Here is a 115,343-nt window from a genome sequence, read left to right as displayed (position 1 = left end):
ATTGAAGATACCGAAGAAGAACAAGAACAATACATTGAAAACTTTTCTGATGTAATTAGAAAATCTTTAAATAAAGAAGGGTTATCGTACGAAATTAAAGGTCGAATGAAATCTATTTTCTCTATACGGAGAAAAATGAAAAAGCAAAATGTACCCTTTGAAGAAGTTTACGATAAGTTCGCCATACGTATAATCTATAAATCTGACCGTGCTAACGAAAAATTCATTGCATGGAAAATCTACTCTATTGTTACAGACCATTTTACCCCAAATCCTGTAAGATTACGAGATTGGATTACTTCACCAAAGTCTACAGGTTATGAAGCCTTACACATCACCGTAATGGGTCCAATGGGACGATGGGTAGAAGTACAAATTCGTAGTGAGCGTATGCATGAAATTGCAGAAAAAGGTTATGCTGCTCATTTTAAGTATAAACACGGAGAACAAAAAGAACAAGGTATAGAACAATGGTTAAACCGTTTACAAGAAGCATTAGAAAGTGCTAATGGTAATGCAGTTGATTTTGTTGAAGAGTTTAAGCTCAACCTCTATTCTAAAGAAATATTTGTTTTTACACCAACAGGAGATTTAAAATCGTTACCTAAAGGTGCTACCCCACTAGATTTTGCTTTTCATATTCACACTGAAGTAGGAATGAAAACCAGAGGAGCAAAAGTTAATGGCAAACTGGTGCCCCTAAACACAAAATTAAGTAGTGGTGACCAAGTTGAAATTATTACTTCTGAAAGTGCTAAACCCAATCAAAACTGGTTAGATTATGCGCACACAGCCAGAGCACGTGCCAAAATAAAAGCTTCGTTAAGAGAAGAGAAAAAAGAAGTTGCTGAAGAAGGAAAAGAGATTCTTAGAAGAAAATTAAAATCTCAAAAAGTTAATCTCAACGAAGATGTGGTTAACAAAATGGTTTCCTATTTTAAACTGAAAACAAGTTTAGATTTGTTTTTTAGAGTAGGTAATGGAGCTATTGATAATCAAAAAATCAAAGATTTTACCTCTTCCTATAACAACGCTTTTTTAAGCTTTTTCAAAAATAAAATTAGAAAAAGTCCTGTCCCAGAAGATATCAACAAAGATGAGATTACACCAAAATATGATATGTTGGTGTTCGGGGCCGAAGAAGAAAAATTAAGCTATAAACTTTCTAAATGCTGTAATCCCATTCCTGGAGACAATGTTTTTGGTTTTATTAGCGTAAATGATGGTATTAAAGTACACACTAAAACATGTCCGAATGCCATTTCTTTGCAGTCCAATTATGCCTATAGAATTATTAGCGCTAAATGGATAGATTCTAGCCAAGAAGAATTTTCTGCTGATATTGAACTTACTGGTATTGATAATCTTGGTCTTGTAAATGAAATTACTAACAGAATTTCTGAACAGTTACATGTAAATATGCGTAACCTTAATTTCTCTGCTGACGGCGGTACTTTTAAAGGAAAAATTACTCTCGTTGTAAAAAATAATACCATTCTAAATAAAATTATCAACAACCTAAAGCAGATAAATGGTATAGACAAGGTGACTCGTATTTAATTTTTAGATGTAACTTTGTCCTTTACGAATCGCCATATGGAGAACGATAAAAATCAGGAAATTGTAAAAAACGTTTTCACCCAATATTTGGAAGATAAAGGGCACAGAAAAACTCCTGAACGCTACGCTATTTTACAAGAGATTTATGAAAGTGATGAACATTTTGATGTAGAATCTTTATACATTAAAATGAAAACAAAAAATTACCGCGTAAGTAGAGCTACACTTTACAATACTATTGAACTCTTAATGGAATGTAAATTGGTTAGAAAACACCAATTTGGAAGTGCACAAGCGCAATATGAAAAATCGTATTTTGATAGACAACATGATCATGTTATTTTAACAGATACAGGCGAAGTCGTAGAATTTTGTGACCCTAGAATACAATCGATTAAAAAAACTATAGAAGAGGTTTTTGATATTACTATTAATAACCACTCACTCTACTTTTACGGCACACGTAACAAAGCCGAAAACTAAAACCTAACTAAAAATTCATGGTAGATTTATTACTGGGCCTTCAATGGGGAGATGAAGGAAAAGGAAAAATTGTTGATGTTCTTACTAAGGACTATGATATTATTGCTCGTTTTCAAGGCGGACCAAATGCTGGTCACACGCTAGAATTTGATGGTATAAAACATGTTTTACACACCATCCCTTCAGGAATTTTTCATAAAAATGCCATTAATGTGGTAGGTAACGGTGTTGTTATCGACCCAGTTATTTTCAAAAAAGAATTAGACAATCTAGATAAGTTCAATATCGACATTATTAGCAAACTTTTAATATCTAGAAAGGCGCATTTAATTTTACCCACCCACCGTCTGTTAGATGCCGCTTCAGAAGCATCTAAGGGTAAAGCTAAAATTGGTTCTACACTAAAGGGTATTGGACCAACCTATATGGATAAAACCGGTAGAAATGGCATGCGGGTAGGTGATTTAGAGTTTGAAAATTGGAAAGATAAATACAGAGCTCTGGCCGATAAGCATGAAGAATTATTAGGATTCCATAATGTTGATATTGAGTATGATTTGGATGAATTGGAAACTGAATTCTTTGAAGGCATTGCAACCCTAAAAAAGTTGACTTTTATAGATAGTGAACAGTATATTTTTGATGCCATGGCTAGCAACAAAAAAATACTAGCTGAAGGCGCTCAGGGCTCGTTATTAGATATAGACTTTGGTACGTATCCTTTTGTTACCTCATCCAATACAACTGCCGCTGGTGCCTGTACTGGCTTAGGTGTTGCACCAGGAAAAATTGGCAAGGTACTAGGTATTTTTAAAGCCTACACTACAAGGGTTGGTAGCGGCCCTTTTCCAACAGAACTATTTGATGAAGATGGTGAAACTATGGGAAGAGTTGGTAATGAATTTGGTGCTACAACAGGCAGACCAAGACGTTGTGGTTGGTTAGACCTTGTGGCTTTAAAATATGCCGTTCAAATAAATGGTGTAACAGAATTGATGATGATGAAAGCAGATGTTCTTAGTGGGTTTGACACCATAAAAGTTTGTACTGCTTACAACTACAAAGGTGAGCAAATACAGCATTTACCTTACAATATTGAAGAAGATAATGTTAATCCTGTCTATACAGAAATGAAAGGTTGGGCAAAAGACTTAACCAAAATGACCAGTGCAGATGAATTGCCAGAAGCATTACAAAATTACATTATCTATTTAGAGAAAGAGCTAAATGTTCCCATCAAAATTGTCTCTGTAGGACCAGATAGAACGCAAACTATTTTCAGATAATCTGAAATGAATTCGAAAGATTTTAAAACAAAAGTTTCAAGGTTTCTTAGCAATAAGAAACCTTTCTTCTTTTTAGTAAGTTTTGATAAATCACAACAATTGGCATTTAGCTTTTCTGATGCTGAAAAACAAAATATTCTATTTAATCTTAATGGAATTCAAAACCACAGCATATATCACCAAAAAGTAGAATCAGTTCCTAAAATTGAAGTAGAACCGTATACGTTTAAAGACTATTTAAAGGGTTTTGAAACAGTTCATCAAAACCTTAAAGAAGGTAATAGCTTTTTAGTCAACCTTACTTTTCCTTCAAAAATCACAAGTTCTCTAGACCTAATACATATATACCATGCTGCAAAAGCAAAATATAAACTGTTGTTTAAAGACAATTTTGTTTGCTTTTCACCAGAATGTTTTATTAAAATAAAAGATGGCTACATTTACTCGTATCCCATGAAAGGTACTATTGATGCTAGTATACCAAATGCTGAAGAGCTATTATTAAATGATGAAAAAGAACGACAAGAACATAATACTATCGTTGATTTAATTAGAAACGACCTTTCTATAGTTGCCAAAGAGGTAACAGTCACAAAGTTTAGGTATCTAGATAAAATTACAACGGCAAAGGGTGATATATTGCAAACCAGTACAGAAATTAGAGGTAAACTGGCAAAAGACTGGCAAAAGCATTTTTCTTCGATACTTCTGAATATGCTTCCTGCAGGTTCAATCAGTGGGGCACCAAAACCCAAAACAATTGAAATTATTAATACGGCTGAAAACTACGAACGAGGATTTTATACAGGTGTTTTTGGCATTTTTGATGGTGAAAATATTGACTCTGCAGTGGCCATTCGATTTATTGAAAAATCTGAAAACGAATTTTGGTATAAAAGTGGTGGTGGTATTACTCATCAGAGCAACGTAAAAGAAGAATACATTGAATTACTCAACAAAATATACATTCCCACTTTTTGAAAGTGTTTGCGTTAAAGACGGATTAATTCAGCACGCAAATTACCATGAAAATCGTTTTAATGTAGCGTTTCAACGGTATTTCAAAAAAGAGGCTTCTTATACTTTGTTTGATGGCATTGAAATTCCCTCAACATTTACAAATGGAATCGTAAAACTTCGTATTTCTTACGGTGAACATACTAAAGATTGGAAGTTTTCTAACTATAGCAAAAAACCCATTAAAACACTTCAACTAGTTGAACATAAAAACATTGAATATGATTTAAAGTTTGAAGATAGGTCCCAATTGCAGTCCCTTTACCAGAAAAGAAATCTTTGTGATGATATACTACTACTTAAAAATGGTTTTGTGACCGATACCTCATATTGCAATATCATTTTCTACGATGGAAAAGTATGGTACACTCCACATTCGTACCTCTTAAATGGCACTTGTCGTCAACGGTTAATCGATGCAGGTATAGTTAAAACTGCTAACATAACTTCAAAAAACTTACATTCTTATAAAGGATTTCAAGTAATCAATGCTATGCTCGATTTTTGTGAGACTGAAATAAATCCGATTTCAAACATAAAATTATAAATGCCAAACCTTTCCAAATAACACTATTGAAAATGGTTAAAAACCCTAAATTTGAGCAAAAATTCATGCCTTTGAAAAGGATTGCCTTTTTCATTTTCGTTAGTAGCTATTTCACTGTTTTTGGTCAACAAGCTGAAACTGAGAAAAGACAAATCAATATTGTTTACGGAGCAAATTTTACTAAGGATGAAGCAAAATTTCCTGGTGCTTCAATTTTTAGTAAAGACGACCAAAGACAAGTTCAATTTGAACACCAAGGTGCCGACTTGTGGTGTGATGTAGCTATTTTTTACGCCCAAGAAAATCGACTTAAAGCCATAGGTAACGTTAGAATGCAGCAAGGAGACTCAATTGAGATGAATAGCGGCAAATTGGATTATGATGGGGAAACTAAATTGGCTAGAGCCTGGGAAAAGGTAGACCTTAGAGATACCCAAATGAGACTAACTACTGATACTTTATATTTTGATCGTGAAAAGCAAGTATCTTTTTATAAAACAGGTGGTAAAGTGGTAGATTCTGTAAATGTGCTTACCAGTAAAATTGGTAACTATTTTATGGAGCTAGAAAAAGTTCAGTTTAGAGATAGTGTTCATATAGACAATCCAGATTATATCATAGATTCTGAGCAATTAGATTATTACAGAGTTTCAAAAAATGCCTACATGTACGGGCCCTCTACTATAGTTGGGGAAGACTATACCATTTATTGCGAGCGTGGTTTTTATGATACTACGATTGAACAAGGCTATGGTGTTAAAAACACAAGAATTAATTATAGCGATAGAATTATTGTAGGTGACAGTGTGTACTTTGATAAAGCAAAATCATTTGCCTCTGCAACTAACAACATTCAAGTAACAGATACCATAAATAAAGGTAGAATTAGAGCACACTACGCCGAAATTCACAAAGAAAAAGATTCCGTTTTTGCAACTAAAAGAGCTGTAGCAGTAAGTTTAGTTCAACAAGATTCTCTTTACATTCATGGTGATACTTTGCTAGTAACGGGTCCTTCAGAATCTCGAATATTGAGAGCTTTTAGAAATGCTAAGTTTTTTAAAACAGATTTAAGCGGTAAATGTGATAGTATTCATTCTTCAGAAGAAACTGGCATTACGCAACTAATTCGTAATCCCATAATGTGGAATGTTGATAATCAAATGACAGGAGACAGCATTCATTTACTTTCCAATAAGAAAACAGAACAACTAGACTCGTTAAAAGTTATAAATAATGCCTTTGTAATCTCTTTTGACACCATTGGCAAGTTAGGTTATAATCAAGCTAAAGGTAAAGACCTTTTTGGTAAATTTATTGACAATAAGCTAGAAATCATTGACTTAGTAAAGAACACAGAAGTTATTTACTATATGTATGATGATAAACAAGAACTTATTGGTATTGATAAAACTATATGTAGTAAAATAAGACTGCATATGCTTAATAATGACATTGAAGAAATTACTTTTTTTGTAAATCCGGACGGAGATATATTTCCTGAAAAAGAATTACCCGTAGAAAACAGAAAGCTAGAAGGGTTTATTTGGAGAGGCGATGAGCGTTTGTACACCAAAGACGATATTTTTGATGAAGATGATAACAATATTGAGCTAGTAAAAATTAGAGGTATTGACGCCCCTGTGGATATTGATACAGAAGAACGTGAAAGAAGTGGTTTACCTCCTTTACAAGAAGACCCTAAAGCTAAAAATCTGAATCAAAACACAAAAGCTACAAAACCAAAGAGACCCACATTAAAAAAAGTTGGTTAAACCCATTGGAAAAAGATTTTTTAAAATACCAAGCGCAGACTACGCCACACCCATTAGGTTTAGCTGTATCTTCTGCTAAAGGAAGTTACATCTATGATACTGAGAATACCGCACATTTAGACTTTGTTGCAGGAGTATCAGCTTGTAGCGTAGGTCATTGTCACCCAGAAGTGGTCTCAGCAATTAAAGAACAAGCAGAAAAATATTTACATGTAATGGTTTATGGTGAATATGTTCAAGAACCTGCTGTGGCTTTCTGCAAAAAACTAGTATCACTCCTACCTAGCAATTTAGAATCTGTATACTTAGTAAATTCTGGTACAGAAGCAATTGAGGGTGCACTCAAATTAGCTAGAAGAGTTACAGGAAGGTCTGAAATCTTAGCTGCTAAACACGCTTATCATGGTAATACTATGGGTAGTTTAAGTCTTCTAGGTTTAGAAGAACGAAAAAGCGCCTTTAGACCATTACTTCCGGGTGTTGGATTTATTACGTTTAATAATGAAGATGATTTAGCTAAAATTACCTCAAATACGGCTGCGGTAATTCTCGAAACCATTCAGGGTGGTGCAGGCTTTATTATACCAAAACACGACTACCTATCTAAAGTTAGAAAACGATGCAATGAAACCGGTACGCAATTAATCTTAGATGAAATACAACCAGGTTTTGGAAGAACAGGTAAACTTTTTGCATTTGAACATTTTAACTGCTCTCCAGATATTTTAGTAGTTGGCAAAGGTATGGCAGGTGGTTTGCCTGTAGGTGCGTTTATCTCTGGTCGCTCTAAAATGGAGCAATTAATAGCTAATCCTAAATTAGGACATATTACCACTTTCGGCGGTAACCCTGTGATAGCTGCTGCCAGTTTGGCAACTTTAAATATCATTACAAACTCTTCGCTAATTAATGATACCATCGTAAAAGAAAAACTTATTAAAAATCTTTTAGTACATCCATTAATTACTGAAATTAGAGGTAAGGGGCTCATGTTAGCACTTATTTTAAAGACTTCTGACATTGCTGACAAATTAGTATTAACAGCTGCCAAAAAAGGCTTAATTCTGTTTTGGTTACTCTTTGAAAAAAGGGCAGTTAGAATAACACCACCACTAACAATTACTGCCACTGAAATTGAAAAAGGATGTGGCATAATTCTTGAAATCTTAGATGAATTAAGTATTGATGTTAACTAATTTGTTGATAACATCAATGCTTTTAGGACGTAAACTAGCCTATTTAAAGGCTAATTTTAAGTCCATAGTATAACGAAAATTGCTTCTATGGCATTAGGACCTAACAACCAACCGAAGAATTCTATCGAAAAATTTGAATCAATGTTGAAGACAGATAATGTCTACTTCTTTGATGCAGAAGACTTCGAACAAATAATACACCATTACCTTGATGATGGCAAAATAGGCCTAGGAAAAAAAGCCATTAAACTAGCTCTGGAACAACACCCTATATCCATTGAACTACGCCTTCTAAAAGTTGAAGTTTTGGTCTTTGAAGATAATTTTAAAGATGCTGAAAAACTCTTAAACGAACTGCAAGATATTGACCCAAATAATGAAGAAATTTATATTCAAAGGGCCAATATTCTTTCTAAAAGAGACAATCATTTAGAAGCGGTAAATATGTTGATAGAAGCCTTACATATTGCTGATGATTGCTACGATATTCATTCACTTATGGGAATGGAATATCTATTTATGGATAATTATGAGCAAGCAAAAAAGAGCTTTATCAAATGTTTAGAGTATGATGAATCTGATTATTCAGCACTCTATAACGTCATTTATTGTTTTGAATTTTTAGAAGATTTTGATGGAGCCATTGTTTACTTAAATGATTATCTAGAGCGAAATCCTTATGGTGAAGTAGCTTGGCACCAATTAGGTAAAATGTATCAGCAAAAGGAAATGATGAATGAAGCACTTTCTGCTTTTGATTTTGCTATTATTGCTGACGACCGTTTTATTGGAGCTTACTTTGAAAAAGGTAAGGTGTTAGAATATTTAGGCAGGTATAATGAAGCTATAGAAAACTATGAATTTACCTTAAAAATAGATGACCCCACCTCTCACGCATATTTAAGAATTGGCAAATGCCATGAAAAATTAGGTAATGATGAACTTGCCAAGTACTATTATTACAACACAGTTCATGAAGACCCATTATTAGATAAAGGGTGGTTAGCCATAACAGAGTTTTACTTTAAGAAAAAAAACTACAAAAAAGCATTACATTACGTAAACAAGGCTACAAATATTGATAGTGAAAATCCACTTTATTGGAAAAAATCAGCAAAGCTTTATCAAAAATTACAGAACTATCCAGAAGCAGATTTTGCTTTTAGACAAAGTGTTAATCTGGGTAATTATGAGTTAGACACTTGGGTTGATTGGTCAAAAGTGTTATTAAAATTAAATGACTACGACTCGGCAACACAAGTTCTCTTGCAAGGTCTAGATTTTTACGCTAACGAGGCTGAATTGCATTTTTTGTTAGCAGGTGCTTATGTAAAAGCTAGTGATTTTGAACGAGCTAAAGAGCAAATTAAATCTGCCGTAAAACTTAAATCTAAAAAACCCGCATTCTTTTTAAAACTATTTCCCGAATTTGAAAAAGTCACTTGGGTAAAACAAGTTTTAAATGCTAGTAAAAAAGCTTCTACGTAACTTTGTCGAAACTTTTTTTATGGGAGCAAGAAAATTGTTCGATTACGCAATTATAACATTAAAAGGAATGGCCATGGGTGCAGCAGATGTAGTTCCTGGAGTATCCGGAGGTACAATTGCTTTTATATCAGGTATTTATGAAGAATTAATTGATTCCATAAACAATGTTAAACCTTCGCTACTATCTGTTTGGAAAAAAGAAGGTTTTAAAGCCTTCTGGAATAAACTTAATGGAAACTTCTTAATAGCACTTTTTATTGGCATATTCATTAGCGTGCTATCCTTAGCAAAACTATTAAGCTATTTATTAGAAAATAAACCTGTATTACTATGGTCTTTTTTCTTTGGACTGGTTTTAGCAAGTATTTTCTTGGTTGGAAAAGAAATTAAAAAATGGAGTGCTGCTACTGTTATTATGCTACTGTTAGGTGCGGCAGTTGCTTATTACATCACAGAATTACCTCCAAATGAAAACGTTGATAGTTTACCCTATTTGTTTCTTTCTGGTGCATTAGCCATTTGCGCCATGATTTTACCGGGTATCTCAGGGGCCTTTATTTTGGTGCTATTAGGCTCATATAAGACCATTTTAGATGCTGTTCATGAACGTGATATAAAAATGATAGTTACTGTAGGCTTAGGTGCAATTGTTGGTCTACTAAGTTTTGCTCGACTTTTAAAATGGATGTTTAAAAATTATAGAAACACTACGCTTGCCATTTTAACTGGTTTTATTTTAGGTTCTCTAAATAAAATATGGCCTTGGAAAAAGGTGTTAGAAACACGTGTATTTGATGATAAAGTAATTGTAATAGACGACCAAAATGTACTACCTGGAGCTTTTGAGGGCGAACCTCAAGTTTTACTTGCCATCATCTTAGCCGTACTTGGTTTTTCCCTTATTTTTACATTAGAAAGATTAGCTTCTAAAAAATAAAAACGAAGCCTTAATATGCCAAAATCAAGAACATTCTGGGACAAGGTATATCTTGTAATAAAGGGCCTTTTTATGGGCGCAGCCAATAAAGTTCCCGGAGTTTCTGGAGGTATAGTAGCTTATGTTGGGGGGTTTTATGAAGAATTTATTTACTCTCTTCAAAAACTAAATAGCAAAGCCTTTAAGCTCCTTTTTAATGGTAAGTTTACATCGTTTTACAGATATACTAACGCTACCTTTTTAATACTCCTAATTACGGGTATGCTAGTGAGCTATTTTAGCGTCTCTAGATTATTAGATTACTTTTTACAAAAAAAGGAGCTTTATGTTTGGGCTGCTTTTTTTGGTATGGTCATAGGGTCTATTTATTATATATCAAAAGACTACAACCATTGGAATAAAAGAACCATTTCCTGGGGAATTTTAGGATTAGTAGTTGGTATTTCAATTAGTTTTTTAAGCCCTGCAAAAGAAAATGACAATCTATTTTTTATTTTTTTCTGTGGAATTATAAGCGTATCAGGAATGACATTGCCTGGACTTTCCGGTTCATTCATTTTAATTCTATTAGGAAATTATGTGTTGTTACTTGTCGACTCTGTCAACTCTTTATACGACTCTTTTGCAGAAATTTTCAGAGGTGATTTTAGCTTTATTAAAAATGACGAACGTTTACGAACGTTAAAAATACTGGCAGTATTTACACTTGGTTCAGCAACAGGCTTGGTTACGCTTTCTCATCTTTTGGGTTATGTTTTAAAACATTATAAGAATATTACCAACGCTGTAATTATAGGTTTCATTTCTGGTTCTTTGGGGGTTTTATGGCCTTGGAAAACTACCATGTACAAGCTAAACGAAAGTGGAAACATCATCTTTGATTCTAACGGTGATAAAATTGTTACGAATTATAAACGATATATTCCTAATATGACCCAAATGGAAGATTGGGCTGCAATATTTTTTATTGTTTTGGGAATCTTCTTATTATTGAGTTTAGATTGGTATGGAAAAAACAGGGCAACTCAAGAGAAAGTTCGGACTAGTAGGTAAGAATATCTCATATTCATTTTCAAGTACATATTTCTCAAAAAAATTTGAAGAAAAAGGTCTGGATAATCATTCTTACGAAAATTTTGACCTTACTACTATTGCTGAGTTTCCAAAGCTTTTAGAAGATTCAAACTTGGCGGGCCTCAATGTGACTATACCATATAAAGAACAAGTTCTGCCCTTTTTAAATGATATTGATACTACTGCAAAAGAAATTGGGGCGGTAAACACCATAAAATTTACAGCAAACGGTATCAAAGGTTTTAATACTGATGCTATAGGCTTTAAACAATCGTTAAAGCCACATCTAACGCAAAAACATTGTAAAGGACTTATTCTGGGAACAGGCGGTGCTTCTAAAGCAATTGCTTACATATTTAAAGAACTAGACATAGCGTTTAAATATGTTTCTAGAACAAAAAGGGTAGGCCATTTAACCTACTCTGAGTTATCTAAAGAAATTATTCAAGAGTATTTAGTAATTGTAAATTGTACGCCGATTGGAACCTTTCCTAACATTGAAGAAAAGCCAAACATCCCCTACCAATATATTGGTAATGAGCATCTATTGTTTGACTTAATTTATAATCCTGAAAAGACTAACTTCCTCAAATTAGGTGAGGAAAAAGGAGCCAAAATTCAAAACGGTTACCCCATGTTGGTTAACCAGGCTGAAGCTGCTTGGCATATCTGGAATTCTTAAATATTAATTTAAAGCTCCATCATTGCTTAGATTGTTTACTTTTGTTACAAGGGTAAGCCCATAGGCAAATCATTATCCAACCAAAAAACAACTAAATCCATAATTAGAGATGGAAGCAAACGAGCAAAAACCTCAAGAAGAAAAAATTGGGGAAGAAGTAAAACAAGAGCAAGAGCTTACAACTACAAATGAAGAAACTGTTGAAAAAGTTTCGGAAATTGATGAAAAAGCTTCATCTGAAACTGTAGAATCGTCAGATAATTCTAAACCTACTCCTAATTCTGAAAAACCTGATGAGTCTTTAGAAGAAATTGACAACGAAAATGCTGAAGATGCTGAAGACAAAGAAAATCAAGCTCGTCACACTATACCAATGCCAGATTATCATGCCATGTCATTGGAAAATTTGGTTGGAGAATTACAACGTTTAGTAAAAAACGAAAAAGTACAAGCTATTAATAAGCATGTTAATGCTATTAGAAGTGAATTCTTTGAGAAATACAAAGTGTTATTTGATGAAAAAAAGGAAGAATTCATTGAAAATGGTGGTAATGAAATTGACTTTAGATATTCCTCTGTTGCTAAAAGACAGTTTGATGAAGTTTATAGAGAATTTAGAGAAAAGAGAGACCAGTACTATAAAAATTTAGAGAAAAACCTAAATCAGAATTTAGAAAATAGACTAGCTATTATAGAAGAGCTTAAAGGCTTGGTTAATGTTGAAGAAGACATGAATACCACCTACAATAACTTTAAAGACCTTCAAGAACGCTGGAGAAATGCTGGAGCTGTGCCAAGGGCTAGTTATAACGATTTATGGCGCACCTATCACCATCACGTAGAAATTTTCTATGATTTTCTTCATCTCAATAAAGAATTAAGAGACCTCGATTTTAAATACAATCTAGAAGAAAAAACAAAACTTGTTGAGCAAGCTGAGGCATTGTTCAATGAGCCCGATTTAAGAAAAGCTTTTAGAGAGTTACAAACATTACATAAGGTTTGGAAAGAGGATGTAGGACCAGTTGCTAAAGAAAAGAGAGAAGAAATCTGGGAACGCTTTTCTAATGCTACAAAAGCACTACATAATAGACGTAAAGAATATGAGGCTGAAATAGAAGCCAGTTATGTAAAGAACCTTGATATAAAGCATGAAATCATTGCCAAAATTAAAGAGGTTGCTGACAACGTTTCTAAAAATCATAAAGAGATTCAAAACCAGATAAAGAAGGTTGAAGCTTTACGAGAAGAGTTTTTTAAAGCAGGGAGAGTTCCTAAAAATGAAAACGAAGCAACTTGGGCCAAGTTTAAAGAAACAGTTAGAAGTTTTAATAAGAACAAAAACGCTTATTATAAAAACCTAAAAGGCGAGCAAAACGAAAACCTAGAAAAGAAAAGGCGTCTATTAGCTATTGCTCATTCTTTAAAAGATTCTGATGATTTTGATATGGCAACGCCAGAAATGAAGCGTATACAAGCCGAATGGAAAGGTATTGGACATGTGCCAAGAAAGTATAGTAACAAAATATGGAATGAGTTTAAAGAAGCTTGTAACCATTATTTTAATAGGATTAACTCCAAGAGAAATGAATCTCAAAAAGAAGAGTTTGCAAATCTTGATAAAAAAATGGCTTGCTTAGACAGGCTTAAAAAGTTTACGCTTTCTGGTGACAATAAAAAAGATGTTGAAACCATTAAAGGTTTTATCAAAGAATGGAAAGGTTATGGTCACATACCTCATAATAAAAGACACGTTAATAGCAAGTTCAATAAAATAGTTGACGCGTTATTTAAAAAATTAAACATCAATAAACATCAGGCTGAATTGTTAAAGTATGGTGACAGAGTTAAACAACTAGCAAATACAGATGATGAACGTGCTGTTCATAGTGAACGTAGTTTTGTTAGAAAGAAAATTGAAGAAAGTAAAGCTGAAATACGTCAGTTAGAGAATAACCTTCAATTTTTTAGTAATGCTTCAGAGGACAATCCTTTAGTACAAGATGTTATCAAAAACATTAACAAACAAAAAGAAGCATTAAATACTTGGAAAGAAAAACTTAAGAACCTAAATATTATTGAACATAATTTAGGTAAAGAAGACGAAACGGAAACTGAAGAAGAAAATAAAGCCCACTCTGAAGAAGAGTAGGCTTTGTTTTTTAGTATTAATTGCTAAAGATTATTTGGCAACGTTTACAGAACGAGTTTCTCGTATCACAGTAATCTTAACTTGTCCAGGATACGTCATATCTGTTTGAATTTTCTGAGAAATATTAAACGATAATTCTGCCGCCTGTTCATCATTAACTTTTTCACTCTCAACAATCACACGTAATTCTCTACCGGCTTGTATTGCATAAGCTTTTTGAACTCCTTTAAAGCCAAAAGCAACATCTTCTAAATCTTTTAAACGTTGTATGTAAGAATCTAAAACCTGTCTTCTGGCACCTGGTCTAGCTCCGCTAATAGCATCACAAACCTGTACAATTGGAGATATCAAACTGGTCATCTCAATCTCATCATGGTGAGCGCCAATAGCATTGCAAACCTCCTTTTTTTCACCGTACTTTTTAGCCCACTCCATTCCTAAAATGGCATGTGGTTTTTCCACATCAGTCTCAATCATTGGTACTTTACCAATATCATGTAATAAACCAGCTCGTTTTGCTAATTTAGGATTAAGGCCGAGTTCAGAGGCCATAACAGCACAAAGCTTGGCAACTTCTCTTGAATGTTGTAATAGATTTTGACCATAAGAAGAGCGATATTTCATTCTACCTACTGCCTTAATCAATTCTGGATGTAGTCCATGAATACCTAAATCGATAATGGTGCGTTTACCAATTTCTACAATTTCTTCATTTATTTGTTTTTCTGTCTTTTTAACAACCTCTTCTATTCTCGCCGGGTGAATTCTTCCATCTGTAACTAAACGGTGTAAAGACAAACGTGCTACTTCTCTCCTAACAGAATCAAAACAGGATAGAATAATAGCCTCTGGAGTATCATCAACAATGATTTCTACACCTGTTGCGGCTTCAATAGCTCTAATATTTCTACCTTCTCTACCAATGATTCTACCTTTTACATCATCAGATTCTAGATTAAAAACTGATACGCAATTTTCAACAGCTTCTTCAGTACCAATACGTTGAATGGTATTAATAACAATTTTTCTAGCCTCTTGTTGTGCGGTAAGTTTAGCTTCTTCTAAAGTTTCTTGCAGATATGCCATTGCATCTGTCTTTGCAGTCTCTTTCAAAGACTCCATGAGTTGAGACTTTGCCTCTTCAGCAGATAAACCAGAAATTACTTCTAATTGTTTTACTTGACTTTTGTGAAGTTTGTCTACCTCAGCTTGCTTCCGCTCTAAAATTTCAGCTTTATGCTCAACATCTTTAACTTGACGTTCTAGCTGTTCATTTAAACGTTTTCCTTTAGCGAGTTCGCTACCTATTTGAGATTCTTTGTCTCTAGTACGCTTTTCGGCTTCAGCAATTTTCTTGTCTTTATTTATAATAACCTTTTCATGCTCGGCTTTAAGTTCCAAGAACTTTTCCTTGGCCTGAAAAATCTTATCTTTTTTAATGCTCTCCCCTTCTCTCTTAGCATCTTTTATAATGCCAGCTGCCTTTTTTTCGGCATTGGTGATGGTTTTACCCGCCTTACCTTTTTCAAGAATTTTAGCTATTGCAAAACCTATCAGCAGTCCCACAACTGCTGCAATTATAGTTATAGTGGTATTATCCATTTAGTTAATGTTTAAAAAAAAACCCACATTGGACGAAGTTTTGTACAAACTCCAAAAAACAGGTTTAGGGCTAACAGACTACTCGAAAATCCCTGACAAAGAGGGCGCGCTCTTGCAATCTAAACTCACCCTTTTTAAATCTAATAGTGTTGAGTTTGTCAAAAAATTAATACCAATGTGGGCAGTAACAATATATATTTTAAAGAACTTATTCCGTGTTCAAAATGTTTTCTAGCTTATTTTCTAAAGCTTTCAAACGTTCAGACGCGGCATTTATGTTTTCAGACTCATTAATTCCGCTTTGCTCAATTTTAGAAGCAAACTGTAATGCGCACATAGCCAATACATCTTGCTTATCTCTAACAGCATAATTTTGCTCAAACTTTTTAGCTAAGTTTTCTATATTCTTAGCTGCTTTTCTTAAACCTTCTTCTTGCCTTGGGTCTATTGTTAACGGGTAAACCCTATCGGCGATTGAGAGTTTAATTTTGAGCTTTTCATCCATTTCATATCAATATTATTCTGCTAAATGGGCTATACAAGAGTCCAATTCGCGAATAAGTGCATTTATTTTGAGCTTTGCCTCAGTCTTATCTACATTACTGCCTAACATTGCGTTTGCCATTTTAAGTGAATTATACTTTTCTTCCCAATCTGCTAAGATTTGGTTTGTACTAACTTGTTCTTTTTTTAATAGAGACAGCTCTTGCTTTAAACTATGGTTAGCTTTTTTAAGCTGTTCCATCTTTTGCAAAATTCTGTTTACTTTATTCTCTAAAGAATCTACTACGTCAACAAATTCACCCATTAACTAATCGCAATGCGTAATAGACAAATTTAACGATACTAAAATTACGTTACAACTCTTTTTACAATTAAGTTCTAAATCTTGTTTTTTAAAGGTTTCGCTTTTTGTAATTATCCGCTTATGTTTACTTTCACTAAAAAAACAGATTACTTCCTATGCGCTTAAGCATCACAATATTTTTATTATTAAGCTTTCTATTTTCATTTTCACAAGAAAAGTTCCCCAATAACACCTTTCGCTCTCCATTAGATATTCCGTTAATTTTATCTGGTACTTTTGGTGAATTACGTTCAAATCATTTTCATGCTGGTATTGATATTAAAACACAGCAAAGACAGGGCCTCCCTGTTTATGCCATTGCAGACGGTACCGTTACACGAATAAAAATTTCGCATTGGGGCTATGGTAAAGCTATTTATGTGGCACACCCAACAGGGCATACTTCGGTTTATGCGCACTTGCAAAAATTTAATCCAAAGATTGAAGCATACATTAAAAAACTTCAATACAAAAAACAGTCTTACGAGGTAGAAGTTTTTCCAGATTTTGGTGAGTTAACGGTAAGTAAAGACCAAATAATAGCATATACTGGTAATTCTGGTAGTTCTGGTGGTCCACATCTACATTTTGAAATTAGAAGTAGTATAAGCGAAAAACCTACCAACCCCTTGTTATATGGTTACGAAGTTAGAGATGCTACTGACCCAACTATAACTGGTTTATTTGGATATCCATTATCAAAAAATGCTCAGGTAAATCAAAGCCAAGAAAAAACTAGTATAAATTTTACTAAACAAGCCAACGGTACATTTTTAGCAGATAAAGTCACGGCGTTAGGTACAATTGGTTTTGGGTTTGTTGGTTTTGATAGGCAAGATTTAGCAGCCAACAGAAACGGAATTTATAGCGTAAAACAAACTGTTAATGGTAAAGTATATTCCGAATTTAAGTTTGAATCATTTTCATTTGCAGAAACCCGATACATAAATACATTTATTGATTATGAGCATTTTGGAAAATACCGTCAACGTATTCATAAATGTTTTAAAGACGATTCTAACAGATTAAGCATCTACAAAAAATTATATTTAGACGGTAAGCTAACTATTACTGAAGGCATGTCTTATTCAGTTGAAATTTTACTTGAAGATGTTGAGGGTAATACAACCAAACTCATTATTCCCGTTGAAGGGGCCGCAAAGCCTATTCGAAAACTCAAAGAGGTAAATAAAACGTCTTATTTTGTAGCTGCTAGCAAGCCAAAAAGCTTTGATTTGGGAGCGGCTAAAGTGTATTTTCCTGAAAACACATTTTATAATGATATTTATTTACACCTAGAAAAAGGGGAAGACACTATAAAAGTTCACGATAGAACAGCAGCAGCACATCGTAACTTTACTATAAATTTTGATGTTTCTTCAATTCCATCCAATAAGCGAAGTAAGCTTTTTATAGCCCGATTAGATGAAGATGATAAAGAACCAAACTATACGCGAACCTATAAAAAGGGAAATAGTTTTACTGCGCGTACACGCAATTTTGGTCTCTATACTTTAGCTAAAGATGAAACCGCACCTATTGTTAAACCTCGTAATTTTAAAAAAGGCCAGTGGCTAACCAATTACAGGTATTTAAGTCTACATATTTCTGATGACTTAAGTGGCATTAAAACTTACGATGCTTATTTAAATGGGGAGTGGATATTAATGGAATATGACCCTAAAACAGACATTATTACTTATAACTTTGATGATAAGATTGCGGAAAAAACACAATGTGACTTAAAGCTCGTCGTTACTGATAATGTTGGTAATACTACTACATTTGAAAGTACTTTCTATAGAAAATAACATTTTGAAATCGAAACGGTTAGCTTGCTTATTAATTTACACTTTAAGTTTCACAAGTTTCTATGCCCAAACGGCGACTATCTCGGGTATTGTTTTTGATGAAAATAAAAATCCTTTATCAAATGTTAACATCAGCTATTCTGAAGGTGGTACTACAACTAACACCAATGGTTTTTATGTTTTAAATCTAGTTGCTGATAAACCATTTTCAATAACCTTCTCTCATCTAGGATTCAAAGAGGTGGTTCTGCAAAATCTTATTTTAAATACTAACGAAAGTTTTGAGTTCAATCCCATTCTAACAACCTCAGCTGTTCAAATTGATGAAATAGAAGTTAGTGCTTCTGGTCAAAAAATAGTTACAGCAATTGAAACTATATCACCAGAACTGGTGCGTAAAATTCCTGGGGCAAATGCTGGTGTAGAGACCTTATTAAAATTATTGCCAGGTGTTTCATTCAATAATGAGCTTAGCACCCAATATAATGTTAGAGGAGGTAATTTTGACGAAAATCTTATTTATATAAACGGTGTTGAGGTTTATCGCCCATTTTTGATTAGGTCTGCACAACAAGAAGGTTTTAGTTTTATCAATAGCAATATGGTGTCTGATATTGACTTTTCTGCCGGTGGGTTTCAAGCAAAATATGGAGATAAATTGTCCTCTGTTTTAGATATAACATACAAAACACCAACTTCTTTTGGGGTACAGGCTAGTGCTAGTTTACTAGGTGCTAGTGCTACCTTAGAAACCATTTCTAAAAACAGTTCGTTAACCACTATTACCGGACTTAGGTATCGGAACAATTCGCTTTTAGTAAATTCTCAACAAACACAATCTAATCTTTCCCCAAGTTTTGTTGATGCACAAACTTTTTTAAAATATCACTTCAATACTAAAATAAATCTTTCCTTTCTGGGTAATTTTTCTAGGAACGATTATAAAAACGAACCTATTTCTAGACAAACTAATTTTGGTACGTTTGCAGAACCCAGGGCATTAGTTATTGCTTATGAAGGTAATGAACGCAATACCTATCAGACAGAATTTGGAGCTTTTTCTACCAATTATTTACCTTCAAATAATGTAAAGCTTACTGCAACAGCTTCTATCTATCATACCAAAGAAAACGAGTTTTCTGATGTTATCGCAGCCTACGAACTAGGTAATGTGAACACAGATTTTGAAAGTGAGCAGTTTGGTGAAATTGTAAACCCTGGTGATGCGGGAAGCCAACAAACTAGAGCAAGAAATCTATTAGACATATTACTATTTAATCTTACTCACAAAGGTTCCTTTAAAAAAGACAAAAAACTATTGGAATGGGGAATAAAATACGCCTATGAAGATGTAAGAGATGAATTAAGAGAAACTGAATTTTTAGATTCTGCAGGTTTTTTTTTAAGACCTCCAAACCCTGAGTTTATTAATAACCAACCACAAGAACCATTTACTGGAGAAATACTGCCTTATGAGCAGGTTTTTGCTCAAAATTTTGTTACTACCCAAAGAACATCTGCCTTCTTACAATTTAGTAATTCTATTAAATGGGGAAATGCCGATGTATTCTATAATCTAGGACTAAGGGCACAGCTTTGGACTTTAAAGGGAGCATTTGAAGCAAATACGCAATTTATATTTAGTCCTCGAGGGCAATTGGCTATTAAACCTTCTTGGGAAAAAGATATGTTGTTTAGTTTTGCGCTTGGCAGTTATAAGCAACCTCCGTTTTACAGAGAACTCAGAAATCTACAAGGGGTTGTACAGCCTAATGTTGAGACGCAGAAATCAATCCATTTTGTGCTGGGTAATGAATATAGTTTTACTATTTGGAATAGACCTTTTAAATTAACTAGTGAGGCGTATTATAAAAATCTTACTAATGTAAATACCTATACCATTGAAGATGTGAGACTACGTTACCGCGCAAATAACGATGCTATTGCCTATGCCTACGGTTTTGACTTTAGACTTAATGGCTCTTTAATACCTGGTGAAGAATCTTGGTTAAGTGTAGGGTACTTAAATACTAAAGAAAATCAAAATGAAAGGGGTTATATTTCTAGACCTACAGACCAACGCTTTAAACTTGGTTTTTTGTTTCAAGACTATATGCCAACCATACCTAATTTAAAATTATATCTCAACTTGGTATATAACACAGGAGTTCCTGGTGGATCACCAAATAATGAGGACCCTTACATTTTTCAGAATAGATTAAGAGATTATCGGCGTGCCGATTTAGGAATTTCCTATATTTTTGCAAACAGAAATTTTACGCATCCTCAAGGGCATTGGTTGCATAAATTCAAAGAATTTACTGTGGGTTTTGAGATTTTTAATTTATTTAATAATCAAAACTCTATAACTAATACTTGGGTGCGAGATATTGAAACTCAACAACAGTTTGCTGTACCAAATTTCTTAACATCAAGAATATTGAACTTAAAAGTCGACGCAAGATTTTGAATTGCATATATAAAATTATCCTCCTAGCATTTATAACCTTCAACTTGTCTGGTTTACAAGCGCAAAAAAATATCTATGAAAGTAGAAAATTTGACGAGTTAACATCCAATCATAAAGTTTTAGCCATTTTACCTTTTAATACCAAACTAAAATTAGCTGATAAATTGGATAAAAGTGAGCTAAAGCAATTAGCTGAGAGCGAAGGTTATGCTGTGCAAAATGCCTTAGAAACCTATTTTTCTAGACGAAAAAAACGAAAAAAATTTAATGTTGAATTTCAAAATATTGAAGATACCAACGCATTATTAGCCAAAAACAACATTGATTATTCTAATATTGATATTTACACTACAAAAGAGCTTTCCGAAATTTTAGGTGTAGATGGTATTATAAACGGAACTTTAGATATCAACATTTTACTGTCTAAAGGTGTACCCACAGATTTTAGCATTCTCGACTATTTTTCTGAAACCAATTATGGTAGAATTGGAATCAAAATTAGTGATGGTAGTACTGGCAAACTACTCTGGAAATTCGACCAAGAAATCAATAAAAAAACAGGCAAAGACACTGAAGATATTATTGATAGAATGATGAAAAAGGCCTCTCGAAAATTTCCATACGACAAAGAAAAAAGAAAGAATAGAAAAAATTAAGCTTTTAGTTATTCGCAAATTCTTTCAAAACTCTTATCACATAATCAATTTCTTCTTTGGTATTGTATTTTGAAAACGAGAATCTAATTGAAGGTTTGGCTGCTTCCGTTTCATTTAATATTTCAGTAAGCACATGAGAACCTTTATCACTACCAGACTGGCATGCACTGCCCTTTGAACAGGCAATACCCTTTAAATCTAAATGAAAGAGTAACATTAACGATTTTTGAGCATCAAAAGGTAGGCGTACATTAACTAAAGTATAGGTACTTTTCTCTAATTGGTTACTCAAACCATTGAAAGCTATTCCATCAATTTCTTTTGAAATTTGGTCAATAAAATAGGACTTTAAATTTTGAACATACTTCATTTCTTTTTCTAAGTTTTCATAAGAAGAAATAAAGGCTTGCTCTAAACCAACAATATTATGAAAAGGCTCTGTACCTGCTCTAAATCCGCGTTCCTGAGCGCCTCCAACAATAAGGGGCTTTAAACCAGAATTTTTTCTAATAAATGCAAAACCCACTCCTTTTGGTCCATGAAATTTATGGGCCGCAGCAGTAATAAAATCTACTTGTGTCTCTTCTAAATTCCAAGGATAGTGACCAACAGATTGTACTGTATCTGAATGAAACAGTGTATTGTTTTCTTTACAAATTGAAACTATCTCATTTAAATCTAAAATATTTCCGATTTCGTTGTTAACATGCATTAGACTTACCAATTTTTTTGAATTGTCTACTGCCAGTAAACGTTTAAGATGGGTTATATCTGGATTTCCATCTTTATCTAGTTCAACAAACCTGAGTTGAATTGGGTATTCTTTTTCTAACTCTTCGCAGGTATGCAAAACCGCATGGTGTTCAATTTTACTAGTGATTAGGGTAGTCACTCCTAAATCTCTAACGGCGCATCGTAATATCATATTATCAGCTTCTGTACCACCAGAGGTGAAAATTATTTCTGACGGATGCGCATGCAGTTCTTTTGCAATAGTTTTTCTTGCCTGTTCTATTGCCGTTTTTGCTGTTCTACCAAAACTATGGGTTGAAGAAGGGTTACCATAAACTGCTAAAGCTTGTTGCATTTTCTCAATAACCTCTGGTCTTAGCTGTGTTGTAGCTGCACTATCTAAATAAACCTGCTGCATAATCTGTAGTCATTTTCAAGAGAGCAAAAATAACTCAAATCGCGTTAATTTAATCTAAAATACCAATGTCATAGTTAAAGCTTAAAATGTATTGCTTTAACTTTATTGCCATGAAAAAAGTTTTCTTCTTTATACTACTTGCCATCACCTGCGGCTGTAACGATGGTGATTTACAAATTGAAACGCTAGATTTTGACAGTGTGAGTATGGAAACGTGTACAACCGCTACCACAAGCACTACCATTTTCTTTAAAATTAATGATGATGAAGCGCTAATTCTCGATTTAGAATCTGGTCTTTTTAAAAACGAAGTTAGCGATGGTAGTATTTCTAGCAGTATACCAAGTGAAAGTAATTTACTATATAGAATATTCTCTGATAGTGTGGATGATGATTATTTCTGTGACGCTATACCTACTACTGAGCCAAGGGTAACCGATGAAATTGAGGCACTTTCAGGGGATGTATTAATAACCACTACACAATTAGATTCTATAACCTATCAACATACTATACAGTTAAGTGAAATAAGTCTTATGAATAGTAATGGTGAACGTATTACAGACCTTACAATTAATGAGTTTGGAACGTTCACTACTACTGCAAACTAAGTATTTTGGTAGATATAAACTTCTGTAGCGCCTAAACCATATTTTCTATATTCGGCATCATAGAACTTTACATTGTCATACTTCTTAAACAGATAATTGAGTTCTTCTTTTAAAACACCCTCACCAACCCCGTGTATAAAAACCACTTTTTGAATACGTTTACTCATTGCGAATTCTAGTTGTCTTTTGGCAGTTTCTAGTTGAATTTCTAGCATTTCAAAATTACTTAGCCCTCGAGTTGATTTAACTAACTGATGAATATGTAAATCAACCTCCATTTTTGGAGCATTCCGCTCTTTTGGCTTAACAGTTTTACTTGGCCTTCGTTTTTTTTCTTCTTTTTGTTTTTTTATTTGAGCAACTTCAAAATTGCTTACCGCTATAGGCCCTGAGATTTTAATGAGTTGATTTTTTTCAAACTGTAGAGGTAAACCATCATCAGTTTCTATTTCTACCCTAGAACCATTAATGGCTATAATTTTACCCTGCAAAGGCTCGTCTAATACCTCAACTAAATCGCCAATTTTAAAGTTTATTGCCATAAAAATAATAAGGTAGTAATTCCACTTTTCAAAAATAGTAGTATTTTGAGAGCACCAATCAATACATAATGAAGGTAAAATTACTAATACTGTTACTTTCTTTAGACAATTATATGTTGCCTTGCCTTAATAAAAGGTTATTTGGCTTTGACTGTCCGGGTTGTGGTTTGCAACGTTCGGTGGCTATGCTTATTAAGGGTGACTTTTTAGGTGCTTTACATATGTATCCGGCTATTTATCCGATTATTTTGTTGTTAAGTTTCTTGATATTTGATTCCTTTTTTGAATTAAAAAGTGCTTTAACTATAAAAATAATACTTAGTTTGATTGTTGGAATTACAATAATATCAAGTTATATATTTAAAATAACTCACCTTTTTCACTAAATAAACTTAAAAATGGAACAACAAAAACTACCTAATTCAACACTTATCTTAGTATTCGGAATATTATCAATTGTGACCTGTTGCTGCTATGGGATAATTGGACTTATACTTGGTATTGTGGCGCTTGTACTTTCTAAAGGAGCTACCCGAATTTATCAGGAAAATCCCGAATTATATACTGGTTATAGCAATGTAAAAACAGGAAAAGTATTAGCTATTATTGGAATAATTTTAAGTGTATTATACCTCCTACTATCAATTTGGGCAATTTCTGTATTTGGTTTAGAAACTATGCAAGACCCTGATGCACTAAGAGAGGCTATGGAAGAATACTTGGGACAACAATAATTATTATGCAAAACAGTGTCAACCAACCCCCGAAGCCAGACAATTATCTTGTTTGGGCAATTTTAAGTACCGTTTTTTGCTGCATAGCTACTGGTATACCAAGTATAATTTATGCTGCAAAAGTTAATGAGGCCTATGAGCGGGGCGACTATGCCCTTGCTCAAGAGTCTTCTAGAAAAGCTAAGAACTGGGCTATCGCAGGGCCACTAATTAGCGTAGCCATTTGGTTAATTTATTTATTGGTTTTTGGCGGTTTAGCAATGCTAGGGGCTTTAAATGGATAAAACAACAAAACGATTATTAGTAATAGGGGTAACACTAGGTCTTTTAGGTCTAGTGTTTCTTTTTTATAGTCTTAATCCTAATGGTCAAGTTATTTTTCCGCAATGCCCTACCTATAAATATTTAGGTATTTATTGTTCAGGTTGTGGTAGCCAGCGCGCCATACATGACCTTTTGCACTTTAGAATTAAAGATGCGCTAAGTCATAACCTTCTGCTTATACCTACAATACTATTACTTATAGTAGAATTTAATACGCGAATTTTCTACCCAAAAAAGAAAAGTATTTTGTACCTCAGGGCAACACCAATAGCAGTGCTTATTGTTCTTATTGTTTTTATGATTTTGAGAAATATACCTAAAGAACCGTTTATTTTTTTAGCCCCTTAATTAGCTACTTCACTAATAAACTTTAATCGGTATAAACGTAAATCATCTTCTTCATAGTCACCATCAAACTCATCCATGGCTTCTGAAATAGAATCTGTTTCAGCCTCTAAAAAATAGTCGTGTATTTCTTCTTGTTGGTCTTCATCTAAGATTTCATCAACCCAGTATTGCAGATTTAATTTAGTACCAGAATAAACAATTTGTTCCATTTCTTTAATCAAATCGTTTAATTCCAGCCCTTTTGCAGAGGCAATATCATCTAAGGGTAATTTTCTATCTACATTTTGAATGATATAGAGTTTTAAACCAGAATTTGAACCTGTACTTTTTACAACTAAATCATCTGGTCTTACAATATCATTCTCTTCTACATATTTGGCTATAAAATTTATGAAGGGTTTACCATATTTTTTGGCTTTTCCATCTCCTACCCCATGTACATTAGCCAATTCTTCTAATGAAATAGGGTACTTAAGTGCCATATCTTCTAATGATGGGTCTTGAAAAACCACAAAAGGAGGCACTCCTTGTTTTACGGCCTCTTTTTTACGTAAATCTTTAAGTAGCTTTAGTAAGTTTTGGTCAGCTGCTGCACCAGCTGTTTTCTGATTAGCTACAATTGCATCTACATTTTCGTCTTTATAATCATGGTCTTTTGCCATCATAAAAGAGGTAGGATTTTCTAGAAATGCCCTACCTTCTTTAGTAACGTGTAAAATACCGTATTGTTCAATTTCTTTCTTTAAAAGGCCAGCAACCAACACTTGTCTAATTAAAGCCATCCAGTAGTGTTCGTCTTTATCTTTACCACTGCCAAAAAATGCTTTTTCACTTACCTTATGTGCAGAAATTAATGCATTAGTTTTACCAACTAAAACACGTACAATTTCTTTTGATTTAAACTTTTCTAAAGTTCCTTGCACTACTTTTAGGAGCGTAACTACATTTTCTTTTGCCTCTTCTTTAGGTTTAGGATTTCTGACATTGTCATCCATATCTGCACCTTCCCCGGTTTCAAGGTCAAATTCTTCACCAAAATAATGTAGGATAAATTTTCTCCTAGACATTGAAGTTTCAGCATAAGCTACAATTTCTTGTAATAAAGCGTTACCAATTTCTTGTTCTGCTACGGGTTTGCCAGACATAAATTTTTCGAGCTTTTCCACATCTTTATAAGAGTAGAATGCAAGACAGTGACCTTCACCGCCATCTCTACCAGCCCTGCCGGTTTCTTGATAGTAACTTTCTATGCTTTTTGGAATATCATGGTGAATTACAAATCGAACATCTGGCTTGTCTATTCCCATACCAAAGGCAATTGTAGCCACAACTACATCTACCTCTTCCATTAAAAAATCATCTTGATATTTGGCTCTAGTTTTTGCATCAAAACCTGCATGATAAGGCACCGCACTAATACCGTTAACTTGTAATGTTTGAGCCAATTCTTCTACACGCTTTCTACTTAAACAGTAAACGATACCTGATTTACCCGAATTTTGCTTTACAAAACGAATAATATCTGCATCAACAGTATTGGTTTTAGGTCTTACCTCATAAAATAAATTAGGCCTATTGAAAGATGCTTTAAACAAATTAGCATCTACCATTCCTAAATTTTTAATAATATCTTCTTGCACCTTTGGCGTTGCTGTTGCCGTTAGTGCAATTATTGAAATATTATCACCTAATCTATTTATAATACTTCTAAGATTACGATATTCTGGCCTAAAATCATGCCCCCATTCAGAGATACAATGCGCCTCATCAACAGCAACAAATGATATTTTTACGCTATTCAGAAACGCTACATATTCTTCTTTAGTAAGAGATTCTGGTGCTACATATAACAGTTTTGTAACTCCGTTTGAAATATCACTCATCACCTGCTTTACCTGAGTTTTAGTGAGCGAAGAGTTTAAAACATGTGCAATACCCTCATTCTCAGACACCCCTCTGATGGCGTCTACTTGATTCTTCATTAAAGCAATTAGTGGCGAAACTACAATTGCAGTGCCCTCTTGCATCATTGCAGGTAGCTGATAGCAAAGAGATTTTCCACCGCCAGTTGGCATAATAACGAACGTATCTATGCCTTGCATTATACTATTTACAACATCTTCCTGTAGCCCTTTAAACTTAGAAAAACCAAAGTATTTCTTAAGTGCTCCAGGTAAATCAAAATTCTCCATTACTTAATTTTGGATAAACAACAATTAACAGTAGTAGGTTGATTAAGTTTGATTAGAGTTTCAAAATGAGAAAACCCTTTAGTTTGTTTAATTTTGTAAACTTAAATATAATACATTCTTTCAGCACAATTGACGAATTCTATTAATTATTTGATGACAAACGAGGATATTCTTTCTTTAGCCCAAAAAACCTTTCTTTATGAAAGTGAGGCCATAAAAGAATTGGCGAATCTACTTACAGAAGATTTCTACAAAACGGTTGATTGTATTTACAAATCTAAGGGTAGAGTTATTGTTTCTGGTATTGGAAAAAGCGCTTTAATTGCTGCTAAAATTGTTGCTACGCTAAATTCTACAGGTACACCGGCAATTTTTATGCATGCAGCAGATGCTATACATGGAGACCTTGGAACAGTGCTGAGAGATGATGTGGTTATCTGTATTTCTAAAAGTGGTAATACCGAAGAAATTAAAATGCTCATTCCCTTAATTAAAAGAGGAAAAAATACGTTAATTGGCATTACGGGCAATTTAGATTCTGTACTGGCAAATCAGGCAGATTTTGTTTTAAATACTTTTGTTGAAAAAGAAGCTTGTCCTAACAATTTAGCTCCTACCACTAGTACAACTGCACAATTAGTAATGGGTGATGCTCTAGCAATTTGTCTGCTAGAAATGAGAGGTTTTAGCAGTGAAGATTTTGCAAAATATCACCCCGGTGGTTCTCTTGGTAAACGTTTATATTTAAGGGTTAATGATATTGTTACTAACAATCAAAAACCTGCTGTAGAAGCCTCTACTTCTGTTAAACAAGCTATTGTTGAAATTTCTGAAAAAATGTTGGGGGTAACTGCGGTAACCAAAGACAATAAAGTGGTTGGAATAATTACTGATGGTGATATTAGAAGAATGCTCAACAAGCATGACAATATTAAAAACCTAACCGCTGAAGATATTATGACCAAAAATCCTAAAACTATAAGTTCTGATATACTCGCTATTAAAGCCATGGAGCATCTTAGGTCTTTTGGAATTTCTCAATTGTTAGTCTTAGATGGTGAAGAATACAAAGGTGTTATTCATATTCATAACTTAATAAACGAAGGTTTAGCATAATGGCAGAAGCAAGTAATAACCCCAATGAGATGTCTTTTTTAGACCATCTTGAAGAGTTGCGTTGGCATCTTATTCGTTCTGTATTCGCAATTGTTATTGTTGCATGTGTAGCATTTGTGATGAAAGATTTTATTTTCGACACCATCATTTTTGGGCCAAAGAAAATGAGCTTTCCCACCTATAGGTTTTTCTGTAATATAGCCACCTTTTTTGGAATAGATTCTGAATTTTGTGGAGATTCGTTGCCCTTTACCATTCAAAATAGAACTATGGCTGGGCAATTTTCTGCACATATATGGACATCTATTTGGGCAGGATTTATTGTAGCTTTTCCTTACGTATTATGGGAAGTATGGCGTTTTATTAGTCCTGGTTTACATGAAAATGAAAAAAGATATTCCAAGGGGTTCATCTTCGTTGCTTCGTTCTTGTTCTTTTTAGGGGTTCTTTTTGGCTACTACGTAGTATCACCTTTATCTATAAATTTTTTGGGTACTTATCAAGTGAGTAAAGAAGTTCTAAACGAAATTGATATTAGTTCTTTTATAGCAACAGTGAGAGCTGCTGTAATTGCCTGTGGAATTATGTTTGAACTGCCTATTATTATATTCTTCCTTACCAAAATAGGCTTAGTAACTCCTGAAATTTTAAAAAAGCATCGCAAAATTGCACTAGTAGTTGTATTAATACTTTCAGCAGTAATAACACCACCAGATGTAGCTAGCCAGATAGTAGTTTCTATACCTGTTTTGGTACTTTACCAGGTAAGTATTTACATTTCTAAAGTCGTTATCAAACAAGAACTTAAAAAAGAAAAAGCAGCAAAAAATGGCAAATAAAGTAGAAGAGTTCAATGCGTATAGAGCTCAAATGAACGATAAAATATTAGCTGATAATAATAAGCTCATAAAACGTATTTTTAATTTAGATACCAATGCTTACATGCCAGGGGCTTTAGATGTAAAAACTAAAGAATTATTAGGTTTAGTTGCCTCGGCCGTATTGCGTTGTGATGATTGCGTTAAATACCATTTAGAAAGTTCTAAAAAAGAAGGAGCTACTAAAGAAGAAGTTATGGAAACGCTAGGCATAGCAACCTTAGTTGGTGGCACCATAGTTATTCCACATTTACGTAGAGCATATGAATACTGGGAGACTTTAGAAGAAACAGAAGCCTAAATAATTCTAAAATTATAGGGCTAGTTAATGAATATCGTTAGTTTTGAATGCAAATGAAGCTAAGAGCTGAAAACATAATGAAGGCCTACCGAGGCCGAAAAGTAGTTAAGGGTATTTCTCTTGAAGTTAATCAAGGTGAAATTGTTGGATTGTTAGGACCTAACGGAGCGGGCAAAACTACCTCTTTCTATATGATAGTTGGGTTAATTAAACCCAATGGTGGTAATATCTATTTAGATGACATGGAAATTACCGACTTTCCCATGTACAAAAGAGCTCAAAACGGCATTGGTTATTTAGCACAAGAAGCTTCAGTTTTTAGAAAGCTTAGCATTGAAGACAACATTTTAAGTGTTTTGCAAACCACAAAAATGACCAAGCGCGAACAGCATTTGAAAATGGAATCATTAATTGATGAGTTCAGCTTAGGACATATTAGAAAAAATAGAGGTGATTTACTCTCTGGTGGGGAACGTAGGCGTACTGAAATAGCTAGAGCATTAGCAACTGACCCTAAATTTATTTTGCTAGATGAGCCTTTTGCAGGTGTAGACCCTGTGGCTGTAGAAGATATTCAACGTATTGTAGCACAGCTAAAAAATAAAAATATAGGTATTCTAATTACTGACCATAATGTACAAGAAACCTTAGCCATTACAGAACGTTCGTATTTAATGTTTGAGGGTGGAATTTTAAAAGCAGGTATACCTGAAGATTTAGCGCAAGACGAAATGGTGCGTAAAGTATACTTAGGTCAAAACTTTGAATTACGTAAAAAAAAGTTAGAGTTCTAGATTACTTACTAGGCTCATACTTTTTTAGCTTAACTTTTTTAATTTCTGAAAATAATCGACCATCGTCAGACATTCCTTCCAAATAAAATACAATTTCATCAAAACCCTCATTGTGTATTTGAATTATTTTTTCTGAAAAATTACCTGTCTTAATATTTGGTAACCATTGAATTACTCCAAATTTTTTATAAAATTCTTGACCTAACAAAGAATAATTAGGACTGTAATATTTTTTGTGCTGTTCAAAAACCCCTTTGAATTCATGTTCATAGAATTTCTGTGCAAATTCCTCATTATTATAGCCTTCAAAAGTATTTAATTTTCGTTTGGTATAAAGACGTATTACGCCACCTGCTGCACCCGCCTGCCCATCACCACCTTTATCTATGTAATAGCTATCAATATCTTCTGTTCCAATTTCCAAAAGTCTATCAAAGTTAAACTGTTGAATATCGTCTATAAATAAGATGGGTGAAGGTTGAACTTCATCAAAAAGTAATTTACGCCTTGTATTAATTAATACCCGGTCATAGGTGCCTTGAGGAGGTGAAGTTTCGTAGATAGTAACGTTGTAACCATTAGCTCTTACAATTTCTAAGAAGTTAGGATACATATCTTTGACCCGGTTTGTTACCTTAGTTAACTTGTGTTCAAAAATTAATTTAGGCTCATCCTCCTCTTCTATACGTTCTTCTGAAACTACGACTTCATCTAAAACAATTAAGTCTTTAATAGACGAAAAATCAAAACCAAAATAATCAGTAAAAGTTTCATTTGCAGTTATACTGGCAAAATGTGGTACAGCAGAAACATTTAAATTCTCTACTCCCAAATTCACTCCATAACTCAAAGCCAATTTTGGCTTTCGAAGTTGACCCTTTTTGTTAAACAATGAAAATTGAACCTTTTCCCCATTCTTAATAAAATAGTTTGGGAGTAGAAAAGATTTATCATCTTTAGCAATTGGTAATACTGTTGGCTTGGTTGTATTACCGTCTTTGAAAAGCATTAACTTTTCATCTTCCTCTAAAACATTAGCTAACCTACCTTTAATGGTAACCCCCCGCTCAAATTTATACGTTACATTCGGCGGTTCATTTAAAATTTTATCCCAGTTGTAACTAGACCAACCTTGAGTTATTAATAACAAATCTAGTTTAGCTAGACGCTCTGGAGATGAGTTTTCAAAATAGTATTTAGCATTTGTTATTGGACCATTAATGTAAGGTGAGAGTAATATTTTAGAAAAAATGTTTTCTGAAAATTTGTATGCTTCAGTTTGGCTTGGCAAAACTGAAATACTAAAATTATTATTCACTTTTTTACTATTAGATTTTACTACAAACCGTAAAGAATCTTTAGTGGATTTTATTTGAAAGATTGTAGCATCATCAGTGGCTACTTCTATAGGGTTATAAAAAATTCGTTCAGCAAGTGGTTTTCCTTTATTGTTTACTAAAGTAACTATGTTTATACCAGGCAGTAACTCTTTTCTGTCTAGTAAATGAGAATCATAATTTCTATTATTATTATTAAATTGAATGGGTAACATTTTTAATAAGCCATCTCTATGTATAAAAAGTGAATACCTTGAATCTGAAAAGTCTTTAGTTCTGCCATTTGAGACTTTACCTACGACAATGAATACTTTATCCTCCTCAATGTCCTTTACAGTTAGATTCACCCCTTCAATCTTAACCTCAGGTAAGTCAATTTTGCCTTCTATTATTCCTGATTGAATTTCAGCATGATAGCGATGTCCTCTTCTGGGAACAAATTGAAATTTAGCAAAGCCAAATTCATTGGTAGTAAAACTAGCTAATGAGTCGCCCTCAAAGCTTTTAATTACTCCAATTATTCCACCCAAATCTCTAGAGCCAATTACTTTTACACCAACCGTATTTTGAATTTCGTTAATTAGGTGTCCGCCCTCTGGAAAAAAAAGAATGTTTTTTACTTCAGTTTTTTTATTTCTCTCTGCTCCAAGAATTGAAATTCGTTGGCTATGTCTTCCTTTTTCGGCGAAATTTTTATCCCATTTTGTTGAAGCGCTTAAAAAGTGTTCTCCTCTTTTTACAGTAGAATCTAACTCTATTTGGCCACTGAACATTCCGTCTTTAGCTTCAAAAAGAGCATCTTTAACCAAATCACCTTTTTGATTGAATAACCTTAAATGTACATTCGTTGTTTCGGTAAATGGTTGCTTTTTTTGACGATTATAAAGGTAACCTTTAAACCAAATGTGCTCTCCTAGAATAAAGTGACTTTTATTTACGTGCAGATAAATAGTTTCACGGGGCAGCTCAAAATATTTTTCAAACCCTTTTCTAACTTCATTTCTAAGTTGTTGATTTTGTGCTGTTGAAGTTGCTGTTATACATAATAGAGAAAATAGTAGTAAAAAATTCCTCTTAGAGCTTATCATTTTTGCGTTTCAATTTGTTTTTTCCAAATAATAGAAAATAAAATATAGCATAGGATTACCAATGGAATAGCTGCAAATTTTAGAACAATTAGTAATACTAGGCTAAGTATTAAAAATACATATTTATATCCATTCTCTTTGAAGGAAGTGCTTTTCATTTTTAATGAAAATAAACGAATTTTAGAATTTAACAAAAACGCGCTAACCACTGTAACAGCTATTAAAAACCATTGGTTTAAAATTATGCTACTAAAATGTTCATTGTTTTGAAACAAGAGAATTAAGGGTAGCGATAAAATTAATAATGCATTGGCAGGTGTTGGTAAACCCGAAAAGGAATACACTTGATTTTCATCAACATTAAAATTTGCTAGACGATATGCTGATGCCATTGTTATTAGAAAACCAAATAATGGAAGTATTCCTACTTCTGAATGCATACCAAACATATCTAAATTCCATCCGTCTTTTGTGGCCATTGTCAATAATTGAAACATAACAATACCAGGAACCAAACCACTGGTAATCATATCGGCCAAAGAATCTAGCTGTGTACCTAACTCGCTATACGCGTTCAACATTCTCGCAGCAAAACCATCTAAAAAATCACATAAAATACCTATAAAAACAAAAAGTGTTGTTAGCTCCATCTGGTTTTGCACTGCAAATACGGCTGCTATTGAACCGCACAATACATTTAATAAGGTTATTAAGTTGGGTATATGTTGTTTCATTTTTTGGTTTTCGTAAAAATAGGAGGAAATATATAATTTTATTCAGCATTCATTTGAATACCTCAATTTTGTTTGTTGATATTTGTAGTCAATCAAAAAAACAATGCGGGGTTTATTTCTACTATTATTCTTGGTAATTGGCCTGAATGCCTTTAGTCAAGCACCTAAATTATCAGATAAAGCACAGATTAGTATACTCACCTGTGCTTCTGGTGACGAGTTATATTATTCTTTTGGGCATACAGCCTTTAGAGTTCAAGACCCTATTTTAAATATTGATGTTGTATACAACTACGGCACCTTTGATTTTAACCAACCTAATTTTTACTGGAACTTTACAAAAGGTAGATTGCTTTACACCCTAACCCGTAGAAGTTTTGAAACTTTTTTGTTCGAATATGAATTAGAAATGAGATGGGTTAAAGAACAATTACTTAATCTTTCTGCTGAAGAGGTTAATAAAGTATTCAATTATTTAGAATGGAACTATCAACCAGAAAACAGAGACTACCTCTATGACCCGTTATTTGATAATTGTTCTACAGTGATTACCACCATATTAACTGAGAATTTTGGCGAAGCCATTGAATACAATAATCCAAATAAAGAAGTTGAAGGTTTTGGCTTTAATCTTAGCAATGACCCCACTTTTAGACAACTTGTTAATAGTCATTTACCAACGAATTCGTGGGGAGCTTGGGGTATTAATTTAGCCTTTGGCGCCATTGTAGACAAAGAGGCTTCACTAAGTGAACGTATGTTTTTACCTTACCAAGCGTTGGCACAAATTAGAGTGACAGAAAAAAACGGTAAATCATTACTTGACCGTGAAAGGTTTGTGTTGGATTATCCTGAAAAAAAATCATCTGGTTCTTTTATGACATCACCACTTTTCTGGTTTACAATAGTATTAGTGTTTGTAATTGCCATTACGTTTTTAGACTATAAACATCAAAACAGAAATACATATTTAGATTTTGTTCTATTCTTTATTTCTGGGGTTGCCGGTATTGTTATTTTGCTCTTATGGTTTGCAACAGACCATGTGTATACTAAACTTAACTTTAATTTTTTGTGGCTTTTTCCCCTTAATCTTGTGGCAGCTTTTGCGGTTGTTAAGCCTACTTTTATTTCAAAAAAAATGCGCACCTACTTATGGGTGGTATTGGGGCTTTTAGTACTCACTTTTTTACTTTGGATATTTAAATTTCAAGTATTCTCACCTTTAAACATTCCATTAATCTTAATCTTCGCTACACGATACTTATTTTTGCTGTTTCAAGAGAAATTGCAATACACAGAATGAACCTATTAACGGTTGAAAATATATCGAAATCTTACGGAGAGGTAGAATTGTTTTCTAACATTTCCTTTGGTATTAATGAAGGACAAAAAATTGCGCTAGTAGCTAAAAATGGTAGCGGAAAAACGTCTATCCTAAATATTATGTCTGGTAAGGATACTTCCAGTACCGGGCAAATCACTAAAAGAAAAGGCATACGCATTTCATTCTTAGCTCAAGAACCCAGTTTGAATCCAGAATTGACAGTTGAAGAAACTATTTTTGCTTCTGATAACGAGATTCTTAAGGTAATTGGTAACTACGAAGCTGCTTTGGCAAATTCTGATGACCAAGATGCCTATCAAAAGGCTTTTGAAGCAATGGACCGGCATCAAGCGTGGGATTTTGAAACCCAATACAAGCAAATACTTTATAAACTCAACCTTACCAATCTAAATCAAAAGGTGAATGTACTTTCTGGCGGTCAGAAGAAAAGATTGGCATTGGCTAATGCCCTAATTAACAAGCCAGATTTATTAATCTTAGATGAACCTACAAACCATCTAGATTTAGAGATGATTGAATGGTTAGAAGAGTTTTTCAAAAAAGAGAATTTAACCCTATTTATGGTCACTCATGATAGGTATTTTCTTGAACGTGTTTGTAATGAAATTATAGAATTAGACGGTAATCAATTATACCCTTACAAAGGCAACTACTCATATTATCTAGAAAAAAGAGAAGCCAGAATTGAACGTGAAGCTGTTGAACAGCACAAAAACAAAATTCTTTTTAAAAAAGAGCTAGATTGGATGCGTAGACAACCCAAAGCGCGTACTACTAAGTCAAAATCTAGAATAGACGATTTTCATGATATAAAGGCAGCCGCTAAAAAGCGTAGAACAGAGCATGAAGTTCAATTAGAATTGAACATGGAGCGTTTGGGTAGTAAAATTGTTGAACTACACAATTTGGTAAAATCTTTTGGAGACAAAACCCTTTTGCAAAAGTTCAGTTATAACTTTACTAAAGGTGAACGTGTTGGAATTATTGGTAAAAATGGAACTGGTAAATCTACTTTTTTAAATATTTTAACCGGGAAAGAATCCCTAGATTCTGGTAAAATTGTGGTTGGAGAAACCATTAAATTCGGCTACTACACTCAAAAAGGAATCCAGATTAAAGAAGGCCAAAAAGTAATTGACGTTATTAGAGCTTTTGGTGATTATATACCCCTTAAGAAAGGACGCCAAATCTCTGCGCAACAATTATTAGAACGGTTTTTGTTTGACCGTAAAAAACAGTATGATTTTGTAGAAAAACTTAGCGGAGGTGAACGTAAACGATTGTATTTATGTACAGTTCTTATTCAAAATCCTAATTTTTTAATTTTAGATGAGCCTACTAACGATTTAGATATTGTTACCCTAAATGTGTTGGAAAGCTTTTTATTAGACTTTCCTGGATGCTTAATTGTGGTTTCTCATGACCGTTATTTTATGGATAAAATTGTAGACCATTTATTTGTATTTAGAGGTGAGGGTAAGATTGAAGATTTTCCTGGCAATTATTCTGATTTCAGAACTTATGAAGACAGCATTACCATCGAAGAACGTGCTACACCTACCAAAAAAGATAAGGAAGAAAAGAACGATTGGCGAGATAAAGAAAGTTCCAGAAAGCTTTCTTACCACGAGCAAAAAGAACTAAAACAATTAGAATCTGCTATTGAAAAGTTAGAGGTTAAAAAAGAAGAACTTCAAGCTAAATTTTCAGATAATTCCTTAGATGGAGAACAGATAAATGAAATTTCTATTCAACTAGGAGAAATAGAACAAGAACTAGAAGGTAAGACAGAACGGTGGTTTGAACTTTCAGCTCTAGAGAATTAATTTTAGAATTAGTCATGATTTCGTTTTTAAATAAAATAAAATTCCATTTAAAAGCTGTAAATCAACATGGCGTGCACTCTCCATTTGTCTTCATGTATTTAACCAGATGCCTCTACCTAAAACCCAAAAAATCAACTCGTGTTACTGAAGATGTTTTACTCAAAAGCATCGCTTATTTTAATAGTCGTACTATTAATATAATTGGTAACGAAGCCTTGGAATCAAAAGTGAAAAGTCATTTTTCCCAGATTAATTTTAGCAATGAAAAATTAGATGTTCTTTACTTAGAATCTATTAGTTATTTACAAAACTTAGCAAGTTTAGAGAAGTTTAAATTGCACAACAATAGTGTAATACTAATCAATGGAATACATACTAAAAAACTAGCAAAAATTAAGTGGGAAGAACTTATAAATATTGCCAAGTTTACGGTTACCATCGACTTTTATTACTGTGGTGCGCTATTTATTAGAAGAGAACAAGACAAAGAACATTTCAAAATACGGTTATAAAACTTTATTTTTAGATTATAATCTATTGCGAAATGAATAATACCATCTTTATAGTACTTGCAATACTCTTTATTATTTACTTAGCCATATTAGTTTCAAACAAGCGTGGTAATAAAAAAAGAAAGTCTCGCAACTTTATGGAAGGTAAACGCAGACATCAAGAATAAACTAGGTTATATTTTTTATAAATATTTGAATGTCTGTAGATTATATCATATCTTTTACTAAAGTAATGATGTATGGAATTACCTTTAAATCTTATTTTTACCATCGCAGGTGTAGTAATACTAGCATTTTTCGCATGGATTTTTACCAGCAAAAGTAAAGTCAGAAAAAAACGGTCTCGTATTTTTAAGAAAACCACATCGTACCGTAATCACTTTTAAAGTTTCAGTTTAATCTTAATGAAGTTCATTTTGTGGTAGCTTTGCTAAAAAGCAAGGCATAACTATAGCTATGAAAATTTATACAAAAACTGGAGACCAAGCTAAAACTTCACTATTTACAGGTAGGCGTGTTCCTAAGCACCATGCAAGAATCGAAGCCTACGGTACTATTGATGAATTAAATTCATTTATAGGGTTACTAAAAGACCAAGAAATACATTCACGTTTTAAAGGCCTTCTACAACAAGTACAAGAGAAGTTATTTACCCTAGGGGCTATTTTAGCAACGGAACCACAAAAAAAGGAAAAGCTTAAAATTCAGCGTATTCAAGAAAAAGACATCCAAATTCTAGAGAATGAAATTGATGAAATGAATGAGAGCTTACCAGTAATGACACATTTTATCTTACCTGGGGGCCACACCACCGTGTCATACTGTCACGTTGCAAGAACAGTATGTAGACGAGCAGAAAGGCAAATTTCGTATTTAAATGAAAATGAACCCGTGCCAGCCACTGTCTTAGCCTATATTAACAGGTTATCAGATTATCTTTTTGTCTTGGCACGAAAGTTGTCTTCTGACCTCAACGCAGAAGAAGTTAAGTGGATGCCTGAATAATTATACATTTTAAATTATTTGGAAAATCCAGATGGTTTTTTTACTATAAGTAAAATAATTTTTAAATAATTCAGTTTTCACTTGACTGCTAAGCTTTAAAAATTATTTTTGCAAAAATTTTAAAATCAGACCATTGCTATGTACTGGACATTAGAACTAGCCTCATATTTGAGTGATGCGCCTTGGCCAGCGACCAAAGACGAATTAATTGATTATGCTATTAGAACCGGAGCCCCTTTAGAGGTTGTAGAAAATTTACAATCTATGGAAGAAGAAGGTGGCGAAATATATGAATCTATAGAAGAAATATGGCCAGACTATCCTACAGAAGAGGATTATCTCTGGAACGAAGACGAGTATTAATTTACACGTTAAACACCTTATAAAAGCCTCTTTGTTGAGGCTTTTTTTATGTAATTTTGACAGCCTAGCTTAAATAATCAATGCTTTTCTAAAACTGGAACGGCTTTTGACTCGACAAAGAAAAATTCACCAATGAGTTTTATAAATTCTGTATTAAAAGTATTCGTAGGAGATAAATCCAAAAAAGATGTACAATCTTTATCTCCTCTTGTTAAAAAAATAAAATCCTTTGAAGAAGACCTTGAAAAACTATCGCACAATGAATTGCGACAAAAAACGGTCAACTTTAAAAATCAAATAGCGGCTGACTGTAAAGAGATTGATGATAAAATTGTCAGTCTTAAAGAAGAAGTAGCCAATTCTAATGACATAGATCGTAATGAAGAGCTATATGCTGAGATAGATAAGTTAGAACAAGACCGTTACAAAAAGTCTGAAGACACCTTAAACGAAATTTTACCAGAAGCTTTTGCTGTAGTAAAAGAAACTGCCAAAAGATTTGCACAAAATGAAACCATAGCCGTAACCGCAACTGAATTTGACCGTTCATTATCTGGCACTAAAGATTATGTTTCGTTGGAAGGAGACAATGCCCTTTGGAAAAATTCTTGGGATGCTGCAGGTAAAGAAGTTACTTGGGATATGGTTCATTATGATGTACAGCTTATTGGTGGTATAGCCCTTCATCAAGGTAAAATTGCTGAAATGCAAACAGGTGAGGGTAAAACCTTGGTGGCTACCCTACCCTTATATCTTAATGCACTTTCTGGTAAAGGAACTCATTTGGTTACTGTTAACGATTATCTTGCAAAAAGAGATAGCGCATGGATGGCACCAATTTTTCAATTCCACGGCCTAACTGTAGATTGTATAGATGCGCATAGACCAAACTCTGAAGGTAGAAGAGCCGCTTACAATGCTGATATTACCTATGGTACCAACAATGAATTTGGTTTTGATTATCTAAGAGATAATATGGCGCATACGCCAGGAGATTTAGTACAACGCCCACACCATTATGCCATTGTAGATGAGGTAGATTCTGTGTTAATTGATGATGCCCGTACACCTTTGATTATTTCTGGCCCTGTACCAGAAGGTGACCGTCACGAGTTTAATGAACTTAAGCCAAAAGTTTCTGACATTGTTCAAAAACAACGTCAACACTTAACCGGAGTACTTGCTGAGGCTAAAAAATTGATAAAAGAAGGCAACACTAAAGAAGGTGGTTTCTTATTACTGCGCGTTTATCGTGGTTTACCTAAAAACAAAGCGTTAATTAAATTCTTAAGTGAAGAAGGCGTTAAACAACTACTTCAAAAAACTGAGAACTTTTATATGCAAGACAACAATCGTGAAATGCCTAAGGTTGATGAAGACCTTCTTTTTGTGATTGAAGAAAAAAATAATCAGATTGAACTTACAGATAAAGGTGTTGAATACATTTCTGGTGGTCAAGATAGCGACTTCTTTATTCTACCAGATATTGGTAGTGAAATTGCCCAAATTGAGAACCAAGGCCTAGAAATTGAAAAAGAGGCTGAACTAAAAGATGAGCTTTTTAAAGACTTTGCCGTTAAGAGTGAACGTATACATACGCTAACCCAATTACTAAAGGCTTATACCCTATTCGAAAAAGATGTGGAGTATGTGGTTATGGATAATAAAGTAATGATCGTTGATGAGCAAACCGGGCGTATAATGGACGGTCGTCGTTATTCAGATGGGTTACACCAAGCTATTGAAGCTAAAGAAAATGTAAAGATTGAAGCATTAACTCAAACCTTTGCTACCATTACACTACAGAATTACTTTAGAATGTACAACAAGCTTTCAGGTATGACCGGTACTGCGGTTACTGAGGCTGGAGAATTCTGGGAGATTTATAAATTAGATGTGGTTGAAATTCCAACCAATAGACCAATTGCCCGTGACGATAGACACGATTTAATTTATAAAACAAAAAGAGAGAAATACAACGCCATAATTGAAGAAGTTACGCAATTGGCTAATCAAGGTAGACCTGTTTTAATTGGTACAACTTCTGTTGAAATTTCAGAATTGTTATCGAAACTTCTGAGCGTTCGAAAGGTTGAACACAATGTTTTGAACGCAAAACTGCATAAAAAAGAAGCAGATATTGTTGCCGAAGCTGGTAAAGCAGGCATTGTTACCATTGCAACAAACATGGCAGGGCGTGGTACAGATATTAAACTTTCGACAGAAGTAAAAGATGCGGGCGGACTTGCTATTATAGGTACAGAACGTCATGACTCTAGGCGTGTAGATAGACAGTTAAGAGGTCGTTCAGGTAGACAGGGTGACCCAGGTAGTTCTCAGTTTTATGTGTCTTTAGAAGATAATTTAATGCGTTTATTTGGTTCTGAACGTGTAGCCAAAATTATGGATAAAATGGGTCTAGAAGATGGTGAAGTAATTCAGCACTCTATGATGACCAAATCTATTGAACGTGCACAGAAAAAAGTAGAAGAAAACAACTTTGGCATTCGTAAACGTCTATTAGAATATGATGATGTAATGAATGCTCAGCGAGAAGTAGTTTACAAAAGACGTAAACACGCTTTACAAGGTGAACGTTTAAAAGTTGACATTGCCAATATGGTTTATGACACTTGTGAGGTAATTGCTGAATCTAATAAAGCGGCAGATGATTTTAAGAATTTCGAGTTCGAACTTATTAAATACTTCTCAATAACTTCACCAATTACAGAAGAGGAATTTAGCAAAATTGGTTTCCAAGAAATTGCAACTACGGTTTATGAAGCAGTTTACAAGCATTACAATGAAAAAATGGAGCGTAGTGCAGAAACCGCTTTTCAGGTAATTAAGCAAGTTTATGAAGACCAAAGTAATAATTATGAGCGTATAGTTGTACCATTTACAGATGGTATTAAATCTTTAAACGTAGTTACCAATTTAGAAAATGCTTACAGTTCTGGTGGTAAACAACTAATAACTGATTTTGAAAAGAATATTACTCTTGCCATTATTGATGATTCGTGGAAAACGCATCTTAGAAAAATGGATGAACTAAAACAATCTGTGCAGTTAGCAGTTCATGAGCAAAAGGATCCGTTGTTAATATACAAGTTTGAGGCTTTTGAACTTTTCAAGAGCATGATTGAAAAAGTGAACAAAGAAGTAGTTTCATTTTTGTTTAAAGGGGAACTACCTGCTCAAAACACCAATCAAATACAAGAAGCGAGAGCGGTCAAAAGACCTAAAGAAAATTTAAAAACTACTAAGGAAGAAATTCCAAATAGTGATGAATTGGCTGCACAAAATAGAGCCGCTGGGCAAACGCAACGCAATCAACCACAGGTAACAGAAACTATTGTTCGAGAAAAGCCGAAAATTGGTAGAAACGAACGTGTTACCATAAAAAATGTAATGTCTGGTGATACTAAAGTTGTTAAATTCAAACAAGCAGAACCATTATTAAATAAAGGCGAATGGGTTTTAATTGAAGATTAAAACCTGTTTTTATCTTTTTCTAAAAGGCAATTAGTTGAAATTCTTTGTTATTAATTGTTAATTCGTAATTAGATTTACAATCTAAATCCAAATTACTTAGAATTACTCCTGTAATTTTTGCCTACTTGCTTGTAGAACACTATGAATACAACTTTACATGATGGTGGTAGGTTAAGAGATAAAGCCAAGTTGGTTATATCTGTTAACCATTACGCTTCTGCTTTTGCACTAGTTTTTGCAGGTATCTGCTTTTTTCTCCTTAATATAAAAGGCATAGTTCCTTTGGCTTTAGCCATTTACGCTTTAGCTAATTTTGCTAATACCCTAGCCTACCAGAACCACAAAAACTTACTCTTAACATATAATATAAGTTCTGTAATGGCTACTGCGTTCGGACTTATAATCACCTTGGCAAGTGGTGGTATTCAAAGCCCATTTATTTTTGTTTTAGGGGTTGTGGTATTTGCAGGTTTTGTTAACACACGTGTTTATGGGCGTTCATATTTATTCATCAATATCATTTTAGTTAGTTTGGTGTTTTTACATGATATTGGCGACTTTAATTTAATAGTTAACACAGTTCCTACCGAATCAAAATTGTGGTTTGCTTATTTAAGCGTACTAATTTCATTTTTCTTACTCGGGGGAGTATTTGGTAAGAATCTGCTTCAAGCACATCACAATTTATACAAGTCTAGAAAAGAAATTGAATCTAGAATTCAAGAGAAAGAAATGCTTTTGAAAGAAGTTCATCACCGTGTAAAAAACAATCTACAAACAGTTTCTAGCTTATTAAACATGCAATCGAGAACTGTAGAAGACCAAAAAATTAGAACCTTAATAAAAAGTAGTCAAAACCGTGTAGTTTCTATGGCTATTGTGCATGAGATGCTGTATCAAAGGGATCAGTATTTGTCTAAAATTGCAGTTAAACCTTATGTTCAAGAATTGTCTGAATATTTAAAAAGGTCACTTAAAAGAGATGCATCTAAGATACAGTTGACCATTGCAATTCCTGAATTAGTTTTGGGTATAGATACCGTAATTCCTCTTGGATTAATTATTAATGAAGCGGTAACTAATGCGTTAAAATATGCTTTTCCTGATGATAGAGATGGAGAAATTACAATTACCATTCAAAAAAATAAGTCTGAAAACTACACCTTAACTATTGAAGACAACGGTGTTGGATTTTCAGAAAACCTAAATCCAAAAGACCTAAACTCTTTAGGGTTAAAGCTAATTTATAATCTTACCAGACAGTTAAAAGGAAATATTAGTAGAACCGCCTTAAATGGCACAGGTACCAAGTATGTCATAGTGTTTGAAGAAGTTATAGATAGTATGCCGCAAGCGTAATTTCAACCCAATTGTTATCTTTTTTAAGGTCTTAAAACTCCTACTTTACGGTGTAATTTTTAAAATAGCGTTCAAACTGCTAAATTGTAATCCCCTATGAACGCAACCTATTTTGAAAATGAAGAACCCTAATTGGGATAGTGAAAAACTAGCTACTAGAAATCAACTTGTTGAAATTATAAATTACTTTGCCTCTGCGGTAACTATGGCCCTTGTACCTTATGGATGGGCTAGAGAATTACATATTGTTGTACTATCTGTAATCTTTATTTTATCACTTATCTTTTTATTTAACGGACTTTATGTTCGGAAGAAAGCATCGTACAAGTTTACTGAAAGTGATATCGACACTAAATTAGAAGAGAAAGAGATGCTTATAAAAGAAGTGCACCATAGAGTAAAAAACAATCTACAAACCGTTTCTAGCTTATTAAGTTTACAATCAAGAACGTTTTCTGACCCAAAAATTGAAGCTATAATTAAGTCTAGTCAACATAGGGTTGTCTCTATGTCCATGGTTCATGAAATGCTTTATAAGCGAGATGAATACAATTCAACAATTGCCGTAAAATCTTACATTAAAGAACTTTGTGAATATTTGGTAAGGTCTATAAAAGGAAATGAAAACAACATTACACTAAAACTAGATTTAGGTGATTATAAACTAAGTGTTGACACGGTAATTCCGTTAGGACTTATCATAAATGAAACCATTACGAATGCTTTAAAATATGGAATACCTTCTGATAATAATGGAGAACTAACCATTTTATTAACTAAAAAAGGAACAGATAATTACGAGATGTATTTAGGTGATGATGGTGTTGGGTTCCCAGAAGATTTAGACCCAAAAACTACTAATTCTTTAGGTCTAAAACTTATACACAACCTTGCTAGACAATTAAAGGGAACTATTGTTAGAGATTTAAAAGCAAACGGTACGTATTATCAAATAAATTTTGAAGAAATCAATCAGGAGTTCAAAACAATCATTTAAAAGCTTTGGTTATCTTTAGGAATTCACTCAAAATTCCGACAAATGCTCAAAAAATTACTACTACTTCTACTCTTACCTTGTTTCTTCATTACCAATGCTCAAGATTATTTCTTCAAAAAATATCATCCTTTTGATAGCACAATACCTAGTCCTGAAGAATTTTTAGGCTATCCCATTGGTGAACACCATACAAGGCATGATTTAATTGTTGCTTATTTATCAAAATTAGCTGAAGTGTCTGACCGCGCTTCGTTACATGAGTATGGAAAAACGCATGAAGGTAGAAAACTAGTTATACTAACCATTACTACCCCAGAGAATTTAAAAAATATAGAATCGCTTCGTAAAAAGCATTTAGAATTTGTTGATCCCAATAAATCAAATTCAAATTATGATGATTTACCTGTTTTCATTAACCTAGCTTATAATGTTCACGGTAACGAACCTTCTAGTTCAGAAGCTGCCTTACTAACAGCTTACACGTTTGTAGCTTCAAATAATCCTGAAATAGTAAACTATCTTAATAATTCAATTATTATGATAGACCCTACTATAAATCCAGATGGTAGAGACAGACACACCCAATATGCTAATATGTATCAGGGCACCCCTAATGTTACAGACCCACAAGATGCTGAGCATAATGAATATTGGCCAAGAGGCCGTACTAACCACTATTGGTTTGATTTAAATAGAGATTGGTTGTTAGGTATTAATCCAGAAAGTAGAGGTAAACTTAATTGGTACCATCAATGGTACCCAAATGTGGTTACCGATTTTCATGAAATGGGTAGTCAAAGTTCCTATTTCTTTGAACCAATGAAAGATAATGGGTCTTTAGATCCTATTATGCCTAAAGAAAATTATGAAGATTTAAATAATCTATTTGGTGAATACTACGCTAAAGCATTAGATAGCATTGGGTCTTTTTATTTTACCAGAGAAGTATTTGATGGTACCTATCCTGGGTATGGCTCTTCTTATCCAGATTTACAAGGTGGTCTTGGTTTGCTGTTTGAGCAAGCTAGCTCTAGAGGTCATGCTCAAAAAACAGCTTTTGGAGAAATTACCTTTCCGTTTACCATTAGAAATCAGTATACCTCTAGTATTACTACCGTAAAAGCTGCTGTAGAAAACAAAGCTTATATGAGAAAGTACCAACAAGATTTCTTTAAAAGCGCTTTAACAAACGCCGCTAAAAGCAAAATTAAAGGCTATTATTTTGAGGACAAATACGACCAAAACAGAACTAAAGCTTTTATCGATAAATTGTTGTTGCATAGGGTTGATGTGTATAAGTCTAAAGAGGGCTATGTAGTACCTACACAACAACCCCAATATAGAATGGTACAGACTTTCTTTGAAACCTATGAAAAATACAGAGATAGTGTTTATTACGATGCTTCTGCTTGGTCTGTTGCTAACTTTTATAACATGAAGTACACGTCTACAAATAGTCTCAACTTAGGCGATAAGATAACTTCAACAGAGCGCTTAATAAAAGTGACACCTGTTGTGAAAACAGATTATGCGTATTTGATAGATTATGATGATTACAACGCAACGGCTGCATTACATTATTTACAGCAAAAAGGGTTAGTGCTGTCATCTTCTTTTAAGCCGTATACAATTAGTACCAATGCAGGTAGTAAAAGTTTTAATTATGGTACTCTAGTGATTCCTGTTAGTTTACAAAAAAAGTCTTCTGATGAGGTTTTTAAATTAGTTGCTGAGGCACAATCAAAATTTAGTATACCTGTCTATACTGCAAGTACTGGATATACACCACAAGGAATTGATTTGGGTAGTGGATATGTGTCAGCAATTACAAAACCAAAAGCTGCTCTTTTGATTGGAGATGGCGTTAGTTCTTATGAAGCTGGTGAAGTTTGGCATTTACTAGATACACGAGTGCATATGCCAATTTCAAAAATTCCGATGAGAAACTTTAATCGTATCAATTTTGATAAATACAACACTTTGGTTATGGTTTCGGGTAGATACAGTTTGTCAGAAAAGCAATCAGAAAAACTTCAAAATTGGGTTAAAAAAGGAAATACATTAATTACTATTGGTAGTGCATCTAAATATGTCATTGAAAAAGAATGGGTTAAAGAAGAGTTGTTAAAAGAAAAGGAAAACGATTCTACTAAAACAGTTGAAAGACTACCTTATGTAAACGCTCGAGAAAACATTGGAAAAGAGGAAGTTGGTGGAGTCATTGTTAAAGTTGATTTAGATTTAACACATCCGTTGGCGTTTGGTTTTAGAGACCAACAAATTCCAGTATATAAAAATAATTCCGTTTGGTTAAAACCCAGTAAAAATGCATATGCTACTGTAGCTAAGTATGCTAAAAACCCGCATGTAGATGGTTTTCTAACTCAAAAAAATGTTGAAGAATTTTTGAAGCCTTCGGCCTCAATTCTCACTAGTAAATTAGGAGGCGGTAGGGTAATCTTATTTGCTGACAACCCTAACTTTAGGGGTTCTTGGTATGGTACAAACCGGTTATTTTTAAATGCATTGTTTTTAGGAGATAAAATTAGAATACCAGAATAATAGAACTATGAAAAAGTTACTTCTTGTCTTAATAACTACTATTAGCTTTTTAGGATATTCTCAAAACGAATTTTCAGAAGGCCCATTTAATCAACTTATTATTAGAGGTGTCACTCTAATAAATGGTAATGGGGCACCCCCAAGAGGACCCGTAGATATTGTTGTAGAAAACAATAAAATAGTAGAAATAAAAGTGGTTGGTTACCCTGGTGTGGCCATTGATAATACAAAAAGACCTCAACTTAAACCCGGTGGCAAAGAACTGGACTGTTACGGAATGTATTTACTTCCTGGTTTTGTAGATATGCATACCCATATTGGAGGGGAGGCACAAGGTGCCGACTATGACTATGTCTTTAAATTGTGGATGGCTCACGGTGTTACAACGGTTAGAGAAGTAGGTGGCCGCGGTCTAGCTTGGTCTAATGATTTAAAGAAAAAAAGTAATGCCAATAGCATTATAGCTCCAAGAATAATTACACACACCATATTCGGACAAGGCAGTAAAAACGAAATAAGCACTCCGGAAATGGCTCGTGAGTGGGTGCGCCAAAATGCGAAAGATGGTGCAGATGGAATTAAATTTTTTGGAGCTCCCCCAGAAATAATGCAAGCGGCATTAGATGAAAATAAAAAACTTGGTTTACGCTCAGCATGTCACCACGCACAAATGGATGTTGCCAGATGGAACGTACTTCATTCAGCTCGTGCAGGTTTAACAAGCATGGAGCATTGGTATGGGTTACCCGAAGCATTATTTGAAGACAGAACCGTACAAGACTATCCTTTAGATTACAATTACCAAAATGAACAACATAGGTTTGAAGAAGCTGGTAAACTATGGAAACAAGCAGCTCCTCCCTACTCTGACCATTGGAATAAGGTGATGGATGAATTAATTGCTCTAGATTTTACTTTAGACCCCACTTTAAATATTTACGAAGCAAGCAGAGATTTACAACGTGCTAGAAGAGCTGAATGGCATGAAGAGTACACATTACCCAGTCTTTGGGAATTTTATCAACCTAGCAAAATAAGTCATGGTTCATATTGGCATGATTGGGGAACAGAGCAGGAAGTAGAATGGAAAAATAACTATAAACTCTGGATGACCTTTATCAATGAATATAAAAACAGAGGTGGTAGGGTAACTACTGGTTCAGACTCTGGGTTTATTTTTCAATTGTATGGCTTTGCCTATATCAGAGAAATGGAGTTGTTACGAGAAGCTGGGTTTCATCCGTTAGAAGTAATACGCTCTTCTACTTTAAACGGTGCCGAAGCATTGGGAATGGATGATAAAATAGGAACGGTGGCTGTAGGTAAATTGGCTGACTTTGTTGTAGTAGATGAGAATCCACTAAAAAATCTTAAAGTACTTTATGGAACTGGAGCAATTCGGTTAACTGAAGCTAATGAAGTTGTGAGAGTAGGTGGTGTTACGTATACCATTAAAGATGGTATTATTTATGATGCGAAGAAACTTTTGCAAGACGTAAAGACAATAGTACAACAGCAAAAAGAAAAGCAAGACTACAAAATAAAGCAACCAGGTGTAGAATAAATTCCATTGAATTAAGCAAATTTAGATTTGTTTCTCTTTGTTTTAAACTTTAATTCTTTTCTAACTCTAGAGTTTTTAAATAAACTCAACATGGCTTGTTCGTCGTTAGACTCATGTAATTTTAATTCTTGAGTCTCAGATATAGTAGTTGTTGTAGAAGTTGAAGATTGTAATGTAGTTATGATTAGTGTAAAAACTACTAAGACTCCTATGTTGCGTATTGCTTTCATTACCTTGATTTGGGACTACAATATTATAGGCTGTAGACGAACGGTGCCAGTTTGCTCGATTTAGATCCATAAAAATCGTTAAATAGCATTTTTCTGTAGTTTAATACCATTAGTCGACACTTACCTTACTATTCATCTACCATTAGTCGATATGGCATTACTAAAGTAAAAAGCCTATAAAACCAAAAACCACCTATAAAATAGGTGGTTCAAATCATTAAAAAACAACTAATTAGAAACTTCTTTGGCAATTATGTTAATACATTAATTGCAATATTTTTAGTCTTTTTGGTCAATTACTCTTTTTACTTTAAGGTTAAAAAAGAATACTACAAGTGCAAAAGTCAAACTTAAACCTAAAGTAGTCAACATTAAATATACTTCTATCATGATTAAGCCAATTTAGATTTGTTATTTTTTGTAGTGAATGTCAAAGCTTTTTTAGTTCTGTAGTTTTTGTCTTTATAAAGTCTAGCAACTTTTAAAGTAGTAGCTTCTTTCTTTTCAATTGAGATGTTTAATTCAACACCCATTTCAATAGTGTTTACTTTTTCTACTTGTGCTGGAGTGTTAGCTAAAGCAGCAGTGCTAATAAAAATTCCGAAGATTAAGGTTAAGATTGTTTTCATGATTTGGGCTTTTGAATACACTTCAAAGGTATCTCCAGCCCTACCCTGGCAGCGATTTTGGTCGTTTACCGACACAATATTTTCGTTCTAAAACATTTTGTCAGATAAAGTGTATTTTATCATCGATGAGTGTTTTTTCCTACAAAAACACCTTACCGAAACAACGTGCATTTTACCGATTTGAAACTCCAACAAACCTTTATTTAAACCTATAAATAAGCTCTAGTTTAGCGCACAATCTTCATTTTTGATTGTTTTTTAGGTCGAACGTGTATTTTTAAAGCGACAATACTTAAGTAGATATTGAAAATGGAAAACAAACAACCTAATACTAATAATAGGGTCAATACATAATGAGACCACATACTTAAACTAGTTTTGGTCTTTTCTTAAAGGTTCTAAAACCCAATTCTTTTTTGATTCTGGTATTTTTAAATAAATAAACCCTTGAAATTGGTTTACGAGCTTTCTTTTTTAGTTTCTTCTTTTTTACAACTACCTGTTGCGTCTTTACAGTTACTTTTATAGTATGCTCATTTACCGTTTGGGAAAAGCTGTTGATGCTAAAAAAACAAACAGCGAATAGTGTTAAAAATACCCTCATCTTCATAATCGTTTTAATGAGGTAAATGTATTTTTAGCTGTTACAGCCCCTTAGTTTACTCGGTAAACCCTTCTGTTTTTTCGGTTAACGAAGGCTAAAAAGATGAAGTGATTTATTTCTTCGACCACTGAACGATGCTTGTACTACCGCTTATCGACGGTTATTCGTAGTTAATCGACACTTATTTAAAATTGAAACAACAAATTTGGGTCTGGGCAGTTGTTTGCATAATAAGCTACATCTACTTTTGCACATACTCCAGGATAATCACCATAGTTGTTGTTTACGTCTTTTATCAATTGAAAATGTAGGTGCGGTGCGTAGTTTACGTTAATAGCAGTTTCACCTAGAGTAGCCAATTTTTGCCCTTTTTTAAATTCTTTACCCTCAGTTAAACCGTCTAATGAAGCTAAAGACAGATGACCATATAAGGTATAAAAATTGTAGCCTTCTAAGGTATGCTCCAAAATAATAGTTGGGCCATAATCACCTACAGTGAAATTATTTTTAAAACTGTGTACCTTACCAGCTATAGGTGTGTAAATAGGGGTTCCGGCATCACACCAAAAATCCATTCCTAAATGAATATTTCTAGTAGCACCTTGAGAAAAATGAGAAGATTCTTCATATAACTTTCGTTCCTCTAAATAGCCACCAAACGCAACTTGTGCACCATTTCTTTTCAAAACCCCATCAATATAGATTTGACACTCTTCAGGATTCGAAATCTTAACACCATTAAGTTCCGTATTGCTCACTGATAAATCTAAGCTACAAAAGGCAGCCTTTTTCATATTGTGGTGAAACAACCTAATGTTTTCAGATTTTCCTAGCTGCTGTAAAATAGATTCTAACATAACTTTGACAGCTAAAGATATTAATTGCAACAGTATTTTAGTAATTTCAGAAAAAAACAAAAAGACAATGAAAATCACCTTTTTAGGACAATCAACTTTATTGCTAGAAATTGGGGATAAAAAACTTATCGTAGACCCTTTTATATCTGGTAATGAGAAAGCAAATTCAATTGATGTTGATGCTATTAATGTAGATTATATTCTGTTAACTCACGGGCATCAAGATCATGTTTTAGATGTTGAACAAATAGCTAAAAACAATCCGGAAGCTACTTTAATTTCAAACTACGAAATTGTTAGTTATTATGGAGAAAAAGGTATTAATGGCCATCCAATGAATCATGGTGGTAGTAAAACGTTTGACTTTGGAACACTAAAATATGTTACTGCCATTCATTCCTCTGTACTACCAGACGGCACTTATGCTGGTAATCCAGGAGGTTTTGTCTTAAATACAGATGACAAATGTATTTATATAGCAGGTGATACCGCTTTAACTATGGATATGAAACTAATTCCAATGACATCACCTAAATTAGACTTAGCAATACTACCCGTTGGTGATAATTTTACTATGGGATATAAAGACGCTGCAATTGCCGCTGATTTTGTAGAATGCGATACCGTTTTGGGCTACCACTTTGATACCTTCCCTTATATTGAAATTGACAAGGAACAGGCTATAAATCACTTTAAATCAAAAAACAAATCATTAACCCTTTTAGAAATTGGGGAAAGTATTACGCTATAGTTTAACCTTAGTTTGTAAGGTGTTTAAATGAATTACTACTAAACTCAAAAATTGTTATGAAGAAGATTTTTCTTTTAATAGGATTACTTGTTGTTTTTTCTTGCCAATCTAATACTAAGAAAAAGCCACAATTAGCTGCTGCTAATGAACCCTCAGAAAAAGAAGTTTTTACTGAGGCTGAACTACAAGATTATGAAACTGCTTACTTTGCTAGTGGTTGTTTTTGGTGTGTTGAAGCTATTTTTGAAAGCGTTAAAGGCGTAAAAGAAGTAGTTTCAGGCTATTCAGGTGGTAAAGAAGCTAATCCAACTTATGAAGATGTAGGCTACGGCAGAACAACACATGCCGAAGCTGTAGAGGTTTATTATGACCCAGAAGAGATTTCTTTCTTTGCCTTGGTTCAGGTATTTTTTGGCTCACATGACCCTACATCTTTAAACAGGCAAGGACCAGACCGCGGACCACAATACCGTTCAATTGCTTTTTATAAGAATGAAAAAGAGCAAAAGATTATTCACGACTATATAGCACTGTTAGAAAAAGAAATGGTGTACGATAGACCAATTGTTACAGAAGTAACTCAATTTGATAAATTTTGGAAGGCTGAGGAATACCATCAAGATTTTGAGCGTAAGAACCCTAATAACTCTTACGTTAAAGCGGTTTCTATACCAAGACTAAATAGATTTAAAGAAAATTTTAAGGAGTATCTAAAGGAAAGTGCTCATTAAGCATTTAAAAAACCAAGGTCAAGTAGTAATCGATTTGGGTTTTCTTACTTGACCTTAGTCTTTTAATACAACTTCACTATAAGAGGTGTTTACTTCAAAAGAAGGATTGGTGTTTTTCTTAATTTCTCTACAACCTTCAATAATATAACTACCATCATTCTTAACAACACTTACCTTTAAATTTTTAGGATAGTTTACTTCAGAAAATTTATCTACAATTTTTAGATTGAATTCTTGCTGAGGTAGTCCGCTATTTAGCTCTCCGTTTTTGGTAGAAATATATACGTGTTTAAAATTGGAATCTATAGTTTCTATCTGGGTTTTACCTAAATCGTTTACTATGTAAACGTCATCTACTATTCTACCAATAAAAACATTTGAAGAGGTGGCATTTAATCGCAAGTTTTTTACCGTGGCTAATTTAATTTTATCAGAATATTTGGCACTCAAATTACCCGCATTCCAATTTTCTATCACCATTGGTGAATAGGCAGCATTTATTTCTGTGGCATCACCATCAATAGCTGAAGCAAGCAAGCTTGCGTAACGCAAGCTTGCATTTAAATTTTTAGTATTTGCTGCTAACTTAACCTCTCCGTGCTTTACATTCATTTTAAGCTTAACTGATTTTGGCATTTTAATTTTAATGGTCTTTTTTACTTGATACTTACTATTATCACCGCTTGAAGAAATAAAGTAAAAACTAGAAGAACCATCATCACTAGACCTTGAAATAACATGCTCTCTTCTTTTCTCATGAGCCTCTCTTCGTTTTTCATGCGCTTCCATACGCTTTTCCATGATTTCTTCTCTTCTTTTGGCAATTTCTTCTTGGCGTTTTTCCATTTCCTCGGCTCTTTTTTCCATACGTTCTTCCATACGTTCTAAACGTTCGGCATTGCGTTCTTCCCACTCTTCTGCTCTCTCTTCCATACGCTTGCCCCATTCTTCCATCTTTTTTTGATATTCTTCATCAAAACCTTCGGCAAATTCTTCACTCCACTCTTCAATGTACTTTTCTCCTTCTTCTTTATACTTTTGGTAGTCAAAAGATTTTACGGGTACGGGTGGCATTGGCGGTAAAGGCGGCATTTCTGGTAAAACCGCAATCTCTGGTAAATCAGGAATTTCAATAGCATCGAAAAAGGGTTCAAAATCAAAATTAAAGTCGATATCACTTCCTAAAAATGAATGTAACCATGAGGTACTATTATTTGTACTTACCTCTACAAGACTGCTATTACCAGAAATACTTAACGGATTGTTTTTAAAATATTCTTCGGCTTCTTCTTTACTCGCATTTTCTAAAGTTATTGTGGCTATAATCTCCACTTCGTTTTTATCCCAAGTTTCAAATTCAATATCTGCATGCGTTGTATTCAAAGCTAAAACAGCATCATTGGCTACTTTAAAAGATTCTTTAAACGTTTTAGACTCTTGTGCCCTAATACTAACTGATATGAGCAATAGGGTGACACTAAATAATATGGTTACTCTGTGCATTTTTTGACGTTTTTAATTGATTTAATTTCTCGTTTAACTTTTGCAACAATTGTGCACGTAGTTGCAAGTTTTGAACCATGGCCGCAATTGTTTGATCATTTGGTCCAATTTCATTTAATTCTGAATTAAGCGCTATATATTCTTGATTGAGTTCTTCTAGTTGTTCTAAATAGCCATCAACAATTTCTTTGTTGTCATCACTAATCTCAACCTTGGATAACGCTAAATTTATATTGGCTACATAATAGGTTTCTAGCTTTTGCAAGTCTGGTGATAAGTCTCCTAAACCTATTTGATTTTGCTTAGGCATATCTGCGTTGGTAGTAGAAACTACTTGGGTTGGCATCTCTGTCTGTTTACCATGCTGTGTTATAAAATATACACCTACACTTACCAAGATGGTAACCGAAGCTGCAATACCCAACCACCAAAAGTTAAAAGACCTTTTATCTTCTACTGGTAATTCTTTTTCTAAGAGGTCTAAGAAACGATCCTCATGACCTTTTTTCATCTGAAATTGCTTTTGGCTTCTTTCCTTCTCAAATAACTCTCTTAAATCATGTGCCATAATTCAATGCTTTAAGTTCTTCTTTTAATTTTGCTTTAGCTCGCAACAATCTTGTTCTTGATGCTGTTTCAGTAATTCCTAATATTTCTGAAATTTCACTGTGATCATACCCTTCTATTAAAAACAACTGTACAACGTATTTGTATTTTTCTGGTAATGCAGAAATCAGTTTTTTAATTTCTTCTAAATCAACTTCATGTTCAACACTCCAATTCTCATCCTCAGTAACATGCATGTAACCTTCATCTAATGCTATTGTTTTTTGATGTTGTGCTTTTAAAAAATCTATGCTTCGGTTGACTACAATGCGTTTTAACCATGCTCCAAAACTTACCTCTCCGCTAAATTGGTCTAGACGCTGAAAAGCTTTTATAAATGCATCTTGTAATATATCTTCTGCATCATCTTCATTTTTCACAAATCGCATCGCTACACAAAACATTCCATCACAATATTTGCTGTAAAGCATCATCTGCGCTTTACGGTCATTAGCTTTACATTTTTTTATGAGCTCTACTAACAAAATGGTTGGATTGCTGTTGTTTAATTTAAGGACTTTAGAAAAAAGTTAATGTGGCAGAACAGATTCATTTTAACACTTTTTAACTAAAAAATCCCGCCGTAGCGGGATTTCTAACTATTATGTATATAAAATGGTGCTAGTCTACTTCAACCATTAAATTTAAGTGCACTGTAATATTATCTCTTGTGGCCTTGCTATAAGGACAAATTTCATGAGCTGCGTTAATTAATTCTTCACCTTTAGTTTTATCAACGGTAGGTAAATAAGAATCTAAGGTAGCTTCTATGAAAAAACCATCTTCGTCATTATTAAATGAAACCGTTGCCGTTACATTAAAATCTCCTAAATCATCTATTCCATCTTCTTTGGCTACATGTTGTAATGCACCAGCAAAACAACTAGAGTATGCTGCTGCAAATAACTGTTCAGGGTTTGTAGAGTTATCTGGTTGAACGCCATCTGCTTTTGGCATTCTAATATCTAAATCTATATTTCCATCTTCGCTTTTAACGTGGCCAGCTCTACCGCCGGAATTTGTAGCTGAAGTTTCAAAAATTGTTTTCATTATATCTGTTTTAAAATCATTGAAAATTTACGAATAGATGGTTCATCCTCTAAATACCAACTATTAAATTTCTGTGAAACTTCTACCTTTAAGGTTTAAATAAATTCTAAAAATTGAAAAACAGGCTAAAAAACGAAGCAAAGCGAAAAGCGCTACAACTCAAAAAAGAACAACTTTTTAATATTGAAACGCTTTACAATGGTCTTATATCTAATGACCGTGCCTCGTTATCTAAAGCTATCACTTTAGTAGAAAGTTCAAAATTGGCTCATTATGAATTGGCAAATCAACTTTTAGAAAAATGTATTAAACATACCAATACAACTATAAGAATTGGGGTAACTGGGGTGCCCGGTGCTGGTAAAAGTACCTTTATAGAAGCCTTTGGAAAACACCTAACTACCCATGGTAAAAAAGTAGCGGTTTTAGCAGTTGACCCTACAAGTAGCTTAAGCAGTGGAAGTATTTTGGGTGATAAAACTAGAATGGAAACCTTAGCTAAAGACCCTCTTGCTTTTATTCGGCCTTCACCAGCAGGAACTAGCTTAGGTGGTGTTACTAGAAAAACCAGAGAAACTATAGTGTTATGCGAAGCTGCTGGGTATGATGTTATTCTCGTGGAAACCGTTGGAGTAGGTCAAAGTGAAACTATTGTTCACAGTATGGTTGATTTTTTTCTTTTATTAAAATTAGCTGGTGCTGGTGATGAATTACAAGGCATTAAAAGAGGTATAATTGAAATGGCGGATGCTATTGTAATCAATAAAGCCGATGGCGATAACGTAAAGCCCTCTAAACTAGCAAAAGTAGAATTTGAACGTGCTTTGCATTTATATCCGCCAAAAGAAAATGGTTGGCTACCAAAGGTTTTATTGGCATCTTCTACAGAAAAACAAGGTATTGAAGACATTTGGTCGTTAGTTAATGAATTCTACAAACAAATGGCAACCAATGGTTATTTAGAAGACAATCGTTTAAAACAACTAAAACAGTGGTTTTTACAAAATGTAGAAAACCTATTAAAGGCAGTTTATTTTGAAGATAAAGGCTTTACATCTGCAGTAGAAGAAACCCTAAAACAGATAGAAACTAAGGCAATTTCTCCATTTAGAGCAGCAAGTAAATTGGTAAATTCATTTCATAAATAAAAACCCTAAATTTGGGCCGATTTTAAGCCTTCCTATGAGTCCGGTTACCAATGCTTTTCTTTCAATAGTTGTTCCACTTTATAATGAACAAGACAATGTATTGCTATTAACAGAAAAAATACACGAAAGTCTAAAGGGTTACAACTATCAAATAGTATACGTCGACGATTTTTCTACTGACCAAACAAGAAAAGTGGTTTTAGAAATGGATGATAGTTTAGTTCATCTAATTCAACTTAAAAAAAATTACGGTCAAAGTCTGGCTCTAGCTGCCGGTATTGATTATGCTCAGGGCGATTATATTATTACCATGGATGGTGATTTACAAAACGACCCATCTGATATTCCGCAAATGTTAGCATTGGCTGAAGAAGGTGAATACGATTTAATTACCGGTATACGACAAAAACGAAAAGATTCACTAGTAAAGAAAATACCTTCTAAAATTGCAAACTTTCTGGTTAGAAGGGTAACAAAATTAGATATTAAAGATAACGGCTGTGCTCTAAAAGTGTTTACAAAAGACATTGCTAAAGGTTTGAATCTTTATGGTGAAATGCATCGCTTTATTACTCTTTTAGCTTTTTTAGAAGGTGCACAAATAAAACAAGTACCCGTTAAACATCATGCCAGGCATGCAGGTAAATCTAAATACGGCCTAGAACGTGTATTTAAAGTAGTTGCAGATATGATGTTACTGCTATTTATTCGTAAATACTTTCAAAGACCTATACACTTATTCGGAATTTTTGGATTTCTCTTAATCATTCTTGGAGTATTTATAGAAATGTATCTACTTATTGTAAAGTTTGGTTTTGGTCAAGATATTGGAACAAGACCTTTATTAATTTTCGGAATGATGTTTATTTTAGGTGGAATTCAATTATTTACCATTGGTATTGTCATGGAGTTGCTAATTAGAACCTATTACGAATCTCAAAGCAAAAGACCATACCGAATTAAAAAAGTAAGCATTGGTGACGGAAAAGCAGCGTAAACTTTTAACTACACTAGTAAAACTAATAGTTAGTGCTGCCCTACTCTATTTTATTTTTACCAAAATAGATTTTACTGAAGTTGCCAAAGTTTTAAAATCTGCCAATCCGTGGTGGCTGTCTTTAGCTATCTTACTATTTGTACTTTCTAAGGTGCTAAATTCTTTTAGATTGAATTTATATTTTCATACTATTAATGTAAAATTGAGTCAACTAAGTAACCTAAAGCTTTATTTGTTAGGTATGTTTTACAATCTATTTCTGCCAGGAGGTATAGGCGGAGATGCTTATAAAGGTTACGTAATTCAAAAACAGTTTAAAACAGGAACTAAAAAAGTAGTAGGCGTTTTATTGCTTGATAGACTTAGTGGTATGTTGCTCATTTTAATTTATGCACTTGCTTTAGCGTATTTTGTAAAACTCCCTTTTCTAAATGGATACGATTGGATTTTATGGCTAGCCATACCTATTGGAATACTTACTTTTTGGTTTATAAATAAGCTATGGTTCTCCTATGCTTTGCCCGCTTTTTGGGGTTCTTTTTGGTATTCAGCTGTTCTACAACTAATTCAATTAGGAGCCACATACTGCATTATGCTGGCTTTAGGCGTGAACATAAATGAATTAGCCTACCTCTTTATTTTTATGGTTTCTTCGGTAGTTTCAGTAATACCATTAACTATAGGTGGTATTGGTAGTAGAGAGGTTACTTTTTTATATGGCTCTAAATGGTTGGGTTTAGATGCCGGAACAGCAATTGGTATTAGTTTTGTCTTCTTTTTAATTACTGCCTTAGTTTCTCTTACAGGGATAGGTTATCATTTTAAAAAACCAAAACTAACCACAGTAGACTAGTACAGGTGCAACAAATATTTTTTGTTTAGTTTACTACCGCGTGTTGTGGGATTTAAAAACTTTACCTGTAATCTGGTTATTCTAAAATTATCTACGGTCCATTGTTGGTCCCAATCAAAATTAGCTTGAAAAAGTGCGTCCATCTCTTTTTCATTAACATATACCCAAACATCTTTTTTTGTAGAAAGCTCTGTCAACGTAGTTATTTTAACAGGCTTTCTATTGTAAAAATCTAAAGCCCAGGTATGTTCTTCAGAAATTTTATAAATCTTGTCTACAGGAATGTTTTGCTCCTTAATTACTTGTGCCATTGTAGAACCCGCTTGATACCCTAATAAATCTGGATAAAATTGCATATTCATAACCAAATTTAATAGCAAAGAACTCGCTACTGATAAAGTAACCAATTTCATATAGGGCGCCTCAATTTTTAATGCGTAATACACTATCATTCCTAATAAAATAAGAAACAATACATAGGCATACCATTTAGAAAATGGAAATATGTAAAAACAGACTAAAACACTAAAAATAAAAACCAAACAAAGAATAAAGTGTTGTACAATTAATAAGGTCTTCTTTTCTACCTTCTTGGCTGATTTGTAAAGTTTATGAATGTAAGATGCCGTTAAGATTGAAAATAGAGGCATTATAACATTCATATAATGCGGTAATTTAAATTGTGCAAAACTTATGATGAACATAATTATAACAATACCGCCTAGGCTTAAAAATTCAAAACCTTTTTGGTAACGAAATTTTAGATTCACAAATGCTTTTCCTCGCCACCAAATAGCGTACAGAGCTAAGACTGTCCAAGGCAGAAATACCCATAGAAAAGTGTGAAAAAAGAAAAAGTAGTCGCTACTATTTTTACCTACGCCTTGCCCACTCATTCTTTCGAAACTTTGTTCCCATAAAATGAAAAATATTCCGCTTCTATTTGTTCTTCCACGGATAACTTTTTCTGGGTGCAAATCAAACTGTTGGTAATACGCAAACAGCATAGGCGCAATTGTAAAACCAAAAATGGCTAGAGCAGCCAGAACTTTCCAGCTGAAAAGCATTTTCCATTTACGGGTGTAGGCTAAATGACAAAGAATACAAATGCCAATGACCACCAAAGCAATCTGACCTTTTGTTGAAAAAGCCATACCTGCGCCAAAAGCACCCAACAGTAAGTTGTTAAGATTGTCTTTTTCTATATATGCCACTAATTGCCATATTGATAAAATTGCAAAACCTGTTAAAACGGCATCTGTTCTAACATCTATGCCACTAAGCACAATGGTTTGGCAAGTAAGAAAAATTAATGCTGCAAATCTACCAACGGGTTTACTGTATAATAGTTTTCCTAATCCAAAACAGCTGTAAGCTCCTAAAAAAATGGCTAATACCCCTGGAATTCTATACGCCCAATGATGGATACCAAAAATTTTCATAGACAATGCTGCTAGCCAGTAATGCATATGAGGTTTGTCTAGGTATTCATTTGGTCCTTTAAATAAATTTATAAAATCATTTTCTTGAACCATTCGCATAGCCATAACTGCGAACTGAGCAGAGTCATTTTCAAAAAGCGTTACAAATAAGCCTGCTACGTAAACTAAGACAATTAACGCTATTAAAAACCAATATCTAGTGGAGGAAATCAAATATTCAATTTTAAAACTGTAAACCTGAAAAGTTTATAAAATAACCAACCAAAAAATACACCAACAAACATACCCATTATCACATCTGCTGGGTAATGTACGCCTATGTAAATTCGGCTATAACCCACACCTATTGCCCAAGCTATTAAAAAAGCACCCAAAAAAGGAACTTTTTTTCTAAAAAGATGGGTAAAAAAAGTGGCCACTACCATAGAATTAGCTGCATGAGCAGAAAAAAAGCTGTATTTACCTCCGCAGTAAGATTTTACCAAACGCATGTATTTAAAAATTTCTTCTTCATGGCAGGGTCGTAATCGTTCTAAACCGTATTTAAAAAATTGAGAAAGCTGGTCTGTACAGGTAATTAGCAGTGCAATGGTAACTAAAAGTAATCCTGTTTTTTTTAGGCCTAAAAACTTTATTGCCAATAATAACAAAAGAATGTATAGTGGTAAAGCACTCCATTTACCTGATAAAAACATCCAGAAACCATCCCAAGTCTCTGTTCCAAGACCATTTAAATATAAAAAAAGCTCTTGGTCTTTTTTAATTAAATTTTCTAGCATAATTAGTCATCATATCTAGAAACTTCTCTGTCATAAAAAGCAACTGCCGCTTCAATTAGACTTTCAGCTTCTGTAGCCAACTCTTCTTCATCTTCTTTTGAAAATTCTTCTAACCACTCTACCTGATCATCTTCTAGGTTAATAATAAATCTCGGATATTCGGTATGAACTATGAAAATTCCGTTAGGATAATCTGTGTTATCGCCAAGTAAAAATTTAGGTAAATCCATTATGCTTGATTAAGAATCAATTTTTTAGTTAAAAGATGAAATCGAATATACAACAATACCGCAGATACTGATAAACCTGATAAAAGTCCAATCCAAATTCCGGTGCTTTTTAAATTGGTATAAAGTCCTAAATAATACGAAATTGGAAAGCCGACTAACCAATAAGCTACAAAAGTTAATACCGTAGGTATTTTAACATCTTGTAGGCCGCGTAAGGCTCCTAAAACAACAACTTGTATACCATCTGAAATTTGAAAAAAGGCGGCTACAAATAGTAATTTAGCTGCTAAAGCAATTACTTCAAGATTATCCATTTTATTAACCATATCATTTTCATCTAAATACAGCGTAGGCAGCCATTCTCTAAAAATTAGAAATAACGAAGCAAATACTACTTCAATAACCAAAGTCAGAAAAAATACAGATTTTGCTATACGCCTTAATTCTGAGAAGTTTTGCAATCCTTTTTGATTTCCGACCCTAACCATAGCTGCTACACTTAAACCAATACCAACCATATAGGTCATACTACTTAAATTCAAAGCAATTTGGTTTGCAGCCTGAGCATTCTTTCCTAAAACACCGCTTAACCATACAGCTCCAGTAAAAATAGCAACCTCAAAAAAAACTTGCATTGAGGATGGAAAACCAAGATTTATCAATTTTGAAAACATTGCTTTTTCTAACTTTTTAAAATTGAAATTAGAAACAAATGCGGTAAACTTTGCTTTATATTTTAATACAAAAAAGAGGAAAAATAACATTACCACCCTAGATACCAAGGTGCCTATTGCTGCCCCTATAATGCCCATTTTTGGAAAGCCAAAACTTCCAAATATTAAAAGATAATTGATAAGTACATTCAATACATTAGCAATTACTGTGGCATACATGGGGAATTTTGTTTGAGACATTCCTTCAGAGAATTGTCTAAATGCCTGAAAAATCAGCATGGGGATAATTGAAAACGCTACTAGATTTAAATACGGTATTGCTAAATCAACAACTTCTTTTGGTTGCTTAGCCATATACAATAGCGGTTTACAAGCTAAAATCAATAAAAACAGTACTACCCCTAAAACGGTACATAAAACTATACCATGTTTTAATACGCGTTTGGCTTTATTGGGTTTATTTGCACTATCAGCTTCTGCCACCAAAGGCGTTATAGCAGTAGAAAAACCAATACCCACATACATAAATGATACAACCAGACTATTGCCTAAAGATACTGCCGCTAGTTCGGCAGTACCAAGCTGCCCCACCATGACATTATCTGCAAAAGCCACAAACGTGTGCCCTAGCATTCCCAGAATTACAGGGTATGCTAATTTTAGATTGTATAAGAATTCTTTTGTGTATTGTTTGATGACCTCTATTTTTAAATTAAATAAGTAGCTGAAACTAGTTCTGAAGTTGCTGTTGTTTAGCTTCCTCCCAATACACATTCATCTCTGACAAAGTCATATCACCCAAATGCTTACCAAGTTCTTTTGCTTTTACCTCTAAATACTGAAATCTACCCATGAATTTTTTGTTGGTTCTTTCTAAAGCATTTTCAGGATTTACATCTAAAAACCTGGCATAATTAACCATTGAAAACAAGACATCACCAAATTCTGATTCTATCTTATCAGCATCATTTTTTTTAATTTCCTCTTTAAGTTCTGCCAACTCTTCTTGTAGTTTTTCAAAAACTTGTTCAGGTTTTTCCCAATCAAAACCTACGCCTGCTACCTTTTCTTGAATTCTATTAGCTTTAACCAAAGCTGGTAAACTATTAGGCACCCCTTCTAAAACGCTTTTTTTGCCTTCTTTTAATTTTATAGCCTCCCAATTTTTTTTTACGTCTTCTGCATTTGCCACATCAACATCTCCATAAATGTGTGGGTGTCTATTTATTAACTTTTCACAAATGCCATTAGCCACGTCTGCTATGTCAAAATCTTGAGTTTCTGAACCAATTTTTGCATAAAAAACTATGTGTAGTAATAGGTCTCCAAGTTCTTTTTTAACTTCTTCTAAATCATTATCTAAAATAGCATCACCAAGCTCATAGGTTTCTTCAATGGTAAGGTGTCGCAGACTTTGTAAAGTTTGCTTTTTATCCCATGGACACTGTTCTCTAAGTTCATCCATAATAGTTAAAAGCCTATCAAAAGCTTTTAGTTGGTTTTCCCTGCTATTCATAGTTAACATTTCAAAAATCAAAACTACAAAGGCTCTGTGAATTTAACTGAACTTGGCTTTAAAAGAAATCTTTAGTTATTAACTAAAACCTGATAAATATCCTTTCTAAAAAAATTATACAATAATACCTTGTATGCAGCTATAAATTCTACATCATGAAAATTGAAAATCTGGTAAAAATCATCTTACTGATTTTGGCTTTTACCATAAACAAAAACGCAATGGCACAATCTAAATATGAATCTCAAATTGATGCATTGTTGGCCAAAATGACCCTCGAAGAAAAAGTTGGACAAATGAATCAATACAATGGTTTCTGGGATGTTACCGGACCCCTCCCAGAAAATGGAGATGCCTCTTTAAAATATGAGCATTTAAAAAAAGGATGGGTAGGGTCTATGCTTAATGTACATGGTGTAGAACAAGTAAGAGAACTCCAAAAATTGGTTGTTGAAGAAAGTAGATTAGGTATTCCTTTACTTTTTGGGTTTGATGTTATTCATGGTTATAAAGTACAAGCTCCTATTCCTTTGGCTGAATCTGCCAGTTGGGATTTAGACGCCATACAAAAGTCTGCAAGTATTGCTGCTGATGAAGCTTCAGCCGTTGGCTTAAATTGGACGTTTGCACCTATGGTTGATATTTCTAGAGATGCACGTTGGGGCCGTGTTATGGAAGGTGGTGGTGAAGACCCTTTTCTTGGTTCTAAAATTGCGGAAGCAAGAATAAAAGGATTCCAGGGAACCGATTTAAGTGCTCCCAATACCATTGCTGCTTGCGCTAAGCATTTTGCAGCTTATGGTTTTGCAGAAGCAGGAAAAGATTATAACACTGTTGATATTGGAACCAACACCTTATATAATATGGTGTTACCTCCGTTTAAAGCAGCAGTAAATGCAGATGTAAAAACTTTTATGAACGCTTTTAACATCATTAACGGTGTGCCCGCAACAGGAAATTCCATGTTACTACAAACAATCTTAAAAGAAAAATGGAACTTCAATGGTTTTGTTGTTTCTGATTGGGATTCAATAGGCGAACTTGCTGCTCATGGTTTTGCAACAGATTTAGAAAATGCAGCCCAACTGGCAGTTAATGCAGGTTCAGACATGGATATGCAGGCTACTGCTTACATTAAACATTTGACAAATCTTGTGAAGTTAGGTAAGGTTGATGAAGCCAAAATTGACGATGCTGTTAAACGAATTTTGCGTGTAAAATTCGAACTTGGTCTTTTTGATGACCCTTTTAAATATTGTAACCCTGAACGAGAAAAGACTAGTTTAAATCACAAAGACCATCATCAAGGGGTTTTAGAAATGGCTAAAAAGAGTATTGTTTTACTTAAAAATGAAAACAATTTACTTCCATTAAGCAAGCAACAAAAAAACATAGTTGTCATTGGTGATTTGGCTGACGATAAAAATAGTCCTCTCGGAAGCTGGCGTTTGGCTTCTGATGATAATACTGCAATCTCTGTATTAGAAGGATTTAATGCTTATTCTACCGACTACACATTTGTTCAAGGACCAAAGGTATTTGATGATAATTCCGATTTTCTTCATCATGTCACTATCAATTCAACTGATAAAACCGGAATTTCTGAAGCTGTTGAAGCTGCTAAAAATGCAGAAATTGTGGTCATGGTTTTAGGAGAACATGGTTTTATGAGTGGTGAAGGTAGAAGTAGAACAAAACTCGATTTACCGGGTTTGCAACCAGAACTATTAAAAGCCGTTTATGAGGTTAACAAGAACATTGTTTTAGTACTAATGAATGGTCGTCCGCTAACCTTGACATGGGAAGATGAACATATACCAGCAATTGTTGAAGCATGGCAATTAGGTAGTCAAAGTGGTAATGCCATTGCACAAGTAGTATTTGGTGATTATAACCCAAGCGGCAAATTACCCATGAGCTTTCCTAGAAGTGTTGGGCAATTACCACTGTATTACAATCATTACTCCACTGGCAGACCAGACAAAAAACCAATAGTCTTTTGGACACATTATGCCGATGAAAAAAACAGTCCGGTATACCCTTTTGGTCACGGTTTAAGTTACACAACTTTTGAATACAACGATTTATCTGTTAAGGTAGGGGATAGTGATGTTGTTGACGTTACCGTAACTGTAACTAACACCGGTAATGTTGCCGGGGAAGAAGTTATACAATTGTATTTGAGAGACCATGTGGCTAGTGTGGTAAGACCTGTTAAAGAGTTAAAAGGGTTTAAGAAAATTATGCTGGAACCCAAAAACTCAGAAACGTTAACATTCACATTAAGCACTGAAGAACTTGGGTTTTACAATCAAGATTACAATTTAGTTGTTGAGCCTGGACAATTTACCGTTATGGTAGGTGGTTGTTCTACTAACGGACTTACCAAGAGTTTCAAAATTAAATAATAAAACTACTTATCTAATCTCTACAAAAAAACTTTAATACGTTTAGTATTAGATAGATATAAGTGACCTATCTTAAAAATTAGTGTCATAATATCATTATAGGGTTAATTTAAAATGTATTAACCCTTGTTTTATCTAACTAATAACTGAACATTATGAAAAAACTAATTGCAGAATTTATTGGAACCCTTTGGTTAGTATTGGGTGGTTGCGGAAGTGCTGTTTTAGCAGCAGCTTTCCCAGAACTAGGAATTGGCTTTGCAGGCGTTGCACTTGCCTTTGGTTTAACCGTAGTCACTATGGCATATGCCATAGGTCATATTTCAGGATGTCATCTAAATCCAGCAGTAACTATTGGATTATGGACAGGTGGTCGATTTGAAACTAAAGAACTTGTACCCTACATCATAGCTCAACTATTGGGGGGTATAGCCGGAGCAGCAATTCTTTACCTAATAGTTTCTGGTAAACCAGGATTTGAAATAGGTGGATTCGCCGCCAACGGTTATGGAGAACACTCTCCTGGTGGATACAGTATGGTATCAGCTCTTGTGACAGAAATTGTGATGACATTTATGTTTCTAATTATTATTCTTGGTGCAACACATAATAAAGCCCCAAAAGGATTCGCAGGTTTAGCTATAGGTTTAGGATTAACTTTAATTCATCTTATTAGTATCCCGGTAACAAATACCTCTGTAAACCCAGCTCGTAGTACAAGTCAAGCCCTTTTTGCTGGTGGTTGGGCAGTTGAGCAATTGTGGCTTTTCTGGATTGCTCCAATAATTGGAGCAATATTAGCAGGTATAGTTTATAAATTTATTTCCCCTAATCATGAATAAGTACTATTCATTTAATGCAAGCCCATTTCTTACAACTTGAAATGGGCTTTTTTGTATAACCAAGTACCAAGGTATTTTTAAGCTCAACTCATTGGTTTTAAACAATCTTAGTTATTAAATCAAATAAACCTTATTTTTAATCAAACTAACAAACAAATGAAAAAGCAGCTATTAGGATTATTTTTACTGTTTTCTTTGGTGATTTCAGCACAAGAAATAGTGAATTTACCAGAAGAACATACTGGAGAGGTATTTTGGTCTAACCCTGAGAAAGAATATATGTCAACTATCTGGCAGACAGAAGTGGTTACCAATGTTTCTAAACCTACAATGGAGGTATTTAGACCTTCAGAAGAAAACAATACTGGTACTGCTGTTATCATAGCACCTGGAGGTGGGCTTTATGCCCTGAGCATTGAAAGTGAAGGTAATATGGTAGCTAAATGGTTGACAGATAAAGGTATTACTGCCTTTGTACTTAAATATCATTTAGTTCCTACTGGTGAAGATGGTGTTGCTGACATTTCGCGTTTAAGCCAAGAAAACCCGCAAAAAATTGGAGAAGAAGTTGCTAAGGTTATCCCCTATTCTATTCAAGACGGATTAAATGCCATTAAACACGTTAGGCAAAATGCTGAAAAATATATGGTAAATCCAGATAAAATAGGTTTTATGGGTTTCTCTGCCGGTGGCGCGGTTACAATGGGCGTAGGATACAATTATACGACTGAGTCTCGACCAGACTTTCTGGTGCCAGTTTATTTTTGGACAGATGCCATGCCTGTTCAAAAGCCTAAAGATGATATGCCTCCGATGGTTATTATTTGTGCAACAGATGACCCTTTAGGATTAGCTATAGGTTCTGTAGATTTATATACTTCTATGCTACAAGCTAAAAAACCAGTTGCACTACATATGTATGCAAAAGGTGGTCATGGTTTTGGTATGCGTAAACAAGGGTTACCATCAGATAGTTGGATTGAGCGTTTTTATGAATGGAGTGTAGCAGAAGGTATTGTAACACCGAAGAATTAATGAACTTTGATACCCCAAAAGGTGCCATTTTAAGCGATTGTAAAAAGTACCGCTTCTTACTTTGGCGTACATGGAATGTTACTTTGCCAAAGGTGCTTTTTATAGGGTTGAATCCGTCTAAGGCCAATGCAGTTAATGATGATCCTACCACCAAAAAAATAGGTTTAATTGCAAAGCACAATAATTATGGTGGGTTTATCATAGGCAATTGTTTTCCTAGAATTGCAACAAAACCGGCTGAATTAAAAAACCTAGAAAGACTTTCTGAGAATGATAAATGGTTAACTATTGCCAAAAATTATGCTGTAGATGTAGTATTTGTTTGGGGAAATTTTTCTCTTGTTTATGAACAACAAAGGAACCGTAAATTAAAATCGCTTTTTCCTAATGCTAACGTATTAGCCTATAACAAAAGTGGTAGCCCAAAACACCCGCTATATATAAAAGCTAATAGCTCACTAATTCCATTCAAAGCAAAATATGAAAATTAATAGCAGCCTTTTAATAGTATTCTTTATACTCATTTTTACCACTAGTTCTTGTTATGCTCAAAATTCGAGTGCTGCAAAATTTATTAATGAAGTAGAGGCTATACAAAGAAAATATGATTCTGTGTGGGATGCTACCCAACCAACAATTGTTTTTACAGGAAGCTCAAGTGTGCGACTGTGGAAAGATTTAGAAGAACGCTTTCCTGAACATCAAATTCTCAATACCGGATTTGGTGGCTCAACCACATCTGACTTATTTATGTTTCTTGAGGAATTGGTTATTTACTATAAACCAGAAAAGGTATTTATTTATGAAGGCGATAATGATATTAGTGCTAAACAAAGTAAGCGTAACATAATGAAGCAAATGATGCAAGTTGTTGAACGTATACGAACTAAAAGCCCTAACTCAGACATTATTTTTATATCTCCTAAACCAAGCATAAGTCGTTGGAAATTAAAAGGTAAATACAAACGCCTAAACAAAAGCATACAAAAATGGGCCGAAAAAGACGGTAACCTTGTTTTTGTAAATGTTTGGGATATTATGTTAAATGGAAGAAAAGTAAATGAATCGCTTTTTATTGAAGATGGCTTACATATGAATTCAACTGGTTACGACCTTTGGTACCAACAAATAAAACCGCATTTAGATTAATCAATATACATGAAACAGCTAGCATTTAAACTAACGCAGACCCTTTTTGTTATTCTTTTGGTAGTAGCATGCACCTCTCCAAAGAAAAAAATTGACTATCCAAAAACAGACCTTGCACAAAATAGCCTAATTCCAAAGCCTGCAAAAGTAATTGCAACCAACTCTGCTTTTGGTTTAGATTCAAGCACAGCCATTTTCACAAATCAAACCTTTAAAGGGTTTGAAGAAGTAGGTAGTTATCTTTCTGAAAAACTAAAAGAAAAATTAAATCTAGATATTCCTGTAAATACTTTCGACAGTGAAACGGTAGAGCGTATCATTTTTATCAATCAGACAGATTCTTTAGAATTACAATCAGAAGAAGCCTATGAGTTATATATTAAAAACGATTCCATACTCATTAATGCCAAAACTGCGGCAGGTGCGTTCAGAGGTATTCAAACCTTACGACAACTACTTCCAGAAAAAAGTAATGACACCCTATCAGATGCCCCCATGTGGCTAATACCCTCTGGGAAAATTTTAGATGAACCTAATTTTGACTACAGAGGCGCCATGCTAGATGTTGCTAGACATTTCTTTACAGTTGATGAAGTAAAACGATTTATTGATTTACTGGCCTACTATAAGTTCAATACGTTTCATATGCATTTAACAGATGACCAAGGGTGGCGAATCGAGATTAAATCATGGCCAAAACTTACAGAAATTGGTGCACAAACAGAAGTTGGTGGTGGCAAAGGAGGGTTTTATACCCAAGAAGAGTTTAAAGAAATAGTGGCTTATGCAGCTGAAAGACATATTGAAATCATTCCTGAAGTAGATATGCCAGGGCATACCAATGCGGCTTCCTTTGCCTATCCTGTTTTAAACGGTAATGGTTTACCTGTACAGAACTATATAGGAACCCGTGTAGGGTTTAGCACTTTTGATGCTCGTAAAGACACTGTTTATGCCTTTTTAGACGATGTAGTTAGAGAAATAGCTGCCATATCTCCAAGCAAGTATTTTCATATAGGAGGCGATGAAAGTCATGTAACTAAAAAGAAAGACTACATTCATTTTGTAGAAAAAGTTGAGAAAATTGTACAAAAGCACGGTAAGCAGGCTATCGGATGGAATGAAATTGCACAAGCTGCGATTGACTCCTCAACCGTTGGACAGTTATGGAATGAACCCGAAAGTGCACTTGCAGCAGCAGCTAAAGGGTCTAAAATTTTGATGTCTCCTGCTAAGAAAGCTTATTTAGATATGCAGTATGATTCCCTCTCTGTTCACGGTCTACATTGGGCAGCTTACATTGAGGTTGACGAAGGGTACAATTGGGACCCCGAAACTTATGTAGAAGGGTTATCAAAAGACCAAATTCTTGGTATTGAAGCTCCCCTATGGTCAGAAACTATTAGTAATAGTGCAGAATTGGAATATTTAGCTTTTCCGCGAGCTATTGGCTATGCAGAGTTAGGATGGACAAAAGCGGAAGACAGAAATTGGGAAGATTACAAAAAAAGACTTGCAGACCAACAACCTTTTTTAGATGAGAATGATGTTAATTACTATCCGTCTTCAAAAGTAGACTGGAAAAAGAAAAAAGATATTTACAAAAAAATTGAGAAAAATTAAAGCCGCTCAGACATGGTACTGAACGACTTTAACCAACTCAAATCAAATAACAAATCTTAGCAATTATTCTCCCTGTCCTAATGAGAAGGAACGTTCACCATTAAAGGTGTACAAGTTCTCAGTTTTGATTACGTCAAACTGTTCATTATATAATTTTGAAAGAAGGGCCACAACTTGTTCAAATTCTATTTGTGCATATTGAGGCTCTTTATTTTCTATTTTAACATCTACTCCCACAAAACGGCATCGCCAATGGTCGGTACAATACGTTTCTTTTAGTCCTTCAGGGTAAACTTTTACACCCCTATTAGTAATCATTTTTAATTTTAATCTATAGCTGTTTAATTGGGTTAAAGCGTCACCTAAAATATTAGGGTCTTTACCATCCCAATCTATAAATACATCTACTCCAACTAAATGCTTTTTTTCCTTTTTTCGGATATAATCAGGAATTGTAATAGTTCCCTTACCAGTACTCAATGTGCTTCTTCTTAGGTTTTGAGGCATTTCACCAAGATTTTCTATTACCTTATCCGCAAACTCTTGTGTATTCACTAACGCTAAACTGCTGTCTTTTTGATAAATATCGGCCGTATGATACCCTTTTTCTAAAGTTGCTAAAAGGGCATTTTTTACGTTATCCGCAATTTCTGCTTGGCCAATATGTGCCAGCATTGCTATAGCAGCGTTTAGTAATCCTGAAGGGTTCGCAATGCCTTTACCGGCAATATCTGGTGCTGAACCATGAATTGCCTCAAACATTGCAACATTTTTACCAATATTTGCTGAACCACACATACCTACAGAACCAGCAATCTCTGCAGCAATATCTGAAATTATATCACCATATAAATTAGCAGTTACAATAACATCATAATCATTAGGTTTGGCAGCAAGCCTTGCAGAACCAATATCTATAATTTGAGTTTCGCTTTTAATATGTGGATAATCTAAAGCTATTTCATCAAATACCTTATGAAATAACCCATCTGTTATTTTCATGATATTATCCTTAACCATACAGGTTACTTTTTTTCTATCAAAAGCCTTAGCATATTCAAATGCATACCGAATTATGCGTTCACAACCAGGTCGGGTAATTAGTTTTAAACATTGGTAAACATCTTGGGTTTGCCTGTGTTCAATGCCAGCATATAAATCTTCTTCGTTTTCCCGAATTATGACTACATCCATATTTGGAAAGTTCGTTGGCACAAAAGGATGTAATGCAGTAACAGGTCTAACATTTGCAAATAATCCCAAAGACTTTCTCAAAGTAACATTCATACTTTTAAAACCTTTGCCTTGAGGTGTAGTAATTGGGGCTTTTAGTATGACCTTATTCTTATTAATAACATCCCAAGCATGTGAATCTATGCCTGAAGTGTTTCCTGCCAAATACACTTTTTCTCCTAATTCAATAAATTCAGGTTCTATGGCCGCCCCTGCGGCTTTAAGAATTTTTAGTGTAGCTTTCATTATCTCTGGGCCAATTCCATCACCCATTCCAACAGCTACCTTAACTGGTGTATTTGTAGCAAAATTATTACTTGTTTTTTCTGACGTCTTTGTAATCATAGTCCATCTTATTTTTTTCAAATATGCGAGATATTATACATTAAATATTATTTAATTATTTTAGTTTATGTATAAATATTTTTAATGTATAGCACTAAGAAATCATTTCAAAAGCCTGTAACTTAGATGGCTAACCTCAACTCAAAATTCACTAATTAATGCAAAGATTTAACTTTATACTACTTACTTTTTTAATACTTGTAGTAAGTTCTTCTTGTACAAAAGAAACTTTTGAAACTAGTGTTCAATCACCTTCTAAAACCAACACCTTTAATTTTTTCCTGACTGAAAATGGTACTCCTATGTATACCGTTTCGCATGGTGAAACTATGGTTATAGATACTTCCGACATGGGCTTTGAGTTTAAAGACCAAGAAGCTTTTTCTAGTGGTTTTAAAATCGTTAACACCCAGCTAGACCAAATGGATGAAACTTGGGAGATGCCCTGGGGAGAACAACGAAAAGTTCGTAATTATTACAATGGTCTTTTAGTACAATTAGAAGAAGAAAAAGCACCAAATAGAAAGTTAGATATTCATATTAAGTCTTATGATGACGGTGTTGCCTTTAGGTATGAATTTCCTGAACAAGAAGGAAGAGACAGTATTATAATCACCGAAGAAAACACCCAATTTCAATTAACCGAAGACTACACAACTTGGTGGATACCTGGTGACTGGGATATTTATGAACACTTATACAATACCACAAAACTATCCAAGGTTGATGCTACAGCTAAAAGAAATCACCCTGACCTTGCGGCAACATACATTCCTGAAAATGCAGTAAATACTCCTGTAACCATGCGCGGAGAAAGTGGTATACACCTAACATTTCATGAAGCCAATCTTACTAATTATGCAGGAATGACATTAAAAGTTGATACTATTAATTTAGGGTTAACTAGTGGTTTAGTACATTCTGATAGATTAGGATATGCTGTAAAAACATCGTTGCCTGCTGTTACTCCATGGCGTACTATTCAAATTGCGGAAAAGGCAGGCGATTTAATTGAATCAAGACTTATTGAAAATCTAAATGAACCTAATAAACTTGGTGATGTTTCTTGGTTTACTCCAATGAAATATGCTGGTATTTGGTGGGAAATGCATTTAGGCCTTTCTACTTGGGATTTAGAAGCTACCCAAGACATGAACACTTTTGCCACTTTAGGTAAAAAACAAGTGAGTGTCACCCATGGTGCTACTACTGAAAACACAAAAAGATATATTGATTTTGCCGCTGCAAACAAGCTGGGGGGCGTTTTAGTTGAAGGATGGAATACCGGATGGAATTATTGGATTGGATTTGAAGACCGTGAGGGTGTCTTTGATTTTGTTACACCTTATGAGGATTATGATTTAGACGAATTATCAGCTTATGCCAAAAATAAAGGTGTTGAATTAATAATGCATCATGAGACTAGTGCTGCTCCAAGAACATACGAACAGCAAATGGACTCTGCATATCAACTCATGCAAAAACATGGTCTACATGCAGTAAAATCTGGTTATGTAGGTAAAATTATTCCTAAAGGAGAATATCATCACGGCCAATGGATGGTAAATCATTATAGAAAAGCGCTGGAAAAAGCGGCTGAATACAAAGTAGCTGTTAATGCTCATGAACCCATAAAAAGTACAGGCTTACGTAGAACATTACCAAATGAAATCTCAAAAGAAGGTCTACGCGGCCAAGAATTTAATGCATGGGCTACAGACGGTGGTAACCCTCCTGAACATTTACCAATTGTAGCATTTACCAGAATGCTAGCTGGACCCATTGATTTTACTCCAGGAGTATTTGATATTTCTTTACCTACAAAACCAGACAACCAAATTAATACAACCTTAGCCCAGCAATTAGCGTTGTACGTTGTTATCTATAGCCCTATACAAATGGCATGTGATTTACCTCAAAATTATGAGGGTAGGCCAGCGTTACAATTCATTAGAGATGTTGGCGTCGATTGGGAACAAACAAAGGTCTTAAATGGAGAAGTTGGTGATTTTGTTACTATAGCTCGTGAAGAACGTGAAACGGGCAATTGGTTCATTGGTGGAATTACAGACGAAAACGAAAGACAAATAACCATAGATTTTGATTTTTTACCAGAAAACACCAATTTTAAAGCTGCAATTTATAGAGATGCTGAAGACGCACATTATCAAACCAATCCTGAAGCCTTAAGCATTGAACAACTTGAAATTAAAAAAGGAGATACTAAGACTATAAGCCTTGCTCCAGGAGGTGGATTTGCGATTAGTTTAATAAAGTAAATAAGCCCAGAACATACTCAATTCTTTCTTCTATGAAAAAAATAGCACTTTGGCTTTTATTGATAGTTTTTATAATTTCTTGTAAACAAGAAACCGCACAAAAAACGAAAGAAAAAGAGCCCACTGGCGCAGAAAATATTGCATATAAATGGGGAGAAATTGCATTAGAAGCAACAGCTTTAGACACCGAACGTTTTAAACCTAGACCAACAATTACGTCAAGGTATCTGGGTTTAATTTTTGTATCTGTTTTTGACGCATGGTCTCGTTACGATGAAAAAGCAATACCAGTATACTTAGAAGAAGTAGAGCGTAGACCCTTAAATGAGCAAACTGTTAAAAACAAAGAAATAGCGGTAAGCTATGCGGCGTACCGTGCAATCAGTGAATATTACTATTCAGACAAAAAGCTATTTGAAGAGTATATGCGAGAATTAGGGTTAGACCCTACAAACAATTCATTGGACCCAACAACACCTGAAGGCATTGGCAATTTAGCCGCAAAAGCAGTTATTGAGGCTAGAAAAAATGATGGTGCAAATCAGTATGGTGAAGAAAAAGGTTCAGATGGAACACCTTATTTTGATTATACCAGTTATGCTCCGGTGAATTCACCAGATGAAAATTTAGACCCAAATCGTTGGCAACCAAAATATTTTTCTGATGGTAAAGGTGGAAAATTTGCCCCTGGTTGCTTAACGCCTTATTGGCAACAAGTTAAGCCAATTGCATTAACTTCTGCAGACCAATTTAGGCCCGGACCTCCACCTCAAATTGGTTCAACACAATTAGAAGAAGAAGTGCGAGAAGTTGTGGAAGTGCAGTCTAAATTAACTGATGAACAAAAAGCCTTAGTTGAATTTATGAGAGACGGACCAAAATCTGTGCAACAAGCAGGACACTGGTTAAAGTTTGCTCAAGACGTTTCTAGAAGAGATAAACACACTTTAGACCAAGACGTTAAAATGTACTTCTATAATCAAGTTGTTGCTATGGATGGTTTTATTGCCTCGTGGGATGCTAAGATGTTCTATGATTATGCTAGACCATTTGCTTTGGTACATGAATATTACAAAGGCAAAACTATTACTGGTTGGGGTGGTGAAAATAAGGGCATGATTAAAATGGATGGTAATCAATGGCGCCCGTACTCTCCAGAAACTTTTCTATGTCCTCCGTTTCCTAGTTATACCTCTGGGCATAGTACAATTAGTGCTGGTTGTGCAGAAGCATTAAAACTTTGGACAGGTAGTGACATATTTGGGGAGGAGCAAGAATTTGTTGCTGGCTCCATGACTGAACCAAATAGCTTAGGTGATACTGTGATGTTAAAATTTCCAACTTTTACAGAAACCGCTGAAATGGCTGGTATGTCAAGGGTTCTTGGTGGTTACCACATTCAATCAGATAATATCGCCGGATTAAGATTAGGTAGAGATGTAGCCCACGAAGTATGGAAATTTTATCTAAAACATGTTGGGGAAACTAATAAACGTATGCCTAACTCAAAATCTGGTATCTAAATCGGTATAACTATCTAAAGATTTTTTATTGTAATCGTTTACCATCACTAATAACGATTCTAAAAAAGGTAAATCACAATTCGCTGAAAAAGTTACTGGTCTTTTAAATTCTGATTTAAAAGTATAAACTCCCGCTTGGTATTTTTTGAGCAATTTCAAATTATCTCCAAATACCTCTGTCAAATTAGCATTTCGGATGTTATGAAGCCTACCCTCATTTCCTTTTTTGTAATAAACTTCAAAATTATTAACCATGAATCGTAAATGCTCTTGACCTCCCTGCAATTTAGATTGTAGAACGGAGCGATACACAAACTCATCATTAGTACTGTAATACTTTTTAAAAATGGCCACCTCTCCAGTAATAACCACTTCAACCAACTGTTGTTTGGTTTGAATACCATGTTGATTAAGTGCAAAAGTTTCTTTCTGAAAACGTTGACCAGATGCCAATAAAAAACCATCTATAGTTGATAACTCAATGGCTTCATAGGCTTTTGATTTTACTTTTTTTCCTTTTGCTAATCGCTTAAAAGTTTTTTCATTAATCACCTGTAAGCCATACTGAAAAGAGTGTGGATTGCAGAAATCCATTAAAATATACGTTTTAAATGATTCGCCGTTTGAGAGAAAAACAGTTCCGTATTGGTAACTAGAACAATTGCTCGGCATCTCTTGCTGGTATTGACTAAAGCACACAACATTAGCCAATAATAGCATAGCTATTAGGTAGGTGCGTAGGTTCATTTTGGGTATGATTTGGTACTACAATAACTCAAAACAGCTGTATTCTAGTACATTGAAGTAAAAATTTAACACATAAAAAAAAGAGCCAAATGGCTCTTTTTTTTAATTTTTAATTCCGGGTAGATTTTCTGGTTTGGGTGTTTGCCACAAGAATTCTTCGGCTTTTCTATTAGTTGGCCAAACCTCATCTAAGGTACTGGCATCATACACAATTCCATTTTTAATTACATGGGTTACGGTGTTGGAGTTTTCAATATCTTCTAACGGATTTTTGTCCAAAACAACAATATCTGCGAGTTTGCCTACCTCCAAACTGCCTAAATCTCTGTCTAGTCCAATAGCTTCAGCTCCAATTATTGTGGCAACCTTTAATGCTTCGTGGTTAGTTAATCCTCCACTTGCAACACTCCATAATTCCCAATGATAACCCAAACCTTGTAATTGTCCGTGACTACCTACACCAGATAATCCACCAGCATCAATCAAGTCTTTTATAAACTCAGCGTGTTTTTGAAACACGTGCTCCTCATCCATAAACCATCCTGGTCTTCTTCTGGCCTTATTAGCCAAATCTGTATATGGCGTAAAATGTTTGATTTTTTTATCATTCCAAACATCAGTTCTCGAGTAATAGTAATTTTCTGCCCAAGGCCCTCCGTAGGATACCAATAAAGTTGGTGTAACTGCCATCTTAGATTCGGCTGTTGTTTTAATGACATCTTTATAAATAGGATAAATTGGGTAGCTATGCTCATGACCGGGATACCCATCTAGTAACTGCGTCATATTTAATTTAAAATCAAGACCACCTTCTGTTGTAGGCATTAATTTTAACTCTTTGCACGCTTCTAAAACCCATTGTCGCTGTTGCCGATTACCCACCAAGTACATTTTTATGGTCTTTGTATCAAAATAGTCACTGTATTGCTTTAATACTTCTTTGGTTTGTTCCAGACTATTCAATTTATAAAACCAAAATCCAAGACCAGGACCAGTACTGTAAATTCGTGGACCATCTAACATACCTGCTTCTACCATATCAGCATAAGTAAGTACATCTGTTGTTCCTGTTTGAGGGTCGCGAGTGGTAGTTACTCCATAAGCCAAATTAGCAGTATACGACCACACTTGGTCTTTTTGCAGCCCCCAAGCGGGACGCATATGCGCATGAGTATCTACAAAACCAGGAACCAATGTTTTTCCAGAGACATCAATTACTTCTGTATTTTCTGGAAATGTCAACGTGCCAGAAGCGCCAATTGCTTTAATTCTATTATTAACAACCAATAGGTCACCACTTTCTATAATCTCATTACCTTTCATGGTAACAATTCTGCCCCCTTTTAAGACCACGTTACCCTTTGGAATATTACGATTAAAAGGCACCTTAATTTTATGCTCTTCAGCAGTATATTTTGGGTCTTCGTCTTCGTCTTTGTCTTTGGCCTCGTCTTTTGTTATACTATCTTTTTCTTTTTCGGTCTTTTTAAGTTCTTTTTCCTTTTTCTTAGCCTGCGCTAAACTGTCAGCAAACTTTTTACCAGCCCCTACATCATAACTAAAATGACTGGCACCTAAAGACCAGTGTACTTTCTTACTATCACTAGACCAAGCTGGAAATTCTCCACCCATTACGGTTAATTTCAATGCTGGAAAAGCAGCATTCTCTGCCTTGGCCAAAGAAACCGTGGGTAATTTACCAAAACGCGGAATTGTAACTTGATAAACATCGTTATTAATTTTGGCTAAAGCAGAAGTACCGTCTGGTGAAATTCGAATTTCTTGAGGAATTGAAGATTTGTCTTGTGGTTCTTTATAATCATTAGCAATAAGAATATTATGCCCCCCAAATTCATCATGAAAAACATCTTGCGAGCCATAGGTTACAATTCCTTTTAATTTTATATGCTCCTTTTCATCGGTACCATCCCAACGAATAGAAACTAAACTTCTATCCTTAGTAAGATAGATTCTATCATCTATTTTTGAAAAATGAGGTGTAAATCTGTTTTTACTTTTTGCGATGAAATTGATATCACCACCATTACTTGATACCCAAACTAAATTTTCTTGTGTTCTACGTGATAAGGGTCCAACCATATCTTGAAATACTTGCGCACTACCACTGTGAAAGACAATTCTATTTGAGTTATAAGACCATTCTGGTGAAGTGTATAGACCACCTATATTGGTCAATTTTACAGGTTTGGCTTTGCCTTTTACGTTTATTTTATACAAATGACCTTCTGTCTTATTCCAAGTCGTAAATACTAGAAAATTACCATCTGGCGACCATGAAGGTTGTGCTTCTATAAAATCAAAATTGGTTACTCGGCGTGGACTACCATTTGGATAATCCATAATATACAAGCGGTTCAAAGCTGTAAACGCTAGTTGCTTACCATCTGGAGATGGTTTTGCATTTCTAATTTGAGTAGCAAACATTTCTTCAGTATCTTCAATAGGATACTTAAAGGCTAACCTTGGTCCTAAATCTAGGTTTACATCTACTGTAAACGGTACTGCGGTTGCTGTTTTATTTACTATGTTGATATTATGAATTTTACCACCATAAGACACCAACAAATGCTGACTATCTGGTGTAAAAGACATGGCAGGTAACACCCCTAGCGGCGCAATAGATTCTTGCTCGTCTCTTTGAACCGGATACGCTAACCACTCCTCAGCACCAGTTTCAAGATTTCTTAATATTAAACCTGTTTCATTTTCATATCTAGAACCATAAACCAACCACTTACCGTTTGGAGAAAGTGTTGGAGTAAATGCTGAACCATATTTTGAGGTGATTGTAGCCATGCTACCATCTTCCAAATCATAGGTGCCTAATTGATATTGCGGTAGTTGAGCATTGTAATTCCAGGCGTTTCTACGCTGTGAGAAGTAAACTAACTTACCATCTGGAGCTACTGCTGGATCTGTTAGTTTTATATTCTTTGGCTCACTTACTAACTGGCTACCAGCTCCTCCATCTTTATGATAAATATGGGGTTTAATGTTTCTACGGCCTTTTACGCCAATAATATAGTCCCCATCAACTGTCCATTCTGCTGAAAAGAAATTATGCTTTTTTTCCTTTGTAATTTGCTTATCTTTCTTAGTGTTTAAATCTAGTGTCCAGATGTTATCAGAACCGCTTTTATCTGAGATGAAAACTAACGATTTACCATCAGGACTATATCTTGGATGAACATCATAGGCCATACCGCTAGTTAACTGTGTAGCTTTACCACCAGTGATAGGAATGGTATAAATATCACCCATCATATCAAATACAATGGTTTGACCATCTGGGCTTACATCTAGTGAAAGCCAAGTACCTTCATCTGTGGTAAATTCTATAGACCTCTCTGGTTCTAGAGGTAACTCTTTGGTTGCTTTTTTAGTAGTGTCTTTTGCTTTAGTGTCTTGTGCTTGTACTAAACCAAATAGGATAAGCAATACAAATAGAAGCATTGCCTTTTTGAAAAATAATCTCATTTTGAATTGGTTGTTTGAATCTCCTAAATATAGGTAAACTCAAAACCTCTCAAAAGTAGGATTAACTAAAAATTAAGATGTTACTCTTTAACTATTGCTTTGCTTTTGTAGATTGATGATTTAAATGAACAACAGATTACTCTTCTTCCGAAGACGCTTTAGCGCTATCTTCATCATCTGAATCAGAAAAATCTGTTACATCATTATCATGAAGAATATTATACCACTGAACAATTTTTTTAATATCACTAGGGTACACACGGTCTTCATCATAATTTGGTAAAATTTCAAAGAAATATTCTTCTAATTTTATTTTTTCGTCTTTGTGACTGATTGAAGTTTTACCACCATTTTCTTTGTCTTTTATCTTTTGAAAAACTTCGCGTAACGGCAACTCTTCTTCTAGTGTATAAATTGCAATTTCAGAAAGAATACTCACATTATTTCGTATACTCACTGCAACTCTTTTACCGTCTACTAATGATTCTCCTACGAATCCTGAACGTGTTTGAGTTAGCATTTTATACAATCCTGGTTTGCCACCAATGGCTAAGATTTTGTCTAAAGTCATAAACAAGTAATTTAAAGGGGTAAATTTAGAATTTTATTAATTCTGGTTAGAACTTATCGTCCTTTTTTTAGGTTTGGAAAACGCATTTTATAATCAACGTTAACCTTACCCTTAGAAATTTTTTCTAACCTACTTTTAAGTAATCTTTTCTTTAAGGAAGATAGCTTATCTGTAAACAAAATTCCTTCAATATGGTCATACTCATGTTGAATAATTCTTGCTGCTAATCCTTTATACGATTCAGTAACTGGTTCTAACTTTTCGTTTAAATAAGAAATTTTTATTTCGGGTTGTCTAAAAACATCTTCTCGTACATCTGGTATACTTAAACAACCTTCATTAAATGCCCACTCCTCACCTTCTTCTTCTTCAATTTTAGCATTTATAAAAACTTTTTTGAATTCTTTTAATTGTGCTCTTTCTTCCTCTGTTAACTCTTCGTCATCTGAAAAAGGTACGGCATCAATTACAAAAATGCGTAACGGCAAACCTACTTGTGGTCCTGCCAAACCAACGCCTGAGGCTTTATACATGGTTTCAAACATATTAGAAACCAATTCATCTAACTTTGGATAGTCTTGGGGAATATCCTTAGCCTTTTTTCGTAAAACTGGGTCGCCGTATGCTACTATGGGTAAAATCATAAACTACTTTCTCTCTAAATAGGATTGTAAAATTATCGTGGCACTAATTTTATCTAATTCCCCTTTATTTTGCCGTTTCTTTTTTTTCATTCCGCCAGCAATCATACTATCCAAGGCCATTTTAGACGTAAAACGTTCATCTTGTCTTACAACCGGTAGGTTCGGAAAATGTTTTTTAAAATTAATAATAAAGGGTGCAATTAGTGCTTCTGATTCTGAAACTTCACCACTCATTTGTTTAGGTTCTCCGATGACTATTTTTTCAACCTTTTCTGCTTCAAAATAGTTTTTCAAAAATTCTAATAACTCTTTTGTCTCAACAGTTGCTAAACCAGAAGCAATTAACTGCAATTCATCTGTAACTGCAACTCCAGTTCTAACTTTTCCAAAATCGAGCGCTAAAATTCGTGCCAATCAAAAATTTTTGGCAAAAATAACGTAAAATGTTATGGTCATAAAATAGATTACCAATTAACTCTTGAGCCACTATATTTGCCAAAATTGTTTTTTATGACCGAATTAAGAGCACTTATAGAAGCAGCATGGGATAATAGAGAGTTACTTAAAGAAACTCCTACCCAAAACGCCATTAGAGAAGTAATTGATTTAATTGATAAAGGTGAGTTGCGTTGTGCTGAACCTACTGCCAAAGGATGGCAAATAAATGAATGGGTAAAAAAAGGAGTTGTACTCTATTTTCCTATTCAAAAAATGGAAGTTCTTGAAGCTGGTATTTTTGAGTACCATGACAAAATTCCTTTAAAAAGAAACTACAAAGAAAGAGGTATCAGAGTTGTTCCGCATGCGGTTGCGAGACATGGCGCATATATTTCTTCTGGCACTATTTTAATGCCAAGTTATGTAAATATTGGGGCTTATGTAGATGAAGGTACCATGGTAGATACATGGGCTACAGTAGGTAGTTGTGCTCAAATTGGTAAAAATGTACATTTAAGTGGTGGTGTAGGTATTGGTGGTGTATTAGAGCCATTGCAAGCCTCTCCTGTTATTATTGAAGATAACGCCTTTATTGGCTCTAGGTGTATTGTAGTGGAAGGTGTGCATGTAGAAAAAGAAGCCGTTTTGGGGGCCAATGTAGTTTTAACAGCATCAACAAAGATTATAGATGTTACTGGTGATGAACCTTTAGAGATGAAAGGAAGAGTCCCGGCTGGCTCAGTTGTAATACCTGGTAGCTACACTAAAAAATTTAATGCTGGCGAATACAATGTTTCTTGTGCATTAATCATTGGTAAACGAAAAGAAAGTACCAATAAAAAAACATCATTAAACGATGCTTTACGTGAATATGATGTTGCTGTTTAAATCTTAATTAGATTGTAAAGCAACCTTTCTTTTCTATTTACTTCTAAAGTCTAAACAACAATAGTGGAGAATTTTTCCTACAAAGGCAATTTTTTCTACTATTTGTTGTTATTGTAGACTCAGGCCTTTACCAATAACTTAAAATTGCTGTATTGAAGACCCCAAACCAGAAAATCAGCGCTCTAGTAATTACGTATAATGAAATTGGTTACATTGAAAAATGTATCAATAGCATTTCTTTTGCTGATGAAATAATTGTTGTTGATTCTTACAGCACAGACGGCACTTATGAGTATCTCAAAAAACATAACAAGGTTAGGGTACTTCAACATCCATTTAAAAACTTTACTGCCCAGAAAAATTTTGCTTTAAAACAGGCTAATTTTGAATGGGTTTTGTTTGTTGATGCTGATGAAGTAGTTACTAAAAAATTAGAACGAGAAATATTAGAAACCGTAAATTCTCCTTCGCCATGTGCTGCCTATTGGTTCTACAGAAAGTTTATGTTTAAAAATCAGAGGCTACACTTTAGTGGCTGGCAAACCGATAAAAATCATAGACTATTTCAGAAAAGTAAAGTGCATTATACCAATGAAAAATTGGTTCACGAAACCTTAGCTGTGAATGGAACATCAGGAAAATTAAACGCTAAACTAACGCATTATTGCTATAAAAATTTTGATGATTACAAATCAAAAATGTTGCATTACGGAAGTTTAAAAGCTAAAGAAATTCGCAATAAAGGAGGGCAATTCTCATACAGTAAATTAATTTTTAAGCCTATTTGGAAATTCACTTTTAATTACTTTTTCAGACTCGGTTTTTTAGATTTAGATAGAGGTGTAAAAATCTGTTATCTCAATGCTCTAAGCGTTTATCAACGCTATGCTGTTCTTAAAATGCTAAAGGCCCCTAGCACCAAGATTATGTATTCTAATCTCAATACAAATACAGAATTGGCTAAGGCTAGCTAATAGTGGCTTTAAATTTTCTATTTGTTACTTTAGCCCTAATGAAAGTAGCACTAGAAAGTTCTTCCCTATTTTTTAAAAATTACACTGGAATTCCGTTTTATATACATCATCTATTTGAAGCTTTAAAAGATTTAGATAACGTATCACCCACCCTAGCCTTTAGATTGAAAAAAAAATGGAGTTCTAAAAATGATTTTCAGAAAGAATTACTTAACCAAAAGCACTTTTGGCATGTAAATAATCTGTATATGACTTCAACACGTTTTGATGTTGTTCATAGTTTACATACGCCATTTTTAAACTCTAAAAAAGGCTTAAAAGTTGCAACGGTGCATGATTTAGCCGTGCATTTACCTGAGCTTAAACAATATAATCTTACAACTGAGTACTTTGAAAAAAAAAGATTTGCTCTTTTTAGGTCGTTTTCTAAAAATGCTGATGTACTAATTACAGTTAGTGAAAAAACAAAAAAAGATTTTTTACGCTTCTTTGATTTTCCTGAAGATAGAATACATGCGGTAGCCTTGGCACCTTCTATTTCTTTACAAAATGTTACGGTAAAGAATAAAGATTTTTTAGGGCCTAAAAATCTAACACCTAAGAGTTATTTTATTGCGTTAGGTGGTGTATCTAATAGAAAAAATACTTTGAATTTAATTAAGGGTTATCATTTAAGTACGGCATCAAAAACTATAAAACTTGTAATAACAGGTAAAGTTGAAGAACCTCTTGGAGCAAAAGTTAGAAAATATATTATTGAAAATAATCTTACTAATAACGTATTGATTACCGGTTACATTTCTAATGCCGAATTGGCTCAGTTATACCACAACGCAAAAGCTTTTTTATTTCCAACCCTTTACGAAGGCTTTGGTATTCCTATTTTAGAAGCCATGTCAGCTAATCTGCCCGTGTTAACTAGTACAACTGGGGCTGCTTCAGAAACTTCAGGCGGACATGCCGTATTGGTTAATCCTTTCGAAATTGAAGACATTGCAAATGGTCTATCAAAAATTCTCAACCTTAATGAAAAACAGATAGCAGTGGCTAAAAACTATGCCGATTCTTTTTCATGGCAACGTACCGCAAAAGAGACCGTGGCAGTTTATAATAAATATATGTAGTTTTACGCCAATTGCAGTAGCTAATTATGAAAGTAGCGTTCGACGCCAAACGAATTTTTCACAACAATACTGGTTTGGGTAATTACGGTAGAGATGTCGTAAGAATGCTAACTCAATCTCCTGAAATAGAAGAACTTTATCTTTTTAATCCTAAAAAGTCTTCGATTGAAAAATTGGTAGCTCTAGACAAGGCTACTATTGTATATCCTAAAGGTTGGTTTTGGAAAAAACTGCGCTCAATTTGGCGGTTACTAGGGCAATGGAAACAAGCAGAAAACCTACCTATTAACGGCTTTCATGGCTTATCTGGCGAAATTCCTATACAGCTTCGTAAAAACAATATTCCAAAGGTAGTTACCATTCACGATTTAATTTTTTTAAGTCATCCTCATTATTATAACATTTGGGATAGAGTTATTTATAGACTCAAGTTTAAATATGCTGTAGAAACTTCTAACCATGTTATTGCCATAAGTGAACAAACAAAGAGTGATATTGTTAAGTATTTTAAAATACCGGAAGAAAAAATCTCTGTTGTTTATCAAGGTTGCAATAAAGCATTTAAAAAAACCTACTCAGCTGAAGATAAAAGAGCGGTTCGCAAAAAATTTAATTTACCAAAAGAGTTTATTATTAATGTAGGTACGTTACAAGAACGCAAAAATGCACTTACTTTAATTAAAGCTGTTCACGGTACTAATCATCATTTAGTACTTGTGGGAAAAGATAAAAAATATGCAAAGCAATTATACACTTATGTAAATAAACACAATTTGGAGCAACAGGTAACTTTTGTAAAAAACATAAACGTTACTGAGCTTGCCGCCTTGTACCAAGCCGCAACAGTTTTTTGTTATCCCAGTATTTGTGAAGGTTTTGGCATACCTATTATTGAAGCCATGTATAGTAAAACTCCTGTAATTGTAACAAACAATGGTTGTTTTCCTGAGGCAGCCGGCCCAAATTCAATTTACATAAACCCTAATAATAGTGACGAGATTAGAACTCAATTAAATTGGATTTTTGAACACCCAGATGAGCGCAAATTAATAGCTGAACAAGGGTATAGTTACGTGCAACAATTTTCAGATGAAAACGTATTAAAAAACTTAATAACCCTTTACAAACAAATTTTTTAATGGGTTGTACGTGCTTCTTTAATACAGCTGTTGCTTGGGGTGGTGGTGAAAAATGGCATTTTGAAGTTAGCCAATATTTACACCAAAACGGTCATAGGGTATTTGTTGTGGCGCACCACGATAGTGTATTGCATCAAAAACTTCGAAAAACAAAAATTCCGTTTTCTACTATTAAGCTTACGAATCTTAGCTTTTTAAATCCTTTTAAGCACAAATTGCTTCAAAAACTCTTTGTAGAAAAAGAAATTACTCAACTAGTAATGAACCTTTCTAGAGATGTAAAAATTGCTTCGGTTGCTGCTAAAAAGGTGGGCATAACTAGAATTATATATAGAAGAGGTAGTGCTATCCCAATTAAAAATTCCTACCTAAATAGATATTTATTTCAAAATGTATTAACAGAAATATTGGCTAATTCTGAAGCTACTAAACGTACAATATTAGAAAATAATAGTACCCTTTTTCCTATTAAAAAAATAAAGGTTATCTATAATGGAATTCAAATACCGCCTACTATTGAAGCCTACCAAAACAAGGCTTTAGAAACCTTTACTTTAATAAATCTTGGGCGCTTAGAATACCAAAAAAATCAAACTTTTTTATTGGATGTAGCACATCAACTAAAAGCTAAAAAAATACCCTTTAGACTGCTAATTGGCGGAGAAGGTAGATTGCGTGAAGAATTAGAAAATAAGATTCAACAACTACAACTTACAAACGTAGTTCAACTAGAAGGTTTTATTGAAAACCCCTTAGAATTTATTGCTAAAGGAAGTGTTTTTTTACTTTCTTCTCACTGGGAAGGATTTGGGTATGTATTAGCTGAAGCAGCCCTTTGTAAAAAACCAGTGGTGGCCTTTGACATTAGTAGTAATCCGGAAGTTGTTATAAACCAAAAAACCGGAATTTTAACCACACCAAATAATGTGGAAGCTTTTGTTGAGGCTATTACGTATTTATACCACCATAGAGCGCAATTACTTCAAATGGGAGAAAATGGCTATGCGTATGTGCTTCAAAATTTTGAACGCAACAAACAATTAAAAACAATAGAAGACTATTTAATACATGGAGCGTAATTTAAATACAAAAATATCGGCGCTTTTAATCACTTTTAATGAAGCTCATAATCTCAAAGAAGTTTTAGAAAACATTTCTTTTGCAGATGAGATAATTGTGGTTGACTCTTTTAGCACTGATGCAACTCCAGAAATTGCTAAATCTTTTTCAAATGTATTATTTACTCAAAGAGCTTTTATTAATTACACAGACCAAAAGCAGTTTGCGCTGAATATGGCTAAAAATCCGTGGGTATTATTTATTGATGCCGATGAACGTATTACTAAAGAACTGCAAGAAGAGATTCTAAAAACTATTAGAAAAGAAGATGCTGACCAAGCCTATTATTTTGTGCGTAAATTTATGTTTAAAGATAAACCGCTGAATTTTAGCGGTTGGCAAACCGATAAAAATTACCGCCTTTTTCAAAAAGACGCTGTTCACTTTGAAACTAGTAAAATTGTACACGAAACTCTAGTAGTTAATGGTTCTTCTGGAACTTTAAAAAATAAACTAATTCATTATTCTTACGGCAATTATGAAGACTACAAGAGTAAAATGATTAGTTATGGTAAAATGAGGGCTCTTGAAGAATATAAAAAAGGTAAACAAGCCAACTGGTTCTTAGCGCTATTTAGGCCATTTTGGAAATTTTTTAATCATTTCATCCTAAGACTTGGTTTTTTAGATGGAAAAAAAGGACTGACAATTAGCTATTTAAATGCGCTTGGAGTAGCCGCTAGATATAAAGAATTAAAACGCTTAAACCGCCAAAATGGATAAAAGGGCTAAATGCATAATTCTAATTTGCCCTACCAAAAACTGGGGTGGAATTGAAAAAAATGTACAGCTAAGAGCTGCATATTTTGGCAAGAAAGGCTACCAAGTAATAGTTATTTTGTTAACAAATACCTTTGAAAACAAATTTTTAAATCTCCCTAACGTAACCGTAAAAACAATAAACAGCAGAGGCGGAGACCTCAATATTTTTGTGATACTCAACTACATCAAAATATTTAAAAAATATAAGCCAATTACTGTTTTCGCGGCCCTAAAAAAAGATTGGTGGTTAGTGAGTTTAAGTGCTTATATTACTAAAGTTCCTCATAAGATTTTGTATTTAGGCAATATTAGAAAAATACGTAACAGTCTAAAGTATAAGTTGGTCTTTAAGGTTTTTAAAGCAAAGGTTTTAGTAAATAGTAATTCGCTTAAAAGCTACTTACTAAGCTCTTCAAGCTTTTTTAATGAACAAAATCTATTCAGAATTTATAATGGTATAAATCTTCCTAAAAAACCTGAAGCATCACTTAAATTACCACCTCATTTAGAAGTCCCAAAAGATGCTTTTATTGTAGGTTGTGCAGGATGGCTCAATTACAGAAAAGGATTCGATTTGCTACCCGAAATAGTTCGTAATATTTCAGCTAACATACACATTGTACATGTAGGAAGCGGCGGATTAGATTTAGATGCAGAAGAGCTTTTATCAAAGAATAGTGATGTAAAAAATAGAATTCACTTCTTAGGTTATCAAAATAATATGGGCGCTTTTTTTCAAAGAATAGATATGTTTTTACTTTGTTCTAGAGAAGAAGGTATGGCCAATGTACTTTTAGAATGTTTAGGGCACGGCAAACCCATAGTATCAACCAAAGTGCCTGGTAGTGAAGAATTATTAGATAATGGGGAATACGGAATTCTAACTACCATTGAAGATACCAAAGCCATGGCAAAAGGTATCAACGCTATTAACGCAAAAACTATAACGTTTTCACCTGAAAACTTAAAAAGCAGAATAGTTACTACATTTTCTTTTGATAAAATGATGACGAAGACAGAAAAATTGTTTCTAACCAATAACTTATGACTTCTGAAATCAACAATGCTATAGAGCACCTAAAAGCTGAAGGTATACTTCTTTTACCAACAGAAACCGGTTGGGTTATTGGTTGTGATGCAACAAACTCAAAAGCAGTTGAAAAACTGTATAATTTAAAACAAAGTAGTAATTCTGAGCTACTAACATGTCTTGTTGCCAATCAAGCTATGTTAGAGCGTTTCGTAGCTCTAGTACCAGAAGTTGCTTACGACATCTTAGATTTTGCCACCAAACCAACGACTATTGTCCTAGACAAACCAATTGGTGTAGCCCCTAATGTAATTGGAACACAAAACGCACTTGCTTTAAGAGTTACAAATGACAAATTTTGTCAATATCTAATCAATAAATTTCGTAAACCCATTGTTTACAGCTCGGCAAATGCCATTAAAACTAACATACCTAAATCTTTTGAAGACATTACACCCGCAATTTTAAAAGGCGTAGACTATGTGGTAAATTTGCCAATGCAAAAACAAAATTCAACGCTAACGTCAATTATTAAATTGAGCACTAATGGTGTGGTTAAAGTCATTCGTGAATAACAAAAACCAAAGCAGTTGTATTTGGCATAAAATTAATAATGAGTCATTCTAAAGCTTTACAGAACAGCATATTTACTACTATTGGTGAAGTCGCAGATGAACTGCAAATGCCATGTTATGTAATTGGTGGTTACGTACGTGACTATTTATTGCAAAGAGGTAATGCTAAAGACATAGATATTGTAGCCGTAGGTAGCGGAATTAAATTGGCCAAAGCTGTTGCAGCGCAATTAATTGATTCCTCAGAGGTCAAGGTTTTTAAAAATTTTGGAACAGCAATGCTTAAGCACCATAGCCTAGAAGTTGAATTTGTTGGCGCTAGAAAAGAAAGCTACCAAAGAGATAGTAGAAAACCAATAGTAGAAAATGGTTCTCTTGAAGATGACCAAAAAAGGCGTGATTTTACCATTAATGCGTTAGCTATTTCTTTAAACAAAAACACTTTTGGTGAGTTAATTGACCCGTTTAATGGTATCACAGACTTAAAGGATAAAACCATAAGAACACCTTTAGAGCCAGGTATTACTTATTCTGATGACCCATTACGAATGTTAAGAGCAATCCGTTTTGCAACACAATTAGATTTTACAATTGAAACAGCATCATTACAGGCTATCACTAGCCATGCAAATAGATTAAAAATTATTTCTAACGAACGGGTTGTTGACGAAATTCACAAAATACTTTTGAGTTCTCAACCTTCAAAGGGTTTTAAACTACTCTACAATACGGGTCTGTTAAAACTTATTTTGCCAGAGCTCATTGCTTTAAAAGGTATTGAAGAAGTTGAAGGTCAAAGACATAAAGATAACTTTTGGCATACTTTAGAAGTAGTTGATAATATTGCCAAAACCACCAACAATTTGTGGTTGAGGTGGGCCGCTTTATTGCATGATATTGGAAAAGCGCCAACAAAAAGATTCGATAAAAAAATTGGTTGGACATTTCACGCACATGAATTTGTAGGTAGTAAAATGGTTTATAAAATTTTTAAAAGACTGAAAATGCCATTGAATGAAAAAATGAAATTTGTTCAAAAAATGGTGTTGATGAGCTCTAGACCTATAATCCTATCTGAAGACCATGTTACAGATTCTGCTGTAAGAAGATTAGTTTTTGACGCTGGTGAGCACATAGAAGATTTAATGACTCTTTGTGAGGCAGACATCACAACTAAAAACCCTAAAAAACAAAAACGCTATAAGAATAATTTTAAAATAGTTCGCGAAAAAATAATTGAGGTTGAAGAACGTGACCGCATAAGAAATTTTCAACCACCGGTTTCGGGCGAAGAAATTATGAAGGTATTCAACCTAAAACCATGTAGAGAAATTGGGCTTATAAAAGATGCCATTAAAGAAGCTATATTGGAAGGCGAAATTCCTAACAATTACGAAGCCGCTTATAATTATATGCTTACAAAAGGAAAACAAATGGGTCTTACACATGCATAATCTGCGTTTCATCGAAAAAAATCACGCTAACTCTCAATTCAAAATTTATAAAAAATCTGTGACTAGGTGTTTTTATCTGAAAAGCATCGCTTTTGGTCTAAATTACATAATAAGCTCAGTTAAAAGCGTTTAATTTTGAAATCGTAAAAACAAACTTAAAACACACCATTAACCACCCCATCAAACAACACTAAAGCAATGAACCTACATTTCGCTGTAAAAAGAACAACGTTTAACGTGTTCAAAAAAAGTTATGGGTTTACCTTATTAATCCTTTTGCTGCTCTACTCTATGGTTGGCTACACGCAAACTATACCAGATACTAACGCAGATGCAAATTGTTCAGCTTGTGCTCCTACCGGATGGACACCTATTTCGGCAACCCCAGACATTTCTGATAGATTTTTTGCAGCAACGAACGTAACTCAAAATGGTGGTACAGGATGGAATAACAATCCACTACCGCTTCCTCCAAGCGGGCATACTAATTGGATTTCTCTAAGAGATGTGGGTAATCCATCTTTTGAAGAAATTATACAAACCACAATTTCTGGTTTATCGCCAGGCGCAACGTATGAATTAACCATTTACTCTTTAACAGCAACCGGTCCTTATTCTCCGGTTTTTATAGATTCATTTTCATACCAAATTGGTACTAACCCTTTTGAAACAGTTACTGGAATAACGCAAAACTCATGGAGTCCAACGGTAATTACTTTCATAGCCTCTGCAACATCGGAGACTTTTACTATTTCTGCAGGAACCAATGCCTCAGGCTTTGTATCAACTTATGAATCGGTTCAAATTTCTGTAGCTGAAGACGCTATTCAACTAATTGCTGGCAACCCCAATACTGATTTTGACGGTGACGGTATTGTTAATGATATTGATTTAGATAATGATAATGATGGTCTTTCCAATGCTGAAGAAGCAATAAATGGCAGAACATTACTTTGGATTACAGATAATGCGCTACAAGCTGATGAAGCAGAAACTATAGGGCTGCTAGAAGATTTTGGTTTTACTGTTACCCCAACAACAGACACTAATAGTGCTAATGCTAATGTAAACAACTTTGACGTCATATTTGTACATGAAGATGCATTGTCTGGTAACGTAAATGCTAGTTTTACTGGTATTGCAAATACCCCAAGAGGGTTAGTAACTTCTGAAGCTCAGCTATATGATGAGTTTATTGGTTCTGCACCAGGAAACGGAAGAAATGACATCACTTCTTTTGTAAATATTGTCAACAATACCCATCCTATTACCCAAAATTTAGCCTTAGGCAATCTCAATATAGGTGATGCTAGGGTAAACGTTGAAAATTTAAACTCAGGAACGGTTTTGGGATTACATCCTAACAACAATGTTTCTTTCGCCATTTGGGATACTGGTGACTTGTTAGAAAATAATACGCCCTCACCTGGCAGAAGAGCAATTGTTCCGCACTTTGACACTTTTAATTCTGCAGGTGCCAATTTACTAGCAAAAACTATACTTTGGGCCTCCAAAATTGATACTGATGGCGATGGATTAACAGATGATGTGGACACAGATGCTGATGGTGATGGCTGTTTTGATGCGTTAGAAGGGGATGCAAATATTTCCTATGCCGATATTAATTCTATTGGGCAACTTAACGCCACTGTAAACGGTAACGGTGTGCCTGGAGGTATAACCCAAAATGATGTTTCTTCTAAAAACAACGCGCAAAAATCAATAACCTGTACTGCAGATATTGACGGTGATGGTATTTCAAACGAACTTGAGTTTGCATCTTCATCAGATTTAAATAACCCTTGTGACCCTTTACAAAATGCTGGCTATACCGGCTTTGATTCAACTAATGGCATTTGGCAAAATGCTGATTGTGATTCAGACACTATTCTAAATGGTGTTGAATTTGCGAATGGTACAGACCCGTATACCCAAGACACAGATGGCGATGGAAATCCAGATAATCTAGATGCTAACCCATTGCAACCAATTGCAACATCAGATTCTGGTAATGCAACGGTTGCGATAACTACAACCATTAGTATATTAGATAATGATAATTACCTGCCTAATAACGATATCAACAATTTAGGTACCACAAGTATAACTAATACGGGCAATGGAACTGCCCAAGGAACTATAGCTTTTAACTCAACCACAGGTGAACTAAGCTATACGCCACTAGGTTCAGAAGCTAATGCCACTGTTACAATTGAATACGAGGTGTGTAACTCGGCTAGTGGTTCAGCTATTTGTGCCACCGCAATAGTTACATTTTCGGTAGAAGATGTTGATGATGATGGTGACGGAATTGATAATAGTTTAGACAGTGCTCCTAATGATCCCTGTTTGCCTTCACAAGAAGTAGGTTACACTGGTTATGACGCCACAAACCCTGTTTGGCAAGTAGCAGATTGTGATGGTGATGGTTTATCCAATATTGATGAACTTAATGATGGTGACCCAACAACAGACCCCTATTGTAACGGTGAATTTAGATTTGGAGCAGGAACTTTTGTATCAAGTGCCGGTATTGGAAACGCTATTAATGCTGACGGTGCCCCCGATGGATTATTCACCAATAATATTGCGGGAACTGATAATTTAAATTTAAGTGTTTCAAATTTAACTATTGGTTCTCAAATTTGTGTAACTGTTGGTTTCTCAAATGCTACAGGAGTTGTTCGATTAAATCTTAATGGAGAAATTACTACAATTACCAATCCTTCTGGTGAGATTTCTTATACTGCACAGGTTATCTGTTTAACAGTAACTCAAGATGGTAATCAAACATTATCTATTTCTGATGCTGGTTTAGGAAATATCCGCGTAGATGGTTCTGAATATTTTGAATGTTTTATTGATTTAACTACTGATGATGATGGCGATGGCGTTGTTAATGTAGATGACACTGCACCAAATGACCCGTGTTTACCTGCTCAAAATGAAGATTATACAGATTTTGATGGTAGCAATACTATTTGGAGAAATGCCGATTGTGATGGCGATGGTGTATTAAACGGAACTGAATTTGATAACGGCACTAACCCCTACGCAGTTTCTGGTGATACCGATGGTGACGGTATTAATGATGACAACGAAATAGCGGCAGGCACCAATCAAAATAATGCCTGTGACCCGCTACAAAACCCAGGTTATACTGGCTTTGATGCGTTAAACCCAATTTGGAGAGGTGGAGACTGCGACGGTGATGGAATTTTAAATGGTAACGAAGCTGATAACAATACTGACCCGTACGCAGTTTCTGGAGATACTGATGGTGATGGAATATTAGATGACAATGAAGTTGCGAATGGTACAGACCCCAATAATGCGTGTAGTCCTACTCAGAATTCAAATTACACTGGTTTTGATAGTGCAAACACCATCTGGAGAGCTGCAGATTGTGATGGCGATGGTGTATTAAACGGAACTGAATTTGATAACGGCACTAACCCCTATGCAGTTTCTGGTGATACCGATGGTGACGGTATTAATGATGACAACGAAATAGCTGCTGGCTCCAATCAAAATAATGCCTGTGACCCGCAACAAAACCCAGGTTATACGGGTTTTGATAGTAGTAATACTATTTGGCAAAATGCCGATTGTGATGGTGATGGTGTACTAAATGGAGAAGAATTTGTTAATGGTTCTGACCCTTATAATGCATCATCAGATACCGATGGTGATGGTATAAATGATGCTTTGGAACTAGCCAATGGTACTGATGAGAATAATCCTTGCGACCCTATTCAAAATGCCAATTACACTGGTTTTGATAGTGCAAACACCATCTGGAGAGCTGCGGATTGTGATGGCGATGGCGTTGCTAACGGTGATGAATTTGACAATGGTACAAATCCTTACCAACCGTCTGTGGATACTGATGGTGATGGTATTTCTGATGATTTAGAAATTTTCAATGGTACAGACAGAATAAACCCTTGTGACCCGGCTCAACCAGAAAATTATGTTGGTTATAATGGTAATAATAGTATTTGGCGTGCTGCCGATTGTGATGGAGATGGTATACAAAATGGTACAGAGTTCGATAATGGTACCAACCCCTACTCAGAATCTATAGACACTGATGGTGACGGTATTGCTGATGAAACAGAAATTTTAAATGGTTCTGATAGCAATAACCCTTGTGACCCAATTCAAAATGCTGCCTATACTGGTTTCATTGGAAATAATGTTATATGGAGAGCTGCTGATTGTGATGGAGACGGGGTGCTAAATGGAAACGAATTTGACAATGGTACAAATCCGTATCAAATTTCAAATGATACTGATGGTGATGGTATAGACGATGACAACGAAATAAACAACAATAGTAACCCAAATGACTCATGTAGTCCTATCCAAAATCCGGGTTACACAGCTTTTGATAGTTCAAATCCAATTTGGAGAAATAGTGACTGTGATTCTGATGGTGTTCTAAATGCAACTGAAATTACAAACGGTACTGACCCCTACTCTTCTGTAGACACTGATGGTGACGGTATTGCAGACGATGCCGAGATTAATAATGGTACTGATAAAAATGACCCTTGTAACCCAATACAGGAAGCAGGTTACACTAATTTTGACGGTACCAATGAAATTTGGAGAGCAGCCGACTGTGATGGTGATGGGGTGTTAAACGGTGAAGAATTTGATGGAGGTACTGACCCCTACAATAATCCTGGTGATACTGATGGTGATGGTATTCTTGATGATAGAGAAATTGTAGATGGTTTTGATTTTACTAATCCTTGTGACCCAGAACAAAAAGCAACCTATGCTGATTTTGATTCCACCAATTCAATATGGGCCGGAGCAGATTGTGATGGTGATGGATTCTTAAACGGTGATGAAGTAAGCCAAGGTACTAATCCATATGCATTTACTGAAGATACAGATGGTGACGGAATTTTTGATGAAAACGAGTTTAGTCAAGGTACAGATTTTAATAATCCTTGCGACCCTGCACAACAAATTGGCTATACAGGTTTTGATGCTGAAAATAATGTTTGGATTGCTGCTGATTGTGATGGTGATGGTACATTAAATGGTCAAGAACTTATAGATGGTACAGACCCATATGATCCACTTAACGGTCAAGTGCCAGATGTTGATACCGATGGTGATGGTATTAACGACCCACAAGAAATTATTGACGGTACAGACCCTAATGACTCTTGTGATTCTATTGGAGGTACTCCCACGGCAGAAGATGATTGTGATAATGATGGGTTAACCAATGCTGAAGAATTTACAGGTATAGATGATGAAGCTACCATTGCTAATCCAAATGGTATTATAACAGACCCATTAAATCCTGATTCTGATGGTGATGGTATTTCAGATGGGCAAGAAAGTATTGACGGTACCAATCCAAATGATGCTTGTGATTCTATCGGCGGAACCCCTCCTGCTGATATTGATTGTAGCTTTGTTTCAATAACTACAGACTTGGTAGCTCCAGAAAATAACAATGGAATATTTCAATTAGAAAATATTGAAAACTTTCCAGACAATACTGTTCAAATATTTAACCGTTGGGGAGTAAAAGTTTTTGAAGCCAACGGTTATGATAATCAAAACATTTTCTTTAATGGTATCTCTAATGGTAGAGCTACTTTACAGAAAGATGAAGCGCTCCCTGTTGGTGTGTATTTTTATATAATTACCTACAACAGAAATGGAAAATCAGAAACTATTGATGGTTATCTCTATATAAATAGATAATTCAACCCTGAATCAAGAGAATGAAACCTAAACATTTTTTAATAGCAATTCTTATTTGTTGTAGCACTAGTTTAGTTGCACAACAAGAAGCTCAGTACACCCAGTACATGTATAACACCTTGGCTATCAACCCGGCATATGCTGGTTCAAGAGGCGGTCTAAGTGTAGTTGGTCTTTATCGCTCACAATGGGTAGGCTTAGAAGGTGCACCACAGACACAAACATTGAATATTCATGCGCCGTTGCGCGGTAGAATTGGTTTAGGTCTTTCTGTAGTTAATGATGAAATTGGTAACGGTACCAACCAAGAAACATATTTTGATGGTATGTTTTCGTACACCATAGCCATAAATGAAGAAACAGATTTAAGCTTTGGACTAAAAGCTGGTGGTCATTTATTAAACATAGATTTATCTAAACTACAGAACAGAGGTCCAAGTTTCAATAGCGGACAAGATGTGGTAATTGATAATAAGTTTTCCCCAAATTTTGGATTTGGAGCCTATTACTACTCTGATACATTTTATGCTGGGGTTTCTGTACCTAATGTTTTAGAAACAGAACATTTTGATTCTTCTGGTTCGAGTTCAAATTTATTAGCTACAGAACGAATGAACTTTTATGTAATGTCTGGTGTAGTAACAGAACTTTCTGACCGCATTAAATTTAAACCAGCAGTACTTTTAAAAGCAGTATCAGGAGCTCCGCTACAAGCAGATCTCTCTGCTAATTTTCTTTATGACAATAAGTTTACTTTTGGCACCGCATACCGCTGGGGTTCTGCATGGAGCGCGTTGGCCGGATTTCAATTTAATGATAAAATTATGCTTGGTCTGGCCTATGATAGAGAAATTACAGAATTAGGCAATACTGCCTTTAACAATGGTTCGTTTGAAATATTTCTCAGATATGAAGTGTTAACAGGCGGACCAAGAAGAGGTAGAAGCAAGTTTACTAGAGTTTTAACACCGCGATTTTTCTAATATAAAATGAAAAGCATGCGAACAAAATACATTAGTTTTTTACTATTAGCGTTGTCGCTTTTTACCTTAAGTGCACAAGAAGAGAAACTATCCCAAGAAGAAGATGACTTTCAAAAATTTGCCTATTCTTTTGCTATTGAAGGATATGAAGAGCAGATAATGGAAGGAACAGAAGATATCAATGTTTATAAAAAACTAGGTGATGCTAATTTTTTTAACTCAAATTATAAGACAGCAGCCAAATGGTACAGAGGTTTATTTTTTGCTTTAGGTAACCAGAAAATGGACCCCGAGTATATTCACCGCTATTCAATTAGTCTAAAAAGCTTGGATAGGTATGATGAAGCCGACAACATCTTAAAAACACTTAAAGATACTTTGCCAGAAGATTTAAGACTTAAAAAACTATTGGCCCAACCTAATTATTTAGAAAACATAAAAAAAGTTTCAAATCGCTATAAGATTGACACCCTTATTATCAATTCTGAATATTCAGATTTTGCACCTTCTTATTACTTAGATGAAGGAATTGTATTTGCTTCTTCGGGCTTTTTTGATAAAAAACCTAAGAATATTCACGACTGGAATTCTATGCCTTTCTTAGATTTATTTCATTACAAAGAAACCGGAAATATTAAATTATCTGTAAGCAAGTTAAAAGGTGATATTATTTCTGATGCACATGAGAGTTCAGCATGTTTTACAAAAGATGGTAGCACCGTATATTTTACCAGAAACAATTATAAAGACGGAGAGTTTGTGCGCGACTCCACCGGTATTAGCAGATTAAAAATATATAAAGCCACTTACTCCAATCTATCATGGAATAAGGTTGAAGAATTGCCATTTAATAATGATGCTTATTCTACTGCTAATCCTTGTTTAAATGTAGAAGAAAACAAGTTATACTTTACCTCAGATATGCCAGGAACCTTTGGTCAATCAGATATTTTTTACGTAACCATTAATGAAGATGGAAGCTTTGGAGAACCCGTAAATTGTGGTCCCGAAATTAATACTGAGGGTAGAGAAACCTTTCCTTTTATATCTGAATCTAGTACACTTTTCTTTGCTTCTGATGGTCATCCTGGTCTAGGTGGCTTAGATATTTATGCAGCACAAACCTTAGAAAATGGCAAAATAAAAGTTATGAATATAGGCGAGCCTATTAATAGTGAGTACGATGACTTTAGCTACATTATTAAAGAAATAGATAGCACAGGTTATTTTGCATCTAATAGAATTGGTGGAGATGGTAGTGATGATATCTATGCTTTTAAAGAAAAAATAAAACTCGATTTTAGTTGTAAACAAGATATTGCTGGTATTGTAACTGATTACGATACAGAGAAAAATATTGCCTACAGTAAGGTGCAATTACTTGGTGCTAACGATGTGGTTTTAGATGAACAAAAAACTTCTTCTACCGGTTCATTTAACTTTGAAATCTTCTGTGATGAGAAAGTAGTTAAGCTTAATGTAATTGCTGAGGATTATAGTGAAAACATTTTAGAATTAGATTTAACTAAAAACCAAGAGGTAACCAATTTAAATTTGAGAATGATTGGGGTGAGTAAGGCTGCTGAATTTGGTACAGATTTAGGTTTAGTTTTAGGTATTTCTAATTTACCTTTTGAAGATGAAACCTCTTTTATAAGTCCTAATACAGCTATTGAACTCAATAAATTGTACGGGTATTTATACGATAATCCAGATATTTCAATTCAAATTAGACAACACACAGATAGTAGAGGTAACGCATTTCAAAACACCATGCTAGCCAGAAGACGTGCTGAAAATATTAAAGAATATCTAATTTCTACCGGTATAAAAGGTGACCGCATTACAGTTATTGGAGTGGGTGAAGCTGAAATAAAAAATAAGTGTATTGATGGAGTACAATGTTCCGAAGCACAACATGATGAAAACAACAGAACAGAGTTCGTAGTGCTTCGTTAAATCATCTTTAGAAGTTATTTTTGTATAAAATTGCTTCATGTATCCAAAATTGAGAAAACTTGCCAAAATAACACTTGTATTGGTGTATTTGGTAATTGCTGCTGGCGCTATAGTGAGAATGACAGGTAGTGGAATGGGATGTCCAGATTGGCCAAAATGTTTTGGTTATTTAATTCCGCCTACTTCTGAAGAAACACTTCAATGGCAGCCCAATAGAGAATTTAAAAAAGGGCAAGTAATAATTAAAGAAGAAGCCCTATACACTGCATCGTCTAATTTTACTACCACTAGCACTTACAACCAGAAAAATTGGGCTGCTTACCAAAAACATGATTATGCTACATTTAACCCTTACCATACCTGGGTTGAATTCATCAATAGATTGTTAGGAGCATTAGCAGGTTTAGCAACCTTAATACTGGCAATTTACGCTAGCTTTTTAGCCTTTACCAAAAAAGCGTTTAGAGCATCCCCTAAACTAGTGATACTTCTGGCTTGGCTTATTGTTTTTGGTATGGGCTTTCAAGCTTGGTTAGGTGCTACCGTTGTTTATTCAGTTTTAGAACCTTTTAAAATAACATTGCACATGTTCATGGCTTTAATAATTGTTGCCATGATATTATATGTTATTTACAAGCTTAAGATCAAGCAATCAGTCTTTCTTTACCATAAAAATTTATTTGCCTTGTTTGGTTTTGCACTATTGCTAACCTTACTGCAAGTTTTCTTAGGTACACAAGTAAGACAGTTTGTAGATAACCAAATTGATTTAGTGGGTTATCAGGCAAAAAACATGTGGCTTAATGAGCCACAAATACAATTTTACATTCATCGTTCACTATCTATTTTGGTGTTAATTATAAACGGTTCACTGTTTTATATCAACCGAAAAAATGGTCTCGGTTTTCATAAACTAAAATGGGTAATGGTACTTCTAGGTTTAGAAATACTAACTGGAATTGCGATGTTTTATCTTGATTTTCCTTTTTCTTCTCAACCTTTACATTTGATTTTAGCTTCAATTTTATTTGGTGTACAATTTTATCTGTTTTTAGAAGTGTATCAGAGCAGAAAAAGAATTGATTCTTTGTAATTTTGACCTTTCCAATAGATAGATGATGATATACAGGATTAGAATAATCTTAGATGCAGAAGAAGATATTTTTCGTGACATGGAAATTGAAGAGGATAGCACCTTAGAAGATTTTCACAATACCATAACCCAATCCTTTGGTTTTGCTGGTAACGAAATGGCTTCTTTTTACACCTGTGATGAAGAATGGAATCAGGAAGAAGAAATTGCATTGTTTGAAATGAACGATGCTGGTGATGCTCGTCTAATGAGTAATACGCTGCTAAATGAAGTAATGACAGAAAAAAATCCTAAAATGATTTATCTGTACGACTTTTTAAGCATGTGGACATTTTTTGTTGAACTTGCTGACATTACCGAAAAAGAAGATGGTAAAGGCTATCCAAACCTATTGTTTAGCTTTGGAGAGTTACCAGATTCGCCGCCAGAAAAAAGTTTTGAATCTGACCCTAACCTAAGTGTTGATTTAGATTTAGACGATAACGATATTGGCAATTACGATGACCTAGATTTTGATGAAAACTGGAATTAAATCCACACATTTATCACTTAACAATTCATAAATCTTAACCCTTAGCATATTTATGTTAAATCTATATTCCGCTCAAATTGAAACACTGTCTTTACACCGTGTAGGTAACAAAAGTAGAAATGAACCTATCTTTCTATCAGAACAACCACACCTTTTAAATGACGAAACTAAAGCATTGTTAAAAGAGTATTTTTTTAGACCTTTTAGAGAAAAAGAAGAAAATTACTTTAGGTTTGACCATGAAGCAGATGTAGAATTTAACGCCATTTTTAAGGCAGCGGCAGAAATTTTTCATGACCCTGATTTATGTCATAAAGCATCAAAGCAAATTACTACACATTTATTTGAACAGTCTAATCACCCACATATAAAAAATGGTGAGGTGTATGTATGTTATTTTACAAACTTACTTTTAGACAATCAAAAAATAGATGCTGTTGGTATATTTAAAAGCGAGCTAAAACACGACTTTTTGCAGTTTACAGAAAGTGATAGTAATCTTGAAATACTTATTCAACAAGGTATAAATATTAATAAGCTAGACAAAGGATGCTTAATTTTTAATACCGAAAAAGAAAATGGTTATAAGGTACTTTCTGTAGATAGTAACCGTTACGATACCAAATATTGGTTAGAAAACTTCTTAGGAGTTTCACCACTTGCCGATGAAAACTTTTACACCAAAAACTATTTAAAGTTCTGTCAGAATTTTGCTAAAGATGTGGTTTTACCTGCAGAGGATAAACAGCAAGAGGTACTGTTTATGAACCGTGCCGTAAACCATTTTGCAAAAAACGACAACTTTGAAGAAACTAGCTTTTTAAATGAAGTTATTGAAAATCCAGAGTTAATACCTGAATTTAAACATTATAAGGTAGAAAAAGGACCGAAGTTTAGTATTGAAGATGTTTCAAACTTTGATATTGCCAATAAGGCGGTTTCTGATGCTCGTAAAAAGATTAAAAACGTAATTAATCTAGATACCAACATTCAAATAAAAATGGATTTTATTAATCCGGAATCTGCGGACAAATTCGTAGAAAAAGGCTGGGATGAAGAAAAACAGATGTATTACTATCTAGTATATTTTAACAAAGAACAAAAGAGCTAAAATTTTTTCTCAATAAGTTGTTTCATACTTACATCTTCGTAGTTTCGCCTAACAAAATCTAAAGACAAAGCTAAAATCTGACCCATGGTTTTAGCTTTTTTAAATTCTAAATCTAGGGTTAAATCATGTATATGATTTTTAAGCTCTTCTATGTTTTCTTCTAAAGAAATTTGGTCAGATTTTACAATAGATGTTAATCTTTTTATTCGGTTACCTGAACTCAATATTCTTTTGGCAACAATAGACCGCTCTTCAATTTTATACTGATTTACAGAGTCTTTTAAAAGGGTTTCTCTAACCAATTCAACCATTAGAAAGTTTTCTTTAAAAAACTGTGGGCGGTAAACCTTTAATTTACCTTCAAAACACTGCTGGTCAAAATCTATTGCTCTAATTCTATACACCACATGGTCAAAATCATGGGTAGGAACAATAACGTAGTTATACGACCGCATATCACCTAGTAAACGAATCATACAACGCTCATTAAATTTTACAAACTCTTTAGCCAATTGTGACTTTTCTGGTTTAGATAAAGTGGGTAAAAAATCTTTTATAAAAGTATCTCCTGGTATACCAGCAATATGTTCTTCTATAAGGGTGTCTTTATACACTAAAAAGTTTAAATTATAAGGTGACAGCATGTGCTCCAGCTCCAGACCGTAAATTCTGCTTGCATCGGTTTTTTTTACATAGAAATACGTAAAGTTGTCATTAAGTATATTTCTAATTTTAATTCTAAATGGCTTAGAATTACCAAAGGTGCAAAAGTCAACCGCGTCTACATTTAAGTATTGAAATATGTTATTACCCCCATCAGAAAGTAAAATTGAATATACTTTTTTTAGGCTATTATCTATTTCTTCTCGTTCAAATTCAGAATAAAAAACCCGAACCCAAAGTGTATCTTCTCCATCTTCATCTTCAACTGCAATGGACCCAGAAAAACGTAACAAATCTTCATAAAAAATTGGTATTTCAATTTTTCTATTATATCTATCTAAATAGGCATCTAACTTTTTACCAACTGGGTAAGCTGGTTTTTTCTTCGACATTAACTTCTCTTCGCTCATTTAAAATTTTTCAATTTGTTATTAATCAAATTCATTCAATCCCTCTAAAATCAACTATTCGATGAATTTTACAACCACAATATTTATGTGGTTGACCTTAGGTTTATTCTACTTCTCAACAATAATATGCATAACCACAATTTACGGGCTTAATTAGTAATACCAAAGCTAAATTAATGACCTATTTTGTATCCAGATTAAAAAGGGCTCCTTTAAGCTTTACATTGGTATGCTTTATTTTTCTCCTTTTTTCTCAGTTGGTTTCTGCGCAGTTAAGCGATTTGCATTATTTACCTCCCTTAAAACAAGGTCAAAATAATGCAGGTATACGTGACCAAGCTATTTATCTTTCTACTCCTGAACCAACAACATTTACGGTTAACGCCTATAGAGGAACGAACCCAACACCAATTGCAAGTTTTAACATTTCTAATACTAACCCAGCTGTTTGGACGCTTGCTGATGGTGATAATAACATTACCCTTGTAAACAATGCTAATACAGGTGTTGTGCTTAACAACAGTGGGTTACGGTTTGAGTCTCCTAGTGGAAACCGTTTTTACGTTAATTACAGGGGTAATTCAAGTGCACAAGCGGCTTCATTAACAGCAAAAGGTAGACAAGCTTTAGGTACAAACTTTAAATGGGGTGGTGTACCCAATTTAGGAGCTCATCCTTCAAAATCGAATACCCTTGGTATAATGGCTACCGAGGATAATACAACAATTAATCTCTTTGGTTATGACCCCAACTGTGAATTTAGGGTTGGGAATAATAGAGCAGGCATTACAGATAACTCAGTAACCATAACTTTAAACGCTAATGAATCTTTTGTTTTTGAGACTTACATAGGAAATTCTCCAACACAAGCTCATGAAGATGGTTGGATTGGTGCCTCGATAGAGTCTGATAAAGATATTGTAATTAGTAATGGGTCTATAAACTTTGGTAGACAAGCCGGTGCAAGTAACCGTGATGCTGGTATTGATCAACCAGTTCCAATTAATAGATTAGGTAAAGAATATGTATTTATTCGTGGTAATGGTAATACCAATGGTTGGACAGAGTTTCCATTGATTATTGCTACTTCTGATGATACTCAGATTTTTGTCAATGGTAGTACAACCCCAATCGCAACCATTGATGATGGAGAATACTTTGAAATTCCGAATAGTAATTATTCGGCTAATACGGTTGGCGCCAATATGTTGGTTCAAACATCGAAAGATGTTTATGCGTATCAATGTATGGCTGGCGCAAGGCAGGTGTATACTCAAGGTTTAAATTTTGTAGCCCCAGTAAATTGTTTATTACCTGATTCAATGGATAACATACCAAATATCAGGGATATGGCTGGCACAAATGTAACTGGTGGTATGACGATTATTGCCGCTGTAAACACACCTGATTCTAATATTATTGTGACAGATGGTAGCGGTACGGTTACCTTACCACCATCAACGCCAGTAACCGGTTCAACTGATTGGAAAACCATTTACATTCCTAACCTTAATGGTGATGTTAGTGTACGGTCTACTGGTCCAATGGCAATCGGCTTTTTTGGTTTTAATGGTGCTCGTGGTGTTGCTGGTTATTTTTCTGGTTTTGATACACTACCAGAAGTTACCTTAGCTATCAGGGGTGGCAGTGGTTGTTTTGTTGGCTCAGAAATTTATGAGGCTACAAATAGCAATTTTGATGCCTTTCAATGGTATGAGAATGGCCAACCAATACCAGGTGCTAATGGTCCGAGTTATGCACCCTCAGGAGCTGGTGAATTTTTTCTTAGAGGAACAAAAGGCCCATGTACCTACGATAGTAATCCTTTACAGGCCTTATACTGTGACCCAGATATTGTATTAGAAAAAACCGTAGACCGTGCAGAGATAATGGAAGGTGAAATTGCCACATTCACTATTAAAGTTACTAATAATGGGGTTGGACCTATAACCAACCTCCAAATTACGGATAATATTCCTGTTGGTTTAACCTTAAACTCAGCCTTTACCATAACAGGAAACTGGACTGGCAACACTTGGAATATAGGAACTTTAAATGGTGGTGATACTGCTTTTCTTGAATTAGAAGTAACTGCTGATGAAATAAATACGCTACCCCTATTAAGTTTAACCAATACGGCAAGTAATTCACAAGATCAAAATGATGCAAATATCACCCAAGATTCGCCTTCAGCTAAAATTGTGGTACATAACGATTTTGATAACGATGGTGTAAATGATATTACAGATTTAGATGACGATAATGATGGTATTTATGACGAGGATGAATGTGATACCTTTTTATTTAATATCGCCAATGGTAATTCACATTCTGATACCTTAATAAGTCTCAACAACTACTTGGTTTTTGATGTCTTTAGCATTGATAATTCTTTTAATCTTAATGTAAATGGCAATGATATTGCTGGAGAAGTTCAATTTCAATTAACTGGCGGTGCTACGGGTAATGTTGCTCGCTTTGCTGATGGTTCTTCCTATGGTGAAAACGGTAATCCTAACATTTGGACATTAAACGGTAGTCATGGTAGTCCGTTATTACGGGTAGTAGTTGACCAGACCGGTCAATTTGAGTTGTTTGGTGCTAGGTCTTCCAATGGACCCTTAGAACCTATGTTTTTAACCACACCAGCAAACATTGTAAATTGGAATAACACAGCTAGTAATGCAATAACTATAGGACAAGCAGTAGTTGGTGCAACCAATATGAGAGGTGTATTACTTACAGCTGGTTGTGATGATGATGGAGATGGCATACCAAATACTTTAGACTTAGATAGTGATGGTGATGGTTGTACAGATGCTGTTGAATTTTATAAAGATGATACTGCAGATGGTGGTGATGGTGGTGAATACGGTACGGGAGTACCTGTTGTAGATACTACAAACGGTACAGTAAATGATGCTTCTTACAATAGAGTCTTAGCGCCAATTATAGTGCTCGAAAATACTTCAGAAGACTTAGGTGGAACAACTATTAATGGTTCTAATGTGAGCTTGGGGCAGTCCTATCAATATGTACTTCGATTTCAAAATACCGGAGATGATGATGCTACAAATTTTTCTATCCGAAATATTTTACCCCAAAATTTAACCGTTGATGCTATTGATATTACTGACGCTCCAGGGGTAATTTCTAATCATGATATTGCAACCTCAACAATCAATTTTGATATTCCCGATGCTTTGGTTACCGTTGGTAATCCAGTGTATATCATAAGAATACAAGTAACCTTATCATCTAATTGTGCTGACTTTGTAAACGCATGTTCTTCTGAGCTAAATAATGAAGCGTATATAACCTATCAAGGGGTTTCCAATACTTCAATATTTAGCAATGAAACAGGTGCGCTTACACCAATACCTTGCGGTAATACGCCACAAGTGGCATCAAATACTATTTCTGATAATTTAGCTAATTGCTCTAGTGCAAGAACGGTTCAATTATGTGGTGATGATACTATTCTTACTGCTGGGGCAGGATTTGGAACCTACACATGGGCCATTGATGAAAATGATAATGGTGAATTAGACGGTTCAGACACCATTGTAAATGATGGTGACCCTGACGGAAACCCTAGAACACTTCTAGTAACTCAAATAGGTAGGTATGTTGTTTTAAAAGAAAATGCCGGGTCTTGCACAGATATGACCGAAAGCATTATTGTTGAACGATTTGGAACTACGCAAACCAATCCAATCGCGGATTACTTTACCCAAGTAAATACAGATACCAATCCTGATAACGACTTGCAAGGAGAAATTGTGGTTTGTTCTGTTGATGGTGATTTACTACCTAAAATATTTCTTTGCGGTGAAAATGACGAAGCTTTTATTCAGTTGGGAATTACAGATGCACAAAGCATTACTTGGCAAAAACTAGATGAAGGTAGCTGCACTCCAAATGGTGATGATTGTGCTAACAAAAACGCAACCTGTACTTGGTCTGATTTAGTTTCACAAAATAATTATACTGTAACAGAAGAGGGTGAATACAGAGTTGTAATTAGTTATTTAAACGGTTGTTTTAGTCGTTTTTATTTTAATGTTTTTGAAAACAATCTAGACATTAATTATACTTCTGAAGATTTACTTTGTAACACACCTGGTAATATAAGAATTACCAATATTGGTTCGGGGTATGGCTTTCAATTGGTAGATGTAAATACGAATTCAGTAGTAATACCTTTTGCTGATAATAATGGCCCAAACTTTGATATTGCAACTAGTGGAACTTATAAGGTTCAGGTAACGCAATTAAATCCATCTACTGGTGACCCAATTGATGGAGCGTGTATTTTTGAAACTGAAGACATTGGTATACTAGAACGTGATTATCAAGTAAATATCACTACTACTCCCGCAGATTGTAATGCTTTAGGAACAATAACAATTCAAGCACTAAATGTATTACCAAATTATAATTATGAAATACGTTTAGATGATGGTGCAAGAGGCGGAATTGGTTCTTTGGTAGATAGTGAGATGGCTACTAGCAACAATACCCAAACTTTTACTGGTGTTAATCCAGGAACCTATTTAATTTATACCTCTACAGATGATGGTTGTACAGATGTACAAACCGTAATTGTTGATGAAATTCCAGAGCTAACACTTTCTGCAATCACTTCTGAAAATATTACTTGTTCAGCTGGGGTAGTTAATTTAACAGCAAATGGAGGTACACCAAGCCCAGACTATCAAATGGCCATATGGAGTAAAAATGGTGTTGATTTATATGCTAGTGCTAATGCTGTTCCAGCATCTAGTTTACAAACCAACCAAACTTTTTTATTTGGATATAGAGGAACTCCAGAAACCTATTTTCCAAATGAAGACGGTGATTATCAGTTTATAGTTTTTGATGATAACGGTTGTTATGCAATTTCAAATACGGTTACCGTAGAAGATTTAGGCACGCTTTCTGTTTCTGGTTCTCATTCTCAAATTACGTGTGCAGATTCTGCCACCTCAACGTTAACAGTTACAGTAACTGGGGGTACAGCTCCTTATCAATATAGTTTGGACGGTGGCACAACATATCAATCTAGTAATAGTTTTGCTAATCTACCTGCCGGACTATATGAAATTACCGTTACAGACTCCAGTGGCAATGCAACTACTTATTGTTCTGAAACTATATCTTACGAAATAGACCAACCCTATCGTCTTGTGGCATCTGCCGCAATTATTGAAGATGCCTCTTGTAATCCAAGCGGGGCACTTGTAAAAATCAGAAATGTATCTGGAGGGCAAGCTCCATATGAATATAGTTTTGATGGCGGTTCTAATTTTTCTGCTCTAGATAATAGAAATCTATTACCTGGCACATACAATTTAGTGGTTAGAGATAGCTTAGGTTGTACTTATTCTACGGAAGTTGTAGTGCCTAATTTGCCTTCAGACCCAACGCTAACAACGGTCATTGATTACGATTGTGCAGGAGAAGGTAGTTTAATCGTAAATACATCAAATACTACAGACTTTGCCTATACCTATACTTTAAATGGAACTCCGAATACCCCAACAGACAACAACACGTTTACCAATCTTTCTGCTGGCACATATAACTTAACCGTTGGGTATACTTCTGCTTTAACTCCAAATCAAAGTACGCTTTTCTTCGAAAGTTTTGGTGCGGGTATTACCACTCAAATTGCAGAAGTAGGTAGTGCTTATTGTTACGAGCCGCAAGATGGTACGGTATTAAACTGCAATAGAGGTCCCGCAGGTATTTTAGTTAACGGTGAATATGCTGTTACAAATTTAGTTACCAATGCTAATAATTTAGCTACATTAACCAATCCGCAAGACCATACTGGTTTAACAGATGGTAGATTTTTTGCTATAGATGTTAGTACATTCTCTGATACCGGCTCTCCGGTCTTAAATTCTATTTTATGGCAAAAAGAAAATATTGAAGTTCTTGCTAATAGAGAAATCACATTTAGTTTTTGGGCATTTAATCTTATGAATGTTACTGGAGCTGGTAACAACCCTCAAGTACGTATAGAAATCTTAGATAATACGGGAACAATTATTCATTCTGAAGCTGTTCCTGAAATTCCTAAAAATACCAGTGATATTGATTGGCATGAAAGAACAATAACCTTTAATCCAGGTGTAAACACAGATATTGCTATTGTTTTACGGTCAAATGTTAATAGTAACGATGGTAATGATTTGGTATTGGATGATATTCAAGCTTATCAATTACCAGAAATATGTGAACAAACCCAAGACTTAAGTGTGGTTATAGAAGCTGATAGAGCTTTCGAAGCCCAGCTTCTTAATACTACTAATCCTTCTTGTAATGGTGCTTCTGATGGTGCTATCCGTTTTGAAGTTTCGAATTTTGATTCCCTAACAGGATTTGAATATTCTATTGATGGTGGTACAAATTGGACTACATCATTAAGCTCTCCCGTTACAACATCAGCAAATTTGGGTGACGGAAGCTATTCTGTAATTGTGAGAAAAGTTTCAGATAACAGTTGTAGTACTGCTATAGCTGCTTCGTTAACAGAACCCGCTATTATTACTGCAAGTCTATTGCTAACCGCAGATTATACCTGTTTTAATGCGGGTGGAACTTTAGAAGCCAGTGCTAATGGAGGAACACCAGGTTATGAATATCAGTTAGAAAACACATCTTCTACAATCATAGCGGCTTTTCAAAATTCACCTGTTTTCAATAATATTACTGATGGTGATTATGTAATACGGGTGAGAGATGTTAATGGTTGCGAATCAGTCTCTACTAGCATTGTCACCATAGACGCACCTGAAACGGTAACATTTACAACTTCGTCAACTGCATGTTATGATGGCGCAAATAACGCCACCATAACCGCCAACATTGCCACAGGAAATGGTGGATACACTTTTAGAATTAATGGTGGGGCGTGGTTAACACCTACTCCATCTTCCGCAACCGATTATACCTTTAATGGTCTTGCAAATGGTTCGTATACCATTGAAGTCTCTGATGCTTTAGGATGTATTTCAACACCAGAAACCGTTACTATTGCTCCCGTATTAACTGCACAGGTAATTACAACAGACGTTACCAGTTGTGCTGATGGAGAAATAAATGTTACAGCTGCTGGCGGAGATTCTAATTATGTCTATGCTTACGTTACTTCTGGTAGTACTGTGACCCCAGGTGACTTTGGTATTGCATCTACATTTACTGTAACTAGTGGAGCAATAGGAAACTACGATGTTTACATAAGAGATAATGGTGGTGCCTCACCTTTCTGTGAATACATGGAAACCGTTACTATAACTACTGCTCCTGTTTTAGCTTTTAATGCTATTGCTAGCGACCCTCAATGTCATGATGGTTTTGGCTCAATTGCCATTTCAATAACTTCAGGAGACGCTCCATATGAAATAACAATTACTGATTTAGATAACGGTGGTGCATCTAACCAAACCGTGAATAGCGTTTTAGGAAACACATACTCTTTTTACAATTTGGGTACTGGTGATTATACTTTAGATATCTCTGATAGTTATGGTTGTACGGTTACACAAACTCCAATAACAATTAATAACCCTGATGAGTTAGTGGCAGATGTTTCTGGAGTTACGCCATCTAGTTGTTCTGGTTTGTTAACCGATTTTGGATTTGACTTTCATAGTTATACTACTACTATTGGCACTTTAGAATTTAGTGATGATGGTGGTTCAACATGGCAGTCATCTGACCAATTTAGGGGTTATCTTTCTGGAACTGTTGTGAACCCTTCTATTAGAACAGTAGATGCTAGTAATACTACTATTTGCCAAACTGATTTGCCTGAGTTTATTATACCGTATCCACTAGATGATTTAGATATTACAATTGCAGCGATAATTGTGAATTGCAATGAATTGCAAGTTACAGTTCAAGGTGCTGAGGGTACACCAAATTACCAGTATACTTATGCTGATGAGCCCTCTAGTTTTAATCCCGCATCACCTACTATACCTTGGACTACACCTGCACAAGATGAATTCACACCTTATGTATTTAATGGTTTAGTACCTGGTAGAACATATACTTTTTATGTTAGAGATGCCGCAGGTTGTGTAAGACAAAGTAATGTAAACGTAAACGATTTAATTACGCAACCTTTGGGTATAACCTCAACAATTACACCAACTTGTAATGGTGGTTCTACGGGTAGTATTGTTTATGAAATCACTGAAAATTCAGTATCAACCGGTAGTGAAATAGAATGGTCTTTATTTGACATTGCCTCTGGCACGCCAGTTATGATTTCTAATAGTGGTGGTAATATTCCTTTTAGTTCCCCACAAACTATTAGCATAAATTCTTTACCTGCTGGTAATTACTACATAGAAGTAACTAAAAAAGATGGGGCAACAGCTAATTGTATAAGTGCTTCGGAAAACGAAATTCTAGAAGAGTTAGATGCTATTTCTGGTACACCATCAGTATTACAACATATAACTTGTGATAGACCTGGCTTAATTGAAATTCCTGATATCACTGGCGGTGGGGGTACCTATTTTTACGATGTTACTGGTCCTGTAGGATTTAGTAACATATCTGGAACTTTAGATAATCCTATAGAAATTCCAGCAAATTCTCCAGGGGGAACTTACAGTATTAGTGTAAGAGACCAATACAATTGTGCTGCACCACTTGGTAATGTTACACTGAATTTAGCTCCAAATCCAACTATTGATGCTATTGATGTAGCTAATTGCAATGCCCAAGCAAACGTTACCGTAACCGCTAGTAGTAGCGCAAGTCAGATTTTCTACTCCATTGATGGTGGAGCAACTTATGCTAATAATGGCGGCGTATTTACAAATATTACTGCGGGCACGTATACTGTTATGATTTTGGATAGTAATGGCTGTACGGATACCAGCTCAATTACTGTGCAACCGCAATTACAAGCTTCAGTTTCTTTAGCACAAAGCCTAGGGTGTGGAGCCGGAAATGAAGCTGAAATTCTTATTGAAGTATCTAATGGTTCAGGAACTTATGACTATGAGGTCGCAGATTCAGCAACAACTATTGTAGCTAGACAAAATCTAAGTACTAATCCTACAACCGTTTTAGTTACCAATGCTGATACCTACACGGTAACCATATACGACATAGGAATTACTGGACCAGAGTGCTCTAGAACCTTCGCTATTGAAGTTCCTGTGGCAACACAACCTAACTTTACCACTAATACGGTTGCTGTAAGCTGCACAGGTGCAATAGACGGTGTTATTCGTATTAATGAGACCAATAATGGAATAAATCCATTAACCTATACCTTATCGCCTAACATTGCTACTTTTAATGCAAGTACCAACACTTTTGATAATTTACCAGGTGGCTCTTATAATGTAACAGCTATTGGTCAAAATGGTTGTAGCACAACCGTAACAAATATCACAGTTGCTGAACCCAACCCAATTACTTTTGACCTACCTGTGGTAACTGAATTTGGTTGTTCTTCTAATAATAATACTAACAATGCAACAATACGTATTAATGAATCTAGTATCGCAGGCGGAAGTGGTTCTTATGTACGTTATGAATTTATAGATGCGGTAACAAGTACTGTTTTACAATCGGGAACCAATCCTGTTTATAATCATACTGATTTTAATCAAATTGATGTAGAAGTTTGGGTATTTGATTCTAACGGATGCAGTGCACAAAGTGCGGTAACAATACCTGCCTATGATGAACTACAAAGTGCCTCAATAACTGTTGATGATGCCATTAGTTGTGCTAATTTGGGTGAGGATATTAGTATAAATGTCACCGGTAGTTTAACAAACTATACAACTGACCCCGCTAATTATGAGTTCAGATTATTACCTAACAATAGCTATCAAACAAGTAATCAGTTTCTAGATTTACCGGCAGGCAACCACACGTTTGGTGTTAGAAATATTAATACAGGTTGTGAAATCACTATTAACCATATTATAGATACGCCAAATACATTTGATGTTATCGTAAATAAATTAGCTGATGCAATATGTTATGGAGATAGTGGTAGTATTGAATTACTCTTATCTGATGTATCCTATACTGGTGGATTCAACTGGGAAATCTATTCTACCAATGGAACACCTAGTAATAGAACAGATGACGGAGCTCCTGTATTAACAGGAAATTCTGTAAACGTTGGTCCTACTCCGGCAATAGCAGTTCCTGCAGGTGACTATTTAGTTGAGATTACTCAAAGCGGATTTCCCGAGTGTAGCCAAGTTCGTTCATTTACTATTACTACACCAATTGCTCCAATTTCACTAGAACCAATACAATTAACACAAGTTGGATGTTCTAATGATGAAGGTAGTGCTTTGATTAATGTTCAGGGTGGTCAAGGCCCATATCAAATAGTACTCACAAATTCTACTACCTCTAATTCCACTACCATTTCTGGTGTTAATGGCCACTTGTTTTCATCTCTGACAGCAGGGCAATATTCAGTTGAGGTAACAGATGATTTAGGTTGTAATGTAAGCTTTGTAAATGAATTTAGTCTAGTACTACCAGACCCTATAAATGGTACTATTAACGCCACAAGTTTAGCTTGTAAAGGAGATTCTAATGCTGAAGTATCAATTACGCTCGACCCAAGAAATGTTACAGCTGATTACAGGTTTATTCTAAATACCTATGCTGACGCTTCTGGTTCTTCTACAATTGCCACCTCAGCATCTCAAACATCAACAATATTTAATAATCTAGGTACTGGTTATTATAGTATTACTGTTTTAGATAATATGAGTTGTGAATTTGAATCGTCTATAATAGAAATCACAGAACCTAATGAAATTAGCCCTCAATTAATAACTGCAACTCCTTTAAGTTGTTTGGTAGATGCTGAACTATTATTAAGTGTAAGCGGTGGAGTGGCACCTTACGAGTGGAGTATTGATGGAATAAATTTCAATGCAATGAATAATGCTGGAGGTAGTAATACGCATCAATTTACTGCCATAGGGCCTGGAAACTACAGTTATTTTGTTCGAGATAATAACGGTTGTATTTCAATAGCTTCAAATGAAATAAGTGTAGAAGCCTTAGAAAACTTATCTGTTACAATAGACAGTTCCGCAGCTTATGTTAATTGTTTTGGTGAAAGCAACGCGCTTATCCTAGCTGAAGCAGATGGTGGTTTGGGTGATTATGTATTCTCGCTCTTTTCTGACAATATGCTTACCCAAGAAGTAAGACCTAATCAAAGCAATGGTATTTTCGCTGATTTACCATCTGGTACATATTACGTTAGCGTTCAAAGCGAAGATTGTCAAACACAATCTGAAGCTATAATAATTGAAGAACCTACTTTGCTGACGGTTTCTTCAAGTATAGAAAATATAAGCTGTTCTGGTATTGATGATGGTAGCGTAACCCTCCAAGCAAGCGGCGGAACCGGAAATTATCAATTTGCCATTTCGCCTAATCTCAATCAATTTGATGATAATAACACCTTCGAAAACCTTAGTGCAGGTGATTATATAGTAATTGCGCAAGATGAAAATGGTTGTTTTGAAGTTCTAGAATTCACTATAACTGAACCACTACCATTAGAAGTAACTTCAGAAATAACCCATGAAATCTGTTACAACAGTGCTGATGGTACGCTAACATTAACAATAGAAGGTGGTACAGCCCCTTACGCTACCAGTTTAAACAGTAATAATGACGCAGACTTCACAGAAAGTGTTTTCATATATGAAAATCTAAGCTCGGGCAATCACGTGGTGTTCATCAAAGATGCTAACGGTTGTGAAATATCAGAAGTATTCACCATTGATTCAGGAGTAGATTTAAGCGGTTCTATTGACATTAACTACGGTTGTGATGTGAATGGTTATGCAGAAAATCAAATTGAAATTAATCTAAACGATTCTTCTAGTACTGAAGCAGTTCTATTTGGTTTAGACACTGATGACCCAAGCCAAATGGTTGTTGAAAACAGATTTGAAAACTTAAATGGCGGCGCTCATACGGTATATGTGCTTCATGAAAATGGTTGCTTAAACAGTTTTGATTTTAACATTGAAACTTTTGAACCATTACAACTTACGCTTGAAG

General features: G+C 34.5%; 91 protein-coding genes and 1 other RNA gene (2 of these 92 running past the window's edge). 64 read left to right on the top strand and 28 right to left on the bottom strand.

All coding sequences use genetic code 11. The features are described 5' to 3' along the window. From H5V42_RS09610 to H5V42_RS09555, 12 genes are all read left to right on the top strand, one after another. Positions 1–1,560 carry the 3' portion of a RelA/SpoT family protein gene (locus H5V42_RS09610; protein WP_185782943.1) on the top strand. It extends 645 nt beyond the left edge of the window, so 1,560 of the gene's 2,205 nt are visible here — the last part of the coding sequence; its start codon lies beyond the left edge, outside the window; its stop codon occupies positions 1,558–1,560. Between the two features lie 36 nt (positions 1,561–1,596). Continuing rightward, entirely contained in the window at positions 1,597–2,043 is a 447-nt protein-coding gene (locus H5V42_RS09605) for a Fur family transcriptional regulator (protein WP_185782942.1), read from the top strand. Between the two features lie 17 nt (positions 2,044–2,060). Next, positions 2,061–3,329 (top strand): adenylosuccinate synthase, encoded by a 1,269-nt coding sequence (locus tag H5V42_RS09600; RefSeq protein ID WP_185782941.1) that lies wholly within the window; start codon positions 2,061–2,063, stop codon positions 3,327–3,329. Between the two features lie 6 nt (positions 3,330–3,335). Next, complete coding sequence (locus tag H5V42_RS09595) at positions 3,336–4,310, top strand: aminodeoxychorismate synthase component I (RefSeq protein ID WP_185782940.1); 975 nt, start codon at positions 3,336–3,338, stop codon at positions 4,308–4,310. Then, positions 4,273–4,893 (top strand): aminotransferase class IV, encoded by a 621-nt coding sequence (locus tag H5V42_RS09590; RefSeq protein WP_185782939.1) that lies wholly within the window; start codon positions 4,273–4,275, stop codon positions 4,891–4,893. Before H5V42_RS09595 ends, H5V42_RS09590 begins: the two co-directional genes overlap by 38 nt. A 65-nt stretch (positions 4,894–4,958) precedes the next feature. Beyond that, on the top strand, positions 4,959–6,668 hold the full coding sequence (locus tag H5V42_RS09585; RefSeq protein WP_185782938.1) for an OstA-like protein: 1,710 nt from the start codon (positions 4,959–4,961) through the stop codon (positions 6,666–6,668). A gap of 5 nt (positions 6,669–6,673) precedes the next feature. Continuing rightward, positions 6,674–7,864, top strand: coding sequence for an aspartate aminotransferase family protein (locus H5V42_RS09580; RefSeq protein ID WP_185782937.1), 1,191 nt, complete (start codon positions 6,674–6,676; stop codon positions 7,862–7,864). Between the two features lie 87 nt (positions 7,865–7,951). Then, complete coding sequence (locus tag H5V42_RS09575) at positions 7,952–9,352, top strand: tetratricopeptide repeat protein (RefSeq protein ID WP_185782936.1); 1,401 nt, start codon at positions 7,952–7,954, stop codon at positions 9,350–9,352. A gap of 19 nt (positions 9,353–9,371) precedes the next feature. After that, on the top strand, positions 9,372–10,289 hold the full coding sequence (locus H5V42_RS09570; RefSeq protein ID WP_185782935.1) for a DUF368 domain-containing protein: 918 nt from the start codon (positions 9,372–9,374) through the stop codon (positions 10,287–10,289). 15 nt (positions 10,290–10,304) lie between these two features. Then, positions 10,305–11,342, top strand: a complete 1,038-nt coding sequence (locus tag H5V42_RS09565; protein ID WP_185782934.1) for a DUF368 domain-containing protein — start codon at positions 10,305–10,307, stop codon at positions 11,340–11,342. Beyond that, a complete protein-coding gene (locus H5V42_RS09560; RefSeq protein WP_185782933.1) occupies positions 11,296–12,045 on the top strand; it encodes a shikimate dehydrogenase family protein in 750 nt (249 codons plus the stop codon). Before H5V42_RS09565 ends, H5V42_RS09560 begins: the two co-directional genes overlap by 47 nt. A 109-nt stretch (positions 12,046–12,154) precedes the next feature. After that, positions 12,155–14,197 carry a DUF349 domain-containing protein gene (locus H5V42_RS09555; protein ID WP_185782932.1) on the top strand — a complete coding sequence of 681 codons (2,043 nt, stop codon included), beginning with the start codon at positions 12,155–12,157 and terminating at the stop codon, positions 14,195–14,197. A 30-nt stretch (positions 14,198–14,227) separates the two neighbouring features. Here H5V42_RS09555 and rny read toward each other — a convergent pair whose 3' ends face one another. The 4 genes from rny to H5V42_RS09535 form a co-directional block, all read right to left on the bottom strand. Beyond that, complete coding sequence (gene rny / locus H5V42_RS09550) at positions 14,228–15,799, bottom strand: ribonuclease Y (protein WP_185782931.1); 1,572 nt, start codon at positions 15,797–15,799, stop codon at positions 14,228–14,230. Positions 15,800–15,845: 46 nt separating this feature from the next. Then, positions 15,846–15,954, bottom strand: a non-coding RNA gene (ssrS, locus tag H5V42_RS09545) — 6S RNA. A gap of 53 nt (positions 15,955–16,007) precedes the next feature. Then, the gene (locus H5V42_RS09540; protein WP_185782930.1) at positions 16,008–16,304 is read right to left on the bottom strand and encodes a cell division protein ZapA; all 297 of its coding nucleotides are present in this window, start codon (positions 16,302–16,304) and stop codon (positions 16,008–16,010) included. 12 nt (positions 16,305–16,316) lie between these two features. Continuing rightward, positions 16,317–16,607, bottom strand: a complete 291-nt coding sequence (locus tag H5V42_RS09535; RefSeq protein ID WP_185782929.1) for a hypothetical protein — start codon at positions 16,605–16,607, stop codon at positions 16,317–16,319. 155 nt (positions 16,608–16,762) lie between these two features. On the opposite strand from H5V42_RS09535, the gene H5V42_RS09530 reads away from it, so the two are divergent. Genes H5V42_RS09530 through H5V42_RS09520 form a run of 3 tightly spaced genes read left to right on the top strand, consistent with a single transcriptional unit; the run spans position 16,763 to position 21,583 of the window. Then, the gene (locus H5V42_RS09530) at positions 16,763–18,457 is read left to right on the top strand and encodes a M23 family metallopeptidase (RefSeq protein ID WP_185782928.1); all 1,695 of its coding nucleotides are present in this window, start codon (positions 16,763–16,765) and stop codon (positions 18,455–18,457) included. Between the two features lie 4 nt (positions 18,458–18,461). Next, on the top strand, positions 18,462–20,927 hold the full coding sequence (locus H5V42_RS09525) for a TonB-dependent receptor (protein WP_390809398.1): 2,466 nt from the start codon (positions 18,462–18,464) through the stop codon (positions 20,925–20,927). 44 nt (positions 20,928–20,971) lie between these two features. Beyond that, positions 20,972–21,583, top strand: a complete 612-nt coding sequence (locus H5V42_RS09520; RefSeq protein WP_194336964.1) for a hypothetical protein — start codon at positions 20,972–20,974, stop codon at positions 21,581–21,583. Between the two features lie 4 nt (positions 21,584–21,587). Here H5V42_RS09520 and H5V42_RS09515 read toward each other — a convergent pair whose 3' ends face one another. Beyond that, on the bottom strand, positions 21,588–22,733 hold the full coding sequence (locus H5V42_RS09515) for a cysteine desulfurase family protein (protein ID WP_185782926.1): 1,146 nt from the start codon (positions 22,731–22,733) through the stop codon (positions 21,588–21,590). Between the two features lie 110 nt (positions 22,734–22,843). Between H5V42_RS09515 and H5V42_RS09510 the strand changes: the two genes are divergently transcribed. Then, a complete protein-coding gene (locus H5V42_RS09510; RefSeq protein WP_185782925.1) occupies positions 22,844–23,344 on the top strand; it encodes a hypothetical protein in 501 nt (166 codons plus the stop codon). Here the strand turns inward: H5V42_RS09510 and H5V42_RS09505 are convergent. Then, positions 23,341–23,886: a Smr/MutS family protein gene (locus H5V42_RS09505; protein ID WP_185782924.1), complete on the bottom strand. Its 546-nt coding sequence runs from the start codon at positions 23,884–23,886 to the stop codon at positions 23,341–23,343. The genes H5V42_RS09510 and H5V42_RS09505 overlap by 4 nt on opposite strands. 68 nt (positions 23,887–23,954) lie before the next feature. Between H5V42_RS09505 and H5V42_RS09500 the strand changes: the two genes are divergently transcribed. Genes H5V42_RS09500 through H5V42_RS09485 form a run of 4 tightly spaced genes read left to right on the top strand, consistent with a single transcriptional unit; the run spans position 23,955 to position 25,292 of the window. Further along, positions 23,955–24,272, top strand: a complete 318-nt coding sequence (locus H5V42_RS09500) for a DUF2752 domain-containing protein (RefSeq protein ID WP_229665661.1) — start codon at positions 23,955–23,957, stop codon at positions 24,270–24,272. A 12-nt stretch (positions 24,273–24,284) separates the two neighbouring features. Further along, on the top strand, positions 24,285–24,620 hold the full coding sequence (locus H5V42_RS09495; protein ID WP_185782923.1) for a CCC motif membrane protein: 336 nt from the start codon (positions 24,285–24,287) through the stop codon (positions 24,618–24,620). Positions 24,621–24,625: 5 nt separating this feature from the next. Then, positions 24,626–24,904 (top strand): CD225/dispanin family protein, encoded by a 279-nt coding sequence (locus H5V42_RS09490; protein WP_185782922.1) that lies wholly within the window; start codon positions 24,626–24,628, stop codon positions 24,902–24,904. After that, complete coding sequence (locus tag H5V42_RS09485) at positions 24,897–25,292, top strand: DUF2752 domain-containing protein (RefSeq protein ID WP_185782921.1); 396 nt, start codon at positions 24,897–24,899, stop codon at positions 25,290–25,292. The genes H5V42_RS09490 and H5V42_RS09485 overlap by 8 nt, the downstream gene beginning before the upstream one ends. On the opposite strand, the gene H5V42_RS09480 is transcribed toward H5V42_RS09485, so the two are convergent. Next, positions 25,289–27,484, bottom strand: coding sequence for an ATP-dependent DNA helicase RecQ (locus H5V42_RS09480; RefSeq protein WP_185782920.1), 2,196 nt, complete (start codon positions 27,482–27,484; stop codon positions 25,289–25,291). The genes H5V42_RS09485 and H5V42_RS09480 overlap by 4 nt on opposite strands. Positions 27,485–27,634: 150 nt before the next feature. Between H5V42_RS09480 and H5V42_RS09475 the strand changes: the two genes are divergently transcribed. Genes H5V42_RS09475 through lptB form a run of 4 tightly spaced genes read left to right on the top strand, consistent with a single transcriptional unit; the run spans position 27,635 to position 30,573 of the window. After that, on the top strand, positions 27,635–28,600 hold the full coding sequence (locus H5V42_RS09475) for a KpsF/GutQ family sugar-phosphate isomerase (RefSeq protein ID WP_185782919.1): 966 nt from the start codon (positions 27,635–27,637) through the stop codon (positions 28,598–28,600). Further along, positions 28,600–29,439 carry a twin-arginine translocase subunit TatC gene (tatC, locus tag H5V42_RS09470; RefSeq protein WP_185782918.1) on the top strand — a complete coding sequence of 280 codons (840 nt, stop codon included), beginning with the start codon at positions 28,600–28,602 and terminating at the stop codon, positions 29,437–29,439. Before H5V42_RS09475 ends, tatC begins: the two co-directional genes overlap by 1 nt. Further along, positions 29,429–29,779 carry a carboxymuconolactone decarboxylase family protein gene (locus tag H5V42_RS09465; protein ID WP_185782917.1) on the top strand — a complete coding sequence of 117 codons (351 nt, stop codon included), beginning with the start codon at positions 29,429–29,431 and terminating at the stop codon, positions 29,777–29,779. Before tatC ends, H5V42_RS09465 begins: the two co-directional genes overlap by 11 nt. Positions 29,780–29,832: 53 nt before the next feature. Beyond that, positions 29,833–30,573, top strand: coding sequence for an LPS export ABC transporter ATP-binding protein (gene lptB, locus H5V42_RS09460; RefSeq protein ID WP_185783032.1), 741 nt, complete (start codon positions 29,833–29,835; stop codon positions 30,571–30,573). 1 nt (position 30,574) lies between these two features. On the opposite strand, the gene H5V42_RS09455 is transcribed toward lptB, so the two are convergent. Beyond that, positions 30,575–32,998 (bottom strand): hypothetical protein, encoded by a 2,424-nt coding sequence (locus tag H5V42_RS09455; RefSeq protein WP_185782916.1) that lies wholly within the window; start codon positions 32,996–32,998, stop codon positions 30,575–30,577. Beyond that, entirely contained in the window at positions 32,995–33,732 is a 738-nt protein-coding gene (locus tag H5V42_RS09450; protein ID WP_185782915.1) for a CDP-alcohol phosphatidyltransferase family protein, read from the bottom strand. The genes H5V42_RS09455 and H5V42_RS09450 overlap by 4 nt, the downstream gene beginning before the upstream one ends. Positions 33,733–33,835: 103 nt before the next feature. On the opposite strand from H5V42_RS09450, the gene H5V42_RS09445 reads away from it, so the two are divergent. From H5V42_RS09445 to H5V42_RS09400, 11 genes are all read left to right on the top strand, one after another. Beyond that, the gene (locus H5V42_RS09445) at positions 33,836–35,038 is read left to right on the top strand and encodes a lipoprotein N-acyltransferase Lnb domain-containing protein (RefSeq protein ID WP_185782914.1); all 1,203 of its coding nucleotides are present in this window, start codon (positions 33,836–33,838) and stop codon (positions 35,036–35,038) included. Beyond that, entirely contained in the window at positions 35,035–36,906 is a 1,872-nt protein-coding gene (locus H5V42_RS09440) for an ABC-F family ATP-binding cassette domain-containing protein (protein ID WP_185782913.1), read from the top strand. The genes H5V42_RS09445 and H5V42_RS09440 overlap by 4 nt, the downstream gene beginning before the upstream one ends. A gap of 14 nt (positions 36,907–36,920) precedes the next feature. After that, the gene (locus H5V42_RS09435) at positions 36,921–37,418 is read left to right on the top strand and encodes a hypothetical protein (RefSeq protein ID WP_185782912.1); all 498 of its coding nucleotides are present in this window, start codon (positions 36,921–36,923) and stop codon (positions 37,416–37,418) included. A 32-nt stretch (positions 37,419–37,450) separates the two neighbouring features. Then, on the top strand, positions 37,451–37,585 hold the full coding sequence (locus H5V42_RS15305) for a hypothetical protein (protein WP_262889921.1): 135 nt from the start codon (positions 37,451–37,453) through the stop codon (positions 37,583–37,585). A 289-nt stretch (positions 37,586–37,874) separates the two neighbouring features. Then, positions 37,875–38,423 (top strand): cob(I)yrinic acid a,c-diamide adenosyltransferase, encoded by a 549-nt coding sequence (locus H5V42_RS09430; RefSeq protein WP_185782911.1) that lies wholly within the window; start codon positions 37,875–37,877, stop codon positions 38,421–38,423. A 138-nt stretch (positions 38,424–38,561) separates the two neighbouring features. Continuing rightward, the gene (locus H5V42_RS09425) at positions 38,562–38,786 is read left to right on the top strand and encodes a DUF2795 domain-containing protein (RefSeq protein ID WP_013551418.1); all 225 of its coding nucleotides are present in this window, start codon (positions 38,562–38,564) and stop codon (positions 38,784–38,786) included. Between the two features lie 132 nt (positions 38,787–38,918). Further along, entirely contained in the window at positions 38,919–42,281 is a 3,363-nt protein-coding gene (secA, locus tag H5V42_RS09420; protein WP_185782910.1) for a preprotein translocase subunit SecA, read from the top strand. Between the two features lie 141 nt (positions 42,282–42,422). Then, positions 42,423–43,640 carry a sensor histidine kinase gene (locus H5V42_RS09415; protein WP_185782909.1) on the top strand — a complete coding sequence of 406 codons (1,218 nt, stop codon included), beginning with the start codon at positions 42,423–42,425 and terminating at the stop codon, positions 43,638–43,640. A gap of 118 nt (positions 43,641–43,758) precedes the next feature. Next, the gene (locus H5V42_RS09410) at positions 43,759–44,637 is read left to right on the top strand and encodes a sensor histidine kinase (protein ID WP_185782908.1); all 879 of its coding nucleotides are present in this window, start codon (positions 43,759–43,761) and stop codon (positions 44,635–44,637) included. Between the two features lie 42 nt (positions 44,638–44,679). Next, a complete protein-coding gene (locus H5V42_RS09405; protein WP_185782907.1) occupies positions 44,680–47,199 on the top strand; it encodes a M14 family zinc carboxypeptidase in 2,520 nt (839 codons plus the stop codon). A 7-nt stretch (positions 47,200–47,206) separates the two neighbouring features. After that, complete coding sequence (locus tag H5V42_RS09400; protein WP_185782906.1) at positions 47,207–48,763, top strand: amidohydrolase family protein; 1,557 nt, start codon at positions 47,207–47,209, stop codon at positions 48,761–48,763. 11 nt (positions 48,764–48,774) lie between these two features. Here H5V42_RS09400 and H5V42_RS09395 read toward each other — a convergent pair whose 3' ends face one another. The 3 genes from H5V42_RS09395 to H5V42_RS09385 all read right to left on the bottom strand — a co-directional run bounded on the left by H5V42_RS09395 (position 48,775) and on the right by H5V42_RS09385 (position 51,083). Continuing rightward, positions 48,775–48,993, bottom strand: coding sequence for a hypothetical protein (locus H5V42_RS09395; protein ID WP_185782905.1), 219 nt, complete (start codon positions 48,991–48,993; stop codon positions 48,775–48,777). 392 nt (positions 48,994–49,385) lie between these two features. Beyond that, positions 49,386–49,622 carry a hypothetical protein gene (locus H5V42_RS09390; RefSeq protein ID WP_185782904.1) on the bottom strand — a complete coding sequence of 79 codons (237 nt, stop codon included), beginning with the start codon at positions 49,620–49,622 and terminating at the stop codon, positions 49,386–49,388. 789 nt (positions 49,623–50,411) lie between these two features. Continuing rightward, the gene (locus H5V42_RS09385; protein ID WP_185782903.1) at positions 50,412–51,083 is read right to left on the bottom strand and encodes a peptidoglycan DD-metalloendopeptidase family protein; all 672 of its coding nucleotides are present in this window, start codon (positions 51,081–51,083) and stop codon (positions 50,412–50,414) included. Positions 51,084–51,150: 67 nt separating this feature from the next. Between H5V42_RS09385 and H5V42_RS09380 the strand changes: the two genes are divergently transcribed. Both H5V42_RS09380 and msrA read left to right on the top strand, forming a co-directional pair. Then, the gene (locus H5V42_RS09380; RefSeq protein WP_185782902.1) at positions 51,151–51,834 is read left to right on the top strand and encodes a metal-dependent hydrolase; all 684 of its coding nucleotides are present in this window, start codon (positions 51,151–51,153) and stop codon (positions 51,832–51,834) included. A gap of 56 nt (positions 51,835–51,890) precedes the next feature. After that, on the top strand, positions 51,891–52,565 hold the full coding sequence (msrA, locus tag H5V42_RS09375) for a peptide-methionine (S)-S-oxide reductase MsrA (RefSeq protein WP_185782901.1): 675 nt from the start codon (positions 51,891–51,893) through the stop codon (positions 52,563–52,565). Positions 52,566–52,619: 54 nt separating this feature from the next. On the opposite strand, the gene H5V42_RS09370 is transcribed toward msrA, so the two are convergent. From H5V42_RS09370 to H5V42_RS09355, 4 genes are all read right to left on the bottom strand, one after another. Beyond that, positions 52,620–54,068, bottom strand: a complete 1,449-nt coding sequence (locus H5V42_RS09370; protein ID WP_185782900.1) for a hypothetical protein — start codon at positions 54,066–54,068, stop codon at positions 52,620–52,622. Then, a complete protein-coding gene (locus H5V42_RS09365) occupies positions 54,043–54,636 on the bottom strand; it encodes a hypothetical protein (protein ID WP_185782899.1) in 594 nt (197 codons plus the stop codon). The genes H5V42_RS09370 and H5V42_RS09365 overlap by 26 nt, the downstream gene beginning before the upstream one ends. Next, complete coding sequence (locus H5V42_RS09360) at positions 54,626–55,162, bottom strand: RNA polymerase sigma factor (protein ID WP_185783031.1); 537 nt, start codon at positions 55,160–55,162, stop codon at positions 54,626–54,628. Before H5V42_RS09360 ends, H5V42_RS09365 begins: the two co-directional genes overlap by 11 nt. 133 nt (positions 55,163–55,295) lie before the next feature. After that, complete coding sequence (locus tag H5V42_RS09355) at positions 55,296–55,724, bottom strand: organic hydroperoxide resistance protein (RefSeq protein WP_185782898.1); 429 nt, start codon at positions 55,722–55,724, stop codon at positions 55,296–55,298. Positions 55,725–55,837: 113 nt separating this feature from the next. Between H5V42_RS09355 and meaB the strand changes: the two genes are divergently transcribed. From meaB to H5V42_RS09340, 3 genes are read left to right on the top strand one after another with little or no spacing between them, the layout of a single operon-like run. After that, positions 55,838–56,872, top strand: a complete 1,035-nt coding sequence (meaB, locus tag H5V42_RS09350; RefSeq protein WP_185782897.1) for a methylmalonyl Co-A mutase-associated GTPase MeaB — start codon at positions 55,838–55,840, stop codon at positions 56,870–56,872. 34 nt (positions 56,873–56,906) lie between these two features. Further along, the gene (locus H5V42_RS09345; RefSeq protein WP_185782896.1) at positions 56,907–57,869 is read left to right on the top strand and encodes a glycosyltransferase family 2 protein; all 963 of its coding nucleotides are present in this window, start codon (positions 56,907–56,909) and stop codon (positions 57,867–57,869) included. Further along, positions 57,850–58,722, top strand: coding sequence for a lysylphosphatidylglycerol synthase transmembrane domain-containing protein (locus tag H5V42_RS09340; RefSeq protein WP_185783030.1), 873 nt, complete (start codon positions 57,850–57,852; stop codon positions 58,720–58,722). The genes H5V42_RS09345 and H5V42_RS09340 overlap by 20 nt, the downstream gene beginning before the upstream one ends. Here the strand turns inward: H5V42_RS09340 and H5V42_RS09335 are convergent. Genes H5V42_RS09335 through mazG form a run of 5 tightly spaced genes read right to left on the bottom strand, consistent with a single transcriptional unit; the run spans position 58,719 to position 63,363 of the window. After that, positions 58,719–60,377, bottom strand: a complete 1,659-nt coding sequence (locus tag H5V42_RS09335) for an ArnT family glycosyltransferase (RefSeq protein WP_185782895.1) — start codon at positions 60,375–60,377, stop codon at positions 58,719–58,721. The two genes, H5V42_RS09340 and H5V42_RS09335, sit on opposite strands and share 4 nt — an antisense overlap. Further along, positions 60,374–60,943, bottom strand: a complete 570-nt coding sequence (locus H5V42_RS09330) for a phosphatase PAP2 family protein (RefSeq protein ID WP_185782894.1) — start codon at positions 60,941–60,943, stop codon at positions 60,374–60,376. Before H5V42_RS09330 ends, H5V42_RS09335 begins: the two co-directional genes overlap by 4 nt. Before the next feature lie 2 nt (positions 60,944–60,945). Beyond that, positions 60,946–61,173, bottom strand: coding sequence for a hypothetical protein (locus H5V42_RS09325; protein WP_185782893.1), 228 nt, complete (start codon positions 61,171–61,173; stop codon positions 60,946–60,948). After that, a complete protein-coding gene (locus H5V42_RS09320) occupies positions 61,173–62,543 on the bottom strand; it encodes an MATE family efflux transporter (RefSeq protein ID WP_229665681.1) in 1,371 nt (456 codons plus the stop codon). Before H5V42_RS09320 ends, H5V42_RS09325 begins: the two co-directional genes overlap by 1 nt. Before the next feature lie 34 nt (positions 62,544–62,577). Continuing rightward, on the bottom strand, positions 62,578–63,363 hold the full coding sequence (mazG, locus tag H5V42_RS09315; protein WP_185782891.1) for a nucleoside triphosphate pyrophosphohydrolase: 786 nt from the start codon (positions 63,361–63,363) through the stop codon (positions 62,578–62,580). Between the two features lie 155 nt (positions 63,364–63,518). Here mazG and bglX point away from each other — a divergent pair, with 155 nt between their 5' ends. From bglX to H5V42_RS09285, 6 genes are all read left to right on the top strand, one after another. Next, positions 63,519–65,771: a beta-glucosidase BglX gene (gene bglX / locus H5V42_RS09310; protein WP_185782890.1), complete on the top strand. Its 2,253-nt coding sequence runs from the start codon at positions 63,519–63,521 to the stop codon at positions 65,769–65,771. A 155-nt stretch (positions 65,772–65,926) separates the two neighbouring features. Then, complete coding sequence (gene aqpZ, locus H5V42_RS09305) at positions 65,927–66,613, top strand: aquaporin Z (protein WP_185782889.1); 687 nt, start codon at positions 65,927–65,929, stop codon at positions 66,611–66,613. 156 nt (positions 66,614–66,769) lie between these two features. Next, entirely contained in the window at positions 66,770–67,648 is an 879-nt protein-coding gene (locus tag H5V42_RS09300; protein WP_185782888.1) for an alpha/beta hydrolase, read from the top strand. Further along, positions 67,648–68,139 carry a DUF1643 domain-containing protein gene (locus H5V42_RS09295; protein ID WP_185782887.1) on the top strand — a complete coding sequence of 164 codons (492 nt, stop codon included), beginning with the start codon at positions 67,648–67,650 and terminating at the stop codon, positions 68,137–68,139. The genes H5V42_RS09300 and H5V42_RS09295 overlap by 1 nt, the downstream gene beginning before the upstream one ends. Further along, entirely contained in the window at positions 68,129–68,797 is a 669-nt protein-coding gene (locus H5V42_RS09290; protein ID WP_185782886.1) for a GDSL-type esterase/lipase family protein, read from the top strand. Before H5V42_RS09295 ends, H5V42_RS09290 begins: the two co-directional genes overlap by 11 nt. Before the next feature lie 9 nt (positions 68,798–68,806). After that, a complete protein-coding gene (locus H5V42_RS09285) occupies positions 68,807–70,420 on the top strand; it encodes a family 20 glycosylhydrolase (RefSeq protein ID WP_185782885.1) in 1,614 nt (537 codons plus the stop codon). 63 nt (positions 70,421–70,483) lie between these two features. On the opposite strand, the gene H5V42_RS09280 is transcribed toward H5V42_RS09285, so the two are convergent. Beyond that, a complete protein-coding gene (locus H5V42_RS09280; RefSeq protein WP_185782884.1) occupies positions 70,484–71,998 on the bottom strand; it encodes an NADP-dependent isocitrate dehydrogenase in 1,515 nt (504 codons plus the stop codon). A gap of 158 nt (positions 71,999–72,156) precedes the next feature. Between H5V42_RS09280 and H5V42_RS09275 the strand changes: the two genes are divergently transcribed. Together H5V42_RS09275 and H5V42_RS09270 are read left to right on the top strand one after the other, a co-directional pair. Beyond that, a complete protein-coding gene (locus tag H5V42_RS09275) occupies positions 72,157–74,277 on the top strand; it encodes a glycoside hydrolase family 97 protein (protein ID WP_185782883.1) in 2,121 nt (706 codons plus the stop codon). Between the two features lie 32 nt (positions 74,278–74,309). Continuing rightward, positions 74,310–75,800: a vanadium-dependent haloperoxidase gene (locus H5V42_RS09270; RefSeq protein ID WP_185782882.1), complete on the top strand. Its 1,491-nt coding sequence runs from the start codon at positions 74,310–74,312 to the stop codon at positions 75,798–75,800. Here H5V42_RS09270 and H5V42_RS09265 read toward each other — a convergent pair. From H5V42_RS09265 to ruvX, 5 genes are all read right to left on the bottom strand, one after another. Continuing rightward, positions 75,783–76,547: a hypothetical protein gene (locus tag H5V42_RS09265; RefSeq protein WP_185782881.1), complete on the bottom strand. Its 765-nt coding sequence runs from the start codon at positions 76,545–76,547 to the stop codon at positions 75,783–75,785. The genes H5V42_RS09270 and H5V42_RS09265 overlap by 18 nt on opposite strands. A gap of 102 nt (positions 76,548–76,649) precedes the next feature. After that, positions 76,650–80,045: an amidohydrolase family protein gene (locus tag H5V42_RS09260; RefSeq protein ID WP_185782880.1), complete on the bottom strand. Its 3,396-nt coding sequence runs from the start codon at positions 80,043–80,045 to the stop codon at positions 76,650–76,652. 136 nt (positions 80,046–80,181) lie between these two features. After that, positions 80,182–80,616 carry a DUF5606 family protein gene (locus H5V42_RS09255; protein WP_185782879.1) on the bottom strand — a complete coding sequence of 145 codons (435 nt, stop codon included), beginning with the start codon at positions 80,614–80,616 and terminating at the stop codon, positions 80,182–80,184. Positions 80,617–80,669: 53 nt separating this feature from the next. Then, a complete protein-coding gene (gene def, locus H5V42_RS09250) occupies positions 80,670–81,260 on the bottom strand; it encodes a peptide deformylase (RefSeq protein ID WP_185782878.1) in 591 nt (196 codons plus the stop codon). Positions 81,261–81,263: 3 nt separating this feature from the next. Continuing rightward, positions 81,264–81,674: a Holliday junction resolvase RuvX gene (gene ruvX / locus H5V42_RS09245; protein WP_185782877.1), complete on the bottom strand. Its 411-nt coding sequence runs from the start codon at positions 81,672–81,674 to the stop codon at positions 81,264–81,266. Between the two features lie 96 nt (positions 81,675–81,770). Here ruvX and H5V42_RS09240 point away from each other — a divergent pair, with 96 nt between their 5' ends. From H5V42_RS09240 to H5V42_RS09170, 15 genes are all read left to right on the top strand, one after another. Further along, positions 81,771–82,586, top strand: a complete 816-nt coding sequence (locus H5V42_RS09240; protein WP_185782876.1) for a 2,3,4,5-tetrahydropyridine-2,6-dicarboxylate N-succinyltransferase — start codon at positions 81,771–81,773, stop codon at positions 82,584–82,586. 152 nt (positions 82,587–82,738) lie between these two features. Then, positions 82,739–83,560: a glycosyltransferase family 2 protein gene (locus H5V42_RS09235; RefSeq protein ID WP_185782875.1), complete on the top strand. Its 822-nt coding sequence runs from the start codon at positions 82,739–82,741 to the stop codon at positions 83,558–83,560. 38 nt (positions 83,561–83,598) lie between these two features. Then, positions 83,599–84,684 (top strand): glycosyltransferase family 4 protein, encoded by a 1,086-nt coding sequence (locus H5V42_RS09230; RefSeq protein WP_185782874.1) that lies wholly within the window; start codon positions 83,599–83,601, stop codon positions 84,682–84,684. Positions 84,685–84,710: 26 nt separating this feature from the next. Next, complete coding sequence (locus H5V42_RS09225; protein WP_185782873.1) at positions 84,711–85,823, top strand: glycosyltransferase family 4 protein; 1,113 nt, start codon at positions 84,711–84,713, stop codon at positions 85,821–85,823. Next, positions 85,823–86,902, top strand: a complete 1,080-nt coding sequence (locus tag H5V42_RS09220) for a glycosyltransferase (RefSeq protein WP_185782872.1) — start codon at positions 85,823–85,825, stop codon at positions 86,900–86,902. Before H5V42_RS09225 ends, H5V42_RS09220 begins: the two co-directional genes overlap by 1 nt. After that, the gene (locus H5V42_RS09215) at positions 86,892–87,665 is read left to right on the top strand and encodes a glycosyltransferase family 2 protein (RefSeq protein ID WP_185782871.1); all 774 of its coding nucleotides are present in this window, start codon (positions 86,892–86,894) and stop codon (positions 87,663–87,665) included. The genes H5V42_RS09220 and H5V42_RS09215 overlap by 11 nt, the downstream gene beginning before the upstream one ends. Next, positions 87,658–88,752 carry a glycosyltransferase gene (locus H5V42_RS09210; RefSeq protein WP_185782870.1) on the top strand — a complete coding sequence of 365 codons (1,095 nt, stop codon included), beginning with the start codon at positions 87,658–87,660 and terminating at the stop codon, positions 88,750–88,752. Before H5V42_RS09215 ends, H5V42_RS09210 begins: the two co-directional genes overlap by 8 nt. Then, positions 88,749–89,309, top strand: coding sequence for an L-threonylcarbamoyladenylate synthase (locus H5V42_RS09205; RefSeq protein WP_185782869.1), 561 nt, complete (start codon positions 88,749–88,751; stop codon positions 89,307–89,309). The genes H5V42_RS09210 and H5V42_RS09205 overlap by 4 nt, the downstream gene beginning before the upstream one ends. Before the next feature lie 38 nt (positions 89,310–89,347). Next, complete coding sequence (locus H5V42_RS09200) at positions 89,348–90,763, top strand: CCA tRNA nucleotidyltransferase (protein ID WP_185782868.1); 1,416 nt, start codon at positions 89,348–89,350, stop codon at positions 90,761–90,763. 198 nt (positions 90,764–90,961) lie between these two features. After that, positions 90,962–96,499: a T9SS type B sorting domain-containing protein gene (locus H5V42_RS09195; RefSeq protein WP_185782867.1), complete on the top strand. Its 5,538-nt coding sequence runs from the start codon at positions 90,962–90,964 to the stop codon at positions 96,497–96,499. 20 nt (positions 96,500–96,519) lie between these two features. Continuing rightward, the gene (locus H5V42_RS09190) at positions 96,520–97,482 is read left to right on the top strand and encodes a PorP/SprF family type IX secretion system membrane protein (RefSeq protein WP_185782866.1); all 963 of its coding nucleotides are present in this window, start codon (positions 96,520–96,522) and stop codon (positions 97,480–97,482) included. A gap of 15 nt (positions 97,483–97,497) precedes the next feature. Next, positions 97,498–99,441 carry an OmpA family protein gene (locus tag H5V42_RS09185; protein ID WP_185782865.1) on the top strand — a complete coding sequence of 648 codons (1,944 nt, stop codon included), beginning with the start codon at positions 97,498–97,500 and terminating at the stop codon, positions 99,439–99,441. Positions 99,442–99,478: 37 nt separating this feature from the next. Beyond that, positions 99,479–100,534 (top strand): COX15/CtaA family protein, encoded by a 1,056-nt coding sequence (locus H5V42_RS09180; RefSeq protein WP_185782864.1) that lies wholly within the window; start codon positions 99,479–99,481, stop codon positions 100,532–100,534. 25 nt (positions 100,535–100,559) lie between these two features. Then, entirely contained in the window at positions 100,560–101,066 is a 507-nt protein-coding gene (locus H5V42_RS09175) for an IS1096 element passenger TnpR family protein (protein WP_185783029.1), read from the top strand. Positions 101,067–101,118: 52 nt separating this feature from the next. Continuing rightward, the gene (locus H5V42_RS09170; RefSeq protein ID WP_185782863.1) at positions 101,119–102,177 is read left to right on the top strand and encodes a nucleoid-associated protein; all 1,059 of its coding nucleotides are present in this window, start codon (positions 101,119–101,121) and stop codon (positions 102,175–102,177) included. Here the strand turns inward: H5V42_RS09170 and H5V42_RS09165 are convergent. Beyond that, positions 102,174–103,250 carry a hypothetical protein gene (locus H5V42_RS09165; RefSeq protein WP_185782862.1) on the bottom strand — a complete coding sequence of 359 codons (1,077 nt, stop codon included), beginning with the start codon at positions 103,248–103,250 and terminating at the stop codon, positions 102,174–102,176. The two genes, H5V42_RS09170 and H5V42_RS09165, sit on opposite strands and share 4 nt — an antisense overlap. Positions 103,251–103,426: 176 nt before the next feature. Here H5V42_RS09165 and H5V42_RS09160 point away from each other — a divergent pair, with 176 nt between their 5' ends. After that, a protein-coding gene (locus H5V42_RS09160) for a T9SS type B sorting domain-containing protein (RefSeq protein WP_185782861.1) crosses the window boundary here: on the top strand, positions 103,427–115,343 show its 5' portion. 461 nt of this gene lie beyond the right edge of the window; only the first 11,917 of its 12,378 coding nucleotides appear in the window; its start codon is at positions 103,427–103,429; the stop codon falls past the right edge of the window.

The organism is Croceivirga lutea, from assembly GCF_014235875.1.
Taxonomy (GTDB): domain Bacteria; phylum Bacteroidota; class Bacteroidia; order Flavobacteriales; family Flavobacteriaceae; genus Croceivirga; species Croceivirga lutea.
This window is presented reverse-complemented; position numbering and strand designations above follow the sequence as displayed.

What these genes read in the sequence shown, in the direction of transcription:
- H5V42_RS09215 (WP_185782871.1), top strand. Translation starts at nt 86,892, where the DNA reads ATGGAGCGTAATTTAAATACAAAAATATCGGCGCTTTTAATCACTTTT.
- H5V42_RS09180 (WP_185782864.1), top strand. Translation starts at nt 99,479, where the DNA reads ATGTATCCAAAATTGAGAAAACTTGCCAAAATAACACTTGTATTGGTG.
- H5V42_RS09540 (WP_185782930.1), bottom strand. Translation starts at nt 16,304, where the DNA reads ATGGATGAAAAGCTCAAAATTAAACTCTCAATCGCCGATAGGGTTTAC.
- H5V42_RS09465 (WP_185782917.1), top strand. Translation starts at nt 29,429, where the DNA reads ATGGCAAATAAAGTAGAAGAGTTCAATGCGTATAGAGCTCAAATGAAC.
- H5V42_RS09175 (WP_185783029.1), top strand. Translation starts at nt 100,560, where the DNA reads ATGATATACAGGATTAGAATAATCTTAGATGCAGAAGAAGATATTTTT.
- H5V42_RS09280 (WP_185782884.1), bottom strand. Translation starts at nt 71,998, where the DNA reads ATGATTACAAAGACGTCAGAAAAAACAAGTAATAATTTTGCTACAAAT.
- lptB (WP_185783032.1), top strand. Translation starts at nt 29,833, where the DNA reads ATGAAGCTAAGAGCTGAAAACATAATGAAGGCCTACCGAGGCCGAAAA.
- H5V42_RS09555 (WP_185782932.1), top strand. Translation starts at nt 12,155, where the DNA reads ATGGAAGCAAACGAGCAAAAACCTCAAGAAGAAAAAATTGGGGAAGAA.
- H5V42_RS09440 (WP_185782913.1), top strand. Translation starts at nt 35,035, where the DNA reads ATGAACCTATTAACGGTTGAAAATATATCGAAATCTTACGGAGAGGTA.
- H5V42_RS09185 (WP_185782865.1), top strand. Translation starts at nt 97,498, where the DNA reads ATGCGAACAAAATACATTAGTTTTTTACTATTAGCGTTGTCGCTTTTT.
- H5V42_RS09575 (WP_185782936.1), top strand. Translation starts at nt 7,952, where the DNA reads ATGGCATTAGGACCTAACAACCAACCGAAGAATTCTATCGAAAAATTT.
- H5V42_RS09225 (WP_185782873.1), top strand. Translation starts at nt 84,711, where the DNA reads ATGAAAGTAGCGTTCGACGCCAAACGAATTTTTCACAACAATACTGGT.
- H5V42_RS09370 (WP_185782900.1), bottom strand. Translation starts at nt 54,068, where the DNA reads ATGCACAGAGTAACCATATTATTTAGTGTCACCCTATTGCTCATATCA.
- H5V42_RS09405 (WP_185782907.1), top strand. Translation starts at nt 44,680, where the DNA reads ATGCTCAAAAAATTACTACTACTTCTACTCTTACCTTGTTTCTTCATT.
- H5V42_RS09230 (WP_185782874.1), top strand. Translation starts at nt 83,599, where the DNA reads ATGAAAGTAGCACTAGAAAGTTCTTCCCTATTTTTTAAAAATTACACT.
- H5V42_RS09490 (WP_185782922.1), top strand. Translation starts at nt 24,626, where the DNA reads ATGCAAAACAGTGTCAACCAACCCCCGAAGCCAGACAATTATCTTGTT.
- H5V42_RS09485 (WP_185782921.1), top strand. Translation starts at nt 24,897, where the DNA reads ATGGATAAAACAACAAAACGATTATTAGTAATAGGGGTAACACTAGGT.
- bglX (WP_185782890.1), top strand. Translation starts at nt 63,519, where the DNA reads ATGAAAATTGAAAATCTGGTAAAAATCATCTTACTGATTTTGGCTTTT.
- H5V42_RS09270 (WP_185782882.1), top strand. Translation starts at nt 74,310, where the DNA reads ATGAAAAAAATAGCACTTTGGCTTTTATTGATAGTTTTTATAATTTCT.
- H5V42_RS15305 (WP_262889921.1), top strand. Translation starts at nt 37,451, where the DNA reads ATGAATAATACCATCTTTATAGTACTTGCAATACTCTTTATTATTTAC.
- H5V42_RS09430 (WP_185782911.1), top strand. Translation starts at nt 37,875, where the DNA reads ATGAAAATTTATACAAAAACTGGAGACCAAGCTAAAACTTCACTATTT.
- def (WP_185782878.1), bottom strand. Translation starts at nt 81,260, where the DNA reads ATGATTTTACCCATAGTAGCATACGGCGACCCAGTTTTACGAAAAAAG.
- H5V42_RS09380 (WP_185782902.1), top strand. Translation starts at nt 51,151, where the DNA reads ATGAAAATCACCTTTTTAGGACAATCAACTTTATTGCTAGAAATTGGG.
- H5V42_RS09190 (WP_185782866.1), top strand. Translation starts at nt 96,520, where the DNA reads ATGAAACCTAAACATTTTTTAATAGCAATTCTTATTTGTTGTAGCACT.
- H5V42_RS09260 (WP_185782880.1), bottom strand. Translation starts at nt 80,045, where the DNA reads ATGAGATTATTTTTCAAAAAGGCAATGCTTCTATTTGTATTGCTTATC.
- H5V42_RS09365 (WP_185782899.1), bottom strand. Translation starts at nt 54,636, where the DNA reads ATGGCACATGATTTAAGAGAGTTATTTGAGAAGGAAAGAAGCCAAAAG.
- H5V42_RS09495 (WP_185782923.1), top strand. Translation starts at nt 24,285, where the DNA reads ATGGAACAACAAAAACTACCTAATTCAACACTTATCTTAGTATTCGGA.
- H5V42_RS09295 (WP_185782887.1), top strand. Translation starts at nt 67,648, where the DNA reads ATGAACTTTGATACCCCAAAAGGTGCCATTTTAAGCGATTGTAAAAAG.
- H5V42_RS09390 (WP_185782904.1), bottom strand. Translation starts at nt 49,622, where the DNA reads ATGAAAACAATCTTAACCTTAATCTTCGGAATTTTTATTAGCACTGCT.
- H5V42_RS09510 (WP_185782925.1), top strand. Translation starts at nt 22,844, where the DNA reads ATGAAAAAAGTTTTCTTCTTTATACTACTTGCCATCACCTGCGGCTGT.
- H5V42_RS09325 (WP_185782893.1), bottom strand. Translation starts at nt 61,173, where the DNA reads ATGGATTTACCTAAATTTTTACTTGGCGATAACACAGATTATCCTAAC.
- H5V42_RS09205 (WP_185782869.1), top strand. Translation starts at nt 88,749, where the DNA reads ATGACTTCTGAAATCAACAATGCTATAGAGCACCTAAAAGCTGAAGGT.
- H5V42_RS09560 (WP_185782933.1), top strand. Translation starts at nt 11,296, where the DNA reads ATGGAAAAAACAGGGCAACTCAAGAGAAAGTTCGGACTAGTAGGTAAG.
- H5V42_RS09450 (WP_185782915.1), bottom strand. Translation starts at nt 33,732, where the DNA reads ATGAAACAACATATACCCAACTTAATAACCTTATTAAATGTATTGTGC.
- H5V42_RS09210 (WP_185782870.1), top strand. Translation starts at nt 87,658, where the DNA reads ATGGATAAAAGGGCTAAATGCATAATTCTAATTTGCCCTACCAAAAAC.
- H5V42_RS09570 (WP_185782935.1), top strand. Translation starts at nt 9,372, where the DNA reads ATGGGAGCAAGAAAATTGTTCGATTACGCAATTATAACATTAAAAGGA.
- H5V42_RS09265 (WP_185782881.1), bottom strand. Translation starts at nt 76,547, where the DNA reads ATGAACCTACGCACCTACCTAATAGCTATGCTATTATTGGCTAATGTT.
- H5V42_RS09240 (WP_185782876.1), top strand. Translation starts at nt 81,771, where the DNA reads ATGACCGAATTAAGAGCACTTATAGAAGCAGCATGGGATAATAGAGAG.
- H5V42_RS09400 (WP_185782906.1), top strand. Translation starts at nt 47,207, where the DNA reads ATGAAAAAGTTACTTCTTGTCTTAATAACTACTATTAGCTTTTTAGGA.
- H5V42_RS09170 (WP_185782863.1), top strand. Translation starts at nt 101,119, where the DNA reads ATGTTAAATCTATATTCCGCTCAAATTGAAACACTGTCTTTACACCGT.
- aqpZ (WP_185782889.1), top strand. Translation starts at nt 65,927, where the DNA reads ATGAAAAAACTAATTGCAGAATTTATTGGAACCCTTTGGTTAGTATTG.
- H5V42_RS09355 (WP_185782898.1), bottom strand. Translation starts at nt 55,724, where the DNA reads ATGAAAACAATTTTTGAAACTTCAGCTACAAATTCCGGCGGTAGAGCT.
- H5V42_RS09330 (WP_185782894.1), bottom strand. Translation starts at nt 60,943, where the DNA reads ATGCTAGAAAATTTAATTAAAAAAGACCAAGAGCTTTTTTTATATTTA.
- H5V42_RS09395 (WP_185782905.1), bottom strand. Translation starts at nt 48,993, where the DNA reads ATGAAAGCAATACGCAACATAGGAGTCTTAGTAGTTTTTACACTAATC.
- H5V42_RS09480 (WP_185782920.1), bottom strand. Translation starts at nt 27,484, where the DNA reads ATGGAGAATTTTGATTTACCTGGAGCACTTAAGAAATACTTTGGTTTT.
- mazG (WP_185782891.1), bottom strand. Translation starts at nt 63,363, where the DNA reads ATGAATAGCAGGGAAAACCAACTAAAAGCTTTTGATAGGCTTTTAACT.
- H5V42_RS09535 (WP_185782929.1), bottom strand. Translation starts at nt 16,607, where the DNA reads ATGGGTGAATTTGTTGACGTAGTAGATTCTTTAGAGAATAAAGTAAAC.
- H5V42_RS09410 (WP_185782908.1), top strand. Translation starts at nt 43,759, where the DNA reads ATGAAGAACCCTAATTGGGATAGTGAAAAACTAGCTACTAGAAATCAA.
- H5V42_RS09600 (WP_185782941.1), top strand. Translation starts at nt 2,061, where the DNA reads ATGGTAGATTTATTACTGGGCCTTCAATGGGGAGATGAAGGAAAAGGA.
- tatC (WP_185782918.1), top strand. Translation starts at nt 28,600, where the DNA reads ATGGCAGAAGCAAGTAATAACCCCAATGAGATGTCTTTTTTAGACCAT.
- secA (WP_185782910.1), top strand. Translation starts at nt 38,919, where the DNA reads ATGAGTTTTATAAATTCTGTATTAAAAGTATTCGTAGGAGATAAATCC.
- H5V42_RS09445 (WP_185782914.1), top strand. Translation starts at nt 33,836, where the DNA reads ATGCGGGGTTTATTTCTACTATTATTCTTGGTAATTGGCCTGAATGCC.
- H5V42_RS09200 (WP_185782868.1), top strand. Translation starts at nt 89,348, where the DNA reads ATGAGTCATTCTAAAGCTTTACAGAACAGCATATTTACTACTATTGGT.
- H5V42_RS09515 (WP_185782926.1), bottom strand. Translation starts at nt 22,733, where the DNA reads ATGCAGCAGGTTTATTTAGATAGTGCAGCTACAACACAGCTAAGACCA.
- H5V42_RS09505 (WP_185782924.1), bottom strand. Translation starts at nt 23,886, where the DNA reads ATGGCAATAAACTTTAAAATTGGCGATTTAGTTGAGGTATTAGACGAG.
- H5V42_RS09285 (WP_185782885.1), top strand. Translation starts at nt 68,807, where the DNA reads ATGAAACAGCTAGCATTTAAACTAACGCAGACCCTTTTTGTTATTCTT.
- H5V42_RS09500 (WP_229665661.1), top strand. Translation starts at nt 23,955, where the DNA reads ATGAAGGTAAAATTACTAATACTGTTACTTTCTTTAGACAATTATATG.
- H5V42_RS09565 (WP_185782934.1), top strand. Translation starts at nt 10,305, where the DNA reads ATGCCAAAATCAAGAACATTCTGGGACAAGGTATATCTTGTAATAAAG.
- H5V42_RS09255 (WP_185782879.1), bottom strand. Translation starts at nt 80,616, where the DNA reads ATGACTTTAGACAAAATCTTAGCCATTGGTGGCAAACCAGGATTGTAT.
- H5V42_RS09605 (WP_185782942.1), top strand. Translation starts at nt 1,597, where the DNA reads ATGGAGAACGATAAAAATCAGGAAATTGTAAAAAACGTTTTCACCCAA.
- H5V42_RS09165 (WP_185782862.1), bottom strand. Translation starts at nt 103,250, where the DNA reads ATGAGCGAAGAGAAGTTAATGTCGAAGAAAAAACCAGCTTACCCAGTT.
- H5V42_RS09435 (WP_185782912.1), top strand. Translation starts at nt 36,921, where the DNA reads ATGATTTCGTTTTTAAATAAAATAAAATTCCATTTAAAAGCTGTAAAT.
- rny (WP_185782931.1), bottom strand. Translation starts at nt 15,799, where the DNA reads ATGGATAATACCACTATAACTATAATTGCAGCAGTTGTGGGACTGCTG.
- H5V42_RS09290 (WP_185782886.1), top strand. Translation starts at nt 68,129, where the DNA reads ATGAAAATTAATAGCAGCCTTTTAATAGTATTCTTTATACTCATTTTT.
- H5V42_RS09425 (WP_013551418.1), top strand. Translation starts at nt 38,562, where the DNA reads ATGTACTGGACATTAGAACTAGCCTCATATTTGAGTGATGCGCCTTGG.
- H5V42_RS09585 (WP_185782938.1), top strand. Translation starts at nt 4,959, where the DNA reads ATGCCTTTGAAAAGGATTGCCTTTTTCATTTTCGTTAGTAGCTATTTC.
- H5V42_RS09275 (WP_185782883.1), top strand. Translation starts at nt 72,157, where the DNA reads ATGCAAAGATTTAACTTTATACTACTTACTTTTTTAATACTTGTAGTA.
- H5V42_RS09530 (WP_185782928.1), top strand. Translation starts at nt 16,763, where the DNA reads ATGCGCTTAAGCATCACAATATTTTTATTATTAAGCTTTCTATTTTCA.
- H5V42_RS09415 (WP_185782909.1), top strand. Translation starts at nt 42,423, where the DNA reads ATGAATACAACTTTACATGATGGTGGTAGGTTAAGAGATAAAGCCAAG.
- H5V42_RS09345 (WP_185782896.1), top strand. Translation starts at nt 56,907, where the DNA reads ATGAGTCCGGTTACCAATGCTTTTCTTTCAATAGTTGTTCCACTTTAT.
- H5V42_RS09220 (WP_185782872.1), top strand. Translation starts at nt 85,823, where the DNA reads ATGGGTTGTACGTGCTTCTTTAATACAGCTGTTGCTTGGGGTGGTGGT.
- msrA (WP_185782901.1), top strand. Translation starts at nt 51,891, where the DNA reads ATGAAGAAGATTTTTCTTTTAATAGGATTACTTGTTGTTTTTTCTTGC.
- H5V42_RS09595 (WP_185782940.1), top strand. Translation starts at nt 3,336, where the DNA reads ATGAATTCGAAAGATTTTAAAACAAAAGTTTCAAGGTTTCTTAGCAAT.
- H5V42_RS09455 (WP_185782916.1), bottom strand. Translation starts at nt 32,998, where the DNA reads ATGATAAGCTCTAAGAGGAATTTTTTACTACTATTTTCTCTATTATGT.
- H5V42_RS09300 (WP_185782888.1), top strand. Translation starts at nt 66,770, where the DNA reads ATGAAAAAGCAGCTATTAGGATTATTTTTACTGTTTTCTTTGGTGATT.
- H5V42_RS09385 (WP_185782903.1), bottom strand. Translation starts at nt 51,083, where the DNA reads ATGTTAGAATCTATTTTACAGCAGCTAGGAAAATCTGAAAACATTAGG.
- H5V42_RS09195 (WP_185782867.1), top strand. Translation starts at nt 90,962, where the DNA reads ATGAACCTACATTTCGCTGTAAAAAGAACAACGTTTAACGTGTTCAAA.